Origin of the sequence: Streptomyces sp. NPDC020731 (assembly GCF_044334705.1) — a bacterium.
In the GTDB taxonomy this organism is placed as follows: Bacteria; Actinomycetota; Actinomycetes; order Streptomycetales; family Streptomycetaceae; genus Streptomyces.
Map to the genome: position 1 here is coordinate 1 of NZ_JBIRTN010000025.1, position 111083 is coordinate 111083.

104 protein-coding genes and 3 pseudogenes (1 of these 107 running past the window's edge) are annotated in these 111083 nt (G+C 73.0%); 56 read left to right on the forward strand and 51 right to left on the reverse strand.

Going from position 1 to position 111083, the window contains the following annotated elements; translation table 11 throughout:
- The 3 genes and pseudogenes from ACH4VX_RS31220 to ACH4VX_RS31230 form a co-directional block, all read left to right on the forward strand.
- Positions 1 to 178: pseudogene (locus tag ACH4VX_RS31220) on the forward strand (cytochrome ubiquinol oxidase subunit I); the annotation flags it as partial.
- Positions 175 to 525: a hypothetical protein gene (locus ACH4VX_RS31225; RefSeq protein WP_398372107.1), complete on the forward strand. Its 351-nt coding sequence runs from the start codon at positions 175 to 177 to the stop codon at positions 523 to 525. The pseudogene ACH4VX_RS31220 and the gene ACH4VX_RS31225, both read left to right, overlap by 4 nt.
- Before the next feature lie 351 nt (positions 526 to 876).
- Positions 877 to 2118: a YncE family protein gene (locus tag ACH4VX_RS31230; RefSeq protein WP_398372108.1), complete on the forward strand. Its 1242-nt coding sequence runs from the start codon at positions 877 to 879 to the stop codon at positions 2116 to 2118.
- Between the two features lie 21 nt (positions 2119 to 2139).
- Here ACH4VX_RS31230 and ACH4VX_RS31235 read toward each other — a convergent pair whose 3' ends face one another.
- Together ACH4VX_RS31235 and ACH4VX_RS31240 are read right to left on the reverse strand one after the other, a co-directional pair.
- Positions 2140 to 3819 (reverse strand): multicopper oxidase family protein, encoded by a 1680-nt coding sequence (locus ACH4VX_RS31235; RefSeq protein WP_398372110.1) that lies wholly within the window; start codon positions 3817 to 3819, stop codon positions 2140 to 2142.
- Positions 3820 to 4237: 418 nt separating this feature from the next.
- On the reverse strand, positions 4238 to 4738 hold the full coding sequence (locus ACH4VX_RS31240; protein ID WP_398372111.1) for a metallophosphoesterase family protein: 501 nt from the start codon (positions 4736 to 4738) through the stop codon (positions 4238 to 4240).
- 212 nt (positions 4739 to 4950) lie between these two features.
- Here ACH4VX_RS31240 and ACH4VX_RS31245 point away from each other — a divergent pair, with 212 nt between their 5' ends.
- Positions 4951 to 6888, forward strand: a complete 1938-nt coding sequence (locus ACH4VX_RS31245; protein WP_398372113.1) for a glycosyltransferase family 2 protein — start codon at positions 4951 to 4953, stop codon at positions 6886 to 6888.
- 121 nt (positions 6889 to 7009) lie between these two features.
- Here the strand turns inward: ACH4VX_RS31245 and ACH4VX_RS31250 are convergent, their stop codons facing one another.
- The 5 genes and pseudogenes from ACH4VX_RS31250 to ACH4VX_RS31270 all read right to left on the reverse strand — a co-directional run bounded on the left by ACH4VX_RS31250 (position 7010) and on the right by ACH4VX_RS31270 (position 11561).
- Positions 7010 to 7813, reverse strand: coding sequence for a class I SAM-dependent methyltransferase (locus ACH4VX_RS31250; RefSeq protein ID WP_398372115.1), 804 nt, complete (start codon positions 7811 to 7813; stop codon positions 7010 to 7012).
- Positions 7810 to 8223: pseudogene (locus tag ACH4VX_RS31255) on the reverse strand (sugar nucleotide-binding protein); the annotation flags it as partial. The pseudogene ACH4VX_RS31255 and the gene ACH4VX_RS31250, both read right to left, overlap by 4 nt.
- 200 nt (positions 8224 to 8423) lie before the next feature.
- Positions 8424 to 8618 (reverse strand): annotated as a pseudogene (locus ACH4VX_RS31260) (sugar phosphate nucleotidyltransferase); the annotation flags it as partial.
- Positions 8619 to 8783: 165 nt separating this feature from the next.
- Positions 8784 to 9029 (reverse strand): CBS domain-containing protein, encoded by a 246-nt coding sequence (locus ACH4VX_RS31265; protein ID WP_398372117.1) that lies wholly within the window; start codon positions 9027 to 9029, stop codon positions 8784 to 8786.
- Positions 9030 to 9110: 81 nt separating this feature from the next.
- Positions 9111 to 11561 (reverse strand): SpoIIE family protein phosphatase, encoded by a 2451-nt coding sequence (locus tag ACH4VX_RS31270; RefSeq protein WP_398372119.1) that lies wholly within the window; start codon positions 11559 to 11561, stop codon positions 9111 to 9113.
- 232 nt (positions 11562 to 11793) lie between these two features.
- On the opposite strand from ACH4VX_RS31270, the gene ACH4VX_RS31275 reads away from it, so the two are divergent.
- A complete protein-coding gene (locus ACH4VX_RS31275; protein WP_398372120.1) occupies positions 11794 to 13938 on the forward strand; it encodes a SpoIIE family protein phosphatase in 2145 nt (714 codons plus the stop codon).
- Between the two features lie 202 nt (positions 13939 to 14140).
- Here the strand turns inward: ACH4VX_RS31275 and ACH4VX_RS31280 are convergent, their stop codons facing one another.
- On the reverse strand, positions 14141 to 15451 hold the full coding sequence (locus tag ACH4VX_RS31280; protein ID WP_398372121.1) for a S1 family peptidase: 1311 nt from the start codon (positions 15449 to 15451) through the stop codon (positions 14141 to 14143).
- Positions 15452 to 16020: 569 nt separating this feature from the next.
- Between ACH4VX_RS31280 and ACH4VX_RS31285 the strand changes: the two genes are divergently transcribed.
- The 6 genes from ACH4VX_RS31285 (at position 16021) to ACH4VX_RS31310 (ending at position 23540) form a co-directional block, all read left to right on the forward strand.
- Positions 16021 to 16236, forward strand: coding sequence for a type A2 lantipeptide (locus tag ACH4VX_RS31285; RefSeq protein ID WP_391149930.1), 216 nt, complete (start codon positions 16021 to 16023; stop codon positions 16234 to 16236).
- A 111-nt stretch (positions 16237 to 16347) separates the two neighbouring features.
- A complete protein-coding gene (locus ACH4VX_RS31290; RefSeq protein ID WP_398372122.1) occupies positions 16348 to 17154 on the forward strand; it encodes an HlyD family efflux transporter periplasmic adaptor subunit in 807 nt (268 codons plus the stop codon).
- Positions 17151 to 19373 carry an NHLP family bacteriocin export ABC transporter peptidase/permease/ATPase subunit gene (locus ACH4VX_RS31295; protein ID WP_398372124.1) on the forward strand — a complete coding sequence of 741 codons (2223 nt, stop codon included), beginning with the start codon at positions 17151 to 17153 and terminating at the stop codon, positions 19371 to 19373. Before ACH4VX_RS31290 ends, ACH4VX_RS31295 begins: the two co-directional genes overlap by 4 nt.
- A gap of 1 nt (position 19374) precedes the next feature.
- Entirely contained in the window at positions 19375 to 22200 is a 2826-nt protein-coding gene (locus ACH4VX_RS31300) for an NHLP bacteriocin export ABC transporter permease/ATPase subunit (protein ID WP_398372126.1), read from the forward strand.
- 124 nt (positions 22201 to 22324) lie between these two features.
- A complete protein-coding gene (locus ACH4VX_RS31305) occupies positions 22325 to 23335 on the forward strand; it encodes a Ppx/GppA family phosphatase (protein ID WP_398372128.1) in 1011 nt (336 codons plus the stop codon).
- Positions 23336 to 23363: 28 nt separating this feature from the next.
- Positions 23364 to 23540, forward strand: a complete 177-nt coding sequence (locus ACH4VX_RS31310) for a hypothetical protein (RefSeq protein WP_398372130.1) — start codon at positions 23364 to 23366, stop codon at positions 23538 to 23540.
- 8 nt (positions 23541 to 23548) lie between these two features.
- Here ACH4VX_RS31310 and ACH4VX_RS31315 read toward each other — a convergent pair whose 3' ends face one another.
- On the reverse strand, positions 23549 to 24157 hold the full coding sequence (locus ACH4VX_RS31315) for a flavodoxin family protein (RefSeq protein ID WP_398372131.1): 609 nt from the start codon (positions 24155 to 24157) through the stop codon (positions 23549 to 23551).
- A gap of 79 nt (positions 24158 to 24236) precedes the next feature.
- On the opposite strand from ACH4VX_RS31315, the gene ACH4VX_RS31320 reads away from it, so the two are divergent.
- Genes ACH4VX_RS31320 through ACH4VX_RS31330 form a run of 3 tightly spaced genes read left to right on the forward strand, consistent with a single transcriptional unit; the run spans position 24237 to position 26104 of the window.
- Entirely contained in the window at positions 24237 to 25250 is a 1014-nt protein-coding gene (locus tag ACH4VX_RS31320) for an iron-containing redox enzyme family protein (RefSeq protein WP_398372133.1), read from the forward strand.
- Positions 25240 to 25926: a HemK2/MTQ2 family protein methyltransferase gene (locus ACH4VX_RS31325; protein ID WP_398372135.1), complete on the forward strand. Its 687-nt coding sequence runs from the start codon at positions 25240 to 25242 to the stop codon at positions 25924 to 25926. Before ACH4VX_RS31320 ends, ACH4VX_RS31325 begins: the two co-directional genes overlap by 11 nt.
- Positions 25907 to 26104, forward strand: coding sequence for a CDGSH iron-sulfur domain-containing protein (locus ACH4VX_RS31330; RefSeq protein WP_398372137.1), 198 nt, complete (start codon positions 25907 to 25909; stop codon positions 26102 to 26104). The genes ACH4VX_RS31325 and ACH4VX_RS31330 overlap by 20 nt, the downstream gene beginning before the upstream one ends.
- Before the next feature lie 151 nt (positions 26105 to 26255).
- Here the strand turns inward: ACH4VX_RS31330 and ACH4VX_RS31335 are convergent, their stop codons facing one another.
- Positions 26256 to 26690 (reverse strand): subtilase-type protease inhibitor, encoded by a 435-nt coding sequence (locus tag ACH4VX_RS31335; protein WP_398372138.1) that lies wholly within the window; start codon positions 26688 to 26690, stop codon positions 26256 to 26258.
- A 324-nt stretch (positions 26691 to 27014) separates the two neighbouring features.
- Between ACH4VX_RS31335 and ACH4VX_RS31340 the strand changes: the two genes are divergently transcribed.
- From ACH4VX_RS31340 to ACH4VX_RS31350, 3 genes are all read left to right on the forward strand, one after another.
- Complete coding sequence (locus ACH4VX_RS31340; protein WP_398372140.1) at positions 27015 to 27572, forward strand: hypothetical protein; 558 nt, start codon at positions 27015 to 27017, stop codon at positions 27570 to 27572.
- Positions 27573 to 27607: 35 nt separating this feature from the next.
- Positions 27608 to 28303 carry an alpha/beta fold hydrolase gene (locus ACH4VX_RS31345; RefSeq protein ID WP_398372142.1) on the forward strand — a complete coding sequence of 232 codons (696 nt, stop codon included), beginning with the start codon at positions 27608 to 27610 and terminating at the stop codon, positions 28301 to 28303.
- Between the two features lie 90 nt (positions 28304 to 28393).
- Positions 28394 to 29563 carry a lactate 2-monooxygenase gene (locus ACH4VX_RS31350; protein WP_398372144.1) on the forward strand — a complete coding sequence of 390 codons (1170 nt, stop codon included), beginning with the start codon at positions 28394 to 28396 and terminating at the stop codon, positions 29561 to 29563.
- 267 nt (positions 29564 to 29830) lie between these two features.
- Here the strand turns inward: ACH4VX_RS31350 and ACH4VX_RS31355 are convergent, their stop codons facing one another.
- From ACH4VX_RS31355 to ACH4VX_RS31370, 4 genes are all read right to left on the reverse strand, one after another.
- Positions 29831 to 31471, reverse strand: a complete 1641-nt coding sequence (locus ACH4VX_RS31355) for an RICIN domain-containing protein (protein ID WP_398372146.1) — start codon at positions 31469 to 31471, stop codon at positions 29831 to 29833.
- A 545-nt stretch (positions 31472 to 32016) separates the two neighbouring features.
- Positions 32017 to 32394, reverse strand: coding sequence for a toxin Doc (locus ACH4VX_RS31360; RefSeq protein ID WP_398372147.1), 378 nt, complete (start codon positions 32392 to 32394; stop codon positions 32017 to 32019).
- 3 nt (positions 32395 to 32397) lie between these two features.
- Positions 32398 to 32643 (reverse strand): hypothetical protein, encoded by a 246-nt coding sequence (locus tag ACH4VX_RS31365; RefSeq protein ID WP_398372149.1) that lies wholly within the window; start codon positions 32641 to 32643, stop codon positions 32398 to 32400.
- 117 nt (positions 32644 to 32760) lie between these two features.
- On the reverse strand, positions 32761 to 35004 hold the full coding sequence (locus ACH4VX_RS31370) for a glycoside hydrolase family 9 protein (RefSeq protein WP_398372151.1): 2244 nt from the start codon (positions 35002 to 35004) through the stop codon (positions 32761 to 32763).
- Positions 35005 to 35703: 699 nt separating this feature from the next.
- On the opposite strand from ACH4VX_RS31370, the gene ACH4VX_RS31375 reads away from it, so the two are divergent.
- The 4 genes from ACH4VX_RS31375 to ACH4VX_RS31390 all read left to right on the forward strand — a co-directional run bounded on the left by ACH4VX_RS31375 (position 35704) and on the right by ACH4VX_RS31390 (position 40121).
- Complete coding sequence (locus ACH4VX_RS31375) at positions 35704 to 38079, forward strand: SpoIIE family protein phosphatase (protein WP_398372153.1); 2376 nt, start codon at positions 35704 to 35706, stop codon at positions 38077 to 38079.
- Positions 38080 to 38092: 13 nt separating this feature from the next.
- Positions 38093 to 38761 (forward strand): DUF4232 domain-containing protein, encoded by a 669-nt coding sequence (locus ACH4VX_RS31380; RefSeq protein WP_398372155.1) that lies wholly within the window; start codon positions 38093 to 38095, stop codon positions 38759 to 38761.
- A gap of 175 nt (positions 38762 to 38936) precedes the next feature.
- Positions 38937 to 39569 (forward strand): LysE family transporter, encoded by a 633-nt coding sequence (locus ACH4VX_RS31385; RefSeq protein WP_398372157.1) that lies wholly within the window; start codon positions 38937 to 38939, stop codon positions 39567 to 39569.
- Between the two features lie 99 nt (positions 39570 to 39668).
- A complete protein-coding gene (locus tag ACH4VX_RS31390; RefSeq protein ID WP_398372159.1) occupies positions 39669 to 40121 on the forward strand; it encodes a nitroreductase family deazaflavin-dependent oxidoreductase in 453 nt (150 codons plus the stop codon).
- Positions 40122 to 40182: 61 nt separating this feature from the next.
- Here ACH4VX_RS31390 and ACH4VX_RS31395 read toward each other — a convergent pair whose 3' ends face one another.
- A complete protein-coding gene (locus ACH4VX_RS31395; protein WP_398372295.1) occupies positions 40183 to 41112 on the reverse strand; it encodes a cation diffusion facilitator family transporter in 930 nt (309 codons plus the stop codon).
- A gap of 136 nt (positions 41113 to 41248) precedes the next feature.
- Here ACH4VX_RS31395 and ACH4VX_RS31400 point away from each other — a divergent pair, with 136 nt between their 5' ends.
- Together ACH4VX_RS31400 and ACH4VX_RS31405 are read left to right on the forward strand one after the other, a co-directional pair.
- A complete protein-coding gene (locus ACH4VX_RS31400; RefSeq protein WP_398372297.1) occupies positions 41249 to 42274 on the forward strand; it encodes a glutathione S-transferase family protein in 1026 nt (341 codons plus the stop codon).
- Between the two features lie 77 nt (positions 42275 to 42351).
- A complete protein-coding gene (locus tag ACH4VX_RS31405) occupies positions 42352 to 42663 on the forward strand; it encodes a DUF4235 domain-containing protein (protein WP_398372160.1) in 312 nt (103 codons plus the stop codon).
- A gap of 41 nt (positions 42664 to 42704) precedes the next feature.
- On the opposite strand, the gene ACH4VX_RS31410 is transcribed toward ACH4VX_RS31405, so the two are convergent.
- Positions 42705 to 43097, reverse strand: a complete 393-nt coding sequence (locus ACH4VX_RS31410; RefSeq protein WP_398372162.1) for a VOC family protein — start codon at positions 43095 to 43097, stop codon at positions 42705 to 42707.
- A 659-nt stretch (positions 43098 to 43756) separates the two neighbouring features.
- On the opposite strand from ACH4VX_RS31410, the gene ACH4VX_RS31415 reads away from it, so the two are divergent.
- From ACH4VX_RS31415 to ACH4VX_RS31425, 3 genes are all read left to right on the forward strand, one after another.
- Positions 43757 to 44137: an anti-sigma factor antagonist gene (locus ACH4VX_RS31415; RefSeq protein ID WP_398372164.1), complete on the forward strand. Its 381-nt coding sequence runs from the start codon at positions 43757 to 43759 to the stop codon at positions 44135 to 44137.
- A 129-nt stretch (positions 44138 to 44266) separates the two neighbouring features.
- Positions 44267 to 44929: a DUF4230 domain-containing protein gene (locus ACH4VX_RS31420; RefSeq protein ID WP_398372166.1), complete on the forward strand. Its 663-nt coding sequence runs from the start codon at positions 44267 to 44269 to the stop codon at positions 44927 to 44929.
- A gap of 59 nt (positions 44930 to 44988) precedes the next feature.
- Entirely contained in the window at positions 44989 to 45534 is a 546-nt protein-coding gene (locus tag ACH4VX_RS31425; protein WP_398372168.1) for a VanZ family protein, read from the forward strand.
- A gap of 25 nt (positions 45535 to 45559) precedes the next feature.
- Here ACH4VX_RS31425 and ACH4VX_RS31430 read toward each other — a convergent pair whose 3' ends face one another.
- Entirely contained in the window at positions 45560 to 45823 is a 264-nt protein-coding gene (locus tag ACH4VX_RS31430) for a hypothetical protein (RefSeq protein ID WP_398372170.1), read from the reverse strand.
- A 393-nt stretch (positions 45824 to 46216) separates the two neighbouring features.
- Between ACH4VX_RS31430 and ACH4VX_RS31435 the strand changes: the two genes are divergently transcribed.
- From ACH4VX_RS31435 to ACH4VX_RS31450, 4 genes are all read left to right on the forward strand, one after another.
- The gene (locus ACH4VX_RS31435; protein WP_398372172.1) at positions 46217 to 46873 is read left to right on the forward strand and encodes an HAD family hydrolase; all 657 of its coding nucleotides are present in this window, start codon (positions 46217 to 46219) and stop codon (positions 46871 to 46873) included.
- Positions 46870 to 48096, forward strand: coding sequence for an aromatic acid exporter family protein (locus ACH4VX_RS31440; protein ID WP_398372174.1), 1227 nt, complete (start codon positions 46870 to 46872; stop codon positions 48094 to 48096). The genes ACH4VX_RS31435 and ACH4VX_RS31440 overlap by 4 nt, the downstream gene beginning before the upstream one ends.
- A 384-nt stretch (positions 48097 to 48480) precedes the next feature.
- On the forward strand, positions 48481 to 49512 hold the full coding sequence (locus ACH4VX_RS31445) for an SDR family oxidoreductase (protein ID WP_398372175.1): 1032 nt from the start codon (positions 48481 to 48483) through the stop codon (positions 49510 to 49512).
- Positions 49513 to 49580: 68 nt separating this feature from the next.
- Positions 49581 to 49841: a hypothetical protein gene (locus tag ACH4VX_RS31450; protein ID WP_398372177.1), complete on the forward strand. Its 261-nt coding sequence runs from the start codon at positions 49581 to 49583 to the stop codon at positions 49839 to 49841.
- Between the two features lie 270 nt (positions 49842 to 50111).
- Here ACH4VX_RS31450 and ACH4VX_RS31455 read toward each other — a convergent pair whose 3' ends face one another.
- A complete protein-coding gene (locus ACH4VX_RS31455) occupies positions 50112 to 51401 on the reverse strand; it encodes an ROK family protein (protein WP_398372179.1) in 1290 nt (429 codons plus the stop codon).
- Between the two features lie 91 nt (positions 51402 to 51492).
- Positions 51493 to 52473 carry a phosphotransferase family protein gene (locus ACH4VX_RS31460; RefSeq protein ID WP_398372180.1) on the reverse strand — a complete coding sequence of 327 codons (981 nt, stop codon included), beginning with the start codon at positions 52471 to 52473 and terminating at the stop codon, positions 51493 to 51495.
- A gap of 162 nt (positions 52474 to 52635) precedes the next feature.
- Between ACH4VX_RS31460 and ACH4VX_RS31465 the strand changes: the two genes are divergently transcribed.
- Positions 52636 to 53124: an FBP domain-containing protein gene (locus tag ACH4VX_RS31465; RefSeq protein ID WP_398372181.1), complete on the forward strand. Its 489-nt coding sequence runs from the start codon at positions 52636 to 52638 to the stop codon at positions 53122 to 53124.
- A gap of 80 nt (positions 53125 to 53204) precedes the next feature.
- Positions 53205 to 54440 carry an aromatic acid exporter family protein gene (locus ACH4VX_RS31470; protein ID WP_398372183.1) on the forward strand — a complete coding sequence of 412 codons (1236 nt, stop codon included), beginning with the start codon at positions 53205 to 53207 and terminating at the stop codon, positions 54438 to 54440.
- Positions 54441 to 54481: 41 nt separating this feature from the next.
- Here the strand turns inward: ACH4VX_RS31470 and ACH4VX_RS31475 are convergent, their stop codons facing one another.
- A complete protein-coding gene (locus tag ACH4VX_RS31475; RefSeq protein ID WP_398372184.1) occupies positions 54482 to 55210 on the reverse strand; it encodes a DUF2470 domain-containing protein in 729 nt (242 codons plus the stop codon).
- An 88-nt stretch (positions 55211 to 55298) separates the two neighbouring features.
- Positions 55299 to 55907, reverse strand: coding sequence for a TetR/AcrR family transcriptional regulator (locus tag ACH4VX_RS31480; RefSeq protein ID WP_398372186.1), 609 nt, complete (start codon positions 55905 to 55907; stop codon positions 55299 to 55301).
- Positions 55908 to 55987: 80 nt separating this feature from the next.
- Between ACH4VX_RS31480 and ACH4VX_RS31485 the strand changes: the two genes are divergently transcribed.
- Positions 55988 to 57460, forward strand: coding sequence for a cytochrome P450 (locus ACH4VX_RS31485; protein ID WP_398372188.1), 1473 nt, complete (start codon positions 55988 to 55990; stop codon positions 57458 to 57460).
- Between the two features lie 196 nt (positions 57461 to 57656).
- Here the strand turns inward: ACH4VX_RS31485 and sigJ are convergent, their stop codons facing one another.
- The 10 genes from sigJ to ACH4VX_RS31535 all read right to left on the reverse strand — a co-directional run bounded on the left by sigJ (position 57657) and on the right by ACH4VX_RS31535 (position 68312).
- Positions 57657 to 58547, reverse strand: coding sequence for an RNA polymerase sigma factor SigJ (sigJ, locus tag ACH4VX_RS31490; RefSeq protein ID WP_398372190.1), 891 nt, complete (start codon positions 58545 to 58547; stop codon positions 57657 to 57659).
- Positions 58548 to 58552: 5 nt separating this feature from the next.
- The gene (locus tag ACH4VX_RS31495; RefSeq protein WP_398372192.1) at positions 58553 to 59296 is read right to left on the reverse strand and encodes a PIG-L deacetylase family protein; all 744 of its coding nucleotides are present in this window, start codon (positions 59294 to 59296) and stop codon (positions 58553 to 58555) included.
- Positions 59297 to 59341: 45 nt separating this feature from the next.
- Positions 59342 to 60643 carry an alpha/beta fold hydrolase gene (locus ACH4VX_RS31500; protein ID WP_398372194.1) on the reverse strand — a complete coding sequence of 434 codons (1302 nt, stop codon included), beginning with the start codon at positions 60641 to 60643 and terminating at the stop codon, positions 59342 to 59344.
- 101 nt (positions 60644 to 60744) lie between these two features.
- A complete protein-coding gene (locus ACH4VX_RS31505) occupies positions 60745 to 61770 on the reverse strand; it encodes a LacI family DNA-binding transcriptional regulator (RefSeq protein ID WP_398372196.1) in 1026 nt (341 codons plus the stop codon).
- 80 nt (positions 61771 to 61850) lie between these two features.
- A complete protein-coding gene (locus tag ACH4VX_RS31510; RefSeq protein ID WP_398372197.1) occupies positions 61851 to 63275 on the reverse strand; it encodes a BNR repeat-containing protein in 1425 nt (474 codons plus the stop codon).
- A 14-nt stretch (positions 63276 to 63289) separates the two neighbouring features.
- Positions 63290 to 63610 (reverse strand): L-rhamnose mutarotase, encoded by a 321-nt coding sequence (locus ACH4VX_RS31515; RefSeq protein WP_398372199.1) that lies wholly within the window; start codon positions 63608 to 63610, stop codon positions 63290 to 63292.
- Positions 63611 to 63637: 27 nt separating this feature from the next.
- Positions 63638 to 64723, reverse strand: coding sequence for a rhamnose ABC transporter substrate-binding protein (gene rhaS, locus ACH4VX_RS31520; protein WP_398372200.1), 1086 nt, complete (start codon positions 64721 to 64723; stop codon positions 63638 to 63640).
- A 28-nt stretch (positions 64724 to 64751) separates the two neighbouring features.
- Positions 64752 to 65765, reverse strand: a complete 1014-nt coding sequence (locus ACH4VX_RS31525; protein ID WP_398372202.1) for an ABC transporter permease — start codon at positions 65763 to 65765, stop codon at positions 64752 to 64754.
- Positions 65758 to 66798 (reverse strand): ABC transporter permease, encoded by a 1041-nt coding sequence (locus ACH4VX_RS31530; RefSeq protein WP_398372204.1) that lies wholly within the window; start codon positions 66796 to 66798, stop codon positions 65758 to 65760. Before ACH4VX_RS31530 ends, ACH4VX_RS31525 begins: the two co-directional genes overlap by 8 nt.
- The gene (locus ACH4VX_RS31535) at positions 66795 to 68312 is read right to left on the reverse strand and encodes a sugar ABC transporter ATP-binding protein (RefSeq protein ID WP_398372205.1); all 1518 of its coding nucleotides are present in this window, start codon (positions 68310 to 68312) and stop codon (positions 66795 to 66797) included. Before ACH4VX_RS31535 ends, ACH4VX_RS31530 begins: the two co-directional genes overlap by 4 nt.
- Positions 68313 to 68573: 261 nt before the next feature.
- Between ACH4VX_RS31535 and rhaI the strand changes: the two genes are divergently transcribed.
- The 9 genes from rhaI (at position 68574) to ACH4VX_RS31580 (ending at position 80128) form a co-directional block, all read left to right on the forward strand.
- The gene (rhaI, locus tag ACH4VX_RS31540) at positions 68574 to 69734 is read left to right on the forward strand and encodes an L-rhamnose isomerase (RefSeq protein ID WP_398372207.1); all 1161 of its coding nucleotides are present in this window, start codon (positions 68574 to 68576) and stop codon (positions 69732 to 69734) included.
- 140 nt (positions 69735 to 69874) lie between these two features.
- Positions 69875 to 71914: a bifunctional aldolase/short-chain dehydrogenase gene (locus ACH4VX_RS31545; RefSeq protein ID WP_398372209.1), complete on the forward strand. Its 2040-nt coding sequence runs from the start codon at positions 69875 to 69877 to the stop codon at positions 71912 to 71914.
- Positions 71911 to 73356 (forward strand): rhamnulokinase family protein, encoded by a 1446-nt coding sequence (locus ACH4VX_RS31550; protein WP_398372210.1) that lies wholly within the window; start codon positions 71911 to 71913, stop codon positions 73354 to 73356. Before ACH4VX_RS31545 ends, ACH4VX_RS31550 begins: the two co-directional genes overlap by 4 nt.
- A 73-nt stretch (positions 73357 to 73429) precedes the next feature.
- Positions 73430 to 74185, forward strand: a complete 756-nt coding sequence (locus ACH4VX_RS31555; protein ID WP_398372211.1) for a (Fe-S)-binding protein — start codon at positions 73430 to 73432, stop codon at positions 74183 to 74185.
- Entirely contained in the window at positions 74182 to 75660 is a 1479-nt protein-coding gene (locus tag ACH4VX_RS31560) for a LutB/LldF family L-lactate oxidation iron-sulfur protein (protein ID WP_398372212.1), read from the forward strand. Before ACH4VX_RS31555 ends, ACH4VX_RS31560 begins: the two co-directional genes overlap by 4 nt.
- On the forward strand, positions 75657 to 76298 hold the full coding sequence (locus ACH4VX_RS31565; RefSeq protein WP_398372214.1) for a lactate utilization protein C: 642 nt from the start codon (positions 75657 to 75659) through the stop codon (positions 76296 to 76298). The genes ACH4VX_RS31560 and ACH4VX_RS31565 overlap by 4 nt, the downstream gene beginning before the upstream one ends.
- Positions 76299 to 76420: 122 nt before the next feature.
- Complete coding sequence (locus ACH4VX_RS31570) at positions 76421 to 77206, forward strand: ABC transporter ATP-binding protein (protein ID WP_398372216.1); 786 nt, start codon at positions 76421 to 76423, stop codon at positions 77204 to 77206.
- Positions 77207 to 77209: 3 nt separating this feature from the next.
- A complete protein-coding gene (locus ACH4VX_RS31575; protein ID WP_398372217.1) occupies positions 77210 to 78520 on the forward strand; it encodes an FtsX-like permease family protein in 1311 nt (436 codons plus the stop codon).
- Positions 78521 to 78790: 270 nt separating this feature from the next.
- Positions 78791 to 80128 (forward strand): PASTA domain-containing protein, encoded by a 1338-nt coding sequence (locus ACH4VX_RS31580; RefSeq protein WP_398372219.1) that lies wholly within the window; start codon positions 78791 to 78793, stop codon positions 80126 to 80128.
- Here ACH4VX_RS31580 and ACH4VX_RS31585 read toward each other — a convergent pair.
- The 5 genes from ACH4VX_RS31585 to ACH4VX_RS31605 form a co-directional block, all read right to left on the reverse strand.
- A complete protein-coding gene (locus ACH4VX_RS31585) occupies positions 80125 to 80484 on the reverse strand; it encodes a cupin domain-containing protein (protein ID WP_398372220.1) in 360 nt (119 codons plus the stop codon). The genes ACH4VX_RS31580 and ACH4VX_RS31585 overlap by 4 nt on opposite strands.
- 141 nt (positions 80485 to 80625) lie before the next feature.
- Positions 80626 to 81603 (reverse strand): pyridoxal-phosphate dependent enzyme, encoded by a 978-nt coding sequence (locus ACH4VX_RS31590; RefSeq protein WP_398372221.1) that lies wholly within the window; start codon positions 81601 to 81603, stop codon positions 80626 to 80628.
- The gene (locus ACH4VX_RS31595; protein ID WP_398372223.1) at positions 81600 to 82289 is read right to left on the reverse strand and encodes a transcriptional regulator; all 690 of its coding nucleotides are present in this window, start codon (positions 82287 to 82289) and stop codon (positions 81600 to 81602) included. The genes ACH4VX_RS31590 and ACH4VX_RS31595 overlap by 4 nt, the downstream gene beginning before the upstream one ends.
- A gap of 60 nt (positions 82290 to 82349) precedes the next feature.
- Complete coding sequence (locus ACH4VX_RS31600) at positions 82350 to 82964, reverse strand: sigma-70 family RNA polymerase sigma factor (RefSeq protein ID WP_398372225.1); 615 nt, start codon at positions 82962 to 82964, stop codon at positions 82350 to 82352.
- Between the two features lie 152 nt (positions 82965 to 83116).
- Positions 83117 to 83752: a hypothetical protein gene (locus ACH4VX_RS31605; protein ID WP_398372227.1), complete on the reverse strand. Its 636-nt coding sequence runs from the start codon at positions 83750 to 83752 to the stop codon at positions 83117 to 83119.
- A 252-nt stretch (positions 83753 to 84004) separates the two neighbouring features.
- On the opposite strand from ACH4VX_RS31605, the gene ACH4VX_RS31610 reads away from it, so the two are divergent.
- The 4 genes from ACH4VX_RS31610 (at position 84005) to ACH4VX_RS31625 (ending at position 87063) form a co-directional block, all read left to right on the forward strand.
- The gene (locus ACH4VX_RS31610) at positions 84005 to 84841 is read left to right on the forward strand and encodes a lysostaphin resistance A-like protein (RefSeq protein WP_398372229.1); all 837 of its coding nucleotides are present in this window, start codon (positions 84005 to 84007) and stop codon (positions 84839 to 84841) included.
- Positions 84838 to 85995 (forward strand): sensor histidine kinase, encoded by a 1158-nt coding sequence (locus ACH4VX_RS31615; RefSeq protein ID WP_398372231.1) that lies wholly within the window; start codon positions 84838 to 84840, stop codon positions 85993 to 85995. Before ACH4VX_RS31610 ends, ACH4VX_RS31615 begins: the two co-directional genes overlap by 4 nt.
- Positions 85992 to 86654, forward strand: coding sequence for a response regulator (locus ACH4VX_RS31620; RefSeq protein ID WP_398372233.1), 663 nt, complete (start codon positions 85992 to 85994; stop codon positions 86652 to 86654). Before ACH4VX_RS31615 ends, ACH4VX_RS31620 begins: the two co-directional genes overlap by 4 nt.
- A 61-nt stretch (positions 86655 to 86715) precedes the next feature.
- Positions 86716 to 87063: a tetratricopeptide repeat protein gene (locus ACH4VX_RS31625; RefSeq protein ID WP_398372235.1), complete on the forward strand. Its 348-nt coding sequence runs from the start codon at positions 86716 to 86718 to the stop codon at positions 87061 to 87063.
- Between the two features lie 49 nt (positions 87064 to 87112).
- Here ACH4VX_RS31625 and ACH4VX_RS31630 read toward each other — a convergent pair whose 3' ends face one another.
- Positions 87113 to 88522 (reverse strand): PepSY-associated TM helix domain-containing protein, encoded by a 1410-nt coding sequence (locus ACH4VX_RS31630; RefSeq protein WP_398372237.1) that lies wholly within the window; start codon positions 88520 to 88522, stop codon positions 87113 to 87115.
- A 129-nt stretch (positions 88523 to 88651) separates the two neighbouring features.
- On the opposite strand from ACH4VX_RS31630, the gene ACH4VX_RS31635 reads away from it, so the two are divergent.
- Positions 88652 to 89296, forward strand: a complete 645-nt coding sequence (locus ACH4VX_RS31635) for a peptide deformylase (RefSeq protein WP_398372239.1) — start codon at positions 88652 to 88654, stop codon at positions 89294 to 89296.
- Positions 89297 to 89672: 376 nt separating this feature from the next.
- On the opposite strand, the gene ACH4VX_RS31640 is transcribed toward ACH4VX_RS31635, so the two are convergent.
- Complete coding sequence (locus ACH4VX_RS31640) at positions 89673 to 91118, reverse strand: dihydrolipoyl dehydrogenase family protein (protein WP_398372240.1); 1446 nt, start codon at positions 91116 to 91118, stop codon at positions 89673 to 89675.
- A 118-nt stretch (positions 91119 to 91236) separates the two neighbouring features.
- Here ACH4VX_RS31640 and trxA point away from each other — a divergent pair, with 118 nt between their 5' ends.
- Positions 91237 to 91623, forward strand: a complete 387-nt coding sequence (gene trxA, locus ACH4VX_RS31645) for a thioredoxin (RefSeq protein WP_398372242.1) — start codon at positions 91237 to 91239, stop codon at positions 91621 to 91623.
- A 17-nt stretch (positions 91624 to 91640) separates the two neighbouring features.
- On the opposite strand, the gene ACH4VX_RS31650 is transcribed toward trxA, so the two are convergent.
- The 3 genes from ACH4VX_RS31650 to ACH4VX_RS31660 form a co-directional block, all read right to left on the reverse strand.
- Positions 91641 to 93071 (reverse strand): aldehyde dehydrogenase family protein, encoded by a 1431-nt coding sequence (locus tag ACH4VX_RS31650; RefSeq protein WP_398372244.1) that lies wholly within the window; start codon positions 93069 to 93071, stop codon positions 91641 to 91643.
- A gap of 160 nt (positions 93072 to 93231) precedes the next feature.
- A complete protein-coding gene (locus tag ACH4VX_RS31655) occupies positions 93232 to 94269 on the reverse strand; it encodes a LacI family DNA-binding transcriptional regulator (protein ID WP_398372245.1) in 1038 nt (345 codons plus the stop codon).
- Between the two features lie 61 nt (positions 94270 to 94330).
- The gene (locus ACH4VX_RS31660) at positions 94331 to 94993 is read right to left on the reverse strand and encodes a TetR/AcrR family transcriptional regulator (RefSeq protein WP_398372247.1); all 663 of its coding nucleotides are present in this window, start codon (positions 94991 to 94993) and stop codon (positions 94331 to 94333) included.
- Between the two features lie 122 nt (positions 94994 to 95115).
- Between ACH4VX_RS31660 and ACH4VX_RS31665 the strand changes: the two genes are divergently transcribed.
- Complete coding sequence (locus tag ACH4VX_RS31665) at positions 95116 to 95679, forward strand: NADPH-dependent FMN reductase (protein WP_398372249.1); 564 nt, start codon at positions 95116 to 95118, stop codon at positions 95677 to 95679.
- Between the two features lie 179 nt (positions 95680 to 95858).
- On the opposite strand, the gene ACH4VX_RS31670 is transcribed toward ACH4VX_RS31665, so the two are convergent.
- From ACH4VX_RS31670 to ACH4VX_RS31685, 4 genes are read right to left on the reverse strand one after another with little or no spacing between them, the layout of a single operon-like run.
- Positions 95859 to 97034: an XdhC family protein gene (locus ACH4VX_RS31670; RefSeq protein WP_398372251.1), complete on the reverse strand. Its 1176-nt coding sequence runs from the start codon at positions 97032 to 97034 to the stop codon at positions 95859 to 95861.
- Positions 97027 to 99159: a xanthine dehydrogenase family protein molybdopterin-binding subunit gene (locus tag ACH4VX_RS31675; RefSeq protein WP_398372252.1), complete on the reverse strand. Its 2133-nt coding sequence runs from the start codon at positions 99157 to 99159 to the stop codon at positions 97027 to 97029. The genes ACH4VX_RS31670 and ACH4VX_RS31675 overlap by 8 nt, the downstream gene beginning before the upstream one ends.
- Entirely contained in the window at positions 99156 to 100148 is a 993-nt protein-coding gene (locus ACH4VX_RS31680) for an FAD binding domain-containing protein (protein ID WP_398372254.1), read from the reverse strand. Before ACH4VX_RS31680 ends, ACH4VX_RS31675 begins: the two co-directional genes overlap by 4 nt.
- Positions 100145 to 100702, reverse strand: a complete 558-nt coding sequence (locus ACH4VX_RS31685) for a 2Fe-2S iron-sulfur cluster-binding protein (RefSeq protein WP_398372256.1) — start codon at positions 100700 to 100702, stop codon at positions 100145 to 100147. The genes ACH4VX_RS31680 and ACH4VX_RS31685 overlap by 4 nt, the downstream gene beginning before the upstream one ends.
- A 269-nt stretch (positions 100703 to 100971) precedes the next feature.
- Between ACH4VX_RS31685 and ACH4VX_RS31690 the strand changes: the two genes are divergently transcribed.
- Positions 100972 to 101586, forward strand: coding sequence for a TetR/AcrR family transcriptional regulator (locus tag ACH4VX_RS31690; protein ID WP_398372257.1), 615 nt, complete (start codon positions 100972 to 100974; stop codon positions 101584 to 101586).
- 294 nt (positions 101587 to 101880) lie between these two features.
- Positions 101881 to 103071 (forward strand): CaiB/BaiF CoA transferase family protein, encoded by a 1191-nt coding sequence (locus ACH4VX_RS31695; RefSeq protein ID WP_398372259.1) that lies wholly within the window; start codon positions 101881 to 101883, stop codon positions 103069 to 103071.
- Positions 103072 to 103230: 159 nt separating this feature from the next.
- Here ACH4VX_RS31695 and ACH4VX_RS31700 read toward each other — a convergent pair whose 3' ends face one another.
- Positions 103231 to 103878, reverse strand: a complete 648-nt coding sequence (locus ACH4VX_RS31700; RefSeq protein WP_398372261.1) for a phosphoribosyltransferase — start codon at positions 103876 to 103878, stop codon at positions 103231 to 103233.
- 130 nt (positions 103879 to 104008) lie between these two features.
- On the opposite strand from ACH4VX_RS31700, the gene ACH4VX_RS31705 reads away from it, so the two are divergent.
- Positions 104009 to 104473 carry an archease gene (locus ACH4VX_RS31705; RefSeq protein ID WP_398372263.1) on the forward strand — a complete coding sequence of 155 codons (465 nt, stop codon included), beginning with the start codon at positions 104009 to 104011 and terminating at the stop codon, positions 104471 to 104473.
- Here ACH4VX_RS31705 and ACH4VX_RS31710 read toward each other — a convergent pair.
- The 4 genes from ACH4VX_RS31710 to ACH4VX_RS31725 form a co-directional block, all read right to left on the reverse strand.
- Entirely contained in the window at positions 104448 to 104873 is a 426-nt protein-coding gene (locus ACH4VX_RS31710; RefSeq protein ID WP_398372265.1) for a CBS domain-containing protein, read from the reverse strand. The genes ACH4VX_RS31705 and ACH4VX_RS31710 overlap by 26 nt on opposite strands.
- Before the next feature lie 117 nt (positions 104874 to 104990).
- Entirely contained in the window at positions 104991 to 105419 is a 429-nt protein-coding gene (locus ACH4VX_RS31715) for a VOC family protein (protein WP_398372267.1), read from the reverse strand.
- A gap of 124 nt (positions 105420 to 105543) precedes the next feature.
- On the reverse strand, positions 105544 to 106371 hold the full coding sequence (locus ACH4VX_RS31720) for an aminoglycoside adenylyltransferase domain-containing protein (protein ID WP_398372268.1): 828 nt from the start codon (positions 106369 to 106371) through the stop codon (positions 105544 to 105546).
- Between the two features lie 38 nt (positions 106372 to 106409).
- Positions 106410 to 106946 carry a cysteine hydrolase family protein gene (locus tag ACH4VX_RS31725; protein ID WP_398372270.1) on the reverse strand — a complete coding sequence of 179 codons (537 nt, stop codon included), beginning with the start codon at positions 106944 to 106946 and terminating at the stop codon, positions 106410 to 106412.
- 160 nt (positions 106947 to 107106) lie between these two features.
- Here ACH4VX_RS31725 and ACH4VX_RS31730 point away from each other — a divergent pair, with 160 nt between their 5' ends.
- Both ACH4VX_RS31730 and ACH4VX_RS31735 read left to right on the forward strand, forming a co-directional pair.
- Positions 107107 to 107529, forward strand: a complete 423-nt coding sequence (locus ACH4VX_RS31730; RefSeq protein ID WP_398372272.1) for a pyridoxamine 5'-phosphate oxidase family protein — start codon at positions 107107 to 107109, stop codon at positions 107527 to 107529.
- A gap of 171 nt (positions 107530 to 107700) precedes the next feature.
- On the forward strand, positions 107701 to 108147 hold the full coding sequence (locus ACH4VX_RS31735; RefSeq protein ID WP_398372274.1) for a type II toxin-antitoxin system PemK/MazF family toxin: 447 nt from the start codon (positions 107701 to 107703) through the stop codon (positions 108145 to 108147).
- Here ACH4VX_RS31735 and ACH4VX_RS31740 read toward each other — a convergent pair.
- A complete protein-coding gene (locus ACH4VX_RS31740) occupies positions 108101 to 108976 on the reverse strand; it encodes a TIGR02452 family protein (RefSeq protein ID WP_398372275.1) in 876 nt (291 codons plus the stop codon). The genes ACH4VX_RS31735 and ACH4VX_RS31740 overlap by 47 nt on opposite strands.
- Before the next feature lie 301 nt (positions 108977 to 109277).
- On the opposite strand from ACH4VX_RS31740, the gene egtA reads away from it, so the two are divergent.
- Both egtA and egtB read left to right on the forward strand, forming a co-directional pair.
- A complete protein-coding gene (egtA, locus tag ACH4VX_RS31745) occupies positions 109278 to 110600 on the forward strand; it encodes an ergothioneine biosynthesis glutamate--cysteine ligase EgtA (RefSeq protein WP_398372277.1) in 1323 nt (440 codons plus the stop codon).
- On the forward strand, positions 110597 to 111083 hold the start of the coding sequence (gene egtB / locus ACH4VX_RS31750) for an ergothioneine biosynthesis protein EgtB (protein ID WP_398372279.1). 830 nt of this gene lie beyond the right edge of the window; the window shows 487 of its 1317 coding nt (coding positions 1-487); its start codon is at positions 110597 to 110599; the stop codon falls past the right edge of the window. The genes egtA and egtB overlap by 4 nt, the downstream gene beginning before the upstream one ends.

Genomic DNA, 111083 nt, shown 5'->3' on the forward strand with positions numbered 1-111083 from the left:
GTACGGCGAGCCGGTCGGCGTCGACGACCCGTGGGGCTACGGCCGCTCGCTGGAGTGGGCGACCTCCTGCCCGCCCCCGCGGCACAACTTCCTCATCCTGCCCAAGATCCGCAGCGAGTCCCCGGCGTTCGACCTGCGCCATCCTCCGGACTCCGTACGGGAGTTGAGTGTCCGGTGAGCGGCCGGGACGGCTCCTTCGTGGACATGGAAGCCCTGCTGAACGAGATCGAGGGTCATCTCCTCGTCGACGCGGCCCGCGCCGAGGCCCGTACGGCGGCGGCGGAACTCACCGCCGGTCTCGGCTGGCTGACGGAGCACCAGCGGGAGGAGATCACCCGGCGGTTCACCGAGCGGTACCTGGCCCTCAGCCGGACGTCGTGGCGGCGGACGGCCCGGCGGGGCGAGGAACTGCGGGCGCAGTACGAGACCCGGTACCGGCAGCTGCGGCAACGGCTGCTGGGCTGTGCGCTACTGGGCTGTGCCCTGGCCGTCGGGACCGTTCTCGTCGTCCTGTCCGTCGGCTAGGGAGCCGACGCCGGGCGCACCGTGCGCCGGGCGGGACGTCGGTGTCGGTGACGCGGGCGATGCCGGGGCGGGGGAGATCACCGCGACCGGCCCCCGGCAGCAGCACCATGCCGCGTCCGGCACGGACGTACACCGGGCTCTCCTCCATCCCGTGGAGGTCCGGACCGCACGCTCTGCGCGACACCCCCGCATCCTCCGCCCGCACCGGCTTCCCGAATCTCCTCGCGCCCCGGACGGCCGACGGTGCTCAATTTTGTCGTGTACGCGGTCTTGTCGCGGACGGCCCTCTTCCTTACTTTTCAGTAAGTCGATTTTCGGAGCACGTGTTCCCAGATCCTGGAGAGAGCCGTCATGCCGGTCCGCAGAACCAGGCACCTGTGCGCCATCGCCGCCGTCCTCGTCCTCACCGTCACGGCGCCCACCGCCGCCGCCGACTCCTCCGCCGCCCTGCGCGAAGTGCTGTTCGTGGGCAACAACTGGGACGGCACCGCCGATGTCATCGAGTCCACCGGTGACTTCGCACGGATCGGCCGGATCGACGTCATCCCCGACAAGGACGAGCGGATGGCCGAGATCAACGCCGACCCGATCCACTGGATCTACTTCATGGCCATCCGCAACGGCGTCGGCGAGGGCCACGACCAGTTCGTCGACGACATGTACTCCACCCCGGACGGCACCTCGGTGGTGGTCTCCCGGCCCAGCTTCGCCGACGTGGTCTCCCTGGACCTCTCCACCGGACGGATCAACTGGCGCTTCCCCGTGTCGGGTTACCGCTCCGACCACATGGCGGTCTCCCCCGACGGCAAGCGGGTCGCCGTCTCGGCCTCGACCTCCAACACGGTGCACGTCCTGGACATCGGGACCGGTGAGGAGCTCGGCTCGTTCAAGACCGGCGACAAGCCGCACGAGAACGTCTTCAGCCGCGACGGCAAGTACATCTGGAACATGGCCATCGGCGAGGTGAACACCGCGCTCGACGCGACCTGGCTGGACTGGACGAAGGGCGACCGCCGGGTCACGGTCGTCGACGCGACCACGTTCAAGCAGGTCAAGGTGATCGACATGCGGGACCGGCTCGACGCCGTCGGCCTGAAGGACCACTCCGACGCGGTCCGCCCGGCCGCGTTCTCCCCGGACGAGTCGAAGCTGTACTTCCAGGTGTCGTTCTTCAACGGCTTCTTCGAGTACGACGTCGCCACCGACCGCATCACCCGTACCAAGACCCTGCCGAAGAACCCGGCCACCAGCGACGACCGCACCACCTGGGTCAACGACTCGCGCCACCACGGCATCACGATGAAACCCGACGGCACCAAGCTGTGCGTCGCGGGCACCATGGACGACTACGCGACCGTCGTCGACCGCGCGACCCTTCGGCAGGGGCCGCTCGTCACCGCGTCCAAGCCGTACTGGGCGACCGTCAGCGGTGACGGCGCGTCCTGCGTGGTCTCCGAGAGCGGCGCCGACCGGGTCACCGCCATCGACTTCGCGACCGGCGAGAAGACCGCGTCCGTACCCGTCGGCGACCACCCGCAGCGGGTGCGCCTCGGCCATGTGGAGGCCGGCTGGCCGGGTACGTCCGGGAATTGACCGCGGCGGGCCCGGGGCGTGTCAGACGATCTCGAGGTTGGCCATCATGCCCATGTCCTCGTGTTCGGCGTTGTGGCAGTGGAAGAGGTAGCGGCCCCGGTGGCCGTCGAAGCGGGTGATGACCTCCGCCGTCTCACCGGGCCGCAGCGACACCGTGTCCTTCAGGCCGGCGTCGTGCGGCAGCGGCGCGCGCCCACCGCGGGAGAGCACCCGGAACCCCGCCTGGTGGAGGTGGACCGGATGGTGGACGTCGGCGGTGAGGCGCCACACCTCGACGGCACCGAGCCGGGTGCGGACGTCGGTGCGCGACGGGTCGAACGGCTTGCCGTTGATGAACCAGCCGCGCCCCTGTTCCGCGTGTCCGGCGCGGAAGGTGAACCGGCGGACCGTGGTCGCCTGCGAACGCCGCCAGGTGGGCAGGTCGTCGCAGAGCACCTCGGGGACCGTGCTGTGGTCGGACGCCGCGCGTGCGACGCGGAACGCCATGACGTCGCGGGTGCGTCCGCTGCCGAGCCGGTTGCGCAGGCGCACCCGGCTGCCGACCGGCAGGCCCGCGAAGTCGATGACCACGTCGTACCTCTCCGCCGGTGCGACGGGCAGGGCGGTGTGGGTGACGGGGGTGGCGAGCAGCCCCTGGTCGGCGCCGATCTGCACCAGGTCGAGCCGGCGCCCGTCGTCCGTGACGGCCTCCAGTCGGTAGTGGCGGGCGTTGGACGCGTTGACCAGCCGCAGCCGGTGGCGTACGGCGTCGACCTCGTGGACGGGCCACGGCGCCCCGTTGACCACGATCACGTCGCCCAGGACGCCGGCCGCGTAGGGCTCGGTCACCCCGGGCCGGTCCCGCAGCTCCGGGTCGAGGGCCGGATAGGCCAGGGACCCGTCGGCGGCGAACGCCCGGTCGGCGATCATCAGCGCCAGCTCCCGCTCGCCGCATGGCAGGTCCAGGGCGTCCTCGACCGCGTCCCGGACGATGTGCATGCCGGTCAGGCCCCGCCAGATCGCCGGAGCGGTGAAGTCCATCCGGTGGTCGTGGTACCAGAGCAGCGCGGCACGCTGGTCGAGCGGGTACGTGTACTCCCGTGTCACCCGGCTCGTCACCGCGCGCGGGTCGTGCGCCATGTGCGCCTCGCCGTGGTGCCGGTGACGGCGGGACCCGGGGGCGGGCCAGCCGTCCGGGAGGACCAGGTCGGTGGGGTAGCCGTCGGACCCGGCCGGGGTACGTCCGCCGTGCAGGTGCACCACGGTCGGCACGGGAAGCTCGTTGCGGTGCAGCACGGTGACCGGCCGGCCGCGACGGGACTCGATCGTGGGGCCGGGATAGGTGCCGTTGTAGGTCCACAGCGTCGTCGTCACCCCCGGCAGGATCCGGGCGGTCACCTGGCGCTGGGTGATCTCGTACCGGTCGGTGCCCCCGGAGGTGCCGGCCGGCGCCAGGACGGGCGGGATCGGCAGGGGCACGGTGTACGGCTCGGGCAGCGGTACGGCGCTGCGCAGCTGCTTGCCGGTGACGCCCGGGCGGCGCGCCGGCGCGGCGGCGGCGTCCGTACCGGCCGCCGCGGCCAACCCCAGCGCGGCGCCGAGCCCGAGGACCCTGCGCCGCGTCAACTCCGTGCCGGGCACGGTGTCCCGGGGAAGGGCCCGAGAGGGCTCGGCGCGGTACGGGTCGGTGTTCGGCCCGCGTGAGGTCGACTGGTCAGACATGGGTGCACTCCCGGCGCGACGTGCTCGCGCATGCGTGGTGGACGGTGGCGGCGCGCAGCACGCCGAGGGGGATGTGCGGCAACAGATGCCGGACAACTCACCACATACTGCCCCTACTCGGACACGGCAACCAGTACCGACACCACTGCCGGCCGGGATCGGCCTCGGCGCCCGCACACCGGAGGGGGCGGCCCCTCCGGCCCCTCCAGCCCCCTGACTCACCTGACTCCCCTGCTTCCCACCGGCCACGACAGGACGGCGACCGGGCGGCCCGAAGGAAAATCCGGGAACAGGTGTGTGAGTCCCGCGGGAGGGGTAGTCGCCCGATATCACCTCCGATCGTGGGAAGGAGGTCCGTGAGAGCGCAACTACTCGTAGCGTCCGGGCCGCTTCCACCGACACGAAGCGGCCCGGCCCATCAGCGCGGGGGCAGCCGGTGGAGTTCCACCTCCGTGAGCCGGCCCTCCCTGACCGTGGCGGTCATATAGGTGCAGTGGGGCTGTCGGCGGCGGTCCGTCGGCGATCCCGGGTTGAGCAGACGAAGTCCCGTGGGAGCGGTGGTGTCCCACGGGATGTGGCTGTGTCCGAACACCAGCACGTCAATCCCGGGAAAGCGCGCCGCGCACCGGTTTTCCCGTCCCGGCGCCGGGCCCGTCTCGTGGACCACACCGAAGCGCAGCCCGGCGAGATCCGCGTACGCGATCTCCGGCAGCCGGGCCCGCAGCTCGGGTCCGTCGTTGTTGCCGTACACGCCGACGAGTCTGCGGCTGCGGCCCTCCAGGAGATCGAGGGTGGCGGTGTCGACCCAGTCCCCCGCGTGGAACACGACGTCCGCGCGCGGGAGTTCGTCGAGCAGCGGCGGCGGCAGACGCTTGGCGCGCTTCGGCAGGTGGGTGTCGGAGGTCAGGAGCAGTCGCACGAGCGGCAGACTAGGCGGTGCCGTGCCTCCGGTGGGACACCACGCCTCGAGCGACCGGGCGAGCGCGCCGGTCGGAGGATGCCGGTGGTCGTCACGGCGGGCTCTCGGCGGCGGTGCGCAGCGGGGAACACGGCGGCCGTGCCGTTACGATCGGGCGACGCGTGCCGAGCCCGCACGTTCGGCGGCGAGAGACCCGAAGGGCCCAGATCCAGATGCCGGTCAAGGTCAGCGTCATCATTCCCGTGTACAACCCGGGGATCTACATCGAGGACTGCGTCTCCTCGCTGCGCCGGCAGTCACTGCCCCCCGACGAGTACGAGGCCGTCTTCGTCGACGACGGCTCGACCGACGGGACACCGGCCCGGCTCGACCGGCTCGCCACCGAGGACCCCCGGATGCGAGTGATCCACCAGGAGAACTCCGGCTGGTCGGGCAAGCCCCGCAACGTGGGGATCGCCGCCGCGCGGGGCGAGTTCGTGATGTTCGTCGACAACGACGACTATCTCGGCGACGAGGCCCTGGAGCGGATGTACGCGTACGGCGTGGCCCACGGCGCCGATGTCGTCGTGGGGAAGATGGCCGGCAAGAACCGCGGGGTGCCGGTGGAGTTGTTCCGCCGCAACCATCCGCGGGCGACGGTCGAGAGCGCCCCGCTGATCGACAGTCTCACCCCGCACAAGATGTTCCGCCGGGAGTTCCTCGACCGTATCGGGCTGCGCTTCCCGGAGGGGCGTCGCCGCCTGGAGGACCACGTCTTCGTCACCGAGGCGTATCTGCGCGCGGACAACGTGTCCGTGCTCAGTGACTACGTCTGCTACTACCACATCAGACGTGACGACGCCTCCAACGCCGGCTTCCAGCGCTTCGACCCCGTGGGGTACTTCGGCAATCTGCGGGAGGCGCTCGACGTCGTCGAGCGGTACACCGAGCCGGGTGCGGTACGGGACCGGCTGTTCCGCCGCTGGCTGCGGGTGGAGATGGTGGAGCGGCTGCGGGCCCGGCGGCTTCTGGGGCTGCCGGACGACTACCGCAGGGAGTTGTTCACGGAGATCCACAAGGTCGTCGTCGAGCGGTTCGGCCCGGGTGTCCCGGCCGGGTTGCAGCCGACGCAGCAGGTCGTCGCCGCGCTGGCCGAGGCCGACCGGTACGACGACGTGGTGGCCTTCGCCGCATGGGAGGCCGGTGTCGCGCCGACGGCGGTGCCCACGGGCGTGGAGTGGCGGAACGGCTCGCTGCACATCGGTTTCACCGCCGAGTACACCTCCGCCCGCGAGCCGATGACCTTCCCCGCGGACGCCGCCCGCACCGCGCCGGCCGACGCTCCGAAGAACGTGGAGGAGACGGTGGCGTGGGTCGGCGCTCAGACCGCGGCCCGGTTCGGGCAGGCCACCGCGGATCTGCTGCTGCGTGAACGGTCCAGCTCCGCCCAGTACTTCCAGCCCGTGGAGTTCACCCGGGAGACGGTTCCCGTCGACGGCGGCGAGCGGGTGCGGCTGGTGCTGCGGGCGACCGCCACCGTCGATCCCGCCGGCCTGCCGGGCGACGGGGTCTGGGACGCGGTCGTACGGGTCAAGCTCGGCGGCTGGACCAAGGAGTGCCGGCTCGGCCCCGCCCCGCTCGCCACGCGTCCCGAGCCGTACGCGGGTGTGACCGGCCGTCGCGCGGTCCTGCCATACTGGACCGAGCCGCACGGGAATCTCTCGCTGGACACGGGGGCCAAGGGCAAGCGGCTCGGTCTGGGCGGTGTGCGGCGGCCGGACGTCACCGTCTCCGGGAACCGGCTGAGCGCCCGGATCCCGCTGCACGCGGCCGAGGGTACCCGGGTGGGGCTCGGGTTCACCGCTTCCGGAAGGACGCTGCACGCGTCCGGCACGCTCACCGGTGAGGCGGACGGGCCGGGCTCCCTGCTGGAGGCCGCGCTGCCCGCCCGGCTCCCCCGGGGGATCTGGCGGGTCGCCCTGAGCCCGGACCCCGATGCCGCGCAACCCGTTTGGAACGGGCTGCCGTTCGCGCTCCGCGCCGGCGGCGGCGGTGTGCTGGTGGTGACCGTCCCACGTCCCGGCACGGTACGGAAACTGGTGCGTGCCGCGCGGCGGGCGCTCCGTGCCGCCCGTGCGAAGGTGTCTCCCCTGGTCGGCGGAGGACGGTGACGGGGTCGGGCCTGTCACCGGCGCGGGAAAGCCGGCGCCGGGCCGAGGCGGAGCGCCTCGGCCCGGCGCCGTCGTACGAGGCCTGCCGCGCGCGTGTCACGAGGGGCTGCGCGGCAGGGGGTCAGCGGCTGACGCCGACCTGCTCCAGGGCTCGGCGCAGGGGCTCCCAGCCCACCCGCCGCGGCAGGCCGCGGTTGCGGGCCTGGGCGAGGGCGCGCCAGAAACCGGCCCCCAGCAGCGCCTCCGGGGACACCGCCCCGGCCCGCTCCAGGATCGCCTCGGGCACCTTCTGCGGGTCGGGCACCTTGTACTCGGCCATGATCTCGTCGTACTTGTCGTGCAGCACCGTGTTGTCGGGGTCGGCGCCGAAGATCACGAGCTGGCCGGTGGGCTCGGTGTCCACCAGGACGGTCACCAGGTCGGGACGGTAGCGCGCCAGCACCTCGGTGATCTTGTAGACGTCGCCGGTCCAGGCGTTGGTGTGCCGGTCGCGGGCGGCCTCGTCCACGCTGCGCGGCAGCATGTCGTCGAGGACCATCACACTGGCCCAGTCGGAGTGCTTCTCGACGTTCATGAGGTCGCGCAGGGCGTACTCGAACAGGTGCATGCCGTCGATGAACGACAGGTCGAGCGTGGTGCGGCGCCAGTGGCCGATCGGGCTGCGGCCCCGGCGCAGGTTGCGCAGCGGATGCCGGCCCCCCTTGAGGTGGGCCAGCGGGTTGTCACGGGCGAAGAAGTCGTCACTGGTGGCCTTCACCAGGTGGACGTCGCACTTCAGCTCCGAGACCACCTTGAAGGCGGGGTCGACCGCGATGCTGGGGACGCGTGACAGGCGCAGGCTGCGGCCGTCGTTGACGCCGATCTCCAGGTAGTTGCGGTTGGCGCTGACCTTGTGCAGCTCCCGAAGGAACTCATGGCGTTTCACGAAGGGGACTCTCCTTGCGGATGCGGGGCAGTGCTTCGTGCAGGGCTGCGCCGGTCGCGCGGCGCGAGCAGGCCGATGTCCTGCCCGCGGTCGTGCGTGAGGGCGCTGTACGGGGGCGCGGGAAGGCCGGTGGTGGGCCGTGTCCGCTCCGGGCCGGCTCCCGTCGGACGGAACATCTCCGGGGCCGGTTCGTACCAGGTGGTCTCGTCGGCGCCGACGGCGTACGGGACGCCGTGCGCGCCGTCGCCGAGGCGGGGGCCCGCTGTGCGCTCGGCGGCGTCCGCGCTCCAAGTGGGCTGCCTCCGCTCGCCGTCGACGGCGTCGACGGTGGGGCGGCGGGCTTCGAGACCGATCATCGTCCGCCCGAAGTTAGCGCCGTGGACCCCGTGGAGCCAAGCCGTACGCGCGACCGCGCTCGTGCCGGGCGGTTCCTGTCGTCCGGCCCGCCCGCCGGCGGGCCCGGAGCGGCCGCGGGCGTCACCTCGACGCGCCGGCCGATCAACGAGGCCTCGACGCGGCCGACGCCGTCGATCGAGGAGTCCCGCGGCACCATGGAGAACTCGGGCTCACCGTCGGTGATCCGGCGGTTCTCCGCGACGGAGGTGAGGGGGCCGACCGCGTCCTCGGTCTCCGCGGCCGTGTCACCCACGACCGTTGCGGCCACGGTACCGCCCGTTTCCGCCGGGGACTTCGGCCCGTGGAAGAGCACGGACCGGTCGGCCATGGGCGCCGGTCGTTCCGCCGAGGTGTGGGTGATCGGCCTCAGCCGGGTTCCGGCACCGCCGGACAGCACGAGAGCCTTCATCCGGCTCACCATAGTCGTGCTTGCGGCGGATGGAACATCACTTGCCCTACTCGTGCATCACGAAATCCCGCGAAGGGGCCGATGAGTCGCCCGGACGGGGGCTGATCATCACCTCTGGGCGTCCGCCCCCGACGACCGGGACGCGGCGCACGGTGTGTTCGCACTTCAGCCGCACCACGTCGTCCAGGCCGTCGGTGCCGCGGTCACCGGGTCGTCGCTGCACGCGCCGGCCACGGTGGTGCCCTCGGGACCACCTCCCCGGGAGACCGGTCCGCGCAACCGGTCGCCGTCGGTCACCAGGACGGACCCGAGGCCGCGGTCGCGCATGATGCGGGCGGCCTCCGCGACGGAGGTCCGCGGCCCGACCGTCACCGGTGCGCCGGTCATGGTGCCGCGCACGTGCCGTGCCATGACGTTTCCTCCCCCCTGTCTCCCGGCGGAGCCGAACGGTCACCGGGCGCGGGCGTTCCCGGCCGGCGGGCCCGGTGGCCGTCACGGGCGCAGCACGAACTCCGCCCACACCTGTTTGCCCCCGCTGACCGGAAGGGTCCCCCAGGTGGCCGACACGGCCTCGACGAGGAGGATGCCCCGGCCTCCGGTGGCCTCCCAGCCGATGCTGGTGGGCTTCACGGGGGTGCGGGGCGAGGCGTCGGCGACCCCGAGCCGCAGCCGGTCGTTGACCAGGGCGATGTCGAGGCGGACCTGTCCTTCGGTGTGCACCAGGGCGTTGGTGACCAGTTCGGAGACGACGAGCAGGGCGCTGTCGATGTCCGCGGTCACACCCCAGGAGCGCAGGGTGCGCCGGGTGAAGCGGCGGGCGTGCCCGACCGCCTGGGGCACCCGCCACACCGTCCAGCTCTCCCGCAGCGGGCGGGAGGCCATGCCGTCGTAGCGCAACAGCAGCAGGGCGACGTCGTCGCTGCGCGGGGCCTTGCCGAGCAGGGCGTCCGCGACGGGCCCGAGGTGGGCGGGGTCGGCGGCGGACAGCTGCCGGGCGAAGCCGCTCATGCCCTCGTCGATGTCGGACTCGGGGGACTCGACCAGGCCGTCCGTGGTGAGCGCGACCATCGTGCCGGGCTGCAGCCTGAGCGGGCTCATGGGGAAGTCGCTCTGCCGCACCACGCCGAGCGGCGGGCCGCCCTCGGCCTCCGCGATCTCGGTACGGCCGTCCGGGTGACGCAGCACCGGCGGCAGATGGCCGGCGCGGACGCACCAGGCGAAGCCCTCCTCCATGTCGACGTCGACATAGCAGCAGGTGGCGAAGAGGTCGGTCTCCATGTCCATGAGGAGCCGGTTGGCGTGGGAGACCACCACGTCCGGAGGGTGTCCCTCGACGGCGTAGGCGCGCAGCGCGGTGCGCATCTGGCCCATGAGGGTGGCGGCACCGGCGCTGTGACCCTGGACGTCCCCGATGACGAGGGCGACGTGGTTGTCCGGCAGCGGGATCACGTCGTACCAGTCGCCGCCGAGCTCCAGGCCGGCGGTGCTGGGCAGGTAGCGGGCGACGGCGACCGCGCCGGGCAGCCGGGGCAGGCGGCGCGGCAGCAGCTGGCGCTGGAGCATACCGACCAGTTCGTGCTCGGCGTCGAAGGCGCGGGCGCGCATCAGGGCCTGTCCGGCGAGGCCGGCGGCGGCGGTGAGGAGGGCGCGTTCGTCGGGGCCGAAGTCGTGCGGGGCGTCCCAGCCGATCAGACAGGCGCCGGCCATGCGGTTCCCGGCGGGCAGCGGCAGCATGGCCAGGCCGCCGGGGCCGACCTCGGCGAGGGCGGTCTCCAGCGGGGAGCCCGCCGGCCAGATCCGGGCGCGGCCCTCGCGCAGGGCGGTGGCGAGGGTGGGCATGGTGCGCACGGGCGCGTCGGGCCACTCGGTGCGCCACTCCGCGCGCCACAGATCCGGCCAGGCCTCCGGTTCCGGCGGGTCGAGGACGGTGACGACGAGCCGTTCGCTCTCCAGCTCGGCGAACGCGATGCGGTCGGCCCGCAGCGGCCGGCGCAGCGCGGCGACCACGGCCTTGCCGACGTCGCGGACGGTGACCGCGGTGGCGAGTGCGGCGGCGAGGCGCTGGATCCGGGCCACGTCCGTGATGTCGGAGCGCAGCGTGGAGGCGTCGGCGACGGAGCCCACGAGCTGGGCGGGGCGCCCCCCGCCGCCGTGCACCAGCCGGCCGCGCAGCCGCAGCCACTTGGGCGGGCCGGTGGGCTGGAGCACCCGGAACTCCAGTTCGCGGTCGCCGATCGTCATGTGGTCGGCCTCGACGACGGACATCAGTGAGGGCAGGTCCTCCGGCACCGTCAGGCTCAGCAGGGTCTCCACCCGCCCGTCGAAGTCGTCCGGGTCGAGGCCGAACAGCTCCAGGATGTCCTCGCCGACCCGGACCCGCCCGGTGTCCATGGCGAGACTGAAGCCGTCGGGCCGCAGGCCGGCGCCCTCGACGGTGGCGGCCGGCGAGGGAAGGGCGAGGACGAGGGCGTCGGCGACGAGGCCGAGGCAGAAGCGGTCGTCGGCGTCGAAGCCGTCGGCGCGCTCGCCGACCGCGAGCAGGCAGCCGCCGTCGCCGCGCAGGGGCAGCGCCGCCAGGAAGAAGTCGCGGCTGGGCACGCGCCGTGACTGTGCCTGCGCGGCGAGGTCGTCCGGGCCCAGCCACACCGGCCGCCCGCGGTGGGCCTCGGCCACCGGGGCACGCCCGGCGACGGGGTAGCCGTCCCGCACTCCGCACAGGGTGCGCGGCAGCCCGACGGACTCCACCAGGTACAGCAGCTCCCCGTCCGCGCTGGGCATGTACACGGCAGCGAACGCGGCACCGGCGAAGACGAGGGCCTGTTCCAGGATCCTGCGCACCCGTTCGGGTGACTCGGGATCGACCGCGATCGCCGCCAGGGCACCTTCCGCACGCAGCGTTCTCGTGCTGCGTCCCGCAGCGCCCTCACTGACCACGTTGGCCATTACAGCGCTTATACGACACCCGCGCAGCCCCTGTGCGCGTTCGGCGGCCCCGAGGTGCGCGGCGCGCGAAGGATCCCGGAGCCCTACGGGCTCGGGTCCGGGGTATACGGAGGGTGCGTCACCCGGCGGGGCGTACGGTCCCTTCCCCCGGCGCTCGTCGTGCGCGACGGCCCGGCAGGGGGGAGATTGGGTCCCGGGGTCGGTGGCGCGGCCGTGCGAGGAGGTGGTCGGCGTGTCCGAGGGACAGTCGTCCGCGCCGACACCGGCGGGTGGGCGGGCGCCGGTCGGCCGTCCGCTGCTGTCGCTGACGCTGGCCTCGATGATGGACGAGGTGCACGCCCACTCCGGGGCCGTGTATCTGCTCTCGCCGGACCAGCCGGTGCTGGAGATGGCGGTGATGGCGGGGCTGCCCCGCGCCTTCGCGGCCCCGTGGGAACGGGTGGGGCTGAGCGCGCCGATCCCGGTCTCCGACGCGGTGCGCGAACGACGGCTGGTGTGGGTGGGCGGCGAGGAGGAGATGGCCCGCCACTATCCCCGGATCGCCATGGTGCTGCCGTACCCCTTCTCGCTGGCCGCGCTGCCGGTGGCGACGGGGACCACGGCGTACGGCGCGGTCTTCGTGACCTGGCCCGGCACGCATCCGCCGGAGCTGTCCGACCGGGAGCGCGATCATCTGACCGCCGCCTGCGACCGGCTCGCGGTGCGGCTGGAACGGGCCGCCGAGCAGAGCCTGCCGCTGGCACCGGAGCCGGATCTGCTGGCGGCGCCGCTGGTGGGCGGCATGGCCGGCACGCTCGGCACGGTGGAGGCGGCACGGATGGTGTCCCGGCTGCCGTACGGCCTGTGCTCGCTCGATCTGCACGGGCGGGTCGGCTTCGCCAACGCCGCCGCCGCGGAGCTTCTGGGCGTTCCCGGGAACCGGCTGCTCGGAGCACAGATGTGGGCGTCGGTGCCGTGGCTGAACGATCCCGTGTACGAGGACCGGTACCGGGCCGCGCTGTTCAGCCAGCACGTCACCTCGTTCGTCGCGCTGCGCCCGCCGGACGCGTGGCTGTCGTTCCGGCTGTATCCGAGTACCACCGGACTCAGTGTGCGGATCAGCCGGGCGCGGGCGGTGGCGGAGATGAACCGCGCGGCGCCGCGGCCGGGGCAGGAACGGCCGCGGCTGGTCACCATCACCCAGGTGCTGAGCCTGGCCGGGGCGCTGACCGAGGCGGTCGGAGTGCAGGACGTGGTGCAGCTGGTCGCGGACGAGATCGCGCCGGCGGTCGGCAGCCAGGGGCTGGTGGTCCTCGGGTCCCGGGCGGGCCGGCTGCGTGTGCTGGGGCACCAGGGGTACGCGGACGCGGGGGTCGTGGAGCGGTTCGACGGGATGCCGCTGTCGGAGCCGACCCCCGGCAGCCAGGTGCTGCGTTCCGGTGTGCCCGCCTTCTTCGAGAGCCGCAAGGAGGTCGAGCGCCTGTATCCGGCGTTGCTGGTGAACCCGTCGGAGTTCGCGGCGTGGGCGTATCTGCCGCTGATCGCCTCGGGGCGCCCGGTGGGGACGTGCGTGCTGTCGTACGCGGCGCCGCACCACTTCGCGACGGAGGAGCGGGCGGTGCTGACCAATCTGGCGGGCCTGATCGCCCAGGCGCTGGAGCGGGCCCTGCTCTACGACGCCAAGCACCGGCTCGCGCACGGGCTGCAGGAGGCGCTGCTGCCGCACACGCTGCCGTCGCTGGCGGGGATCGAGGCGGCGGCCCGCTATCTGCCGGCCACTCAGGGCATGGAGATCGGGGGCGACTTCTACGACCTGGTGCCGACGCAGGGGATGGCGGCGGCGGTGATCGGGGACGTGCAGGGGCACAACGTGACGGCGGCCGGGCTGATGGGTCAGGTCCGTACCGCGGTGCGCGCGTACACGGCCGTCGGGCAGACGCCCGAGGAGGTGATGCGCAGCACCAACCGGCTGCTGCTCGACCTGGGTTCCGATCTGTTCGCCAGCTGTCTGTACATGCGGCTCGACCCCGCGCACGGGCGGGCCGTGATGTCCCGCGCGGGTCATCCGCCGCCGCTGCTGCGCAGGCCGGACGGGCGGGTGCGGGTGCTGGACCTGGCCGGTGGCCCGCTGCTGGGCATCGACGGCTCGGCGGTGTATCCGTCGACCGAGGTCGACCTCTCCCCCGGTTCGCTGCTCGTCCTCTACACGGACGGCCTGGTGGAAAGCCCCGGCACCGACTTCGAGGACGCCGTCGCCGATCTGTGCCGCCGTCTCACCGACCTCGGCGACCTTCCCCTGGACGATCTCGCCGACGCCCTGGTCCGGCACGGCGCGGACGCGGAGAACCGGCTGGACGACATCGCCCTGCTCCTGCTCAGGGCGCTGCCGAACGGCTGACACGGCCCGCCCGGTGCGACGGCTGGGGCACGCCCCCTCACCCCGGACGGCCCAGGGCGAGCCCCGCCCGTCGAGACCGCCGGGGCGCGCGACCCAGTCCCGGACGCGACGGCCCGCGTACCGCGGCGGCGGTACGCGGGCCGATGAGGGTTCCGCCCGGCACGGCCGCCGGACCGGACGGTGCACTCGGGCCGAGGACGTGTCAGTGGGTCCCGGTCTGACCGGAATCGTCCCCGGCGCCCTGGTCCGCCGCGTCACCGGCTCCCGCGCCGGCCTCTCCGCCGGACCGGTCGCCCGCGCCGGCTTCCTCTCCGCCGGCTTCCTGGCCTCCGGCCTCCTCGCCGCCGATCTCCTGGCCTCCGGCCTGGTCTCCGGCGCCCGCGTCGCCGGCGCCTCCCGCGCCGAGGATCGCGCCGACCGCCTCCAAGGCCGTGGTGACCGGCTGGAAGAACGTCTCACCGCCCGAGGTGCAGTCGCCGCTGCCGCCCGAGGTCAGGCCGACGGCGAAGCCGTCCTGGGTGAACATGGAGCCGCCGCTGTCGCCGGGCTCGGCACAGACGTTCGTCTGGATGAGGCCGGTGACCGTGCCCTCCGGATAGTTCACCGTGGCGTTCAGGCCGAGCACCTGGCCGTCGGCGAGCCCGGTGGTGCTGCCCATCCGGAACACCTCCTGACCGACGGTGGCCTCCGCGGCCCGGGAGATCGGAAGGATCTGGTCACCGAGGTTGACCTCGCTCGGCGCGACGGTGGCGGGATCGTCGTACGTGACGAGCGCGAAGTCGCCCTCGCCGGGGAAGACCGCCTGGTCGACCGTGGCGATCGGCTGCCCGCCCTGCGCGTCGGACCACTGCTCGGCCGCGACACCGCAGTGACCGGCCGTCAGGAACGCCGGAGAGCCGTCACCCGCGGTGACGTTGAAGCCGAGCGAGCAGCGCGCACCGCCGGAGAAGATGGCGTCGCCGCCGGACGCGAACGTCTTGAAGGTGCCCGCGGACTTCTTGATGGTCGCCATTCCGGAGCCGAGGCTCTCGACGGTGGACTCCAGCTGGTCCCACTTGTCCCCGGTCACCGTGCTGTCCGCGGTGACGAGGATCTTGTTGGTGCGCGGGTCCACGGCCCATGAGGTGCCCGCGACGGTCGCCTCCGACTTCAGCGTCCGCGCCCCGGCCTCCAGCTCGGTCATGCTGTTGTCGACCTCGCGGACGGCCGCGCCCGCCTTCTTGGCCTGCACGATCACGTTGTTGTTGTCGCCCGGTACGACGTTGACGACGAGCTGCTTGTTCCCACCGTCGTAGTAGGAGCCGGCGAACGCGTCGCCGAGGAGCCCTGCGAGCTGCGAGGCGAGGTCCGAGGCATCCGTCGCCTTGAGGGTCTTCGGCGCCGCCGCGGCGTCGCCCGACGCGCCGTCCTGGGACGCGTTCGCGTGGGGGAGCAGGATCGCGGCGGCGCCGAGCGCCACCACACCGCCCGCCGCTATCGCGGCCTTGCGCTTCGGAATTCGCTTGTGACTCAAACTTCTCGACCTCCTGGGGGGACCGGAGTCGTGCCGGTGTTCGGCAGCTGTGGGGCGCCTGGACGGCTGTTGGTACGCACGGGCCGCGGAAGGCGTTCAATCCCCTCCCGTCGCTCACGTTCGGTGACCGGACGTGAGCGGTCGGTCGCGATCGCGTAGCGGAATCCCGGCTTCAGCGAATCTGCACATCGCATGCCCAACCCGGTCACCGAAGCCGGGATTCGTCCACGGGCCGGCGGACCGGGGTACGCCTTTGGGGCCGGTGTGCCGGATTCCGGCCACCGGGGCGCAAGTGGCCGGACGGGGCGATGCGGTGGGGCATGTGAAGAAGTCGCCGCCGAGCCGTGCCCGCGTCTGCACGCTTGGACCCCCGTGGGGCACAAGTTGCCTGGTGAGACGTTTGATTGATTGGAAGCCCGGACCCGCCCCGTGCTTTGATCCATCGCACCGCAAGGCCGTTCCGGGCTCCCGGCGACGGGCGTTCGGCGCCCGCGGTCGCGGCCTTCATCTGTCCCCAGAGGGGGGCCGCTCCCCCCTTGTGAAATACCCATACGAAGGGAAGTTCCATCATGAACTCCACCCCCCAGGTCGAGACCGTCGAGATCTCCGACGCCGACCTCGACAACGTCTCCGGCGGCCTGTCCGTGAACGCCGTGAACACCCTCACGGGTGCGGTGGACGGCATCGCCCCGGTCTCCGGCCTGGTCGACACGGCCGTCGGCACCGTCGAGGGTGTCACCGGCCTGAACACCGCCCCGGTCACGAACCTGGTCGCCGGTCTCTGACCGAGCCCCTGTGCCGCCGGAGTCCCGGAGCCGCCCCCCGGTTCCGGGACTCCGCGGTGCGTCCACGGTCCCTGAGCACGTCGCACAGTTCACGCAGGTGAGGGAAGACCCGTGCAGTTCCGCCAACAGGCCCTCGCCAGGCTCCAGTCACCGGAGGAACTCGACCTCCCGGTGCGCTTCGCGCGCCCGCAGGGCTGGCTGGTGCTGTCCGTGACGGTGGTCGCGATGGCGGCCGCCTCGGTGTGGGCGCTGACCGGCTCGGTGTCCTCCACGGTCGGCGCGCCCGCCGTCCTCACGTACGGGCAGGGCAGTTACGTCCTGCAGAGCCCCGTCGCCGGCCAGGTCACCGCCGTCCTCGCGAAGGAGGGCGAGCGGCTGCCCGCCGGCTCCCCCGTCCTGAAGGTCCGCACCGAGCAGGGCGACGAGGTCGTCCGCACCCTCGACGCGGGCCGGATCACCGCGCTCGCCGCCGGCACCGGGCAGATCGTCTCCACCGGTGCGAACGTCGCCGCCGTGGAGAGGCTCGCCCGCGCGAAGGCCCCGCTGTACGCGACGGTGTACGTCCCCGCCGAGAGCGCCGCCGGCATCCCCGCGCACGCGTCCGTCGACCTGACGGTGCAGTCGGTGCCGAGCCAGGAGTACGGCGTACTGCACGGCGAGGTGAAGTCGGTGGACCGCTCGGCGCAGTCCCCCCAGCAGATCGCCGCGTTCCTCGGGGACAGCAGGCTCGGCGAGCAGTTCACCAAGAAGGGCAGGCCGGTGGCCGTCACGGTCGAGCTGAAGAAGTCGTCCGGCACGAAAAGCGGTTACGAGTGGTCCTCCGCGGAGGGGCCGCCGTTCGAACTGACCTCGATGACCCTGGCCACGGGCTCGATCCGGCTGGCCGACCGGCGCCCCGTCGACTGGCTGCTGCCGTGACGACCGCCCAGGAGACCCGCGGCCGGCGCCGGGCCGCCCCGCCCAAGCGCACGGTGCCCACGCCCCGGGCGAAGACCGTCCGTACGCCCACCGTGCTGCAGATGGAGGCCGTGGAGTGCGGCGCCGCCTCGCTGGCGATGGTGCTCGGCCACTACGGCCGCCATGTCCCGCTGGAGGAGCTGCGCATCGCCTGCGGTGTCTCGCGGGACGGCTCACGCGCCAGCAACCTGCTGAAGGCGGCCCGCAGTTACGGGCTGACCGCCAAGGGCATGCAGATGGATCTGGCCGCCCTCGCCGAGGTGACGTCGCCGGCCGTCCTGTTCTGGGAGTTCAACCACTACGTCGTCTACGACGGCATGGGCCGTCGGTTCGGCCGGCGCGGGGTGTACGTCAACGACCCCGGCAAGGGGCGGCGGTTCGTCCCCCTGGAGGAGTTCGACGGCAGCTTCACCGGCGTCGTCCTGGTGATGGAGCCCGGCGAGGACTTCACCCGGGGCGGGCGCAAGCCGGGCGTGCTCGGCGCGATGCCGGCCCGGCTGCGCGGCACCGCGGGCACCATGCCCGCCGTGGTGCTGTCGAGCCTGCTGCTGGTCGCGGTCGGCGCGGCGGTGCCGGGGCTCAGCCGTACCTTCATCGACGAGTTCCTGATCGGCGGCCGGACCTCGATGCTCGGCGTGCTGTTCACGTCGATGGGCGCGTGCGTGCTGCTCACACTGGTACTGACCTGGCTCCAGCAGGGCAACCTGCTGCGCGGCCGGCTGATCTCCTCCACCCTGTCCAGCGCCCGTTTCCTGCGCCATCTGCTGCGGCTGCCGGTGACCTTCTTCGCCCAGCGCAGCCCGGCCGACCTGGTGCAGCGGCTGCAGTCCAACGACGCGGTGGCCGAGACACTGGCCCGCGATCTGTCGGCGGCGGGCGTGGACGCGGTGGTGGTCGTGCTGTACGCGGTGCTGCTGTACACGTACGACCCGCAGCTCACGTTCGTGGGTGTCGGTGTGGCGCTGCTGAACATCGTGGCGATGCGGATCGTCATCCGGCTGCGCGCGACCCGTACGGCGAAGCTGCGGGCGGACAGCGCACGGCTCACCAACACGGCGTACACCGGTCTGCAGCTGATCGAGACGCTGAAGGCGACCGGCGGGGAGGACGGCTACTTCCGCAAGTGGGCCGGGCAGCACGCCACCACGCTGGAGGAGCAGCAGCGGCTCGGGGTGCCGAGCGCCTGGCTCGGCATCGTCGCGCCCACGCTGGCCACGCTCAACAGCGCGCTGATCCTGTGGATCGGCGGCATGCGGGCGGTCGAGGGGCACATCTCGGTCGGTCTGCTGGTCGCCTTCCAGGCGCTGGTCGCCCGGTTCACCGCCCCGCTGACCCGGCTCAACGGGGTCGCGGGCCGGATCCAGGACTTCGCCGCGGACGTGGCCCGGCTGAAGGACGTGGAGAACTTCCGGGCGGACCCGCTGTACGGCCGTCCCGGCGCCGGCGAGTCGACGCGCCGTCTGCGCGGCCATGTCGAGCTGCAGAACCTCGCCTTCGGCTACAACCCGCTGGACGAGCCGCTGCTGACCGGCTTCGACCTGACCGTGGGTCCCGGACAGCAGGTGGCGCTGGTGGGTGGCTCCGGCAGCGGCAAGTCCACGGTGTCCCGGCTGATCTCGGGGCTGTACGCGCCGTGGGAGGGCGTCATCCGGATCGACGGGCAGCGCATCGAGGACATCCCGCGCGGGGCGCTGGCCGCCTCCGTCTCCTTCGTCGACCAGGAGGTGTTCCTGTTCGAGGGCACCGTCCGCGACAACGTGGCGCTGTGGGATCCGTCGATCCCGGACGAGGCGGTGGTGGAGGCGCTGAAGGACGCGGCGCTGTACGACGTGGTCCTGCACCGGCCGGGCGGCATCCACAGCCCGGTCGAGCAGGACGGCCGGAACTTCTCCGGCGGGCAGCGCCAGCGCCTGGAGATCGCGCGGGCGCTGGTGCGCCGGCCGAGCATCCTGGTGCTCGACGAGGTGACCAGCGCGCTGGACGCGGAGACCGAGCTGGTGGTGATGGACAACCTGCGCCGGCGCGGCTGTGCGTGTGTGGTGATCGCGCACCGGCTGAGCACGGTGCGCGACAGCGACGAGATCGTCGTCCTGGACCACGGCACGGTCGTGGAGCGCGGACGGCACGAGGAGCTGGTGGCGCGCGGCGGCGCGTACGCGGCGCTGGTCAGGGAGCGATGAGATGACAGCCGTGCACGAGGGCCGGGGCGGCGACCTCGTCCTGGACGCGCTCGGGTCGCTGGGCACACCGATCGACTGCTCCGGGTTCGGCCGGCTGGACCTGGAGGGACCGCAGACGCTGTGGCTGATCGCGTCCGGTGCCGTGGACCTGTTCGCGGTGGACGCCGAGCGGCAGGGTCACTGGCACCATCTGGGCCGGCTGGAGGCGGGCTCGCTGGTGCTGGGCCCGGTGGCCGGTCCGGCGCACACGCTGGTGGCGCGTCCGCTGCGGGACTGCGTGGTGCACCGCATCGCGCTGCGCGAGCTGTACCAGCCGGCGAGCACCCAGACCTGGTCGTACGACGCGTACGGCAACCCGCAGTACGTGCCGCCGACGACGAGCCCCCTGGAGTACGCGCTCGCGCTCGGGACGGGCCGCGGTCTGGCGGTGCTGTTCCAGGCGCCGATGGCCACGGAGCGGGCCGGCGCGCCCGGCGACGACGACGTGTTCTGGATGCAGGTCCCGCCGGGCAGCGTGCAGTACGGCTCGCTGTACGGGGCGGAGGCGGCGGCCGATCTGCTGATGGATCCGGCGCTGTGGCAGAGCATGGTCGACCAGCAGTACCGGCTGATGACCACGCTGGACCGGTGGATCGAGCAGCTGGAACACACGCACGAGACACGGACCGCCGAGGGCATCGCGGCCGGTGAGGCGGTCCGCGCCCAGGCCGACCGGACGCTGCTCGCCGCGATCGGCAAGCGGTCGGGGCGGCGCGCGACGGCGGCCGACGCGGACGCCACGTACGCGGCCTGCGAGCTGGTGGCACGGGCGGCCGGGATCACGCTCACCGCGCCCGCGCGGTCCGGCACCGGCGGTGACCGGCTCGATCCGGTCGAGCAGGTCGCCCTGGCCTCCCGCGTCCGCACCCGCGTCGTACGGCTGGACGGCCGCTGGTGGCGGGAGGACGTCGGTCCGCTGGTGGCTCGCCGGGCCCTGTCGGGGGCTCCCGTGGCACTGCTGTGGCGGCGCGGCGGTTATGTGGCGGTGCATCCGGCGACCGGCCGGGAGACGCCGGTCGAGAAGGCGAACGCCGAGGAGTTCGAGCCCCGCGCGGTGATGTTCTACCGCCCGCTGCCCGAGCGGCGGCTGAGCCCGGTCGGGCTGATGCGGTTCTGCATGTCGGGGACGCGTGGTGACCTGACCGGTCTGCTGCTGAGCGGTCTGGTGACGGTGGCGATCGGCGCCCTGGTCCCCCTCGCGACCGGCAAGGTGCTCGGCGAGTTCGTGCCGAAGGCACAGACCGGACTGATCGTGCAGGTGTGTCTCGCCGTCATGCTGAGCAGTGTGGTGGCCGCCGCCTTCATGCTGCTGCAGAACCTCACCCTGCTGCGTCTCGAGGGCCGGGTGGAGGCCACGCTCCAGCCGGCGGTGTGGGACCGGCTGCTGCGGCTGCCGACCAAGTTCTTCACCGAGCGGTCCACCGGTGAGCTGGCGAGCGCGGCCATGGGCATCAGCGCGATCCGCCGCATGCTGGCCGGGGTCGGTCCGACGGTGGCCCAGTCGGTCACCGTGGGCGCGATGAACCTGGGGCTGCTGCTGTGGTTCAGCGTGCCGATGGCGCTGGCCGCGATCGGGATGCTCGTCGTCGTCGCAGGCGTGTTCCTCGGGCTCGGGCTGTGGCAGGTGCGCTGGCAGCGGCGGCTGGTGGTGCTCACCAACAAGCTGAACAACCAGGCCTTCCAGACGCTGCGCGGGCTGCCGAAGCTGCGGGTGGCCGCGGCGGAGAACTACGCGTACGCCGCGTGGGCGTCGGAGTTCGCCCGCAGCCGTGAGCTGCAGCAGAAGGCCGGCCGGATCAGGAACCTGACGGCGGTCCTGGGCGCGGTCTATCTGCCGCTGTGCACGCTGGCGATGTTCATGCTGCTGGCCGGTCCCGCACGCGGCTCGATGACGGCGGCGGAGTTCCTCACCTTCAACACGTCGGTGACGATGGTGCTGACCTCGGTCACCCAGCTGACCGGGGCGTTCGTCTCGGCGGTCGCCGCGCTGCCGCTGTTCGAGCAGATCAAGCCGGTGCTGGACGCCACGCCCGAGGTGCGCGCGACGAGCACCCGGCCGGGCCCGCTGTCCGGGGCCGTCGAGGCGCGGCGGCTGTCCTTCCGCTACTCCGACGACGGTCCGCTGGTCCTGGACGACGTGTCCTTCGAGGCGCGGCCGGGCGAGTTCGTGGCGGTCGTCGGCCCCAGCGGCTGCGGCAAGTCCACCCTGCTGCGGCTGCTCATCGGCTTCGACCGGCCGGTGTCCGGCAGTGTGCTGTACGACGGTCAGGACCTGGCCGCACTCGACCGGTCGGCGGTGCGCCGGCAGTGCGGTGTGGTGCTCCAGCACGCACAGCCGTTCACCGGGTCCGTCCTGGACGTCATCTGCGGGACCGAGCCGTACACGCCTCAGGAGGCGATGGCGGCGGCGGAGATGGCGGGGCTGGGCGAGGACATCAGGCGGATGCCGATGGGACTGCACACCCTCGTCTCGGGCAGCGGCGCGGTCTCCGGCGGCCAGCGGCAGCGGCTGATGATCGCCCAGGCACTGATCCGCCGGCCGCGGATCCTCTTCTTCGACGAGGCGACCAGCGCCCTGGACAACGAGACGCAGCGCACGGTGATCGAGAGCACCAAGGCCCTCGAGGCGACCCGGATCGTCATCGCACACCGGCTGTCGACGGTCCTCGACGCGGACCGGGTGGTGGTGATGGAGGGCGGCAAGGTGGTCCAGCAGGGTCCGCCCGGCCTGCTGCTCGCCGACACCGGCGGGCGGCTGCACGAACTGGTGCGGCGGCAGATGGCGTGAGGTGCCGGGCGTCCGTGGCGCACAGATCAACGGATGGTCACCGTCCGGTCACGCCTGTGGCGCGTCTTCGCCGTACGCGGGGGCCCGCTCGTTGCTCCGCGCGGTAAGTGGGTACCCACGGGCCATGCGAACCAGCGTGATGGATGTCGGATCGAAGACCGTCAGACTCGTCGTGGCGGACACGGCGGACGGGGTGCCTCTGCCGGTGCACACGGCGAAGTGGCCGCTCAGGCTGTCCGAGCAGATCACGCCCGGGGGGCCGGTGCCGGAGCAGGCCGTGGAGCGCCTGGTGGACGCCGTCGCCGCGGCGAACAGGACCGCCGCGCGATGGGGCGCGTCAGGTCCCCTGGCGTTCGCGACCGCCGTGGTGCGCGGCGCCCCGAACCGGCATGAGGTGCTGAGCACGGTCCGGGCCCGGACCGGCGTCGACCTGTGCACGCTGCCCGGCGAGGTGGAGGCCGAGCTCACGTTCCTCGGGGCCCGGCGCTGGATGGGCTGGCGCTGCGGACCGCTGGCACTGCTCGACATCGGCGGGGGTTCGCTGGAGGTCGCCTTCGGACGCGGCCGGCTGCCCGACTTCGTCGCCTCGCTGCCGCTGGGGGCGGGCCGGCTCACCCACGAGTACTTCGCGGACGCGGACCCGCCCTCCCCGGAGCAGGTGCGGGCGCTGCGCCGGCGGGTGCGCCACCAGCTGCGGGACGTGGCGGCCCGGATCCGCTGGGAGGGACCCCGTACGGCGGTGGCCACCTCCCGCACCTTCCAGCAGCTGGGGCGGCTGTGCGGGGCCGCGCCCGGACGGCACGGTCCGTTCGTGGAACGGGAGTTGTCCTGCGCCGACCTGCGGGTGGCGATCGACCGGCTGGCCGCCCTGCCCGCAGCCGAACGCGCCCGGCTGCCCGGGATCTCCGCCCCGCGCTCCACGCAGAGCCTGGCGGGCGCGGTCGTGGGGCACACGGTGATGAAGCTGACCGGTCTGGGGACGGTGACGATCTGCCCCTGGGCGCTGCGCGAGGGGGTGCTGTTGCGCCATATCGAGGACGGCCCGTCCTGGTGGGCGGAGATCACCCGCCTCAACGAGAAGGAGTCGGCGGCCGCCGACTCCGTACCGCTGCGCATCGCCACCGCGCGCGGCTGATCCGGACGTACGACGGGAAGGAGGACCCGTGTCCGAGCGGGACGACCACGAGAAGCCCGGGACGGCCGTCGAGGAGGTGCTGCGCGAGGTCGAGGAGGCCGAGCGGCGCCCGGAGGACTCCGCCGGACGGCCCCATCACCGGGGCGAGGCCGGAGAGGCCGTCACCCCGAACGCCGAGGCGCAGGAGGAGTCCCAGGGCGACTAGTGCCGTTCCTACTGCGGCGGCGGGCCCAGGGGCCGGGCCGCCAGCGCCCGGGCGACGCCCAGCAGGTTGGCGGCCATGGCGCGGGCCGTCTTGCGGGACCAGTCGTGGCCGCTTCCGCCTTCCAGGAAGCTCGGTCCGGGGCCGGGGCCCTGGTTCCAGTAGGTCCACGCCTGGCCGGGGATGGTGTAGCCGATGTCCTGCAGGCCGCCGGTGATCTCGCTGATCACATGGTGCGCGCCGTCCTCGTTCCCGGTGACGACGACGCCCGCGACCCGGTTGTAGGCGACCGGCCTGCCGTCGTCGTCCGTCTCGGACAGCATGGCGTCCATCCGCTCCAGGACCCGTTTGGCGACCGACGACGGCTGCCCCAGCCAGGTCGGCGAGGCGATGACGAGGATCTCGGACGCGAGGATCTTCTCGTGGACGCCCGGCCAGGCGTCGCCCTCGTGCACGGCCTCACTGACCACGCCCGGAGCGATGTCCAGGTCCACCGCGCGGACGACGTCGACCTCCACGCCCTCCTTCTCCAGCTGCTCGGTGACGGTCCCGGACAGCGCCTCGGTGTTGGAGGTCTCCGGTGACTTCTTGAGGGTGCAGTTGATCACTAGTGCCTTCATGTGGTCACGGAGTACCCCGCGGGCGGCCGGTCGCCACGCGAAGGTGGATGTCCATGGGCCGTCCGGGTACCCGGGGCGCATGGAACACCCCTGTGAAGAACCCCGGCTGCCCGCGCCGCGCGGCCCCCTGAGCAGCGCCGTCGAGGACCACCTGCGGGGCACCGGCCCGCTGCCTCCGGACGACGGGATCGCCACCGCCCCCGTGTACGGCGACGACCTCCAGCTCGCCCTGTACCTGTGTTACGAGCTGCACTACCGCGGATTCGCGGGCGTGGCGGCGGACCGCGAATGGGATCCGGAGCTGCTGCGCGTCCGCGCCGCCCTGGAGGACCGCTTCCTCACCGCGCTCCGCGCGGACGCCCGGCGGCACGACGGCGTCGACGAGGCGCTCGCCGGGATCCTGGTGGAACCGGTGAACGGTACGGGCGTCAGCCATTTCCTGCGTGACAAGGGCGAGCTGTGGCACGTCCGCGAGTACGCCGCCCAGCGGTCCCTGTACCACCTGAAGGAGGCCGACCCGCACGCGTGGGTGCTGCCCCGGCTGTGGGGGCGGGCCAAGGCGGCGATGGCGGCGGTCGAGTTCGACGAGTACGGCGGCGGCCGCGCCGACCGGGTGCACGCCCGTCTCTTCGCCGACCTGATGACGGACCTGGGGCTGGACACGACGTACGGCCGTTATCTGGACGCGGCCTGCGCCGAACTGCTCGTGACGGTGAACCTGATGTCCCTCTTCGGACTGCACCGCGCTTTCAGGGGCGCGCTGGTGGGCCACTTCGCGACGGTCGAGATCACCTCGTCACCCGGCTCGCGGCGGCTCGCCGAGGCGATGCGCCGCACGGGCGCGGGACCCGCCGCCGAGTACTTCTACGACGAGCACGTGGAGGCGGACGCGGTGCACGAGCAGGTGGTGCGCCACGACGTCATCGGCGGGCTGCTGGAGGTGGAGCCGCATCTCGCGGCGGACATCGCCTTCGGCGTCGACGCCACCGTTTTCGTCGAGGACCGCCTCGGCGACCGGCTGCTCGCGGACTGGAGCGCGGGCCGGTCTTCACTGCGTGCTCCCCTGCCCCAGGAGTTCGCTCATGTTTCTTGACGGCGGGGGTACTCGGCGGTCCGTGAGTCCAGTGGCACCACCGGGCGTGTACGCCCCGCAGGAGGACACCGAGCTGTTGGCCGGTGCCCTGTCCGACGAGCCGGTCCCACCGGGCGCCGCCGTTCTCGACGTGGGAACCGGGTCCGGTGCCCTGGCGGTGGCGGCCGCCCGGCGCGGATTGCGGGTGACGGCGGTCGACGTCTCGTGGCGGGCCGTGTGCGCGGCGCGGCTGAACGCGCTGCGGGCCGGCGTGCCGCTCCGGGTGCGGCACGGCAATCTGTTCGCGCCCGTGCGGGGTGAGTCGTTCGATCTGATCCTCGCCAATCCGCCGTACGTTCCGGCGCCCGGCGGCGCGTCACCGCCGCGGGGCGCGGCCCGGGCCTGGGACGCGGGCGGCGACGGGCGGCTCGTCCTGGACCGGATTTGCCGGGAGGCGCCCGCGCTGCTGCGGCCGGGCGGCGTCCTGCTGCTGGTGCAGTCGGCGCTCAGCGGTCCCGAGCTGACGATCGGCCGGCTGCGGGCGGCCGGGACGAAGGCCGCGGTGATCCGGCGCCGGCGCATCGTCTTCGGCCCGGTGGTACGGGGCAGGGAGCACTGGCTGCGGGAGCGGGGGCTGCTGTCCGGGAGCGAGGACAAGGAAGAGCTGGTGGTGATCCGTGCCGAACTCCCCCTCTGACACCCCGCGTCGCGTCACCGTCCGGCGCAAGGGGCCGCTCCTGGTGGAGGGCCCGGTGGAGGTCGAGCTGGAGGACGGCACGATCGTCGCCTCCGACCGCTTCCGGGTGGCCCTGTGCACCTGCCGCCGAAGCCGGCGCTTCCCCTGGTGCGACACCAGTCACCGGGACCGGGCCTGAGCCGGCGGGGTCCGGGAAAGCCCGGAGGCCGGCGGGCGGCCCCACTCCGCCCGCCGGCCTCCTTGCGCGGGATCGCACGTTCCGCGGGAGGGCCGGCACTCCCCAATCCACCGGCCGCCGCGCGGTCACGGGAAACCGTGCGATCCCGGTCTCAGAACGCGAAGACGCTCGAACCGTGAGCGTTCATCACGCACGCGTTGGAGAAGATCCGCTCGTAGGAGACGCGCTGCCCGCGCCACACCCCGTCGACGGTGACGAACACCGGGTCGTACTGCTTGGTGCAGAAGACGCCCTCCCGCATCGTCAGGGCGCCGAGGTCGCCGCCGATGCGGTTCATCTCCGCACAGGCCGCGTCTGCGGCCGGGTGGGTGCCCGAGGTCCCGGGGGCACAGGTCAGGGTGACCGCGCGTTCCGGCGTGACGGTCATCGCGCTGTCGCCGTGACCCATGGTGAGCACCAGGGCCGAGGGGGCGTAGAGCGCGGACGGGGCAGTTCCCGGAGCGGCCAGTGCCGCCCCGGACAGGGGTGCGCAGACGGCTGCGGCCGTGAGGCCGAGGGTGGCGGCCCAGCGCGCGGTGTTCCGCATTGTGTGCATCCTTCCGCTCGTGTCGACGAGTCGCCGGCTCGTGCTCGGTCGGTGCCGAACCGGCGTGCGGGAGTCTGCCGAGTCCGCGCCGGAACTTCACGTCGGGCATGCGGGTTTCGGTAACCTTGCGTATTGAATCAGTGGCGTGAAGTCACGGAAGGTGCGGAGTGCGGCCCTGTAACCGCACGGACACGGGGCGTGCGAAATGGCCAGGTGGCCGGAAGGGGGCCGCTCGGCAATCGGCCTGAAACATTCCAATTCTGCTCTCGGCAGACCGTTCCGCGACACCTTGTGTTCATGGACGAGGCGAGTAATCGTCATTACATGATTACGGAAGAGCAGCGAGAGCAAGTGCGGGGCTGGTTCTCCGGCCGGCTCCCCGACGGTCTCTTCGAGGAGCTGACCGAGGTCACGGTCGACCGCGAGGAGATCACGGTCATCGGCCGCGTTCCCGGTCCCCGGCCGGCAAAGGGCGCCTCGCCGGCCGAGCGGGAGGCGGCGGTCGAGGGCCGCGTCCAGGAGTTCCGGGAACGCACCCGGGACGACCGGATCGCGGTCGCCCGGGACGCCGAGCACCGATTCGGCCGGAAGGTGTCCTGGGGCGTGGAGTGCGACGGGCACCGCGCCCTGTTCACGCACGTGGCCGCGCCCGTCATGACCCGGCTGCGCCAGCCGGAGCGGCAGGTCCTCGACACCCTCATCGCGAGCGGGGTGGCCCGCAGCCGCAGCGAGGCGCTGGCCTGGTGCGTGCGCCTGGTCCAGCGGCACACCGACGACTGGCTCACCGAGCTGCGCGAGTCGCTGGAACACGTCCAGCGAGTGCGGGCCCAGGGGCCGGACACCGGACCCGAGGAGGCGGAGCCCGGCACCGACGGCGGGTGAACGCCGTTGTCAGTGGCGTTCGTTACGGTACGGGCATGACCCGATTCGTATTGGTGGCCGGTGCCTGGCTCGGAGCGTGGGCGTGGGACGAGGTGGCGGCCGAACTGCGCGCGGGCGGGCACGAGGCGTATCCCCTGACGCTGTCCGGGCTCGCGGAGAGGCAGGGCGTGCCGGCGGGGCAGCAGACCCATGTCCAGGACATCGTGGACGAGGTGGAGCGGCTCGACCTGCGGGACGTCGTCCTCGTGGGACACAGCTACTCCGGCGTGCCGGTCGGCCAGGCCGCCGAGCGGATCGGCGAGCGGCTGCGACACGTGGTCTTCGTCGACGCGAACGTGCCGGTCGACGGGGAGTCGTTCCTGTACGGCTGGCCGAGCGACGACGTCCGACGGACGATCGGCGCCAACGACGGGTTCTGGCCGCCCCTGGAGGCCGACGACTGCGTGGGCCAGGGCCTGACGGTCGATCAGACGGCCCGCATCACCGCCGGATCGACCCCGCACCCGGGCGCCACGCTCACCGAACCGGCCGTGCTGGAGCGGCCGCTCGGCGAGCTGCCGGCGACGTACGTCAAGTGCCTGCTGGACGGCGAGGAGCCCCTGCCGGCCGTGGCGGAGCAGCTGAAGAGCGAGACGTGGGAGCTGGTGACCATGGACACCGGGCACTGGCCGATGTTCTCCCGGCCGCGCGAACTGGCCCGGATCCTGCGGGAAGCGGCCGCCGTCCGCTGATCCTTCCTCCCGCCCGGCGCTGGACGCGCCCAGCACATACCGACCAGTATGCACCGGGACGGTGTGGCTCCGGAGGACAAGGCGGGACGGATGGCGAAGCGCTGGGGCGATTTCCAGTACGAGATCTACCTGAACGGAATGACGGGGGCCGTGCCCCGGCTGCCGACCGATCCGACCCGGCTGGAGGAGCTGACCGAGCAGCGGCTGGGCCCGGGGCCGGTCGGGTACGTCGCGGGCTCCGCGGGCGACGGCAGCACCGCCCGCGCCAACCGGGCCGCGCTCGAACGCCGTCGGATCGTGCCGCGCATGCTGCGGGATGTCCACGAGCGTGATCTGTCGGTCGAGGTGCTGGGCCGCGCGCTGCCGGCGCCGTTGGCGCTGGCGCCCGTCGGGGTGCTGTCGATCATGCATCCGGACGCCGAGTCCGCCGCCGCCCGGGCGGCGGCGGCGCAGGGCGTGCCGTTCGTGCTGTCGTCCGCGTCCAGCACGCCGATGGAGCAGGTCGCGGAGGCGATGGGCGAGGCGGAGCGCTGGTTCCAGTTGTACTGGCCGAAGGACGTGGAGGTGGCCCGGAGCTTCCTGGACCGGGCGAAGGCCGCCGGGTTCACGGCGCTCGTCGTCACGCTCGACACTCCCCTGCTGTCGTGGCGCCCGCGCGATCTGGACCAGGCGTACCTGCCCTTCCTGCGCGGTGTGGGCACCGCCAACTACTTCTCGGACCCGGCGTTCCGGGCGGGGCTGGCCAAGCCGGTGCACGAGGATCCGGACGCTGCGGTGATGCACTTCGTCGGCCTGTTCGCCGATCCCGCCAAGTCCTGGCCGGATCTGGCGTTCCTGCGGGAGAACTGGGACGGGCCGATCGTCCTCAAGGGCGTGCTCCATCCCGACGACGCGCGGCTCGCCGCCGACGCCGGGATGGACGGCGTGGTGGTGTCCAACCACGGCGGCCGGCAGGTGGCCGGGGCGATCGCCGCGGCGGACGCGCTGCCCGGCGTGGTGAGGGCCGTCGGCGACCGGCTCACCGTGCTGTTCGACAGCGGGGTGCGCACCGGCGACGACGTCTTCAAGGCCCTCGCCCTCGGCGCACGGGCGGTCCTGCTGGGGCGTCCGTACGTCTACGGGCTCGGCCTCGACGGACAGGCGGGGGTGGAACACGTGATCCGCTGTCTGCTCGCCGAACTCGACCTCACCATGGCCCTGTCGGGCCACGCCACCCCGTCCACGATCGGCCCCGACGCCCTCACGGAGGCGACGGGCTGACCCGCTCCGGCCACACCACCGCCCGTCCACGGCCCGGGCCGGCGGCCGGGGCGGGGGGTCTTCCGGCCGCAGCCCCTCCCCGTCGCGGCATCACCCCTTCGGTCCGGTCGACTCCGCGCGCCGGACCGGAGGGGCTTGCGTCCCACCGCCCGCCGGCCCGAGGCAGGGGTCCTCCGGGTCGAGCCCTGCCCGGGCCGCACTTCCACGACGCCTGCCGAGCCGGGGCGAGGCGGCCACCGGGCCGGATCCCCGCCCCGGCCGGAGTGCTCACGTCACCGGCTCGGCCAGTTTCGCGTGCCGGGCCGGTGGGGTGTCCGTGCCGCTGATGGACAGGGAGCCCGTGGCCGCCCGTACCGGTTCGGGGGTCCAGCGCTGGTTCACGGTCCGGTCGCGTACCTTGACGACGATGTCGGCGTTCGCGTCAGGGGTCGCCGGGGTGAGGGCCAGTTGGACGTCCCAGCGGGGCACCAGCTCGCCCTGCACGGTGAGGTCGTACCGCACGTCGTCGCCCCGTCGGCCGCCGGGATCGGCGCAGGTGCCGAGGACGACGACACCGGCGTCCTTGTGCGAGTCCAGGCACAGACCGGGGTCGGCCACGCTGCGCAGCAGCCCGTCGTCCTCGTACGTCCACTGCTGGGTCCACACCGAGGAGCAGTCCGCCAGCCGGGTCCCCGAGCCGTCCTGGGGCTCGCCCCGGGTGTCGAGGCACAGGCCGGAGGCGACGTTGCGCAGCCGCGTCCGTCCCGGTGCGGTGGGGAGCCCGGCGGCGCCGGGCGGGGACGCGGACGGCACGGCGGCGCGACCGCCCGCCGCTCCCGTGGAGCCCGTCGGGTCGGCGGCACCGCCGTCCGGGGTGGAGGGCCCGGCGATGAGCACGCTCACCAGCACTCCGGCGGAGACCGCGCCGATACCGGTGAGCAGGGTCCTGGTGGAGCGCACCGGGTCCGGGAACGCGATGCCCGTCAGCCGTTCGGGAACGGGGATGCGGGACAGCACGCGGTGCCGGCCGCTGCCGGACCGCCCGCCCCCGTCCCGGCGCCGGCGGACGGCGCGTCCGCCGCGCGGGCCGGCCGTCGCGCGCCCGGGGCGCGAGTCGAGGTAGCGCCGGGCCCCCCACCCGAGCACCGCCTCGGCGATCAACGGGCCCAGGCCGCCCTCGAAGTGGCTCAGTTGCTCGGCCGCGTTCCGGCAGTAGCGGCACTCCGCCAGATGCTGCCGGACGTCCGGCAGCAGGGCCCCGCCCCGCCGGATGGGGACGTCGAGGAGGCGGTTGTAGAAGCGGCAGTCCTTCGTGGGTGCCAGTTCCTGATGGGCGTGGACACAACCTTGACGGAATTTTTCACGTGCCTGTTCGAGTGCGCCCGACGCGATGTCGGGGTCCATGCCGAGCAGACCGGCCGGCACGGAAATCGGCTCGGCCTCGACCTCGACGTGCCAGAGCAAACAGCGCGCGAGTGCGGGCAGCGACCGGAATGCCCGTTGAGCGAGTGAGCGGTTTTCCGGAGTCATGGTGGTCGCCGCGCGCATGCCGCGCCCGCCCGCCGGTTTCTGCAGCTCCGGCATAACTCCGGTTATTCGATCGTCCGCGGCCCACTCGCGGACCGTGTCCCGCACGCCCACCAGCAGCACCGGCCGGAGCGCGACGGCCGATTCGCCGACGGCGACCCGGTCCAGGACCCGGTGCAGGGCGGCCGCGGTGACCATGGCGGCGAGCTGCCCCGACGAGGCGAGGCAGACGGCCGCGTAGTCCTGCATCGGCTGCCAGTGCCGTGCCGACAGCAGCGCGACGGAGTAGGAGGCCTCGCCTTCCGGACGGCCCCGCAACCGGACGGCGAGGAACTCGTCGGATTCCCCCGGGTCCCCGCCGGGCGGCGGATACGGAGGTCGAGGGGGGTGGGGGGTGTGCACTGAGATGGTTCCTTCCCACAGCGCATGTGACATTCGAGGGTTTCCGACGCCGAAAAGGAGACCGCTTGGCGCATACCCCTTTGGCGCGGCACGGGGGGCTGAAATTCACCGGCGGTGAATCGGACCCGGTTCATCGACTCGCGTGCGACCCCGTCCTTTACCCCCCGCACGGGTGGCTCACTCTCGCACAACCCTCGCTCGGCCAACAAGGCGCTCGAGCAACATCCGCGCGTTGACAGAAAGTCAGAAAGGAAACCCGGCCCGGGGCCCTCACCGTGGCTTTCGACCTGGGTTTTCACGCCGTTCACAGCCGAGGCGCACCAGGGGGCGCCCGGGCCCCTTCAGCACCCCGTGCGAACTCCGCGCTCGCACCGGCGCCCCGCGCACGCTCCCGGCGCACGCCGGAGCGTAGTCAACTGGTCACGGACCCTCTCGGAGGTCACGCGCAGAGACGGCGGCTCTCCTGCGCGCACGGCCGGCCGGCCCCGATCCTCCCGCCCTCGGCCGGCGGCCCCGGGGGCCCGCGCGGCCCGTCCGGCGCGGTCTCAGATCTGCCAGGAGCGCAGCCGGTCGGCCGCGCCGTAGACGTCCGCCTCGCCGGAGATCAGGTCGCGCGCCAGATCGACCAGGGCGCCGTAGGGCGGGTCGATGCCGACTCCGCTGACGAACATGTAGGCCACGGCGGCGGCACAGGCGAAGCGGGCGTTGGCCGAGGGCAGCGGCCGGAGCACGGCGAGGGTGTGCAGCAGGGCCGCCGCCCGCCAGGCCGGATCGGAGTCGACGCCCAGCCGGGGCGGGTCCACGCGATGGCGCGCGACGGCCGCGACGAGGGCGGAGAAGTCGTTGACGGTGGGCTGGTCCGGGAGGACCTCCTCGTGCCGCTGGAGCAGCCAGGGCACGTCGATGTGGAGCACGGGTGCCATCGGTCAGGCGGCCCGCCTCTCACCCCTGGCGGGAGGTTCGTCGTCCGGGAAGGCGGCGGCGAATTCCTCGGCGTGGGAGGCGAAGAACCGGCGGAAGGCCTCCGCGCCCTCCTGCAGGGCGCGGTGACGGGCTATGTCCGCCGCGGCCGCCTCCCGCACGAGCGCCTTCATGGACGTACCGCGCTCCTTGGCGATCTGCCGCAGGTCCTCGAGCTCGCGGTCGCTGAACTCCACGTTGAGAGCTGGCATGCCCTCACGGTACCGCTCGGGTACTGGATCGTAAATACGCGCAGGTCAGACCGTATGAGAAGGGGTACCGGCAGGGACCGACGGCCGAGTGGCCGGCGGTCCCTGCCGGGAGGTGGGTCAGCCCTGGTCGGCCACGAAGGAGGCCATGCGGGTCAGGGCCGCGTTCCAGTTGATGGTGTGTTCGTTGGTGGACCAGGACTGGATGTCGTCGATGAAGCAGAACTGACCGACGCAGCCCTGGAGTCTCGACTGGGCGAAGGGGTCCTGGATGCTGGAGTTGGGTCCGCCGGAGAGCGTGCCGGCGGGCGGGTTCGGCAGGTTCGCGTCGAGCTGCCGGGCGTACCAGCGGCTGTGCTGGTTGTGCGCGTTGACCTCGCCGTAGCCGGTGACGTACGACATGTTCAGGGCGTTGCGGCCCAGGATGTAGTCCATGCTCTGCAGCGCGCCGTCCCGGTACTTCGCGGCGCCGGTGAGGTCGTAGGCGGTGGCGAGGACGACCGCGTTGTTGAGGACCTGGTGGCTGGAGCCCCAGTCGTAGACGTTGCCGGCCGGCGCGTACGGCATCCCGTACGGGTGGGCCTTCAGCGTGGCCAGGTAGCCGTCGGCGCCCTGCACGACGGAGCGGCGGACCTTGTCCCGGCCGGGCAGCCTGTTGGGCACGGTGGCGAGGTCGAGCCGGCCGGCCGCGGCGGTGCGCGACCAGTCGAAGCCGAGCGGGCCGAAGATGTCGGCGGTGTGCACCGGGGAGTTCAGGACGTACTCCTCGAACTGCCGCTCCCCCGTGGTGAGGTAGAGCTCGGCGGCCGCCCAGTAGAACTCGTCGGTCACGGTGTCGTCGGGATAGGCGCCGCCGCCGATGCCGTCGTCCGGGTCGGCGAGCAGGTCCGGGTGGGCGAGGGCCGCCGTCCATGCCTTGCGGGCCGCCGCCAGGGTGGTGGCCGCGAACTCCTTGTCGTAGGAGCGGTACAGCCGTGCCGCCTGGGCGGCCGTGGCCGCGAGGTTGAGGGTGGCGGCGGTGGTCGGCGGATGCAGCTCCCGCTTCTGCGGGTCGTCGCTCGGCAGCAGCGGCAGTCCGGTCCACTGCTCGTCGTGGATCTTGTGGTGGGCCGTGCCGGCCAGCGGCTCGCCGTCGGGTACCTGCATCTTCAGCAGGAACTCCAGCTCCCAGCGGGCCTCGTCGAGGATGTCCGGGACCTTGTTGCCGCTCTCCGGGATGTCCAGTGTCCCGTCGCCGAGCTTGTCCGCCTCGCCGGTGCGGGCGTGCCGGGCGCGTTCGTAGGTGCTGAGCACCTCCCAGGTGCTGATGCCGCCGTTGACGACGTACTTGCCGTGGTCGCCGGCGTCGTACCAGCCGCCGGTGACGTCGAGGGTGTAGTCGCAGACACCGGGCTGACAGGGCACCTGGCCGTCGCCCCGGTTGGGGGCCGTGCCCACGTGTCCGGCCGGGCGGCCGTAACCGGGGCGCAGGTCGTCGCGGATCCCGGTGCCGCTGCGCTGGGTGTAGTAGTACTTCGCCGAGTCCAGCCGCAGCCGTTCGTACGCGCTCGCGTCGATGTCGAAGGGCCGGCTGGTCTCGCCGTCCACGACCAGGGTGTAGCCGGTCCCGCGCTTGCGGTGGCCGCCGAAGTCGACGGAGTGGACGTTCTGCCCGGAGGAGCCGTCCGTGCCGCGCGGCACGGACCAGCCGCGCCGGACGACACGGCCGTCGTCGTCCTTCAGCTGCCAGGGCAGCCGCTCGCCGGCGTCGGTGACCAGGGTGGCGTTCTTCGGCCCGGAGGGCAGATAGGCGACCTGGTTGACCCGGACGCGGGGTCCGGTGTCGGGCTCGTACGGCTCGGGGGCGACCCCGCCCAGCAGGGACACGTCGTCCACGCAGAACCGCCAGGGGTCCGCGCTGCCGCCGAGCTGGAAGCCGACCTGGCCCTGTGCGGTGTCCACGGGTGAGGTGAAGGTGTACGAGTAGGTGTCCCCGGAGACGCTGACCTGCGGGGACACCTCGTAGTAGGTGTCGTACGGCTCCACCTGCAGGCCGACGACCGCCCGCACGACATGGCCCGCGGGCGAGCCGGTCGCGCTGAAGGAGAAGCGGTACGACTCGCCCTTCACCAGGGTGATGTCGTTCTGGCCGACGGCCGCGTCCCAGCGGTTGGTGGTGCCGCCGGGGACGTCGGCGCACAGGCGGCCGTCGGACGGGCCCGCGGTGACGCCGGCGGAGGCCCACCAGGGGTCGGTGCCGGTGTCGAAGGCGCCGTTGCGGACCTGCTCGACCTCGTCCGCCCCGGCCGGGGCGGCGGGCAGCGCGGTGAGCGCGGTCGCCAGCAGTCCGGTCAGGGACAGCAGAGCGGTTCTGCGTCTGTTCACGTCTGGGCTCCTCTTGGGGAGGTGCGGGGGCGCGGAAGCACACATGGGAGCGCTCCCATCTCCGTACGCGGAACATGGTTGTGGCAGGTGTGACACTCCGTCAACGGTTGGGACAGGACTGGTGACGGTGGCCCGCCGGCAGTCCTGTCCCGACCGCTCCTCCCAGCCGGCCGGTGCCACCGGCCGGCTGACGCGCACCGCGCCCCGGGGCTCGTCCGGGTGACGGCCGGTCGGTACGGGCCGGATCCGGGAGCCGCGTACCGCGTCGAAGTTCCTCGCTCCCACGCGTCGCAGCGCCGCGACGGGGCCGGCCACGAGCGGGCCGAGCCGCCCCCTGACCACGGAGGGCCGCGAGGGACGATCGACCGGGACGAGGCCCGCGGGGCGCCCGGCGGGGCACCGGCGGCGGGTGCCGCGGCGGAGGCGAGCAGGACGGATCCGCGAGTGACCGGCATGGCGACTCTCACTCACGAGAACTCAGAAATGCTCACAACCGATCGCGAACAAACGGATTCCGTCGACGAGCCGCGGGGGAACGTCAAGGGCGCGTGCTTCACTCCCGTCCCGCATGCCCCCGGGCCGCTCCCGCGCCGCGGGGCCGGAGCGGAGGTTCGCAGTCCGCGTCGGGCCCCGACCCACTAGGCTGGAACTCAGGCGATACACCGGTTCACGGTGCGTGTGCGCGATGGAGTGGCGACGATGAGGCCGGACGACCCGTTCGACGATGCCGTGACGGCCCGGGCCGTCATCGCCGCCGACGGCACGCTCGCGCGGTGGAGCGAGGGTGCGCGTCTGCTGCTGGGACACACGGCCGGGCAGGTCGTCGGCCGCCCGGCCGCCGACCTGCTGGCCGAGGGGTGGGGCCCGCCCCGGCTCCCGGCCGCCCGCTGGAGCGGCACGCTCGCGCTGCGGCACCGCGACGGCGGCACCGTCACGGTGTGGGTGCTGGCCCACCACAGACAGTCGGACGACGGCCCCGGTGACTGGCTCGCCGTCACCCCGCTGGAGGCCACGCATCACGAACTCCCCGACGATCCGCTGGTCAGGACGTCCGTGTTCCAGTCGCCCTGCGCCACGATGGTCTTCGACGAAGGCCTGCGCCTGCGCGGGGTCAACGACGCCATGGCCCACCTCCTCGGCCTGCCCGCCCCTCACCTGCGAGGCCTCAGGCCCACCGACATCGGCGGCCGGCCGCAGCACGCCGCACTCGAGCGGCAGCTGCGCCAGGTGCTGAGCACCGGCCGGCCGCACGACATGCAGACGTACATGAAGGCCACCGGTGAGAGCCACGCGCATGCCTGGCTGGCCCGGCTCGCGCCGCTCACCGACCGGTCCGGCCGGGTGCGGGGCGTGTGCGTGACGGCCCACGACTTCACCGAGCAGTACCGGGCGCGGGAGCGGCTGCAACTGGTCAACGAGGCCAGCATGCGCATCGGCACCACCCTGGACGTCACCCGGACGGCGCAGGAACTGGCCGAGGTGTGCGTGCCCGCGCTCGCCGACTTCGTCAGTGTGGACCTGCTGGAGCCCGAGGAGCCCGGGGGCGAGCCCACCGGCCCGCTGAGCACGCCCGTCTCGCTGCGCCGGGTCGCCCATCAGTCCCTGGCACCGGGCAGCCCCGAGTCGGTCGCCCACCTGGGCGAGGTGATCGTCTACCCGGCCACCGCGCCCCAGGCCGACTCGCTGATCGCCGGCCACAGCGTCGTGGCCTCGGTGCCCTCCGGCGATCTCGACCCGTGGCTCGCGGTGGACGAGGCACGCGCCCGGCAGGTCCGGGAGTTCGGCGTCCACTCCATGCTGTCCGTCCCGCTCCAGGCGCGCGGTACGACCCTCGGGGTGGCCGCCTTCACCCGCTTCACGCGTCCCGAGTCGTTCACCCACGACGACGTGCTGCTGGCCGAGGAGGTCACCGCGCGCGCCGCCGTCTGCATCGACAACGCCCGCCGCTACTCCCGTGAACGCGAGACGACCCTCGCGCTCCAGCGCAGCCTGCTCCCCCGCACCCTGCCGCGCACGGCCGCCGTGGAGGCGGCCACCCGCTATCTGCCGGCCGCGCGCTCCGGTGTGGGCGGCGACTGGTTCGACGTGATCCCGCTGTCCGGGATGCGGGTGGCCATGGTGGTCGGGGACGTCGTCGGACACGGCATCCAGGCGTCCGCGACCATGGGCCGGCTGCGCACGGCGGTGCGCACCCTCGCCGACATCGATCTGGCACCCGACGAACTGCTCACGCATCTCGACGACCTGGTCCTCCATCTCTCGCACGAGTCGGGCGGCGACCCCGCGTCGGGCGAGGTCGGCGCGACCTGTCTGTACGCGGTGTACGACCCGGTGTCGCGACGCTGCACCCTGTCCCGGGCGGGGCACCCCGCGCCGGTGCTGATCCCGCCGGGCGGCCCGGCCCGGCACCTCGACCTGCCCTCCGGGCCACCGCTGGGCCTGGGCGGGCTGCCGTTCGAGTCGGTCGAGCTGGAGCTGCCCGACGACGCGGTGCTGGCGTTCTACACCGACGGGCTGGTCGAGTCCCGCGGGCGGGACACCGAGGCCGGTCAGGCCCTGCTCCGCGAGGCGCTGTCCAACGCCGCCGGCCCGCTCGACGAGACCTGCGACCGGGTCCTGCACACCGTGCTCGCGCCGGGCGGCGCGACGGACGACGTGGCCCTGCTGCTGGCCCGTACCCACGGTCTGCCGTCCGCCCAGGTCGCCACCTGGGACATCCCCGCCGATCCGGCGCTGGTCGCCCCCGTCCGCAAGCAGGTCCTCGACCAACTGGCCACCTGGGCGCTGACCGAGGCGTCGTTCACCGCGGAGCTGGTGGTGAGCGAGCTGGTCACCAACGCCATCCGGTACGGTGCCCCGCCCATCCGGCTGCGGCTGATCCACGACGCCTCGACACTGATCTGCGAAGTGTCCGACACCAGCCACACGGCGCCGCATCTGCGCCGGGTCAAGACCTGGGACGAGGGCGGCCGGGGCCTGCTGCTGGTCGCCCAGCTCACCCAGCGCTGGGGCAGCAGACACACGGCCGACGGCAAGACCATCTGGTCGGAACTGGCCCTGGTGGACGAGATGTGACATGGGGTGGACCATGGCGAACGGGTCACGGCACGTGGGCATGTCGGTGGTGGGCGCGCTGGTCCTGTCGGGCGCGCTGCTCTCCTGCGGCACCGAGAGCAGAACGGCGGGCACCGCTCCGCAACCCTCCGCGTCGGCCGGACGGACCGCCGGAAACTCCCCGCGCAGCGCCGTCCCGAGCGACGCCGCCGGTTCCACGAACGACCGGTCCCCGGCGGCCGCCGGACACCCGGACCGCTCGGCGTCCCGGTGCCGCACCGCCGAGCTGAGCGCCGCCGTCGGCCGGATGGACCCGGGCGCGGGACAGCGCAACTTCCCCGTCGTGCTGACGAACGTCTCCTCCCACACCTGCACCCTGTACGGCTATCCGGGCGCCGCCTTCGTGGACGCGGCCGGCGAGCGGCTGGGCCGGGACCCGAAGCGCACCCCCGGTGACCCGGCGGCCGTCACCCTGGCGCCCGGCGCCAGTGCCTGGGCGGGGCTGCGCTACGCGAGCCCCGGCGTCAGCGGCGCCCGCGCGGCCACCCCGGCGGCGCTCCTCGTCACCCCACCGGACGAACGGGACCCCCTGAAGGTGCCGTGGCGGGCCGGTGCGGTCCCGGTGTCCGGCAACGCGTCCTCGGTGTTCCTCACGGTGCTGGAGCCGGGCACCGGACCCCAGGGGCCGCTCGACGGCCGGTGAGCGGATGCGGCTCGCCGCCGTCCGGGGGCGGAAAACCGATTGCCCGCCCCGGCCGGAAGGCCCAGGATCCCGTCATGCCTGCAAGCCCCCTCCCGATGCCGCTGTCCGCCCACGCCCCCGCGGCGGGCCGACAGCAGCAGCCCGGTCCGGGGGGAGGACCGACGCCGCCGCGCTCATGACGGCCGCCCTGCTCGCAGGGCTGCTCGCCGGTTACGGCATCGCCGTCCCCGTGGGCGCCGTCGGGACCTACCTGGTCTCCCTCACCGCCCGCACCACCCTGCGCACCGGAGTCTGCGCGGCCCTCGGCATCGCCACGGCCGACGGGCTGTACGCCCTCGCGGCCGCACTCGGCGGTTCGGCCCTCGCGTCGGCGCTGCGGCCGGCCCTGGGGCCGATGCGGTGGGTCTGTGTGCCGGTACTGCTCGCACTGGCGGCGTGGGGCGCGGCCGGCGCCGTACGCCGCTACCGCGGGCGGCGGCCCGTCGCCCGCACCGGAGCCGCTCCCCCGGGCGCCGCCCGCGCGTATCTGTCGCTGCTCGGGATCACCCTGCTGAACCCCACCACCGTGATCTACTTCGCGGCGCTCGTGCTCGGCTCCCGGAGCGGGGAGGCGGCCGGGCCCGGGGAACAGACCGTGTTCGTGACGGCGGCCTTCGCCGCGTCCGCGAGCTGGCAGGTGCTGCTCGCCGGCGGCGGCGCCCTGCTGGGCCGGACCCTGACCGGCCACCGGGGCCGACTGGTGACCGCGCTGGTGGCGTCCGGGGTGATGACGGCCCTCGCGGTCCACATGGCGGTGGCACCCCTGTGACGGCTCATGAGCCGCCCGGTACGGATGATTTCCGCGTGCGGTGGTGTTGTCCGTGTGATCGAGTCGGCCGCAGGAGACGACCACGAGGGGACGGATGCCATGCCTCTTCAAGGTGAGTACGAACCCAGCCCGGCGCGGATGTCGCGCGAACAGGTGGAGCTGTACGAGAGTTCCGGCGGCACGCAGGGAACGACCCTGATGGACACGGGCCTGCCCGTCATCCTGCTGACCAGCCGGGGCGCGAAGTCCGGCAAGCTGCGCAAGACCCCGCTGATGCGGGTCGAGCACGAGGGGCGGTACGCGGTGGTGGCCTCGCTGGGCGGAGCGCCCAAGCACCCGGTCTGGTACCACAACGTCAAGGCCGACCCGCGTGTCGAGCTTCAGGACGGTCCCGACAAGTGGGACATGACGGCCCGTGAGGTCACGGGGGCGGAGAAGGCCGAGTGGTGGAAGCGTGCCGTCGACGCCTATCCGCCGTACGCCGACTACCGGAAGAAGACGGACCGTGAGATTCCGGTCTTCGTGCTGGAGCCGGACGGGCAGCACGGCTGAGCCCCGGAGGATTTCCCGCGTTCCGGTGTGCATGAAGCGCCGGGGTCCGGGCACGCGTGGTTCAGGCCCCGCCGCGCTCCCCCGTCGCGGCGGGGCTTTCCCATGCCTCCCGCGCCTCCGGATCCCCCCGTTCGGTGACGTCGAGGAAGATCTGTTCCGCCTCGGGCACCTCACGGGCGATGGACCGCTTGATGCGTACGGCGACCTCCTCCACCCGCTCGCTGTCCATACCGGGCACCAGGTCGACGCGGGCGGCCACCAGGGCGGTGTCCAGGCCCGTCTTCATCGTGAAGAGCGCCTCCACGCTGTCGATCTCGGGCTGCTCCCACAGCAGCTCCCGGATCCGGCTGCTCGCCTCCGGGTCGGCGGCCTCGCCGACCAGCTGGTCGCGGGCGTCACGCCCGAGCCGGAAGGCGACGTAGACCAGCAGCATCCCGATGGCGAGCGAGGCGGACGCCTCCCACACCACCTGCCCGGTGATCATGTGCAGCGCCATGCCCACGATGGCCAGGGTGACGCCCACCACAGCGGTACCGTCCTCGGCGACCACCGTGCGCAGCGCCGGATCACGCAGTCCGCTGCCCAGACCGCCCTGTTCGCGCACCTGGTACAGGGCGCGCAGCAGGGAGCCGCCCTCGGCGAGCAGGGCGATGCCGAGCACGACCAGTCCGGCGACATAGCCGTCCAGGTCCTCCTCGCTCCCGTTCCTGAGCGCCTCGACGCCCTGGTAGAACGAGAAGCAGCCGCCCATCACGAAGATCCCGACGGCCGCGAGCAGCGACCAGAAGAACCGCTCCTTGCCGTAGCCGAACGGGTGACGGCGGTCGGCCGGGCGCCGGCTGCGCCGCAGCGCGGCCAGCAGGAACACTTCGTTCATGCTGTCGGCGACCGAGTGCGCCGCTTCCGACAGCAGGGCGGGGGAGGCCGCGGCCAGTCCGCCGACGGCCTTGGCGACGGCGATCACCAGATTGGCGGCGAGCGCCACCAGCACGGTGATCCGGGTTCTGCGATCCGATCGAGTACTCACCCTCGGCCGATTGCCCCGGTCGGCCCAGAGCACACCGTGCCGTCGGTGGAAAACGGGGAACGCGGTGAAGGGACATCCGAACGGCGACAAGGAGAGCACCATGGGCCGCGACGACGGGGGCGGCGGCAACAGTTCGTACGGCAGGAAGAAGTTCAAGAGGTCGAAGGCCCACTTCGCGGACCGGATCACCGCGGACGGCCGGGAGGGCCGGCCGGTGGAGGCGGGGCGCTACCGGCTCGTGGTGAGCCGGGCCTGTCCGTGGGCGAGCCGGGCCCTGGTGTCCCGGCGACTGCTGGGTCTCGAGGACGCGCTGTCCCTGGCCGTCACGGACCCCGTGCAGGACGACCGGAGCTGGCGCTTCACCCTGGACCCGGACGGCCGTGACCCGGTTCTGGGCATCCGGTACCTGAGCGAGGCGTACGACCGGCGCGAGACGGACCACCCGGGCGGGGTGAGTGTGCCCGCGGTCGTGGACGTGCCCAGCGGGGAGCTGGTCACCAACGACTACCAGCAGATCACCCTGGACCTCGCCACCGAGTGGACGGCCCTGCACCGCGAGGGGGCGCCCGACCTCTATCCGGAGGCGCTGCGCGAGGAGATCGACGCGGTCATGGACGACGTCTTCCGGGACGTCAACAACGGCGTGTACCGGGCGGGCTTCGCCACGGACCAGGAGGAGTACGAGGCCGCGTGCACGGCCCTGTTCCAGCGGCTGGAACTGCTGACCGAGCGGCTGGAGGGGCAGCGGTACCTGGTCGGTGACACCATCACCGAGGCGGACATCCGGCTGTTCACCACGCTGGTGCGGTTCGACGCGGTGTACCACGGCCACTTCAAGTGCAACCGGTGGAAACTGGCGGAGAACCGGGTGCTGTGGGCGTACGTCCGCGACCTGTACCAGACGCCCGGCTTCGGCGACACCGTGGACTTCGACCACATCAAGCGGCATTACTACCAGGTGCACACCGGTATCAACCCCTCCGGCATCGTGCCCCTCGGTCCCGACCTGTCCGGCTGGACGGCGCCCCACCACCGTGCGGAGCTGGGCGGCCGGCCGTTCGGGGACGGCACTCCGCCCGGTCCGGTGCGGGCCGGCGAGGAGGTGCCGGCGCCGGGCCGCCCCTGACCGCCCCCGGCCCGACGGTCCGTCCGCCGACGGTCCGTCCCACCGACGAGACGACGCAGCCGACCCAGGAGGTCCACGTGGCGAAGAAGAGCAAGAAGGCGAAGAAGAAGATGCCCCTGGCGTACAAGCCCATCGGTTTCGCGCTGGGCTGGACCAGCGGCACCGTGGCAGGGATGGCGTTCCAGAAGACCTGGAAGGTGATCCGGCACGAGGACAACGCGCCCGACGCGCTGGACCGGGACCGCCGTTGGGGGGAGATCCTGCTGGCCGCGGCGATCCAGGGCGCCATCTTCGCGGTGGTGCGCAGTGCCGTGGACCGGGCGGGTGCCAAGGCCATCGAACGTTCCACGGGCACCTGGCCGGTCCCCGACAAGGGCGGCCGCGACTGACGCGTCCGTACGGCCGGCCCGCCGTCCCCCGGGACGGCGGGTCAGCCCTGTTTGGGCGCCGTCGACGTACCCCGGCGGACGGTGAAGGAGTGGCCCGCCGGGTCGGCGTAGCCGCGTTCCTCGGTGGGTCCCGAGGCGTCGCCCGTATCCACCGGGCGCCCGCCGAGGCCCACGATCAGGCGTTCCACCGCGTCCGGGTCGTCCACCACGAACTCCAGGTGCGCCTGGAGGGAGTTCTCCGGGCGGGGCCAGCTCGGGGCGGTCGCGTTCACGTCGCGGCGCAGCGCCAGGCGGAAACCGTCGGCGGCCCGGATCTCCACCCGGTTGACGTGGGCGTCGACGTCCTCTGCCCCCAGCAACTCCTTGTAGAACTCGGCGAGTTTCTCGGGTTCGGCACAGTCGAGCACCACCACGCCGGCCGTCACCAGGGTCATGTCTCCTCCGCGGGAGTCCGGGGTGCGGGACGCTCCTGCCCCGCCCTGTACGTGACTCCTGTCCCCGCTCGCCGGATTCAACCGGGGCCCGCGGCGGGTGACTTCCGGGGGCATGCGGGCGTACCCGTCCCGGCCGGTCCGGGCGGGCCTCCTCCGCGCGCGGCAGCCGGACCCGGTACCGGAGCACGAGCCGTACGCGCACGGAGCAGGCGGCCGTCGCGGCGGCGCCGAGGACGGCCGTGGCGATCCGGCCCGAACTCATCGACGTGGCGGCGACCGTCCCGCCACCGAGACCGAGCGGCGTCAGCCGCCGGCCGTACCGGGCGACAGGAGCGCGCAACGGGACCGCACTCATGCGTACGCACCGCGAGGCAACCCGTCGCGATGTGGGTCAACTCGCGTTACCAGTAAGGAAATTGTCGGGCCGGCGGCTCCGCGGATCAAGTTCGACCGCTGCCAGAAGTGAGGATTCCGCCACGCTCCGACGAGGACCGTCGGGACCGACCGACCGGTTCGAAAGAACTCGGTCGCAAATCGAAGACATATGTCAATCGAACATGCTCAAATGCACTCGACCGAAGGTAACTTGCAGGGTGGGAACCGGTGCGGGGACCGGTTCCCACCCCCGTTGCACGGAGCAGGCTGGAGGCGATGGCGTCGTGCGGTACGAACCTGCACCGCTGACCCGGCATCTGCGCGTCCGCCACGAGCGGGGACACACGGTGCTGGAGCTCCGCGGTGAGATCGACATCGCCGCGGCCACGGAGATCGTCCCGCATCTGGACATGGCGACCGCCGAACCGGACGCCCGGATCGTGATCGATCTGACCCACGTCGAGTTCTTCGACCTCTCCGGGCTGCGCCTGCTGTACCGGGCCCGGCAGCGGACCGCGGGCGGCGCCGGCCGGCTGCACCTCGTGTGCGCCCACCCGCTGACCCTGCGCATGCTGCGGATCACCGGCACCTCCCGTCTGCTGCCGCCGTGGCCGACCCTGGACGCGGCCCTGGAACAGCCCGGGGCCGCTTCCGGCCCGGTCTGACCGCCGGGTCCGCGGCCTGGCGCCCACCGTGCGCCCCTCCGTGCTCCCGGTGCGGTCGCCCGTTCCCGACTTCCCTGTCTGCCGGGGGAACTGAGGGGCATTCGGTCAGGAGGAAGGAGGGCCGTCGCCATGACGACTCCCGTGAAGGGACCGATCGCGCGCGTACCCGGATGGGCGAAGGTGCTCGGCGCGGTGGTGCTGGTGCTCGTCGTGCTGTTCGCCGGGATCCGGCTGAGCGTGCTGCCGGGCCTGAAGGACCTGTTCGGCACGGAGACCGAGGACCGCTCCGGACCCGCGCTCCTGGAGTCCATCCAGGACATCAGCCGCTACGACGCCGCCTCGGGCAACTTCCAGGTGGTGGTGGACCTGGAGAAGGACACGAAGTTCCTGCCGGACGCCATCCGCGGCAGCCGCACGCTGTACGTGGGCGCGGGCGCCGTCGACGCCTATGTCGACCTCGGGAAGCTGGGCAAGGACGACGTACGGGTCGACGACGACCGTACGTCCGCCACGCTGCGGCTGCCCCACGCCCGCCTGGGCAAGCCGGCCCTGGACCCCGAGCGTTCCTACGCCGTGTCCAAGCAGCGCGGGCTGTTCGACCGGCTCGGCGACCTCTTCTCGGACAACCCGGGCAGCGAACAGGCCGTCCAGAAGCTCGCCGTGCGGCACATCGGCGACGCGGCGAAGGAGAGCGGGCTCACCACCCGGGCCGAGACCAACACCACGGAGATGCTCGAAGGGCTGCTGCGCTCCCTGGGGTTCAAGGAGGTACGGGTCAGTTACGGCGACTGACCGGCATGGCCGGGGGTAACCGGCGTATCACCAACGGAAGTTGACGACTGGAGGACCGAATGGCCCGCGCCGCCCCACGTCCGCGCTCCCTTCCCCACCGGCGTCCGAAACCGCCCGGACGCGGCACCGCGGAGGGCAGCCCGGAGCGTCCGCTCCCCCTGCTTCCCCGGCTGCTGGCGATGCTGTGCGCCTTCGTCTTCATGGTCGCCTTCGCCGCGGTCCTGGCCCGGCTCACCCTGTACCCCTCCCCCGCCTCGGAGGCGCTGACCCACACCAATCTGCATCCGGGCCGCTCGCTGAGGGCCTATCTGGACCAGCCCGCGCTGCGTGACGCCGTGCGTCAGATCGGCGGCAACATCCTGCTCGGCGTGCCCTTCGGTGTGCTCGCGCCGGTCGTCGCACCGCGCACCCGCGGGTTCCTGCGGGTGCTGGTGCTGACGGCCGTCGTGATGCTGCTGGTGGAGTTCGCGCAGGGTGCCCTGGTGACCGGACGCGCCTTCGACATCGACGACGTCATCCTGAACACCGGCGGTGCGCTGCTCGGTTACCTGCTCGTGGGCCGCCGCCTGAGCCGGGCCGTGCACGCACGCCGCCCGAAGGCCTGACCCCCGGGGAGCGTCACTCCGAGGGTCAGGGCCGCTCGTTCGCGCCTGGACCCCCGCGCGGGGTCCAGGTGAACTTGTCGCCGCCCACCCAGCGGACCACGTCCGGGTCGTCCAGGTCGTGGACCGTGATCCCGAACGCGGCGGCGGCGTGCAGCACGTCGGTGACGGCCTTCGCCTCGCCGACCACCTGTCCGTCGATCTCCACGATCCGGAACGGCGGGGTCCCGGGCTGTACCCCGAGCACCATGATCCGCGGATGCGACATGTACGGGCTCGCGCTTTCGGTCATGCATCGAGGGTAGAGCGCGAACGGCGCGAACGAGTCGACACGGCGTCCGGGTCCGCCTCCGTTCAGGGGTGCCGCCGGTCGTCGCCCGTCAGGTGCGACCCGGCCCGCGGGCCCGTCCGGAGCATTCCGCCGTCCGCTCCCGGTGACGCGTGCTCGGCGGGCTCCGACGCCGTCACCCGGGCGAGCGGCCCGGCCGAGGGGAGGGGCCGGCCGGACCGGCGGATTCCGGGGCGCGCCCGCGCACAGGAGTGCGGGGTCCGCCGGAGCGGGTGGTCACCACCTGGTCCGAGGACGGGCCCCGGCGTGGGCGCGGGAGCGGAAGGTGCCCTCCGGAGTGGCGGGCGGCTGAGGTGGTACCCGTACCGCTCGCGAGAGGACGAGAAGGGACCACATATGGAACGGGCCGCCGTGTTCGACGTCGACGGCACTCTGGCCGACACCAACCATCTGCACGTGACGACCTGGTGGGAGGCCTTCCGGCAGGCGGGCCACCGGGTGCCGATGCACGCCGTCCACCGGGCCGTGGGGCTGCCCTCCTCCGACCTGGTCGCCCACCTGCTGGGCGAGGACCGGGACACCGGCCGCGACGACGAGCTGAGCGCGGCGCACAAGGCGCTGTACGGGCAGTACTTCGACCGGCTGCCCGCGCTGCCGGACGCCGGCCGGCTGCTGAAGCGGCTGCACCGGGAGGGCTGGGCGGTGGTGCTCGCCACCTCGGCGGGCGGTGCCGAGCTGAGCGCGCTGCGCCGGGCGATCGACGCGGACGAGGCGATCGGCGCGACGGCGAGCGCCGACGACGTGGAGGAGGGCAAGCCCGCGCCGGAGCCCGTCGAGCACGCCCTGGAGCTGGCCGGGGTGCCCGCGGAGCGGGCGGTGTTCGTCGGTGACACGGTGTGGGACATGCGGGCGGGCAGCCGTGCCGGGGTGCGCTGCGTGGGCGTGCTGTGCGGTGGCATTCCGCGTGCCGACCTGGAGGAGGCCGGCGCGGACGCGGTCTACGACGACCCGGCGCATCTCCTGGCATCCCTGCCGGACAGCCCCCTGGCATGAGGCAGGACATGGCGCGGGTGCGGGAAGGGACCGGGCAGGGTGACGCCGTGGGGCGGACGGCTCCGGTGGCGCGGGTGCGGGAGGCCGTGCGGTGGGACGCGCGGTCCGTCGGCCGGGCGGCGCGGGCCGCGTGGCGGGGACCCGGCCGGGAGCGGGATCTGCTCGTCCAGTCGCTGAAGGCCGCCGCGGCGGCGCTGCTGGCCTGGCTGCTGGCGCAGGTGTGGCTCGGCGACCCGATGGCCCTGATGGCGCCCTGGGTGGCGCTGGTCCTGGTGCAGGCCACCGTCTACAGCTCGCTGGTGCAGGGGGCGCGGCAGTTCACGGCGATCTGCGTGGGGGCCCTGGTGGCATCGGGGGCGCAGGCGGTCACCGGCGACACCACGGGCGCCCTGGCGCTGTCCGTGCCGGTGCTGGTGCTGCTGTCGAACTGGCCGCGCTTCGGCGACCAGGGCATCTACGCCGCCACCACGGCCGTCTTCACGATCGCCACGGGAACGGTGAGCGCGGTCGCCGTCGGGCACCGGCTGGGGCAGGCGGCGCTCGGCGCGGTCATCGGTGTCGCCGTCAACGCGCTGATCCTGCCGCCGATCCATCTGCGGGACGTACGGGAGAACCTGGCGGCGCTCGCCCGCGAGGCGGGTGACGTGCTGCACGCCGTCGCCGGGGATCTGCGCGGGGGCGAGTGGGACGCGCAGACCGCCGCGGGCCGGCTCGACTCCGCGGCCCGGCTGCAGGGCCGTCTGGAGGCGCTGCGCTCGGCGCGCGAGTGGAGCAGGGAGAGCCTGCGGCTGACCTCGGGCGTCCTGCGCTTCCTGCACCGGGCGCCGACGGCGGCGCTGCCGCCGGAGGACGAGGACGAGCGGTTCAGCCGCGTCACCGGACATGTCACGGCGCTGACCCGCACGCTCGCGGTGGCCGCCGACGAGGACCGTACGCCCGCCGCACCGGACGCCGCGGTGCTGAGCTGCTACGCGGAGCTGCTGGAGCTGATCGGCGACGCCTGCCACGCGGAGGCCGAGCGGCTGCCGGCCGGCGGCACGCGCGTGGACACCCTCCTGGACGAGCGGACCGAGGCGGTGATGCGGGACCTGCACGAGAAACTCCAGGACGGGCTGCGCGAGCACGCCGGGCAGGGTGCCGCGCGGACCGCCGTCCTGGGCACGCTGGTGCTCCAGGCCGAGAATCTCTGGGCCGAGCTCGACACCGGCGCCCCGGGCCGGTGACACACGTCACGCCCACCGGCAGCCGGACGCGGAACACCCGGAGGCGGTCGGCCGTTGAACAGATCGTGGGTGCGGACGGGACAGTGTCCCCGGGCCTCACCATTCGCCCACAGGGACGATCGTCCGGCTGAAGCCCTGTGGAGCCTTTCGCCGAGAGGCGACCGCCGTCCGTGCCCACCACCGAGCCGCCCCGGCCGTGATTCCCCCGTCACGGTCGGGGCTTTCCATGCTCCCGGGCCTGCGCACCGGTGTCGGACCGGGCGGTCGACCCGGAGCAGGCGGCCCGCCTGTGGGAACTCTCGGCCCGCCTGACGGGCGTGAACGCCTCCGTCTGAGGGGTACTCGGCCGGTCCCGCGGGGCAGCCGGCCGAGAGGAGCGGGAAGGTGAGCAGCGCAACGGGCCTGAGGGTCGTCGTCACGGGCGCCACCGGCAATGTCGGGACCAGTGTGGTGCGGGTCCTCTCGCAGGAACCGGAGGTCGGCTCCGTACGGGGCCTGGCACGGCGGATCCCCGACCTGTCGCCGCCGAAGACCGAGTGGTCGGCGGTGGACCTGGCCTCGGACCGGTCCGATCTCGTCGGGGAGTTCACCGGCGCGGACGCGGTGATCCATCTGGCGTGGGCGTTCCAGCCGACACACGACCCGGCGACGACGTGGCGCACCAACGTGCTGGGCAGCATGCGGGTGTTCGACGCGGTGGCCGGGGCGGGGGTGCCGGCGCTGGTGCACGCCTCGTCGGTCGGGGCGTACTCGCCGGGCCCGAAGGACCACGCGGTGGACGAGTCGTGGCCGACGCACGGCTGGCCGGACGCCGCGTACTGCCGGGAGAAGGCGTACCTGGAGCGGGCCCTGGACACGTTCGAGCGTGATCATCCCGGGACACGGGTGGTACGGATGCGGCCCGCGTTCCTCTTCAAGCGGGAGTCGGGAAGCGAACAGCGCCGTATCTTCGGCGGCCGTTTCCTGCCGGGTCCGCTGGCGCGGCCCGATCTGCTGCCCGTCCTCCCGGACGTTCCGGGGCTGCGGGTGCAGGCGCTGCACACCGACGACGCGGCCCATGCCTACCGGCTGGCCGTGCTGTCCGCCGAGGCGCGGGGGGCCTTCAATCTCGCCGCGGAGCCGACGGTCGACGCGGAACTGCTCGGGGAGATGCTCGGGACGCGCCGGGTGCGGCTGCCGCGTACCGCCGCCCGCTCGGCGGTCGCCGCCGCCTGGGGGCTGCGTCTGCTGCCCGCCTCGCCGCATCTGTTCGACGCCGTGCTGAGGCTGCCGCTGATGGACTGCGCGCGTGCGCGCGTGGAGCTCGGCTGGCGGCCGGAGCACACGGCGACGCAGGTGGTGGAGGAGTTCCTGCTGGGCATGCAGGAGGGAGCCGGGGAGGACACGGAACCGATGCGGGGCCGCAAGGTCGGCTGAGCACCGGGTTTCACCGGTCCTCGCGGAGGTACCCGCGAAGGCTCGCGCACGAACGAAGGGAGAGCGCCGTGACCGACCACCGCCTCGAAGGACCCGGTGAGAACGGCGCCGGTGTTCCCCGCGACCTGCCGGACCAGCAGGCCGGCGCCGGCGAGGACCCCTGGGAGGTCGCACCGGGCGCCGCGGAGCGGGAGAGCGAGGACAAGACCGACGAGCCGACGGAGCCCGACGTCCCCGACACGGACGAGGCCGGCACGGGCCGGCAGGGCGCCCCGCACTCGGCGTCCGGCAACCCGCAGCAGCCGGTACCGGACGAACCCTCCGCGTGACCGGCCCGCACGAACGGACCGGGCCCGCGGTCCCCGCCCCCACCGGCTGTGCCCTCCGGCCGGCCCGGGCGGGCTCCCCCGCGCGAGTGCTCCCGGGTCCTGTCGTCGCATTCCCGCCGTCCGCCCGGAGGGCGGGCCCCGCGGTGTCGGGTGCGTGCTCCCGGCGTACCGGGTCCTGAGTCCTCGTACCGGACGTACCCGGGTCGGGGCCCGGTGCGGCGGGAGGGCGTGCACGGCGTCGCGGGGCAGGCGGGAACGTGACGACGGGGCCTAACGCGGGGTGCGTTCCTGGAGGGCCGTGTGCCAGGCGGGGGGCGGGGACTGCGGGTCCGGGTCGGGGCGGCGGCCGCCGCGGGCGAAGAAGCCGGCGAGCGGCAGGATCGCGGCGCCGACGGTGACCGCGTCGGGGCCCAGGCGGCCCAGTTCGATCGTGACCTTCCCGGCCGGGTGGCGCAGCGCGTACGACAGGGCGTGCTTGCGCACGGCAGGCAGGAAACGGGCGCCGAGCTGGAGGCCGGCCCAGCCGCCCATGAGGATGCGCTCGGGCTGGAAGAGGTTGATCAGGTCGGACAGGCCCGCGCCCAGGTACTCGGCGGTCTCCTCCAGCACGGCGAGCGCGACGGGGTCGGGGGCGCTGCCGTCGGCCGGGTAGGCGGCGGCGAGCATCGACGTCAGCGCCGTCTCCTCGTCCGTGCCCCCGGGCACCCGGCCGCCCTCCTCGCGCCACCGGGCGAGCAGCGACTCGGCGCCCGCGTACGCCTCCAGGCAGCCCAGCGCGCCGCAGCGGCACCGGCGGCCCCTGACCCGTACGGTCAGGTGCCCCCATTCGACCGCCCGGCCGTGTTCCACCTCGGGCGTGACCAGGCAGGCGCCGACGCCGGAGCCGAAGAGGACGACGAGGGCGTTGCGGGCGCCGCGTCCGGCGCCGAACCACATCTCGGCCTGGCCGAGGGTCCTGGCGCCGTTGTCGATGAAGTACGGCACCGTCCCGGGCAGCAGGGACCCGGCGCGGAGCAGGGACTCCAGCGGGATCGCGTCCCAGCCGATGGTCTGGCCGTGCACGACGGCGCCCCGGTCGGGGGTGTGCTCGACGATGCCGGGGACGCCGATGCCGACGCCGAGCAGCCGCTCGGGGGCGAGGCCGGCGCCGGCGAGCACCTCGGCGATGCCGGAACGGATGTGGTCGACGATGACCTCGACCTCGTAGCGCTGCTGCTCCAGCGGGAGTTCCACGCGGGCGAGCTCGGTGAGGGTCAGGTCGAACAGTTCGACGCGGACCCGGGTCTCGCCCACGTCGACGCCGATCATGTGGCCGCTGACCGGTGCCACCCGCAGCAGGGTGCGTGGACGGCCGCCGTCGGAGTCGACGCTGCCGGCCTCCTCCACGAGGCCGTCGGCGACCAGGTCCGCGACGACGTTGCTCACGGACCCGGAGCTGAGCCCGGTCGCGGGGCCGAGCTCGAAGCGGCTCAGCGGGCCGTCGAAGTACAGCCGTTGCAGCACAGCCGTGCGGTTGGCACGCCTGAGATCGCGCACCGTGCGCCCGTTCCGCCCTGCCATGTGGCTCCTTCCGAGACCCTGCCCGACCTGCAACATACCGCCGGGACATGACTTGGCGCGACTTTCCCCCACCCTTATTTCATGGCATGAACTAACAGAGGTCGCCGATCTCGTCCAGCGCGGCCTCCAGCTCCGGGGCGACGGTGTCCTGAACCCAGCGCTCACGCTCGTCCCCGACCGCCCGCGGAATCGTCTCGGTGAGCATGATCAGGTAGAGGTAGGCACGGTAGAGGGCGAGGCGGGCACGGGCGGCCGGGCCGCCTGCGACCCGGCCGCCGGCCTCCGCGTATCCGGCGAGAAACGCCTGGTCCGCCCTGATGTCGCCGAACAGGGCGAGGGAGACGAAATCGGCGAGCGGGTCACCCCAGAACATGCGTTCCCCGTCGATGAGCCCACCGATCCGGGCCTCCCCCGCCGCCGGGCGCTCCACCAGGATGTTGCCCGGCCACAGGTCGAAATGGACGAGAACCGGCACGGTGACCTCGTCGAGCGCCCCGGCGGCCGAACGGATCACGGCGGCCACCTCGCCCACGGGGCGCGGCAGCCGGGCGCCGTGGTCGCGGGCGTCGGCGAGCACGGCGTCGGTCATCACGGTGAACGCGGTCCGCCAGTCGGGGGCGAGCGGGCCGAGGGCGCCGGACGGGTAGCCGAACCCCGGCCCGGTCACCCGGTGCAGCCGGGCCACCTGACGGCCGAGCTCCGTACGCAGCTCCGCCCGCTCCCCGTCGGCCGGGTCCGCTTCCGTCCAGGACTCGCCCGGGCAGGCGATCATCAGCAGATACGGTACGGAGGTGTCGCCGCCGACGGACACGGCGCGCGGGGCGGGTACGCCGGCCTCGGCGGCTCCGGCGCAGAAGTCCGCCTCGGAGACGAGCAGGCGCCGCTCGTGCCGGAGGCCGGGGACGGCGGGCGCGGGCGGGATCTTGAGCACATAGCGGCTGCCGTCGGTGAGGAGGAGTTCCTCGACGGTGTTGTAGGTGCCCCCGCTCAGCGGACGCACCCCGGCGAGCGCGTCGGGCGGCAGCCCCGCGCCCGCGAGCACCCGGCGGGCCCGTTCCCAGGAGTCCCCCATCGTCCACACCCCTCCCCCTCGGCGACTGCGGTACAGCGTACGGAACGGACGCGGGCGCGGTCCCCGGGAAAATCGCTGGCTCCCCCCGACGCCGGATATCTAACCTGACCCAGAAACCTAGACCCCCTAGGTTTCGAAAGAGCACACCAGGAGAGGCCCACCATGAGAGCACTCACCGAGCAGGACATCCGCGGTTCGTTCATCAACTGCTCGAAGGGTGAGGCCAGGCGACTGGCCGTCCCGCGCGACCTGGGCGAACACCCCTGGGACGATCTCGACTTCCTGGGCTGGCGCGATCCCGGCGCGCCCGACCGCAGTTATCTCGTCATCGAGCGGGAGAACCGTCTCGTCGGGGTGGCCATGCGCTTCCAGCCGGCTCAGCGCGGCTTTCTGCACCGCAGCATGTGCTCCCTGTGCCTGACGACCCATCCGCGCGGCGGCGTCGCCCTGATGACCGCGCGCAAGGCGGGCCCGGCCGGCCGGGAGGGCAACTCGGTCGGCGCCTACATGTGCACCGACCTCGCCTGCTCCCTCTATCTGCGCGGCAGGAAGGTCCCGGAGAGCGGGACCCGCTTCGAGGAGAGCCTCACCCTGGAGGAGCAGATCTCCCGCACCCGGGGCAATCTGTTCGCCTTCCTCGACAAGCTGTAGGACGGCCGGCCTTTCCCCCGGGGGACTGCCGTCACCGGTGAACACGTTCGTTGCGTCCGGGGAAGGGGAACCGTCCCAGGATGCAAGTGGTACGTGAGATGACCGCGCCGGCCGTCGAGTTCGTCAGGCGGCACCGGGACCCGGTGACCGTGCAGATGGTGCGGTCGGCCGCCGCGGCGACGGTCGCCTACGTCGTCGCGCTGCGGCTGAGTCCGGAGGCCGCGCCGCTCACCGCGCCGCTGACCGCTCTGCTCGTCGTCCAGGTCACCCTGTACTCCACGCTCACCACCGGGATGCGCCGGGTGAACTCCGTGGTGACCGGCGTCGTCGTGGCCATCCTCTTCAGTCTGCTGGTGGGTCTGACCTGGTGGAGCCTGGGCCTGCTCATCCTGGCGTCGCTGATCATCGGCCATCTGGTGCGGGTGGACGAGTTCGTGCCCGAGGTGGCGATCAGCGCGATGCTGGTGCTCGGGGTGACCACGCACGGGGACACCGCCTGGGCCCGGATCGTGGAGACGCTGATCGGGGCGTTCGTCGGGATGGGGTTCAACCTCCTGCTCGCCCCACCGGTATGGGTGGAGGAGGCCGGCAAGTCGATCGAGGAGCTGGCGCGCCGGGTACGGCAGCTGATGCTGCGGATCGGCGAGGAGGCGGCGGGCCGTACGCCCCCGCACCGCGCGGCGGCCCGGCTGCACGAGGCCCGCCGCCTGGATCACGACATCAGCGAGGTCGACGCGGACCTCCGGCAGGCGGAGGACAGCCTGCGGCTCAATCCGCGGGTGCGCGAGGGCCTGCTGCACCGGGTGGTGCTGCGTACCGGCCTGGACACACTGGAGATCTGCACGGTGGTGCTGCGGGTGCTGGCCCGCACGCTGACCGACCTGGCCAAGGAGCGCGAGCCGGAGCGGCTGTTCGAGCCGGAGACGGGCGCCGCCTTCGAGGAACTGCTGTCCGAGATCGCGGACGCCGTGGTCAGCTTCTCGGTGCTGGTGACCACGAGCGTGAGTGCGAACGCCGAGTCGGCGGAGGAGCGGCTCACCTCCGAGCTGCGGCAGGCGGCCGCCACCCGCGACAAGCTGGCCCGGCTGCTCTTCGAGGAGGCCCGGCGCGACGCGCGCCAGTGGCAGTTGCTGGGCGCCGTGCTGACCGAGGTCAACCGCATCCTCGACGAGATGGACACCGAGCACCGAACGCGCCGGCTGTTCGAGGAGCTGGACCGGCACTCACAGGAGCAGCGCGAGCGGCTGCCGCGGCTCACCCGGATGCGGGAGCGGCTGCGCCGGAAGTCTCGTGGCGCATCCCACCGCTCCACGTGACGCACTCGGCCGGATACGCCCAGGTGGCCGAGTTCTCCGTGTCATCCGTCGCCGTCCGTGCGCTGCCGCTGCAGCGCGCGGAGGCAGGAGGCGGCGCTCGCCCGGGTGAGCAGCACGTGCATGCGCTCGGTGAGCTGGGAGACGTCGTCGGCGGGCGCGTGGAACGGCAGGCGTACGTCGCCGCCCGCGCGCAGGCGTTCGATGCGCAGGGTCAGTCCGTGCCGGTCGACGGCGAGCGGCTGGACGCGGACCGCGCCGTGCAGGCTGCCGCGGTCGACCAGCCGGGTCAGCCGTTCGACCGCGTCGGCGTGGCAGTCGGCGAGGTGGGTCAGCAGCCTGGCCTCGGCGGTGGCGAGCGGGTCGGGCTCGGCGGCGGCGAACTCGTCGACGTCGACGACCAGGGCTCCGGACGGCTGCCGCAGCACCACGCGCGTGGGCTGGAAGGCGAGGTGCCCGTCCCGCACGGCGAACCAGCCTGCCAGCCACAGCCGGGCGCGGATCCGGTCGCGTACGGGGACGGGTGCCACGTCGGCGAACTCCAGCACGGCGGACGGCTCGCCGCGGGGCGCGCAGATCGCGGCGGTGAGCAGGGCGCTGTCCTCGGGCACGTGCAGCAGCACCCGTCCGTCGTCGGTCACGCTGTGCGCGCCGACGAGCTCCTCCCGGGTGCCCTCAGCGGTCACCGCGCAGGACCATGCGGCGGCGAGCACCGAGCGGGCCCGTTCCGCCGCGCCGGGCGCGGCCGTCCAGCCGTGCGTGTCGTCACCCATCCTCGAACCTCCTCTTAGGTAAGCCTTGCCTAACCTACCGAAGATCGGGGTGCGCGCCAACCGGGTGGCGTGATCTTTACGAGACTCCTCAGGGCGTGAGAACGCCCAGCAGGGCGCGTGCGCACAGGTCGCGCACCTGTTCACGGTGCAGCTCCGAGCCGCGCAGCCACTCCAGACAGACCGCCGTGGTGAAGGCCAGCCAGCCGCGCACGGCGAGCCGGGTGTCCGGCCGCGCCTCGAAGACGGGGCCGAACTCGGGGTCCTCGGCGAGCGCCGCCAGGATCTGCCGTTCCTGTGCGGCCAGCGCCCGCCGGTAGACCCGGCGCACCGCCCGGTCCCCCGCCGCGTCGGCACGGTGGAAGGCGCGGTAGCCGTGCGCGTGGGCCGCGACGTACTCCAGATACGCGTCGAGGCCCGCCGTGAGCTGCTCGCGCACCGGGACGCCGGGGACCGCCGCCGTCATCCGCAGCATCCGCTCGCTCTCCCGCTCCACCACCGCCGCGAAGAAGTCCCGCTTGGCCGGGAAGTAGTGGTAGAGCAGCCCCCGCGAGACCCCGGCGATCTCGGCGACCTGCTCGATCCACACGTCGTCGTAGGGGCTCTCCGAGAACAGCCGCGCGCCGACCGACAGAAGCTGTTCCCGGCGCTCCGCGGTGCTGAGCCGACGGCGTGCGCGCCCGCCCTGGTTCACGGCCATCCCCGCACTTTACTTGACGCCCGTTCAGCGACCGGACCAGACTGAACCCGCCTTATTGAACTCGCGTACAACACGTCCACATGCGCCGGGCCGAAGGAGATCGCGTCGTGGCGGAGACGACGACACGGGCCGTACTGCCGAAGGGGTTCCGCAGCGCGGAGCACGGCTGGCCGGAACTGCACCGCATCCCCCACCCGCCGTACCGCCTGCCGCTGCTCGGCGACATCGTCGGCGCGAGCAGACGCACTCCCCTGCAGGATTCGCTGAAGTACGCCCGCCTGCTGGGGCCGGTCTTCCGGCGGAACGCGTTCGGCAAGGAGTTCGTGTTCACCTGGGGCGCCGGGCTGGTGGCCGAACTGGCCGACGAGTCGCGGTTCGCCAAGCATGTCGGGCTGGGTGTCGCCAATCTGCGGCCGGTCGCGGGCGACGGGCTGTTCACCGCGTACAACCACGAGCCCAACTGGCAGCTGGCGCACGACGTGCTGGCCCCCGGGTTCAGCCGGGAGGCCATGGCCGGTTACCACCCGATGATGCTGGCCGTGGCGGAGCGGCTGACGGAGCACTGGGACCGTGCGGCGGCCGGGGGCCGGCCGGTGGACGTGCCCGGGGACATGACCAAGCTGACGTTGGAGACGATCGCGCGGACCGGCTTCGGGCACGACTTCGGGTCCTTCGAGCGGTCCCGTCCGCACCCGTTCGTCACGGCGATGGTCGGGACGCTCACCCACGCCCAGCGGCTGAACAGCGTTCCCGCGCCGCTGACCCCGCTGCTGCTGCGCCGGGCGAGCCGCCGCAACGCGGCCGACATCGCGCGTCTCCACCGCATCGTCGACGAGGTGGTACGGGTCCGGCGGGCGGAGGGCGGCGGGGGCGGCGGGGATCTGCTGGACCGGATGCTGGAGACCGCGCATCCCCGGACCGGGGAGCGGTTGTCGGCGGAGAACGTCCGCCGACAGGTGATCACGTTCCTGGTCGCCGGTCATGAGACCACGTCGGGCGCGCTCTCCTTCGCCCTGCACCATCTCTCCCGGCATCCCGATGTCGCGGCCCGCGCCCGTGCCGAGGTGGACCGCGTCTGGGGCGACGCGGCGGCGCCCGGCTATGAGCAGGTGGCCAAGCTGCGTTACGTGCGCCGCGTACTGGACGAGTCGCTGCGGCTGTGGCCGACCGCGCCGGCCTTCGCCCGGGAGGCGACGCGGGACACGGTGCTGGGCGGGGAGCATCCGATGCGGCGTGGTGCGTGGACGCTGGTGCTGACGCCGATGCTGCACCGGGACCCCGAGGTGTGGGGCGCGGACGCGGAGCGGTTCGATCCGGAGCGGTTCGACCCGGGGGCGGTGCGGGGGCGGCCGGCGCACGTGTTCAAGCCGTTCGGGACGGGGGCGCGGGCTTGTATCGGGCGGCAGTTCGCGCTGCATGAGGCGGTGCTGGTGCTGGGGTTGCTGCTGCGCCGTTACGAACTGCGCCCCGACCCTGCCTACCGCCTGCGCGTGACCGAGCGGCTGACGCTGATGCCGGAGGGTCTGCGGCTGCATCCGGAACGCCGGGGCTGAGCACGGGGTTTCAGGTCTCAGGTGCGTTGGGGCGGGACGGGGGTGGGTCGCGCGGCCCGGCGCTTGCGGGGCGCCTCCCCCGGAGGGGGTACCCCCGGCCCACCCGTGCCGCCCTGGGGGTACCCCCAGGCCTTTAAGGCACTGGGGGAGGCAGACTGCCCGCGGGAAGCGGCTACGCGGGTGTCCGCGGGAGCGGTCAGTTCTTCGTTGCCTCCAGGCGGGCGAGGCGGTCCGGGTCGGCCAGGATGTACATGCCGGTGATCCGGTTGTCGGTGATGGTGACCGACATGACCGACCTGATGCGGCCGTTCTCCGTGCTGAGCAGGCCCAGGGAGTCGTTGACCAGAGCCATCCGGCCGGCCGCGGTGTAGCGGGCGAACGTCATCGCCGACTCGGCCACCGTCTTCGCGCCCCGGAGGATCTTGGACCCGGCCACGCCGCGGACCAGTGCGCCCGCGTCCGCCCGCAGCACCACGTCCGGGTGGAGGACGGCGACCAGCGCCTCGAAGTCACCGCCGCGCGCGGCGGCCATGAACGCTTCGAGCACCTGCTTCTGCCGGCCGAGGTCGGGCTCGGAGGAGGGGGTCGCGTCCCGTACCCGGCGGCGGGCCCGGCTGGCGAGCTGCCGGGTCGCGGCCGAGCTGCGCTCCACCACCGGGGCGATGTCGTCGAAGGGCACGGTGAACATGTCGTGCAGGACGAACGCCAGCCGCTCGTCGGGCTCCAGCGTCTCCAGCACCACCAGCATCGCCACGCCCACCGAGTCGGCGTGCAGCGCCTCCTGTTCCGGGTCCACCTGGGAGAGGGGTCCGATCACCGGGTCCGGGACGAACGTCTCGTCCATCGGCTGCTCGCGGCGCGCGGTGCGCGAACGCAGCAGGTCCAGGCAGATCCGGCCGGTCACGGTGGTCAGCCAGCCGCCGAGATTGCCGATGTCGCCGGTGTCGGTGCGGCCCAGCCGCAGCCAGGCCTCCTGGACGGCGTCCTCCGCCTCGGTCAGCGAGCCGAGCATGCGGTAGGCGACCGCCTTGAGATGCCCGCGGTGCTCCTCGAAGCGCTCCGCCAGCAGTTCCCTGCCGTCGTCCACGGGGCTCACCGGGGGAACAGCTCGAAGGCGACCGCGGGCCGGTTCCCGAACCGCTTCCCCGTCTCCGCGGCGAAACCGGTCAGCAGACCGCGCGCGTACGCCTCCGGGTCCTCGTCGGTCAACGCCTCGATGTAGGTCCGGTGTTCGAGCAGCGACGCGACCGCACGCTCCAGCCCGTCGGTCGCGTCCACGGCGTGCGTGGGGGCGTTCGAACCGGCGACCGCCACCCAGCGGACCCCGTTCCAGGGTTCGAGGCCCCGCTCGATCAGCTCCGGGAAGATCCACCGGTTGCCTGCGTCACCGGCCGCGTCGAGCGTGGCCCGCCCGACGGCCACGTGGTCCGGGGTGTTCCAGTAGGTGCCGCCCCAGGTGTCCCGGTGGTTCAGGGTGATCACCAGCTCGGGCCGGTACCGGCGGACGGCGGCGGCGATGTCCCGGCGCAGCGCGGGACCGTACTCGACGACCCCGTCCGCGTGGTCGAGGAAGCCGACCTCCGACACACCGACCACGGCCGCGCTCGCCCGCTGCTCCCGCTCCCTGAGCGGGCCGCACTTCGCCGGCTCCAGGGTGTCGATGCCCGCCTCGCCGCGGGTCGCCAGGACGTAGGAGACCTCACGGCCCGCGTCGGTCCAGGACGCGATCGCCGCCGCACAGCCGTACTCGAGGTCGTCCGGGTGGGCCACCACGGCCAGGGCGCGCTGCCAATCGTCGGGCATGGGCGGGAGTTGACTGGTCGTCGGCTCGGTCATGCCCGCAGACTAACCCGCCGCACCGACAACGCACCGGGCTCCCGCTCACACCTCGTCGCGCGCCAGGGCGAGCAGCCGGTCCAGGACGCGGGGGCCGCCGGCCCGGACCCCGTCGTGCTCGAACTCGTCGGTGACCCAGGTGCGCAGACCGCGGACGGCACGGGCGGTCCGAAGGGAGTGGGCGGTGTCGACGTACATGTCGTCGTGGTAGACGGCCGCCGCGACCGGGACCTCGTTGACGGCGAGACGCGCCGGGTCGTACAGCGGCGTCCAGTCGGTGCGCGCGGCGAGCAGTTCGGCGGTCTCGCGCAGCGGGCGCAGCGCGGGGTCGCAGTCGAACATCCAGGGGTGGACGGTCTCACCGGTGAACAGCAGCGGCCCGTCGCCGGCGAGCGTCTTGGCCGCGTCGAACTGCGGGAACTCCGCCCGCACGCGCTCGGCGGACCAGGCGGTGGGCCGGGCGTCCTGACCGTAGATCGCCTCGTGGACGAGCGCGTACAGCGGGTGTCCGGCGTACGACAGCAGGCCCTGCGCCTGCTCCTGGAAGGCGTCGGAGAGTTCGGGGCCGCCCGGGGTGCGGACGAAGGCGTCCTCGAGGAGGTGGTGCAGCCGGTGGCTGCCGTCGCCGCCGCCGAGCATGATGCCGAGGGACTGGAACGCCTCGACGGTGAACCGGTAGCCGTTGGGGAGGACGACCTCGTGGGTCAGGAGGTGGTCGGCGATGCGGCGGGCGCGTTCGACGTCCTGCGGGTAGCGGGCGTAGTGCGCGGCGACCTTGCGTTCGACACGCGGGTAGGCGGCCCGGTAGACGTCGTCGGCGTGGGCGTCGAGGGAGGGCAGTCCGCCGGTGACGAGGGCGGTCTCCAGGCCCTCGGGGGCGGTGGAGAGGTAGGCGACGGTGCAGAAACCGCCGAAGCTCTGGCCGAGGACGGTCCAGGGCGCGCCGCCGGTCACCTCGGGGCGGATGGCCTCGCAGTCCCGCACGATCGAGTCGGCGCGGAAGCGGGTGAGGTGGTCGGCCTGTTCGGCGGGGCCGCCGCGCAGCGGGAGCGTCTGCCGGTTGGCGGGGGTGGAGTGCCCGGTGCCGCGCTGGTCGAGGAGGAGTACGCGGTAGTCCTCGAGGGCGCGGCCGAGCCAGGCGGGCTTCCCGACGAAACGGTTCGCCCCGAAGCCGGGGCCGCCCTGGAGGTAGAGCAGCCAGGGCAGGTCCTGGCCGGCCTTGTCACTGGCGACGACCTCACGCGCGTACAGCTCGATCGTCTCACCCGAGGGGGTGTCGTGATCGAGGGGCACGGTGAACCGGCGGTCGGTGAGGACCACTCCGGGCTGGCGGTAGCTGACGGACAACAGGGCTCCAGGGACGAACGGATTGTCGGACCGTGACCCAGTTCAACACATGTTCGTCCGGCCAACGAGCCCGGGATCATGTAATTCTTACTGAACGTCCGTCAGCGGGCCGTCAGGCTGGAGCGCCGGACCACCAGTTCCGGGCGGAGGACGACCCGGCGGTGCTCGTGCGGCTTGGCGGCGCTCTCGCTCTCGGTCTCCTCCAGCAGCAGCTCGGCCGCCAGGGCGCCCATGGTGGCCGCGGGCTGCCGCACCGAGGTCAGCGGTACGGCCGCCGCCGCGGCGAACTCGATGTCGTCGTAGCCGACGATCGCGAGGTCGTCGGGGACGCCGACGCCTGCCGCGTACATCGCCTGGAGCACACCGAGGGCGAGCAGGTCGTTGGCGCAGAACACGGCGGTGGGCCGGTCGGCGAGTCCGAGGAGGCGGGCGCCCGCGTCGCGTCCGGCGGCGACGTCGAGCCGCTCGGTGGGCAGTTCGCGCAGGCGGTCGGGGCCCAGTCCGGCCTCGGCGAGGGCGTTCAGGGCGCCGGTGCGGCGGTCCCGGACCTGGTTCAGTCCGGGCGGGCCGCTGACGTACGCGAGGGAGCGGTGCCCGGCGTCGACGAGGTGCCGCACGGCCAGTGCGCCGCCCGCCACGTCGTCCACGGAGACCGAGCACTCGGTGGTGCCCTCGGCGACCCGGTCGACCAGCACGAAGGGGATGCCGTGCCGGCGGAACGCCTCGATGTTGCGGCCGGTGGCGTCCGCCGGGGTGAGCAGCACGCCCCGCACCCGCTGTTCGGCGAAGAGGGAGAGGTACTCGGCCTCCTCACCCGGGTCCTGGGCACTGTTGCAGACCATCACACCGAGCCCGGCCTCGCGCGCGGCGCGTTCGGCGCCGCGGGTGAGGTCGACGAAGAACGGGTTGCCCATGTCGAGGACGAGCAGACCCATGATGCGGCTGCGGCCGGCGCGCAGCTGACGGGCGGACTCGCTGCGCACGTAGCCGAGCCGGTCTATGGCGGACAGCACCCGGGCCCGGGTCTCGGCGGCGACCGTGTCCGGGCGGTTGATCACGTTGGAGACCGTGCCGACGGATACTCCGGCGACGCGGGCGACGTCCTTGATACCCACCGACTGGGCCATCGGGCAGGGACCTCCAGAAAGACGGGGGCGGCGCGGCGGGCCATCACACTACCGGCAGCGCCGCCCCTGAGCGGTCACGGTCAGGCAGGCAGCCCGAAGTCGACTACGTGCAGGGGCGAGGGTGTCGTCCCGGTGGACTTCTCCTGGTACATGACCGACAGCACCCCGTCCTGGGCGACGCGGGTCTCGTCGATCACCACCTCGCCGAAGGCGTTCAGGCCGGCGCCGTCGTACAGCAGCTTCCAGTCGGTGTGCCCCAAGGCCGCGGAGGCGGCGGCGATACGGCCGTGGGGGAACACGGCGTAGGCGTTGTCGTACCGGTCCAGGACCAGTTTGGTGCGCTGGCTGGAGTTCAGCGGGACGGGGATCTCGGTCTTCCGCCAGCCGCCGGCGGCGGTCCGGCGGACGTGGAAGGCGCGGCCGTTCGCCGTGCGGTCGGCGACGTAGTCCGTGGTGCACCGGCCGAAGCGGCCGGGGACGTAGGAGATGATCGCGTGCGGCCGGCCGGCGGAGTCGGTGAACTGGCTCTCCTGGTTCATCAGGGAGTGGTCCGGGTTCAGCGGGTCGACCACCAGTCCGGCGTCGGTGACGGAGACCGGGTCCGAGGCCCCGGTTCTGCCGACGACGGCGCCCGCGTCGTTGCGCCAGGTACGGCCGCGGTCGTCGGAGTAGGCGTAGCCGGTGTCGTGGTTGGTGATGCCGCCGCCGTCGCACATCACGGCGTTGTTCTGCTCGCGCCAGGTGAAGAAGGTGTGCAGGCGGCCCTGCCGGTCGTAGTCGATGCCGTGCAGGTACATGTTGCGGGCGGTGGAGGAGCCGTGCTCGCTGGTGTACGTGCCGGTGGAGCCGGTCCACTCCCCCAGCGCGGTCCACCTGCTGCCGTCGTACTCGGCGAGGGCGTTGCGGCCGTTGCCGGAGACGCCGGCCCGGTAGCTGAGCTGGAGCCGGCCCTCGGGGGTGGCGACGAACTGCGGGTAGGTGAACTGCGAGGTGAGGGCGAGGCCGTCGAGCGTGGACTGCGGGGCGCCGAAGCGGTTCGCGGTCCAGCTCGGTCCCGTCGGATCGTCCAGCAGCCCGGCGACCGACTTGACGTAGGTGAAGCCGTCGCTGTGGGAGTCCATGTTGAGGTGCAGGCGGCCGTCGGTCCTCGACACGCCCATGGAGATGACGTTGTGGGAGTCGTCGTACCGGAGCGTGTGGCCGACCCGCACGGTCTCCCAGGTGCTCGCGCCGAGGGCGCGGCGGGCGACGACGGCGCCCCGGTCGGCGGTGTACCAGGCCGCGTACTGCCGGCCCTTGTAGGTGAGCAGGCCGTTCTTCTGGAACGCGTTGTTGTTGACCAGGCCGTCGTAGGACACGAAGAAGACGGCCCGGCTGTCGAGCGTGGTGCTGCCGGTGCGGGTGACCGACGGCCCGGGGGCGGCGGCCCGGGCCGTGCCGGAGGCGAGGGCGGGGGCCGCCGCGGTGCCGAGGAGTGCGCCGGCCAGGAGAGTGCGTCGTCTCATCTCGGGCTCCGTCGTCAGGCGAGGTGGAAGACCTCGGTCAGCGGTTTCATCGCCTCGTCCGGCCGGGAGCCGTCGAGGGACTCGAAGAAGGGGGACATCTCGGCCTGCCAGCGGGTGTTGACCTCCGTGGCCTCCATGCCGGCCCTGGCCGCCTCGAAGTCCTCGGTCTCCAGGTAGCCGACGAGGAGGCCGTCGTCGCGCAGGAAGAGGGAGTAGTTGTGCCAGCCGGTGGCCGAGAGCGCCTCGCACATCTCGGGCCACACGGCGGCATGGCGTTCGCGGTACTCGGCGATCCGGTCCTGTCGGACCTTGAGCAGGAAACAGACGCGTTGCATGAAGTACCGCTCCTTTGGGGGTCGGGATCAGAAGTCGAACTGGTCGATGTTCCCGGCGTTGAAGACGGTGGGCTTGCCGAGGTTGATCACGCCGTCCTTGCCGATGGTGTACTCGCCCATCGCACCGGCCTTGAAGGTCTCGCCCTCCTTGCCGGTGATCTGGCCGGAGGACAGGGCGACGGCGGTGCGGGCGGCGAGCTCACCGAGCTTGGCCGGGTCCCAGAGCTCGAACGCCTCGACGGTGCCGTTCTTGACGTACTTGCGCATGTCGTTGGGGGTGCCGAGGCCGGTCAGCTTGACCTTGCCCTTGTACTTGGAGCCGGACAGGTACTGGGCGGCGGCCTTGATGCCGACGGTGGTCGGGGAGATGATCCCCTTCAGGTCCGGGTGCTCCTGGAGGAGGCCCTGGGTCTGCTGGAAGGACTGCTGGGCGTCGTCGTTGCCGTAGGCGACCTTGACCAGCTTCATGTCCTTGTACTTGGGGTCCTTGAGCTCTTCCTTCATGAACTCGATCCAGGCGTTCTGGTTCGTCGCGGTCTGTGCGGCGGACAGGATCGCGATCTCGCCCTTGTAGCCGATCTGCTCGGCGAGCAGCTGTACCTCGGTGCGGCCCAGGTCCTCGCCGCTGGCCTGCGAGATGAAGGCGTTGCGGCAGTCGGCGGTGGTGTCCGAGTCGTAGGTGACGACCTTGATGCCGTTCTTCATCGCCTGCTTGAGCGCGGTGCACAGGGCGCCGGGGTCCTGCGCGGAGACGGCCATGGCGTCGACCTGCTGCTGGGTCAGGGTGTTGACGTAGGAGACCTGCCCGGCGGTGTCGGTGGCGCTGGAGGGGCCGACCTCCTTGTAGGCGGAGCCCAGTTCCTTGACGGCCTTCTCGCCGCCCTTGTCGGCGGTGGTGAAGTAGGGGTTGTTGACCTGCTTGGGCAGGAAGCCGACGGTCAGGCCCTTCTTGGTGGCCGCGTTCGGGTCGGCCTTGCCGGCCGAGGCGGCCGCGCCGCCGCCCTCGTTCTTGACGTCCTCCTTGGTGGTGCCGCCGCAGGCGGTGGCGGCCAGGGCGAGCGAGGTGACGGCGGCGAGGGCCGCACAGGTACGACGGAGGGTTGCCTTGCGCATGGTGGGTTCCTTAGGAGCGAGAAGTTTTTCAGGGAGTCGGAGCGGGCGCCTTGGACACCGGTGGTGAGTCGGCGGCTCGGCGTCCGGCCCTCGCCACGGCGATCTGCCGTGCCACGCGCGGTCCGAGTACGGACAGCACCAGCAGCACACCGGTGACGACGATCTGGGACTGCGCGGACACGTCCTGCAGGCTCATCACGTTCTGCAGTGCGCCGAGCAGGAACACACCGGCGATCGCGCCGCCGAGCGTCCCCTTGCCGCCGTCGAAGTCGATGCCGCCGAGCAGCACGGCCGCCACGACGGAGAGTTCGAGGCCGGTGGCGTTGTCGTAGCGGGCGCTGGCGTAGTGCAGCGCCCAGAAGATGCCGGTGAGGGAGGCCATCAGACCGGTCAGGGTGAACAGGATCAGCTTCTGCCGCTTGACGCGGACGCCGGCGAAGCGGGCCGCCTCCTCGCTCGCGCCGGTCGCGAAGAGCGACCGGCCGAACGGGGTGGCGTGCAGGGCGACGACGGCGATGGCGAGCAGCACCAGGAAGGGCAGGAGGGCGTACGGGACGAACGTGTCGCCGATGCGTCCGGCGGCGAAGTCCAGGTACTGGGTGGGGAAGTCGGTCACCGCGTCGGAGCCGAGCACGATCTGTGCGATGCCCCGGTAGGCGGCCAGCGTACCGATGGTGACGGCGAGGGACGGCAGCCCGAGGCGGGTCACCAGCAGGCCGTTGACCAGGCCGCAGACGACACCGATCACCAGGCAGATCGGGATGATCGTCTCGATGGTCATGCCCTGGTTCCACAGGGCGCCCATCACCGCGCCGGACAGGCCGGCCGTGGAGGCCACGGACAGGTCGATCTCGCCGGAGACCACGAGCAGGGTCATGGGCAGGGCGATCAGCGCGATCGGCAGGGTGTTGCCGATGAGGAACGACAGGTTGAGCGCGTTGCCGAAGCCGTCGACGGTGGTGAAGGACAGCAGCAGGACCACGACGAGCAGGGCACCGACGACCGTGTCCCAGCGGACGGCTCGCGTCAGGGACTCAGGCATGGCGGGCGTTCCTCTTCTTCAGGGCGGAGGCCACGCGCAGCGCGACGATCCGGTCGACCGCGATGGCGAGGATGAGCAGGATGCCGTTGATGGCGAGCACCCACACGGAGCTGACGCCGAGGGCGGGCAGCACGCTGTTGATGGAGGTCAGCAGCAGCGCGCCGAGAGCCGCGCCGTAGACGCTGCCGGAGCCGCCGGTGAAGACCACGCCGCCGACCACGACCGCGCTGACGACGGTGAGTTCGTAGCCGTTCCCGGTGCCGGAGTCGACGTTGCCGAACCGGGCCAGGTACAGGGCGCCCGCGAGGCCGGCGAGGGCGCCGCAGAAGGTGTACGCGGCGAGGATCCGCTTGCGTACGGGGATGCCGGCGAGCCGGGCGGCCTCGGGGTTGGAGCCGAGCGCGTACAGCTCGCGTCCGCTGCCGAAGTGCTTGAGGTAGTACGCCGTCGCCACGAGCACCGCGAGCGCGATGAGCGCCAGGTAGGGCACCGCCGAGATGCCGCCGGAGCCGAAGTCGACGAATCCGCCGGGGAGATCGGCCGCGGTGATCTGGCGGGAGCCGACCCAGATGGAGTCGATGCCGCGGATGATGTAGAGCGTGCCGAGGGTGACCACGAGGGCGGGCACCTGGCCGAGGCTGACGAGCAGGCCGTTGAGCAGTCCGAAGCCGATGCCGAGCAGGACGGCGAGGGCGATGGCGACGACCGGGTTCCCGCCGTCCTGGAGGTAGACGCCGGCGGCGAAGGCGCTGATGCCGAGGGTGGAGCCGACGGACAGGTCGACGTTGCGGGTGATGACGACCAGGGACTGGCCGGTGGCGACCAGGACCAGGATGGTCGCGTTCAGCAGCAGGTCCTTGATGCCCTGTTCGGACAGGAACTCGCTGTTGCCGGCCTGGGTGACGGCGATCATCACCAGGAAGACGGCCAGGATGGCCAGTTCGCGCATCTTGAACACGCGGTCCACCAGCCGGGTGGCGCCTGCCTTGGGCACCTCGGCGACGGGGGCTTCTTCGGGAGCGGTGACCGTCATGCGGCGGCCCTCCCGGTGGCTGCGGCCATCACGGTTTCCTCGGTGGCGTCGGTGCGGGGGATCTCGGCGGTGAGCCGGCCCTCGTGCATCACCAGCACGCGGTCGGCCATGCCGAGGATCTCGGGCAGGTCGGAGGAGATCATCAGGACGGCGACGCCGTCGGCGGCGAGCTGGGACAGCAGCCGGTGCACCTCGGCCTTGGTGCCGACGTCGATGCCGCGCGTGGGCTCGTCGACGATCAGCACCTTGGGCCCGGTGGCGAGCCACTTGGCGAGGACGACCTTCTGCTGGTTGCCGCCGGACAGGGTGTTCACCGTGTCGGCGATCCGGGCGTACTTGACCTGGAGCTTGACGGCCCAGTCGAGGGAGCGGCTGCGTTCGGCGCCGCGGTCCATCAGGCCGGCCCTCACGGTCGTACGGAGTCCGGTGAGGCCGATGTTGCGCTCGATGGACATGTCCATCACCAGGCCCTGCGCGCGCCGGTCCTCGGGGACCAGGGCGAGGCCCGCGGCCATGGCCGTGGACGGGGCGCCGTTGGTGAGCTTCCGCCCGTCGATCTCGACCTCGCCGGCGTCCCAGCGGTCGACGCCGAACACGGCGCGGGCCACCTCGGTCCGCCCGGCGCCGACGAGTCCGGCCAGGCCGACGATCTCACCGCGCCGTACGTCGAAGGAGACGTCGGTGAAGACGCCCTCGCGGGTCAGCCGGCGCACGCTCAGGGCGATCTCGCCCGGCGTCACGTCCTGCTTGGGGTAGAGCTCTTCGAGGTCGCGGCCGACCATGCGGCGGACCAGGTCGTCCTCGGTCATGCCGTCCAGCGGCTCGCTGGAGATCCAGGCGCCGTCGCGGAGCGTGGTGACCCGTCGGCAGATCTCGAAGATCTCCTCCAGGCGGTGGGAGATGAACAGCACCGCGGCGCCCTGCTCGCGCAGGGTGCGCACGACGCCGAAGAGCCGGGCGACCTCGCTGCCGGTGAGGGCGGCGGTGGGCTCGTCCATGATCAGGACGCGGGCGTCGAAGGAGAGCGCCTTGGCGATCTCGACGATCTGCTGGTCGGCGATGGACAGACCGCGGGCCGGGCGGTCCGGGTCGAGTTCGACACCGAGCCGCTTCATCAGGGCGGCGGTCGCGTCGTGGGTGGCCCGGTGGTCGATCCGGCCGAGCGCCCGCCGGGGCTGCCGGCCCATGAAGATGTTCTCGGCGATCGACAGGTCGGGGAAGAGCGTGGGCTCCTGGTAGATCACGGCGATGCCGGCGTCGCGGGCGTCACCGGGGCCGTGGAAGACGACCGGCGCGCCGTCGAGCAGTACCTGGCCGGTGTCCGGCCGGTGCACTCCGGCGAGCGTCTTGATGAGGGTCGACTTGCCGGCTCCGTTCTCGCCGGCGAGGGCGTGCACCTCCCCGGGGAACAGCTCCAGGGAGACGTCCCGCAGTGCACGGACCGCGCCGAAGGACTTGGAAATGTCCTTCAGTGCGAGAACCGGGGCCGGACCCGTGTCGGACGGGTGGGTCATGAGGGCTCCTCGACAACGTCGGTGGGAGGCCCTCGCGACGTCGTGAAAGGTTTCAACTGGGTTGCCGGGACGTTAGGCGCGCGACGCATGTCACGTCAATGGGTCCCGGTCGAAAAACTTTCGACAGCTTCAGGTCTCGGCCTGGTTACGGAGGACGGTCTTCGCCGCAGGGGTTGACACCCCTGCGGGAGACCCATAGCTTCCCGTTCTGAATCGTTTCATTCAGTGGTCGTTACGACCCGATGTCACAGGAGCCCTGACGTGACCGAGCTCGCCGCGGTGAAAGCCGCTCTCAAGACACAGGCCGTGGAGACGCCGTCCTGGGCGTACGGGAACTCGGGGACCCGGTTCAAGGTGTTCGCACAACAGGGCGTGCCCCGCACCCCGCAGGAGAAGCTGGACGACGCGGCCCAGGTGCACGCGTTCACGGGTGTCGCGCCGACCGTGGCGCTGCACATCCCGTGGGACAAGGTCGAGGACTACGCGGCGCTGGCCAAGCACGCCGAGGACCGCGGGGTGAGGCTCGGCGCGATCAACTCCAACACCTTCCAGGACGACGCCTACAAGCTCGGGAGCATCTGCGCCCCGGACGCGGTGGTGCGCAGGAAGGCCGTCGACCATCTGCTGGAGTGCGTCGACATCATGGACGCGACCGGCTCCAAGGACCTGAAGCTGTGGTTCGCCGACGGCACGAACTACCCCGGGCAGGACGACATCCGGACGCGGCAGGACCGGCTCGCCGAGGGGCTCGCCGAGGTGTACGAGCGGCTCGGGGACGACCAGCGGATGCTGCTGGAGTACAAGTTCTTCGAGCCGGCCTTCTACACGACGGACGTGCCGGACTGGGGCACCGCCTACGCGCACTGCCTGAAGCTGGGCGAGAAGGCGCAGGTGGTCGTCGACACCGGCCACCACGCTCCGGGGACCAACATCGAGTTCATCGTGGCGACGCTGCTGCGGGAGGGGAAGCTCGGCGCGTTCGACTTCAACTCCCGGTTCTACGCCGACGACGACCTGATGGTCGGCGCCGCCGACCCGTTCCAGCTGTTCCGGATCATGTACGAGGTGATCCGTGGGGGTGGGTTCACTCCCGAGGTGGCGTTCATGCTCGACCAGTGCCACAACATCGAGGCGAAGATCCCGGCGATCATCCGTTCCGTCATGAACGTTCAGGAAGCGACGGCGAAGGCGCTGCTGGTGGACCGGGCGGCACTGGGTGAGGCCCAGGCCTCGGGGGACGTGCTCGAGGCGAACGCCGTGCTGATGGACGCGTACAACACGGACGTGCGTCCGCTGCTGCGTGAGGTGCGGGAGGAGATGGGGCTGGACCCCGAGCCCATGGCCGCGTACCGGCGGTCCGGGTGGGCCGAGAAGATCGTCGCCGAGCGGGTCGGCGGGGAGCAGGCCGGGTGGGGGGCGTAAGCGCCCGCCGGGTTCCGTTCGTCGCGTACTGCCGGCCGTCCGTGGCTGGTCGCGCCCGTGCGGCGGTAGCCGCAAAGGCAACACAGCCCGTGCCCCTGTGGGGCGTTGCACTCCCCCTCTCCGACAAGGACTGAATGCTCATGGCAACCCATCCCGAAGCCGCCGCTCTGCTCGCTCGCTCGCACCGGCTCGGCGCCGATCCCCGCAACACCAACTACGCCGGCGGCAACACCTCCGCCAAGGGGACCGAGACCGATCCCGTCACCGGGGGTGACGTCGAGCTGATGTGGGTCAAGGGGTCCGGTGGGGATCTCGGGACGCTGACCGAGGCGGGGCTGGCCGCGCTGCGGCTGGACCGGCTGCGGGCGCTCACCGACGTCTACCCGGGCGTCGAGCGCGAGGACGAGATGGTCGCCGCGTTCGACTACTGCCTGCACGGCAGGGGCGGTGCGGCCCCCTCGATCGACACCGCGATGCACGGCCTCGTCGACGCCCCGCACGTCGACCACCTCCACCCCGACTCCGGGATCGCGCTCGCCTGCGCGGCCGACGGGGAGAAGCTGACCGCCGAGTGCTTCGGCGACACCGTGGTGTGGGTGCCCTGGCGGCGGCCCGGTTTCCAGCTCGGGCTCGACATCGCCGCCGTGAAAGAGGCCAACCCTCAGGCCATCGGCTGTGTGCTCGGCGGACACGGCATCACCGCGTGGGGCGACACCTCCGAGGAGTGCGAGCGGAACTCGCTGCACATCATCCGCACCGCCGAGGAGTTCCTCGCCGAGCGCGGCCGGCCGGAGCCGTTCGGCCCGGTGATCGAGGGGTACGCGGCGCTGTCCGAGGAGGAGCGGCGGGAGCGGGCCGCCGCCCTGGCGCCGTACGTCCGTGCCGTCGCCTCGCAGGACCGGCCGCAGGTCGGGCACTTCGACGACTCCGACGCCGTACTGGACTTCCTGGCCCGTGCCGAGCACCCGCGGCTGGCCGCGCTGGGCACCTCCTGCCCGGACCACTTCCTGCGCACCAAGGTCCGCCCGCTCGTCCTCGACCTGCCGGCGTCCGCCCCGCCGGCCGAGGCGGTCGCCCGGCTGAAGGAGCTGCACGCGGCCTACCGCGAGGAGTACGCCGCCTACTACGCGCGGCACGCGGAGGCCGGCTCCCCCGCGATGCGCGGGGCCGACCCGGCGATCGTGCTGGTGCCGGGGGTGGGCATGTTCAGCTTCGGCAAGGACAAGCAGACCGCGCGCGTGGCCGGCGAGTTCTACATCAACGCGATCAACGTGATGCGCGGGGCCGAGGCGGTCTCCACGTACGCGCCGATCGAGGAGTCGGAGAAGTTCCGCATCGAGTACTGGGCGCTGGAGGAGGCCAAGCTCCAGCGGATGCCGAAGCCCAAGCCGCTCGCCACCCGGGTGGCGCTGGTGACGGGTGCGGGCAGCGGGATCGGCAGGGCGATCGCCCAGCGGCTGGTCGCCGAGGGCGCGTGTGTCGTCGTGGCCGACCTCAACGGCGAGAACGCCGCGGCCGTCGCCGAGGAGCTGGGCGGGTCCGACAAGGCCGTCGCCGTGACCGTCGACGTCACCTCCGAGGAGCAGATCGCCGGTGCCTTCAAGGCCGCCGTGCTCGCCTTCGGCGGGGTCGACCTGGTGGTGAACAACGCCGGTATCTCGATCTCCAAGCCGCTCCTTGAGACCTCCGCGAAGGACTGGGACCTCCAGCACGACATCATGGCCCGCGGTTCCTTCCTCGTCTCGCGCGAGGCGGCCCGGGTGATGACCGCGCAGGAGCTGGGAGGCGACATCGTCTACATCGCCTCCAAGAACGCCGTCTTCGCGGGCCCGAACAACATCGCCTACTCGGCCACCAAGGCCGACCAGGCCCACCAGGTGCGCCTCCTCGCGGCCGAGCTGGGCGAGCACGGCATCCGGGTCAACGGCGTCAACCCGGACGGTGTGGTGCGCGGCTCCGGGATCTTCGCCGGCGGCTGGGGCGCCCAGCGCGCGGCGACCTACGGCATCGAGGAGGAGAAGCTCGGCGAGTTCTACGCCCAGCGGACCATCCTCAAGCGCGAGGTGCTGCCCGAGCACGTGGCGAACGCCGTGTTCGCGCTGACCGGCGGCGACCTCACCCACACCACCGGACTGCACGTCCCGGTCGACGCCGGCGTCGCCGCCGCGTTCCTGCGATGAGCGTCGTGAAGTCCTACGCCGCGGTCGACCTCGGCGCGTCCAGCGGACGCGTCATGGTCGGCCGCGTCGGCCCCGACAGCCTGGAGCTGACCGAGGTCAACCGTTTCCCCAACCGGCCGGTGCGCGTACCCGAGGGGCTGCGCTGGGACATCCTCTCCCTGTACGCCGGTGTGCTGGACGGGCTGAAGGCGGCCGGCGCGGTGGATTCCGTCGGCATCGACAGCTGGGCCGTGGACTACGGCCTGCTGGACGCGGACGGGGCGCTGCTCGGCAACCCGGTGCACTACCGTGACAGCCGCACCGACCGGATCGCGGAGAAGGTGTGGGCGACCGTGCCCGCCGAGGAGCTGTACGCGGCGACCGGTCTGCAGTACGCGCCGTTCAACACGCTGTACCAGTTGACGGCGGCCCGCGACTCGGCCCAACTGGCGCAGGCCCGACGGCTGTTGCTCATTCCGGATCTGCTGACGTACTGGCTGACCGGTGAGCAGGGCACGGAGCTGACCAACGCCTCGACCACCCAGCTGATCGACCCGCGCACCCGTGACTGGGCGTACGGGGTCGCGGAGCGTCTCGGCATCGACCTCTCGCTGTTCGCGCCGCTGCGGCGGCCCGGGGACGCGGCCGGGGTGCTGCGGCCCGAGGTGCTGGAGGAGACCGGGCTGGCCGGGCCGGTCCCGGTGACGGCGGTCGGCTCGCACGACACCGCGTCCGCGGTGGCCGCCGTACCGGCGGACGGCGAGCGGTTCGCGTACATCTGCACCGGCACCTGGTCGCTGGCCGGCCTGGAGCTGGACGCGCCGGTGCTCACCGAGGAGAGCCGGGCCGCCAACTTCACCAATGAGCTGGGACTGGACGGCACGGTCCGCTATCTGCGCAACATCATGGGCCTGTGGCTGCTCCAGGAGTGTCTGCGGGCCTGGGGGCAGCCGGATCTGGGCGCGCTGCTCCTCGACGCGGACAAGGTGCCGGCGCTGCGGTCGGTGGTGGACGCCGGGGACGCGGCGTTCCTCGCGCCCGGACGGATGCCGGAGCGGATCGCCGAGGCCTGCCGGGACTCGGGACAGCCCGTACCGACCACGCCCGCCGAGATCACACGGTGCATCCTCGACTCGCTCGCCCTGGCCCACCGCAAGGCCGTCACCGACGCGCAGCGGCTCTCCGGGCGGTCGGTCGACGTGGTGCACATCGTGGGCGGCGGCACCCGCAACGCCCTGCTGTGCCAGCTGACCGCCGACGCCTGCGGGCTGCCGGTGGTGTCCGGGCCGACGGAAGCGGCGGCGCTGGGCAATGTGCTGGTGCAGGCCCGTGCCCACGGCCTGGTCGGCGACCTGGCCGGGATGCGGCGGCTGCTCACCCGCACCCAGCTGCTGACACGGTACGAACCGCGCGGCGGTACGCAGCGGTGGCAGGCGGCGCAGGCCCGGCTCGCCCGGGGCTGACGAGGTCTCCCCCGGGCCCCCGCTCCCCCACTACCCTGCATTCACCCGATGATCGATTTCACTAGGAGCCGCGATGCGTGTCGCACTGTTCCTGACCTGTGTCAACGACACGCTGTATCCGGACACCGGGCGCGCCGTGGTGAAACTCCTGACCAGGCTGGGCGTCGACGTCGACTTCCCGATGGCGCAGACCTGCTGCGGTCAGGCGCACTACAACACGGGCTACCGGCACGAGGCCGAACCGCTCGCCCGGCATTTCTCCGATGTCTTCGGGGACTACGAGGCGATCGTGACGCCGTCCGGGTCGTGCGGGGCGATGGTGCGGGAGCTGTATCCGCGGATGGGTGAGCGGGCCCGGGCGGAGGGCCGCGGGGATACCCTCGCGGCGACGCTGGCGCCGGTGGTGCCGAAGACGTACGAGCTCACGGAGTTCCTGGTGGACGTGCTGGGGGTGACGGACGTCGGGGCGTACTACCCGCACAAGGTGACCTACCACCCGACCTGTCACGGGCTGCGCGGCCTTGGCCTGGGCGAGCGGCCGCTGCGGTTGCTGCGGGCGGTGAAGGGGCTGGAGCTGGCCGAGCTGCCGGGGGCCGAGGAGTGCTGCGGTTTCGGCGGCACCTTCGCGCTGAAGAACTCCGACGTCTCGGCGGCGATGGGCACCGACAAGGTGCGCAACGCCGAGTCGACGGGCGCCGAGGTGCTGTGCGCGGCGGACAACTCCTGCCTGATGCACATCGGCGGAACGATGACCAGGCTGCGGACCGGCATGCGGCCGGTGCACATCGCGGAGATCCTGGCGAGCACGGAGGAGGAGCCGGCCGTATGAGCGGGACTTTCGTCGGGATGCCGGCGTTTCCGGTGGCCGCGCGGGACGCCGTACGCGACACCACCCTGCGCGGCAATCTGCGGCACGCCACGCACACCATCCGGGCCAAGCGCGCCGCCGCGGTCGCCGAGGTGTCCGACTGGGCCCAGCTGCGGGAGGCCGGCAAACGGATCAAGGACCACACGCTCCGTCACCTCGACCGCTACCTCGAGCAGTTGGAGGAGTCGGTGACGGCGGCCGGCGGCACCGTGCACTGGGCCGCCGACGCCGACGAGGCCAACCGGATCGTGGCACAACTGGTCAAGGAGACCGGTGAGTCGGAGGTCGTCAAGGTCAAGTCGATGGCCACGCAGGAGATCGGCCTCAACGAGGCCCTGGAGGCGGAGGGCATCGCCGCCTACGAGACCGATCTGGCCGAGCTGATCGTGCAGTTGGGCAAGGACCGGCCCTCGCACATCCTGGTGCCGGCGATCCACCGCAACCGCGGGGAGATCCGGGAGATCTTCGCCCGCGAGATGAGCGAGTGGGGCCGCCCCGCCCCCGAGGGGCTGACGGATACGCCCGCCGAACTCGCCGAGGCGGCCCGGCAGCACCTGCGGGAGAAGTTCCTGCGCGCCAGGGTAGGCGTCTCCGGCGCCAACTTCATGGTCGCCGAGACCGGCACGCTGGTGGTGGTGGAGTCCGAGGGCAACGGGCGGATGTGCCTGACCCTGCCCGAGACGCTGATCTCGGTCGTCGGCATCGAGAAGATCGTGCCGACCTGGCGGGACCTGGAGGTGTTCCTGCAGACCCTGCCGCGCTCCTCGACCGCCGAGCGGATGAACCCGTACACCTCGACGTGGACCGGCACCACGGACGAGGACGGCCCTCGGAACTTCCACCTGGTCCTGCTGGACAACGGCCGCACCGACACCCTCGCCGACGAGGTGGGCCGGCAGGCGCTGCGCTGCATCCGCTGCTCGGCCTGCCTGAACGTGTGCCCGGTGTACGAGCGGGCCGGCGGCCACGCGTACGGCTCGGTCTATCCGGGCCCGATCGGCGCCATCCTCAGCCCCCAGCTGCGGGGCACCGGGAGCGAGATCGACGCCTCCCTGCCGTACGCCTCGTCGCTGTGCGGGGCCTGCTACGAGGTGTGCCCGGTCGCCATCGACATCCCCGAGGTGCTGGTGCACCTGCGGGAACGGGTGGCCCAGGGCGGGGAGGTGACCCGGGACGGCAACAAGGTGGTGCTCAAGCCGGCCAAGGGGCACGCCGCCGAGCGCGCCGCGATGCGCGCCGCCCGCTGGGCGTTCACCTACCCCGGTGCCCTGCGCACCGGCCAGCGCCTCGCCTCGCGCACCCGTCGCCTCCATCCGCGCACCCTGCCGGGCCCCGGCCGGGCGTGGAGCGGGACCCGGGACCTGCCGCCGGTGCCGGCGGAACCGTTCCGGGACTGGTGGCAGCGTACGCAGAGCGGGAAGGGAGCGACGAAGTGAGCAGCAGGGAACGGATCCTGGGCCGGGTGCGGCGGGCCCTCGCCGACGTGCCGAAGGACGACACCCCGTACGAGCGGGCCCTCGCCCGTGACTATCTGCGCGAGCACGGTGAACGCACCGTCGGGCAGACGGTGGACCTCCTCGCGGAGAACCTGGCCGACTACCGGGCCGTCGTGCACCGTACGGACGCGGCCGGACTGGCCGGAATGATCGCCGAACTGCTCGCGGCACGCGGCGCGTCGTCGGTGCTGATCCCGCCCGGCCTCGACGAGGACTGGCTCGCCGGGGCGGAGGTGACGCGGGTCGCGGACCGGGCGGAGAACACCCCGCACGAGCTGGACCGGGTCGACAGCGTGGTCACCGCCTGCGCGGTCGCCATCGCCGAGACGGGCACGATCGTGCTGGACGGCTCCCCCGACCAGGGCCGGCGCCGCATCACCCTCGTCCCCGACCACCACATCTGTGTGGTCCGCGTCCCGGACCAGGTCGTCTCCTCCGTCCCCCAGGCCCTCGAACGCCTCGACCCGGCCCGCCCGCTCACCTGGATCTCCGGTCCCTCGGCGACCAGCGACATCGAACTCGACCGGGTGGAGGGCGTGCACGGACCGCGCACGCTGGAGGTCGTGCTGGTCGGGTGACCCCCTCCGGGGGTGGTCCTGGATACACCCCCCGATACGGGTTCTGCGCCCAATGTGGCGCGGCCGTCTCCTCCGTAGCGTCTTCGGCATGGCACAGGACGTGCCGGACGGAGGAGATGACGATGTTTCGCAACGGGGCACGACGCGACCACGACACGGGACCCGCCCCCGAGGCACTGCGCCTGGTGAAGGTCACCAAGTCCTACGGGACGGCGGACAGCGCCGTGACCGCCCTCGACGGGGTGACGCTCGACCTGGCGCGAGGGACGTTCACCGCGGTGATGGGGCCGTCGGGGTCGGGCAAGTCGACACTGTTGCAGTGCGCGGCGGGTCTGGACCGGCCGGACAGCGGGATCGTGCGGGTCGACGGGACGGAACTGACGGGCGGCGGCGAGGCGGAGCTGACGAAGTTCCGGCGCGGGCGGATCGGGTTCGTCTTCCAGCAGTACAACCTGCTGGAGACGCTGACCGTCGCGCAGAACACGGTACTGCCGCTGAAGCTGGCCGGCAGGCGTGTGGACCGCAGGCGGGCCCGGGAGATCCTCACCGCCGTCGGTCTGGGCGACCGGCTCGGGCACCGGCCCGACCAGTTGTCCGGTGGTCAGCGGCAGCGGGTGGCGATCGCCCGTGCGCTGGTCACCGAACCTCGGGTGATCTTCGCGGACGAGCCGACCGGCGCCCTGGACATGCGCAGCGCCCGGGAGGTGCTGGGGCTGCTGCAGCAGGCGGTGCGGGTGCACGGGCGGACCGTGGTGATGGTGACGCACGACCCGGTCGCCGCCTCCTACGCCGACAGCGTGCTGTTCCTCGCGGACGGCCGTCTCGCCGGCCGGATGGAGGCGCCGACGGCGGACGCGGTGGCCGAGCGGCTGGCGCACCTGGGCGACGGCATGACGGCGGGGGTGTGAGCCGTGCTCGTACTGGCCCTGCGGTCGATCCGGCAACGCCCCGGACGGTTCCTCGCGACGCTGCTGTCCGCCTTCCTCGGCGCGGCGATCATCATGACGTTCAACTCGATGCACGACACGGCCGGGCAGTCGGGCGTGGATCCGGTGAGTTCCGGGACGCTGGGCACGGCGGCCGGTGTGGTCGGCGGATACGGCACGCTGCTGGTGTTCTTCGCGGTGGCCTCGACCCTGACGGTCAACGTGCGGCAGCGCACGAGTGAGCTGGAGCTGCTGCGCTGCTCGGGGGCGACCCCGGCGCAGATCAAGCGGATGGTCGTGGGGGAGGCGGTGGCCGTGGCCCTGGTGGGCGCGGCGCTGGCGATCGGTCCCGCGATGCTCGGCGGGCAGGCGCTGCTGGACATGTTCCAGGACGGCGGCCAGGTCGCACGGTCGGTCGAGTACTCCTTCGGCCCGATCGCGCTGATGTCCGGCGTGTACATCACGCTGCTCGCGGCGGCGGGCGCCGCGTTCCTCGCCGTGCGGCGGGCGACGCGGCGCGGCGGGGAGCGTGCCGGGGCACGGCGGTTCCTGGCATACGGCACCCTGGCCGCCGGGGCCGCCGGGGCCGGTTCCACCTTCGTCTTCTCCGCGACGGACGAGGCGCTGATGGCGCCGGCCGCGTACGGCGCCATCCTGCTGTCGATCGGTCTCGCGCTGCTGTCGCCGGGGCTGCTGAACGGAATGCTCCACCGGCTGTCGCCGAGCGGTGCGAGTGGCTGGCTGGCCGTGCGCAACCTGCGCGAGCGGTCCGCTCACCTCGCCGGGACCCTGGTGTCGCTCATCCTGTTCACCGCGGTGTCCACGGCGACGCTCACCATGCAGGCGGTGGAGAGCGACGCCGTCGCGGCCTCGGGTCTGGTGAAGTCGGTCGACGCGAAGAACCTGGAGACGCTCAACCTCACGGTCGTCGGCATCATCGCGGTCTTCGTCTGCGTCATGCTGGTCAACTCGCTGTACGCCGCGACGACCTACCGCTCCCGTGAGTTCGGGCAGCAGCGCCTGGCGGGGGCGACTCCGGGGCAGGTGCTCGGCGTGGTGGGTGCCGAGGGTGTGATTCTCACGTTCACGGGTGTGCTCCTCGGCACGCTGGCCGCGCTGGCCGGGGTCGTACCGTTCACGGTCGTGCGCACCGACGGGGTGCTGCCGGACCAGTTCCTCGGCACATGGCTCGCCATGGTGTCGGTGACGGCCGCGACGACGCTCGGGACGAGCCTGGCCACAGCCCGGCGCGTGCTGCGTACGCCGGCGGTCCGGGCGGTCGCCGTGACCGCGTGACAGAGCGGTGAGCGAGCGCTTGGGCGGGATCCGGGCACCCCTTGGGTGTCCGGACCGCGTCGTTCCCGCGTTCAGCCGAAGGCCGGCACAGCGGCGCGGAGACGCGTACGCGGTCAGCCCGCCCCCGCCCGGCACCAGCGCCGTTTCGGACCGGATCGGGCGTGTACCGACGCAGATCGCCAATCCGCCAACATCCCGCCATGTCCGACACCGCCGCGCAGCACTAGGGAACCGATGCCCGATCCACTGAGCCGAGACCCTCTTGCCGCCGTGACCGCCGCGGGCGAGACCCTCTCCGTCCCCGACGATCACAAGAAGGCGCTGCTGGAAGAGCTCGGGCCCGGGGAAGCCGTGCGGGCCGTCTACCACGACGGCTGGGGCTACGCCGTGTTGACGGGCAGGGGCCTCATCCTGCTCGGCAGCCTGATGTCGGCCAAGGCCACCCGCGTCCCCGGGCCGCTGCGCATCCTGCGCCGCGCGTCAGGGATTCTGGACTCCGTCGAGATCCTCGTCGACGGCAAGCCGCACAAGCTGCGCGGCTCGAAGATCGATCCGAAGGGCGCTCTCCTCGAAGCGGCGGGGGAACTCCTTCCTCCCGGCTCCCCCTTGCGGCCGGGGCGGGGGAAGCGGGTGTCCACGTGGGTGCGGCGGCATCCGGTGCTGGTGCCGGTGCTCGCGGTCCCGGTGGTCGTGGGCGGGCTGCTTTCCGGCTCCGGTGGACAGGAGACCGTCGTAACGGACGGCAAGAACCTCGCCGAGGTCGTCGTCACCGACTTCCAGGGGTTCACGCTCACCACAGCGGCGGCGCGGGCTCGTGACGACGGCTGGCGGACGGTGTCGGCGATGGACGCCACCTCCGACTCCCGGCCGGTCAGGACCGACGACGCCGACTGGCGGGTCTGCTTCCAGACTCCCGCCCGCGACGAGACGGTGCGCCCGTCCGCCGGGGCGCTGACGCTGTACGCGGTGCCCGAGCGGGAGGGGTGCCCGACGCAGCTGCGCGGTCCCCGGCGGGTCGTGATGCCGGACCTCGTCGGTGTGCTGTTCGACGACGCCGCCTGGACTCTCGGCGAACTCGGCCTCGACCCCGTGTTCCCCTTCCATACGCACTCCGGCAAGCGCTTGGACGAGGGGGAGCAGGATCTGGGCGACTGGGCGGTGTGCCGACAGGACCCGGAAGCCGGTACGGAGGTCGCGGCCTCGGAGCCGGTCCACCTGTGGCTGATCGGTTCCGGTGAGCCGTGCGCCGAGCCCAGCCCGACACCCAAGCCGAAGCCGAAGCCCAAGCCGGCTCCGAAGCCGGACCCCCAGCCGTCGTACGACAGCACCTCGGGAAGCGGCTCCACAGGCGGCAGACACGGGAAGCACCGGCGGGAGCTCGTCGAGCGGCGGCTCCGGCAGCGTGGGCTCCAGCAGCAGCGGCGGTTCCTCCGGCGGTTCGGACTCGGGCGGGGACGGTCAGGCCGGCATCGGGTTCGGGCAGTTCTGCTCACCCGTGGGCGCCACCGCGACGACCGCCGACGGCCGTCCCGCGAAGTGCTCCACGGGCAAGGACGGCCGGGCGCGTTGGGGGTACAACTCCGGGTGACCGGCAACCGGGCAGGCTAGTCGGCCTTGGCGTACTCCTGGGCCATGCCGCCCGCGAAGTCGTGCACCACGACCTGGTCGTCGCCGACGACCCACGCGTCGTGGCCCGGTGCGCAGACGAAGACGTCTCCGGGGCCGACCTCCTGCTCCGCGCCGTCGTCCATGCGGATGTGCATACGGCCCTGGACGACATAGCCGTTGTGGTGGATCCGGCAGCTCTCCGTCCCCGCGATGGGACCGACGGACTCCGACCAGCGCCACCCGGGCTCGAATGTGGCCACGGCGAAGTCCAGCCCTGTCATATGGACGGCTTCCAGGTGCCCCTTGGGGAAGTCGCGCCTCTCGTCCGGCTTGTCCAGCGTCTTGATCTCGAGCATGACCCTGTTCCCTTCCGACCGTCGCCCTGCACGGCCGGGTCCGGTCTCCGTCTGCCTCGAACGGCACCGGCGGGGGCCGGGCCCCACCACTCCATCGTCCGCCTGTCCACTCGGGAACGCCATTCGGGTGATGCCGGTGCGTCAGTCGCCCGGACCGCAGAGCCGGGCGAAGCGGCCGGCGTCGATGTTGCCGCCGGACAGGATCAGGCCGACGCGGGGCGGGAGCGGGCCCGCGCGGCCGGTCAGCAGGGCGGCGAGCGGGGTGGCGCCGCTCGGCTCGAGGACGATCCTCAGGCGTTCGAAGGCGAACCGCATCGCGTCCCTGATCTCGTCGTCGCCGACCAGCACGATCCCGTCCAGGAGCCGCCGGTTGAGGGAGAACGTCAGCTCGCCCGGGGTGTGCAGCGCCTGGCCGTCGGCGATGGTACGCGGGACCGGGATGCTGACGCGCCGACCCGCCTCCAGGGATCTCCTGGTGTCGTCGCCGGTCTCCGGCTCGACGCCGATCACCCGGGTCGCGGGGTGCAGGCCCTTGACGGCGGTGGCGCTTCCGGCGATCAGTCCCCCACCGCCGACCGGTGCGAGCAGCACGTCCAACTCCCCCACTTCTTGTACGAGTTCGAGGGCTGCCGTGCCCTGTCCCGCGATGACGTGCGGGTGCTCGTAGGGCGGGACGAGGGTCAGGCCGCGCTCGGCGGCGAGGGCCTCGGCGAGGGCGACCCGGTCGCCGGTGTACCGGTCGTAGGTGACGATCTCGGCGCCGTATCCCTCGGTGGCCGCCCGCTTCGACGGCGGGGCGTCCTCGGGCATGACGATGACGGCGGTGGTGCCCAGTTCCCGGGCGGCCAGGGCGACGGCCTGGGCGTGGTTCCCGGAGGAGTAGGCGGCGATGCCCCGGGCCAGCCGGTCGGGGGTGAGCCGGGAGGCCGCGTTGTAGGCGCCGCGGAACTTGAAGGCGCCCACGCGCTGGAAGTTCTCGCACTTGAGGTGGACCTCGGCACCGGCGAGCGCGTCCAGGGTGCGGGAGCGCAGGACGGGCGTGCGGTGGGCGACCCCCTCGAGGCGCTCGGCGGCGGCGCGGACGTCGTCGAGAGTGACCGGCGGGGTGGTGGTCGTCATGTGGTGCCTCCGGCGGGGGTCGGTTCGGTCGTCGTCCTGGACCGGGAGAGGTAGCTGTAGGCGGAGGCGCGGGAGATGCCGAGCCGGCCGGCGACCTGCTCGACCGCGCGCCGCACGGCGAAGACGCCGCGGGCGTCCAGGTCCCGGAACAGCCGCAGTCGTTCCTCGCGGTCGAGCCGGTCCCAGTCCCGGTGCTGCCGCGACCGGTGGGCGTCGACGATCGCCTCGACCACGGAGTCGATGTCGTCGCCGAAGGTGGTCGTCGGCGGTTCGGCGGAACCGGTGCCGAGACCGGCGAGGGCGCCGAGCAGGGTGTGCGCCCGGCCGACGGCGGTGACGTCGACGTTGACGCACAGGGCGCCGAACACCGCTCCCGCGGAGTCCCGGAGCACCATCGTGGAGGACTTCACGGTGGTGCCGTTCCCGGTCCGGGTGACGTAGTTGAGCTCGTCGGCGGCCTCGTCGCCCCGGGCCAGGACCCGCATGCCGATCTCGCTCATCGCCCCGCCCACCGTCCGCCCGGTCACGGAGCCCGCCACGGCGACCACCGATCCCTCCGGGCGGCGGTAGTCGTGCAGCACCACCTCGCAGACCGGTCCGAACGTCGCGGCGATCCCGTCGACAAGCGGCGCCAGCGCGGCGAGAATCGCGTCCCGCTCGGCGTTCCGGCCCTGTGCGGCCGTCATGAGCACACCTTCCTGCCGTTCCACCACCTTTCCTGGATCATACGTCCAGCCTCTGGACTGTCAGTCCAGAGGCGGTCTCCGTGCGGCTGTGCTCGTCCCCTCCGCCTCGGCGACGAGGGCGGCGAGGGTCGTCCGCGCGCGGGCGACGCGGGAGCGGACCGTGCCGACCGGGCAGTCGCCGAGGGCCGCCGCCTCCGTGTACGGCAGCCCGAGCAGCTGGGTGAGGACGAACGCCTCGCGCCGCTCGTCCGGCAGCCGGTCCAGCAGATCGAGCAGCACGATCCCGTCGTCGAATCCGGGCAGCCCGCGCGGCTGCGCCCGTTCCACGGTCAGCTGCCAGTCGCAGACATCGGCCGTCCGGGGCCGTACGGCCGTGTACCGGTGGCTGTCGGCCACCGCGCGGCGGGCGATGGCCAGCAGCCAGGTGCGGGCCGAGGAACGTCCCTCGAACCGGTGCAGGCTGCCGAGTGCCCGCAGGAACGTGTCCTGGGCCAGATCGTCCACCGCCTGCGGGTCGGCGCACAGATGGGCGATGTACCGGATGACGTCACGGTGCACGGCGCGGACGAAGCGGTCGACGGCGTCGGAGTCACCGCCGCGCGCGGCCAGCGCCCAGGCGGTCGCCGCGTCGTCGGTGGGTCTCCCGGCAGAGGCGGGCAGGGTGGAAGTGATCACCTGATGTCCTTCGCGGAGGAACCGGGAACCGCGGGCGTGCGCGGCCCGGTCGGCGGGGATACGGCCGCGGGCGGTACGCGGAGCAGGGCTGTACCGGCACACGGCCGGAGCCCGGGGCGCGCAGGGGCGGCCCGGGGTGTCACCGGCTGCCGTCAGACGGCAGCGGCCCCGGCGGGCGGACCGCGTGAGGTGATCGCGTGGACGAGAAGGAGGAGACGCGGCGCGCGGTCCGAGCGGCGGCACCGGCGGACGCGGAGGGACGGACGGTGCGGCGGCACCGGCGCGAGGAACAGCAGCCGCGTCGGGGCGGCCAGCCATCCGCCGACGGCCCGCAGCACCCGGAACACCGCCCGCTCGCCGTACCCGAGCCACAGACCGCACAGCAGCGCGGCCAGCAGGTGGGCGGCGAGCATGCCGGCCGAGGAGTGGCCGGAGGGTGCCATGTGCCCCTCCATGCCCGCACCCGTCCCTGTCCCCGTGGGCATGGAGTGCGTGCCGTGCGGCATCGCGCCCATGTCCATGGAGTCGGTGCCGGAGGGGCCCACCACGGAGAAGGCCGAGTGCAGAACCGTCTGGGCGGCGACGGCGACGGCGGTGATCAGCGGCAGTCCGCGCTCACGCCCCGCGAGTCCCCAGCCCAGGGCGCCGGTCACGGCCCAGCCGGCCGCCAGTGTCCGGAGGGGTACATGGTCGCCGGACATCATGACGTGCCCCAGGGCGGCGAGCACCACACAGACGGCCGCGAACACCGCGGCCCGCCCCGTGCGAGCACCCCACCCAGCAGTCATGGCCCCTCATCGTCGCATCCGGGCCCCTACAGGTCACCCGTGGATACGGCTCCTCCCACGCCCGCAACTCATTCCCCGCGATGTGATCCCGAACACCTTTTTCCGGCACAGGAGTTGGCGCGAGGCACGTCTTGTCCCCCGAGCGAGCTACAGCCAAGTGTCCCCTGTGCGGTGACGATTACCGGCCACCGGATCCGTAGCGTCCGTTGTGACACGCGGCGCCGGGCCGCGGATCCGACGAAGGAGTTCCCGATGAGAGTGGTATGGCAGATCCTGGCTGTGGTGGCGATCTCCGCCATAGGCGGACAGAGCGTGAACGCGGTGCGGGACAACCCGTGGCTCACGCTCGTCCTCGGGATGCTGACCACCGTGCTCGCGGTGCTGGTCTACCGGTGGGTGGTGGGGCGGACCGAGCGCCGGCCGGTCACGGAGCTGGACCCGAAGGGTGCCGCGCCGGCGCTCGGCCGGGGGACGCTGATCGGCGTCGTGATGTTCGGAATGGTCGTCACGAACCTCGCCACCTCCGGGAACTACGAGGTGCACGGCCTGGGTTCACCGAGCGGCACGGTCGGACTGTTCGGCTTCATGGCCGCCGCCGCCGTCACGGAGGAACTGCTGTTCCGCGGGGTGCTGTTCCGGATCGTCGAGGAGTACCTGGGCACCTGGATCGCGCTGGTGCTGACCGCGCTGCTGTTCGGTCTGGCACACCTGCCCAACCCGGACGCCACGGCGTGGGGCGCCTTCGCCATCGCGATCGAGGCCGGCGGCATGCTCGCCGCCGCGTACGTCGCCACCCGCAACCTGTGGGTGCCGATCGGCGTGCACTTCGGCTGGAACTTCGCCGCGGGCGGCATCTTCAGCACCGTGGTCTCGGGCAACGACACCGAGCAGGGGCTGCTGGACTCCACCACGTCGGGCAACAAGTGGATCACCGGTGGTGACTTCGGCCCGGAGGGAAGCGTGTACTCGGTGCTGTTCGGTGTGCTGCTGACGATCGGGTTCCTCTGGCTGGCCCACCGGCGCGGCAATCTGGTGCCCCGCCGCCGTCGCGCGGAGCGGGTCGACGCCACCGCTAGACTGCCCCGGTGATCGCTCCTCACCGGCTCCGGGAATCGTGGCACCGGCTGGACGTCACCGTCAGAGACCTTCTGCTCGGGCTGCTCGTCCTCTCCCTGTCGCTGTGGCCGGACTTCCAGAACCACGGAACGCTCCTCGGTGGCGTGCCGGAGCGTCCCTTCGACCCGCTCGCCTTCGGGGCGGTGGCCCTCCAGGCCCTTCCGCTCGCCGCGCGCCGGCGGTGGCCGGCCGTCTGTCTCGCCCTGGTGGCGGCCGGGTTCGCCCTCGACCAGCTCCGCGGCTACCACTCCCCCGCGGGCATCGCGCTGCCCATCGCGCTGCTGAGCGCCGGGGCGTATCTGGAACGGTACCGGCGCACCACCGCGGCCCTGTGCACCGTCGCCTACGTGGCGCTGACGGTCGCGTTCCACCAGGTCGGTCCCGGCGAGCCGGCGAGCGAGTTCGTGACGTTCTACCTGGCGGTGGCCCTCGCGTGGGGCATCGGGGCGTGGCTGCGCTCCACCCGGGTCGCGGAGGCCGAGCGCCGGCACCGCGTCGCCGAGGACTCCCGCACCGCCGAACGCGCCCGGATCGCCCGCGAGTTGCACGACGTGGTGACCCATCATGTGACGGCCATGGTCGTGCAGGCCGAGGCGGCCCGCTATCTGACCGCCGCACCCGACCGACTGGACCAGACACTGACCGCCGTCACCGACACCGGCCGCCGGGCCATCACCGACCTGCGGCACCTGCTCGACCTGCTCAACCCCGACCACGGCCCCGGGGCCAGGACACCGCCGGTCGGCCGGCTCCTCACGCTGGTGGAGCAGACCCGCCGGGCCGGACAGCCGGTGAAGTTCACCGAGGAGGGCACGCCGGCGCCGTCGACCGGCAGCGCCGACCTCGTCGCCTACCGGGTCGTGCAGGAGGCCCTGACGAACGCCCTCAAGTACGCCCACGGCGGCGCCACCCGGGTCGCGGTGCGGCACAGCGAACGGCAGATCACCGTGGAGGTCGGCACGGACGGTTCCGGTAGCCCGGTGTCCTCCTCCCCCGGCGGGAGCGGCCGGGGCCTGGCAGGCCTGCGGGAGCGGGTCGACGTCCTGGGCGGCGACTTCAGCGCGGGACCGGAGACGGGCGGCGGCTTCGTCGTACGGGCCCGCATACCGACGGGGAACACGGCATGACCGCACCGCTCCGGGTCCTGGTCTGCGACGACCAGATGCTGATCCGCACCGGCCTGGTGACCATCATCGACGCCCAGCCCGACATGGAGGTGGCGGGCGAGTGCGGTGACGGGCGGTCCGCCGTCGACCTCGCCGGCCGGCTCCGTCCGGACGTCGTGGTGATGGACGTACGCATGCCGGTGCTCGACGGTATCGAGGCCACCCGCCTGCTGGCCGGTGCGGGGGTGCCGCATCCGGTGAAGGTGCTCGTGGTGACGACGTTCAACCTGGACGAGTACGTCTACGAGGCGCTGCGCGCGGGGGCGAGCGGGTTCCTGCTGAAGGACGCGCCGCCGTTCCAGCTGCTCCACGGGATCCGGACCGTGGCCATGGGCGCGGCGCTGCTGGACCCGGAGGTGACCCGCCAGCTCGTGGGCCGGTACGCCGCCCGGATCCGCCCCGCCGAGGGCGGGGCGTCGCGGGACCTTCCTCTGACCCCCCGCGAACTGGAGGTCCTCCGCCTCATCGCGAACGGCCTGTCCAACAGCGAGATCGCCGCGGCCCTCGTCATCAGCCAGGAGACCGTGAAGACCTTCGTCTCCCGCATCCTCGCCAAACTCGGTCTGCGCGACCGCGTCCAGGCGGTGGTCTACGCCTACCGGCAGGGCCTGGCGACCTGACCGCCGGTACGTGGAATACGGAACCGTCCGGGTCCGTTGTCGGCCTCGAAGGAGGCCAGAAGTGGACACCATGTACTACGGCCACGGGACGCCGGCCGAGCGCTGGGAGCGTGCCGGGATGTTCTTCGACGCCAAGGACTACGCCGCCGCCGCGCGCGTTCTCGGCGGGCTGGTCGAGGAGGTGCCGGAGCAGACCGGGCCGCGGCTGCTGCTGGCGCGCGCCTACTACCACTCGGCGCAACTGCGGCGTGCTGAGGCGGAGTTGAGGGTCGTCGTGGAGCGTGACCCGGTGGAGCACTACGCCCGGCTGATGCTGGGGCGCACCCTCCAGAGGCAGGGGCGGGACGACGAGGCCCGGCCGCATCTGCGGATCGCCGCCGCGCTGGGCGGCTCCTTCGACGAGGAGTGAGGGCGGTCCGGTGCCCGGTTCCCCGCGACGGGGAGCCGGGCACCGTGCGTCATCGCGCCGCCGTGTCGCTTCCGTACGTCCGCCGGCCCCTGCGGTGGGCCGTCTCCCCGAGCACGATGTCGACGGCGAGGAACGCCGCCAGGGGGATGCCGAGCAGCGGGACGAAGTAGCCCAGGACGGTGATCGCCGCCAGCAGGGGGACGAGTACGTACGGCGGTACCTGCTGCCAGGCCCCGCGCGGGATCGGCCGGCCGAAGGCGGAGCCGCGGCCCCGCTGCCACCACATGCGGTAGCCCCACAGGATCAGCAGGATCAGGGTGAGGGCCAGGGCCATCAGCGCGATCTGGTTCACCAGGCCGAACAGGTTGCCGGTGTGCAGGTCGATGCCCCAGCCGGTGAGTTTCGCGAGGACGGGATAGTCGTCGAACCGCAGGACGTCGGTGACCTCGCCGGAGGCGGGGTCGACGGCGGCCGAGTCCTGTTTCCCGGGCCAGCCGTGCTGGATCTGCCGCACGACGTACGCGGACTTCTCGTCGGCGGGCGGCACGATCTCCACCGGGTCGCCCAGGCCCTCGGCCCGTGCCGCCGCGAGGACCTTGTCCAGGCCGACGCCGTGCGCCGCGTCGCCCGCCGTACCGCCGGCCGTGTCGTGGCCCGTGTGTTCGCCGGCCGCCGCGGCCGACACCGAGGGGGTTTCCTGGCCGAGGGAGGTGCGCAGCTCGCCGATGTTCGCGCCGGCGTAGGTGGACCAGGTCAGGCCGGTCGCCGAGAGGAAGAGGAAGCCGGCCGCGACCCACACGCCCACGCCGCCGTGCAGGGCCAGCGTGCGGCGCCGCCCGCCGGTGCCGCGCAGCTTGCGCAGGGCGCGGCGTCGGGAGAACCAGAGCACCAGTCCCCCGCCCGCGATCACCCACAGCCAGCTGGCGGCGAACTCGCTGTAGAGGCGGCCGGTTTCACCGAGGTGCAGATCGCGGTGGAACTCGTCGATCCAGGTGCGCAGGGGCAGCGCGCCCGAGGAGCCGTACTGTTCCAGTTCGCCGCGCACCTTCGCGGTGTACGGGTCGACGAAGACGGCCAGGGTGTGTCGGGGGTCCACACCCGGTATGCCGGACAGCATCACCCTCGTGGTGGCGTCCGCCTCGGGTGAGGGGCGTACGGCGGAGATCGTGCCCTCGGGGTGGGCCTCGCGGGCGGCGGCCACCTGCTCGGAGACGGGCAGCTTGCGGTCGCCGACGGGGACGGTCAGCTCATGGTCGTAGACGATCTTCTCGGCCTGGAACGAGGCGGCGTACAGCAGGCCGGTGAGGGCGGCGACGAGGAGGAACGGCGCGACCAGGACTCCCGCGTAGAAGTGCAGGCGCAGGACGAGGGGGCGCAGGCCGGCCCAGGTGCTCTTCGCGGGCGCGGGGGCGGGCGGTTTCGATGCCTCGTCCGTGGCGGTCGAGGGAGCGGTGGTCATCGGTGGGGTTCTCCCGGGGACGTCTTGGCGGGCGGGATGGTGGTGCAGTAGTCGGGGCGGCGGGGCGTCCGGTTCCCGGAAGACGTGTGTGACCTGCGCCACACACGAAAGGCGTGCGATCCTGGCGGAATGGGAACTCCGGACGATCGCGCGCCCTTGACCGAGCGGGTCGAGCAACTGCTCGCCATGGAAGGGCCGTTGACCATCGTCGCGGCCGGTGACCCGGTGCTGCGCGGTGGTACCGAGCCGTACGACGGGCAGTTGGGGCCTGCTCTGCTGGCCCGGTTCGTGGCGGCGCTGCGGGTCACCATGCGCGCGGCACCGGGTGTCGGGCTGGCCGCGCCGCAGGTCGGGGTGGGGCTGCGGATCGCGGTGATCGAGGACCCGGCGCCGGTGCCGGAGGAGGTGCGCCTCGCGCGCGGGCGGGTGCCGCAGCCGTTCCGGGTGCTGGTCAATCCGGCGTACGAGCCGGTCGGCACCCGGCGGGTCGGGTTCTTCGAGGGGTGCCTGAGCGTGCCGGGGTACCAGGCGGTGGTGGCGCGGCCCGCCGAGGTGCGGCTGAGGGGGCAGGACGAGCACGGGCGGGCGCTGGACGAGGTGTTCACCGGATGGCCCGCGCGGATCGTGCAGCACGAGACGGACCACCTCGACGGCACGCTGTACCTCGACCGGGCCGAGCCGCGCTCGCTGTCGTCCAACGAGGCCGTGGCGGAGCGCTGGTCGCAGCCGACGCCTGACGGGGCGGCGCGGCACCTGGGCTTCGAGCTGCCGTGACCGCGTCCCGGTCCTTCGTCCGGCGGCTGCCGCACCGAGGCGCTCGGCGCCGGCCGGCCGATCCGGGCGGCGGGGCGCCCCGGCCCCCGGCCGGCACCCCCGGCGTGCCCGGCCGCGCCGACGGCAACCCCGGCCCGGCCGGCGGCCCGACGCGGGGGCGCCGAGTCCGACGCGACGGGATCGGATGCCTCGGCCGCCGTCTCCCGCCGGACCGGGCGTCGCGGGACCATGGCCTGCCCGGGCCGCCGGCCGTCGTCCCCGCGGCCGGCTCGCCCTCGCCGCAGCTTCCCTCCCTCTCGTCCCCGGGGCCGCGCCCCGGACCCCCTTCGGCCCCGAACGGGCCTTGTCCTCGAACGCCGGCCGGGACCGCTGCGGCTCAGGCGTCCCGGTAGGCCTCCAGGAGGCGGAGCCAGACCTCGCTGATCGTCGGGTAGGACGGGACCGCGTGCCACAGGCGGGCGATCGGGACCCGGGCGGCGACGGCGATGGTCGCGGAGTGGATGAGTTCGCCGACGCCGGGGCCGACCAGGGTGAGGCCGCGCAGGGTCTCGTCCTCGAGGTCGACGATCATGCGGGCGCGGCCCTTGTAGCCGTCGGCGTACAGGCCGGCGCCCGCGACCGAGGACAGGTCGACGTCGACGGCGCGGACACGGTGGCCCGCCCGTTCCGCCTCGGCCAGGGAGAGGCCGACGGAAGCCGCCTCCGGGTCGGTGAAGACGACCTGGGGGACGGCGGCGTGGTCGGCGGTGGCGGCGTGCGCGCCCCAGTCCTCCGCGCGTACGGGCTCCCCGGCGGCCCGGGTGACGATGGCGGCGCCCGCGATCCGGGCCTGGTACTTGCCCTGGTGGGTGAGGAGGGCCCGGTGGTTGACGTCGCCGACGGCGTACAGCCAGTCGTGGCCGGTGACGCGGAGGCTGTCGTCCACGGTGAACCAGGAGCCGGGCTCCAGACCGATCGTCTCCAGGCCGATGTCGTCGGTGCGCGGGGCGCGTCCGGTGGCGAAGAGGATCTCGTCGGCCTCGATCCGGTCACCGTCGTCGGTGACGACCAGGACGGTGCCGTTCTCCCTGGTCACCGATTTCACGGAGGTGCCGGTGCGGATCTGTGCGCCGGCTTCGGTGAGCGCCTCGGCGACCAGCTCGCCGGCGAACGGCTCCATGCGGTTCAGCAGGCTCTCGCCGCGGACCAGGACGGTGACCCGTGAGCCGAGGGCCTGCCAGGCGCAGGCCATCTCGGTGGCGACGACCCCGCCGCCGACCACGATCAGCCGGCCGGGCACGGACTGCGCGCCGGTGGCCTCGCGGCTGGTCCAGGGCCGGACCCCGGCGAGTCCGGGCAGGTCGGGCAGCCGGGCGCGGCTGCCGGTGCAGACGGCGACGGCGTGCCGGGCGGTGAGGACCCGCCTGCCGCCGTCGGCGCCGGTGACGGTGACGGTGCGCGGGCCGGTGAGCCGTCCCTGGCCGCGGTACAGGTCGGCTCCGGTGCCCTCCAGCCACCGGACCTGGCCGTCGTCCTTCCAGTCGGAGGTGAAGGAGTTCCGGCGGGCGAGTACGGCGTCGGCGTCCAGGGGCCCCTGGACCGACCCGCTCAGGCCCGGGAGGCGGAGGGCGTCGGCCCGGGCGATGACCGGACGCAGCAGGGCCTTGCTGGGCATGCACGCCCAGTAGGAGCACTCGCCGCCGACCAGTTCGCTCTCCACGACCGCGGTGGTGAGCCCGGCGGCGCGGGTGCGGTCGGCGACGTTCTCGCCCACGGGCCCGGCGCCGAGCACCACGACGTCGTAGGCGGGTGATTCCGGTTGCGTCGATTGCGTTTCCGTCATGGCGTCAGTCTGGTGGGTGGTGTGCGCTGTGGCCACATGGGTAAGGGCGCGGAATACGTGACCGGCCGGCCGTGTTGTGCCGACGACCCGGCCCGACGCCAGGAAGAGGGAACGCGCGATGAGCAGCACCGTGGAGCTCACCAAGGAGAACTTCGACCGGACGGTCACGGACAACGAGTTCGTACTGATCGACTTCTGGGCGGCCTGGTGCGGTCCGTGCCGTCAGTTCGCGCCGGTGTACGAGAGGGCGGCGGAGGAGAACCCGGACCTGGTGTTCGGCAAGGTGGACACCGAGGCGCAGCCGGAGCTGGCCGCGGCCTTCGGCATCCAGTCGATTCCGACGCTGATGATCGTGCGTGACCAGGTCGCCGTGTTCGCCCAGCCGGGTGCGCTGCCCGAGGCCGCGCTGACGGATGTCATCGGGCAGGCCCGCAAGCTGGACATGGACGACGTCCGCAAGCAGATCGCCGAGCAGGCGCAGCAGGGCGAGGCGCCCACCGCCTGAAACGGGCAGGGCGACAGTCAGAACGGGTACTGGGCGACGTCCGGGCGCACCGTCGTCCAGCGCAGGTCGGTGAAGGCCTCGAGGTTGGCGTCGCCGCCGAAGCGGGCCCCGGTGCCGGATGCGGCGACCCCGCCGAAGGGGGCGACGGCCTCGTCGTTCACGGTCTGGTCGTTGATGTGCACGATGCCCGTGGGGACGCGTTCCGCGAGGTCCAGGCCACGGGCCGGGTCCCGGGTGACGACGCCGAGGGCGAGTCCGTAGGGGCCGGCGCCGGCCAGGGCGACGGCCTCGTCGCGGGTCGCGAAGGACCGTACGGGGGCGACCGGGCCGAAGACCTCCTCCGTGTAGGCGGGGGTGAGGTCGCCGGCGTCGGCGAGGACCGTGGGCCGGTAGAAGAGCCGGTCGTGGGTGCCGCCGGCGGCGAGTTTCGCACCGCCCGCCGTGCTGGCCTCGACCAGGCCGTGCACCTTGGCGAGCTGGGTACGGTCGATGAGCGGGCCCAGCTGGACCTGCTCGCGGTGCGGGTCGCCGACGGCGAGGGAGTTCGCCCTGGCGGCCAGCCGGTCGACGTACTCGTCGTACAGCGAGGCGTGGACCAGGTGCCGTCCGGCCGTCATGCAGATCTGGCCCTGATGGAAGAAGGATCCCCAGGCAGCCGTGGAGATCACCGCGTCGAGGTCGGCGTCCTCCAGCACGATCAGGGCGGAGTTGCCGCCCAGTTCCAGGTGGGCACGCTTCAGGTGGCGGCCCGCGGCCTCCCCCACGGCACGGCCGGCGGCGGTGGAGCCGGTGAAGGAGATGACGGGGACGTGCGGGTCGGCGACGAGGGCCTGGCCGGCCTCCGGCCCCCCGGGCAGGACGTGCAGCAGCCCGTCGGGCAGTCCCGCCTCGGCGAAGACCGCGGCGAGGGCGAGTCCGCCGCAGACCGCGGTGCGCGGGTCCGGCTTGAGGACGACCGCGTTGCCGAGCGCCAGGGCCGGGGCGACGGAGCGGATGGCCAGGATCAGCGGCGCGTTGAACGGGGAGATCACTCCCACCACGCCCGCCGGCACCCGCCGCGTGTACGACAGACGGGGCTCCTCGGTGGGCAGCACCTGTCCGGCCGGGCGGGAGGCGAGGGCGGCGGCCTCGTAGCACTCCTGGGCGGCGACATGGAGCTCGAAGTCCGCCTTGCCGGGGATGCTGCCGGCCTCGCGGATCAGCCATTCCCGCAGCCGGGCGTGTGCGGCGAACAGGTCGCCGGCCTTGCGGAGCGCTCCGGCACGGACGAGGTGCGGGGCCCTCGCCCATGCGTCCCGGGCGCCGCGGGCGTCCTCGGCGGCGGCCGCGACGTCCTCGGCGGTGGCGAGGGTGACCGTGCCGAGGGAGTCACCGGTGGCGGGCTCGGTGACGGTGTACTCGGGTCCCGCGAGCCGACGGGACTGCCTGGTGAGGTCGGACAACGTCATGACGGCCCTCCGATCGGTCGCCGCTGCGCCGCGGGCCGGCGCGGTCGTGGCTGTCCTGTCGCGCACCCGGGTGGTTGAGCACGCAACGTCCTGGCCCGCGGTCCGGCCCGGCGGTCCGAACGGCCGGGCCGCCGGGGACCGTCCGCCGTCCTCCACCTTGTCAGCTGGACTCGCGTCGCACCACCGAGGCCCCGAGCACCTTGTGGGCCTCGGGCGCCGCGGCCGGGTCGCGCACCGCGCGGTCGACCAGTTCGGCCAGCTCGCGGCCGGCCGGCAGTTCGAGGTGGACGGTGCTCAGCCGGGGCCGCAGCAGCCGGCCCAGCATCAGGTTGTCGGCGCCGACCACGGCGGTCTCCTCGGGGATGCGGACGCCCTCGTCCTGCAGCGCGCGCATCAGCAGCATCGCGTACTCGTCGTTGTACGTGAACACCCCGTCGAGGCCGAGCTCGCGCCAGCGGGCGGCCAGCCGGGCGGCGGCGCCCTCGTCGTGCGCCAGCGGCAGCTCGGTGACCATGGCGTCGGTGCCGCGCAGGGCGGCGCGCACCCCGGCCAGGCGGGGCGCGGAGAACGCCTCCAGGCCGGGCTCTCTCGGGACGACCACGCCGATCCGGCGGCTGCCCCGGTCGAAGAGGTGGGCGCCGGCGCTGTGCCCGACGACATCGTGGTCCATGAGCAGGGCGTGCGCGCCCTCGACGGGCTCGGGGCCGAGGGTGACGACGGCCCGCGCCCCGGAGCGCTTGAGCACCTCCACACCGCGCGGGCCGAGTCCGGAGCCGGGGACCAGGACCGCCACGGGCCTCAGCTCGGCCCAGGCGCGGGCGGCCTCGTCGTCGTGCAGGCCGACGGTGCCGTACTGCACGACCGTGTAGTCGAGGCGGGCGAGGGAGCCCTGGAGATCGTTGATGAACTGGCTGTAGAGCGGCCCGACGGGGAAGGCGGGCGCGGGCATCAGGACCGTACGGCTGTGTCCGGCGCGCAGGCTGCGGGCCGCAGCGTGCGGCACGTATCCGAGTTCCTTCGCGGCCTCGCGGACCCGGCGGCGGGTGGGTTCGCTGATCCGGACGGCACCGGCGTTGTTCAGGACGTAGGAGACGGTCGCGCGCGAGACGCCGGCCAGGCGGGCCACATCGGCGCTCGTGGGTACGGAGCGCGTCGGTGCGGGGGACGCGGGCGCGGGCGTGTTCGTTATCTGCACCATGACGTACGGCATCCTTGCAGAAGCCGTAACCGGGCGATCGGCCGGGTGAGTTGATACACCGTCAGCCGGCGGGTGCCGGGCCCGTCACCCGGTCGACCAGGTCCAGCCAGGCGGACTCCAGCCGCTCCGGCGGCATGCCGCACTGCCGTATCAGATGGTGGATCAGGGCGGGGTCGAGCTGGGCCATCAGCGTGTGGGCGAGGACTTCGCAGTCCGCGTCCGGGGCCGCCTCGCGCAGCAGCAGGGTCACGTGGTGGCGCAGGACGCGGCGGGGCGGACTGGTGAAGCGGCGGCCCGCTCCCGGTTCGGCCGCCAGCTGCAGTTCCAGCTCCTCGGCGGAGCGTCGGAGCATCGCGAGACCGAAGGCGCGCAGCCGCTCGGCCGGGGGTGCGCCCGGCCCCAGCGGCGGGGGCCCGGTGAGGAAGGCGGCCTGGAACTTCTTCTCGGAGTGGTCGAGCAGGGCGGTGAGCAGACCGGTGCGGTCGCCGAAACGGCGGAAGACCGTCCCCTTGCCCACGCGGGCCGCCGCCGCGACCCCCTCCATGGTGATGCCGTCGGCCCCGCGCTCGGCCACGAGCAGCGCGGCCGCCTCCAGCAGGCGGGCCCGGTTGCGTGCGGCGTCGGCGCGCAGGCAGGGCTCGTCGGGGCCGGTGCCGAGTTGCAGCAACTCCTGCGGCTGTGCGGGGTCCTGGGGTTTCGGGACGGGCGGCGGCGCGGCGGACATGAAGCCAGCGTAAAGCATCGGGAAGAAACTGGACCGCGGTCCGGTTAAAGTGCTACAACGAAGAAACGGACCCCGGTCCGGATTGTTTCGGCGATATTTCAGCATCCCCCTGGAGTTCCCTCATGTCTGTTCGCATCCTCGCCCTCGTCGGCAGCCTTCGCGCCGGTTCGCACAACCGTCAGCTCGCCGAGGCCGCGGTCAAGCTCGCTCCCGCGGGCGCCGAGGTGGCGCTCTACGAAGGGCTCGCGGAGATCCCCTTCTACAACGAGGACATCGACGTCGAGGGCGACGTGCCGGCCGCCGCCGCCAAGCTGCGCGAGGCCGCCGCGGGCGCCGACGCGCTGCTGCTCTTCACGCCCGAGTACAACGGCACGATGCCGGCCGTCCTGAAGAACGCCATCGACTGGCTGTCCCGCCCCTACGGCGCCGGTGCCATCGGCGGCAAGCCGGTCGTCGTGATCGGTACCGCCTTCGGCCAGTACGGCGGTGTGTGGGCGCACGACGAGGCCCGCAAGTCCGTGGGCATCGCGGGCGGCAAGGTGATCGAGGACATCAAGCTCTCCATCCCCGGCTCGGTGACCCGCTTCGCCGAGACCCACCCGGCGGACGACAACGAGGTCGCCGACCAGCTGACCGAGGTCATCACCCGCCTCCACGGCCTCGCCGGCGAGCCGGCCGCCGCCTGACCCGTCCCGCGAGGGGCCGGAGCCGCATCGGCTCCGGCCCCTCGCCGCGCGATCGACGCGACCGCGCGCCTTGGAACGCGTCCGTCGCCGACGTGGCTGTCACTCCCGGCCGACGGACCCGGGAGGGCCGTGGGCCGGGAGGGCCGGTCCGCCAGGGGACCGGCCCCCTCGGCGTGGCCTCAGGCGGCTGCCGGCGTGTTCCGGTCCCCGTGGTGGATCGGGGTGCCCGAGCCCGTCAGGGGGGTGCCCGTGCCGCCCCGGCGGGTGGCGACGATCTCCGCCGCGATGGACAGGGCCGTTTCCTCCGGGGTGCGTGCGCCGAGGTCGAGGCCGATCGGGGAGCGGAGGCGGGCCAGCTCCCGCTCCCCCACGCCCGCCTCGCGCAGGCGGCGCTCGCGGTCGGTGTGGGTGCGCCGGGAACCCATCGCCCCGACGAACGCCACCGGCAGGCCCAGCGCCACCTGCAGCAGCGGTACGTCGAACTTCGCGTCGTGGGTGAGGACGCACAGCACCGTGCGCGCGTCCGTCCCGGTGCTCCGCAGATAGCGGTGCGGCCAGTCGACCACGATCTCGTCGGCCTCCGGGAAGCGGGCCTCGGTCGCGAACACGGGCCGCGCGTCGCACACCGTGACGTGGTAGCCGAGGAACTTGCCCGCCCGCACCAGCGCCGCCGCGAAGTCGATCGCCCCGAAGACGATCATGCGGGGCGGCGGCACCGAGGTCTCCACGAACAGGGCCGGACCGCCGGGGCAGTGCGCCCCTTCCCCGGACTCCGTCCGGGGGGACCCCCGTCCCGCTCCGCTCGCCGCGACGGCGACCGTGCCGGTGCGGCCGGCGTCCAGCAGGGTCCCGGCCGCTCCGGCCGCCGCCCGGTCCAGCTCCACGGCCCCGCCCAGGCCCCCCTCGTACGACCCGTCCGGGTGGACGAACAGGGCCCCGCCGAGAAGTTCCGCCGGGCCCTCGACGACCCGGGCCAGTGCCCCCGGCTCGCCCCGCAGGAGGGCCGCCAGCGCTGCCCGCAGCACCTCCCGCGCCGGGGCCCGCACGCCGACCGGGGTCACCATGATGTCGATGATCCCGCCGCAGGTCAGGCCCACCGCGAAGGCGTCCTCGTCGCTGTACCCGAACCGCTCGACGCGGGTCTCGCCGTCCGTGAGCGCCTGGGCGCACAGTTCGTAGACCGCACCCTCCACGCACCCGCCGGACACCGAGCCGATCGCCGTGCCCTCGCTGTCGACGGCAAGGGCGGCGCCGGGGTCGCGCGGCGCGCTGCCGCCCACGGCCACCACCGTGGCCACGGCGAACTCCCGGCCCTCGGCCAGCCAGCGGTGCAGCTCGCCGGCGATGTCAAACACCCGGTCCTCCCGCCTCCAGTACCCGGTCCGGACGGATGGGCAGGCTCCGGTGGCGTACGCCGGTCGCGTGCCAGACCGCGTTGGCGACGGCCGCCGCCGCGCCCACGATGCCGACCTCGCCGATGCCCTTGATGCCGACGGGGTCGTCGGGGTCCGGGTCGTCGACCCAGTCCGCCTCGACCGTCGGCACGTCGGCGTGGGTGGCGACGTGGTAGCCGGCCAGATCGGCGCCGTAGAGGCCGCCGGAGGCCCGGTCCCGGACCGCCTCCTCGTGCAGGGCCATCGAGATGCCCCAGGTCATGCCGCCCACGAGCTGACCGCGCGCGGTGAGCGGGTTGACGATCCGGCCCGCGGCGAAGATGCCGAGCATCCGCCGCACCCTCACCTCGCCGGTGGTGACGTCCACGGCCACCTCGGCGAACTGCGCCCCGAAGGAATGCCGCTCCTTCTGGGCGAGGGCGCCGAGGGCGGCGGTGGTGTCGGACCGTACGGTGATGCCCTCCGGCGGCACGACGCCTCCCGGAACGAGCCGGTCCCGCAGTTCCTCGGCGGCGGCCGTGACCGCCCAGGCCCAGGAGCGGGTGCCCATGGAGCCTCCGGCGATCCCCGCCGGGCCGAAGTCGCTGTCGCCGATGCGCACCCGGACCCGGTCCGTCGCCACCCCGAGCGCGTCGGCGGCCACCAGGGTGAGCGCCGTACGCGCCCCGGTGCCGATGTCGGCCGCGGCGATCCGCACGGTGTAGGTGCCGTCCGCCTCCGCGGTCACCGCGGCCGTCGACGGAAGGGCGCCCGAGGGGAACGAGGCCGCGGCCGTGCCCGTGCCGAGCAGCCAGCGCCCTTCGCGTCGCGTGCCGGGGCGCGGGTCACGGCCGGCCCAGCCGAAACGGCGGGCGCCCTCGCGGAAGCAGGCGGCGAGGTTGCGGCCGGCGAACGGCAGTCCGGAGACCGGGCCGCGCTCGGGCTCGTTGCGCAGTCTCAGCTCGATCGGGTCGATCCCGCACCGCTCGGCCAGTTCGTCGAGCGCCGCCTCCAGCGCGAACGACCCGGGCGCCTCGCCCGGCCCGCGCATCCACGTCGGGGACGGTACGTCCAGCCGTACGACCTCGTTCGAGGTCCGGTGGGCGTCGGCGTCGTACATCACGCGCGCCACACCGGCGCTCGGCTCGACGAACTCCCAGACCGTCGACGTCTGGCTCAGTGAGCGGTGATCGAGGGCGCGCAGCCGGCCGTCGGAGTCGGCGCCGAGCCGGACCCGCTGGGCGGTGGGGCTGCGGTAGCCGGTGAGCGAGAACATCTGACGACGCGTCAGTACGACGCGGACCGGCCGTTGCAGGGCGGTGGCGGCCATCACGGCGGACACCTGGTGGGCCCGTACGCCCTTGCTGCCGAAGCCGCCGCCGATGTGCTCGGAGCGCACCCGCACCGCGGAGGCGTCCAGCGAGAACATCCGCGAGATCTCGTCCGCGACCCAGGTGGTGCCCTGATTGGAGTCGACGATCTCGAGCCGGCCGCCGTCCCACCGGGCGGTCGCCGCGTGCGGCTCCATCATGCCGTGGTGCTCTTCGGGTGTGGTGTACTCCACGTCCACCACGTGGGCGGAGGCGGCGAGTTCGGCCTCCAGGTCGCCCTTCTCCGTCACCGCGGGCATGTGCCCGTCCACCGGGTAGGCGTCCGGGCGGTCGGCGGAGAGCTCGATGTCGTGCGGCTCCTGCCCGTAGGTGACGACGAGTGACTCGGCGGCCTCCCGGGCCTGCTCCGACGTCTCGGCGACGACGAGCGCGACGGGCCAACCGGCGTGCGGGACCCGGTCGTTCTGGAAGACCGCGGCCGTCGGGTCCGGCGGAACGCCCAGCATTCCGATGTAGTCGATGTCGAGGCGCGGGGCGTTCCCGTGGTGCAGGACGGTGAGCACGCCCGGCATCCCGAGCACGGGCTCGGTGTCGACGGGCAGGATCCGGCCACGGGCGACCGTGGACAGCACCAGCCAGCCGTGGGCGAGGCCGGCGAAGGGGATCTCGCCGGCGTACCGGGCGGCGCCGGTGACCTTGTCGCGGCCCTCGACGCGGGTGTGCGCGGTGCCGACGGCGCCCGTCATCGTCGTGACACCGGTCGCGGAGGTGGTCATCGGGCGGTCTCCTCGGCGAGTTCGGACAGCACGGCCACCACGAGGTTGCGCATGAGTGTCACCTTGTATCCATTGGCGGGCAGCGGCCTGGCGGCCGCGAGTTCGGCGTCCGCCGCCGCCGCGAAGTACTCCGCGGTGGCCGGGGCGCCGTTCAGTACGCGTTCGGCGGCGCGGGCCCGCCAGGGCCGGGACGCCACGGCCCCGAGGGCGAGGCGGGCCTCGCGTACGACTCCCCCTCTGACGTCGAGGGCGGCGGCGACCGAGCCGATCGCGAAGGCGTACGAGGCGCGTTCGCGGACCTTGCGGTAGCGCGAGCGGGCGGCGACCGGCGCGGGCGGCAGGGTGACATGGGTGATGAGCGCGCCGGGCGGCAGGGCGGTTTCCCGGTGCGGGGTGTCGCCCACCGGGAGATAGAAGTCGGCCAGCGGCAACTCCCCCGGCCCGCTTGCGGTTTCGTAGGAGACGACCGCGTCGAAGGCGGTCAGCGCCACACCCATGTCGGAGGGGTGGACGGCCACGCAGTGGTCGGAGGCGCCCAGGATGGCGTGGTTGTGGTGCTCGCCCTCGACGGCGGGGCAACCACTGCCGGGCGCACGCTTGTTGCAGGGCTTGCTCACATCGGTGAAGTAGCCGCAGCGGGTGCGCTGGAGCAGATTGCCGCCGACGGTGGCCATGTTGCGCAACTGCCCGGAGGCACCGGCGAGTACGGCCTGGGTGAGGGCGGGGTAGTCACGGCGGATCCCGGGGTGCGCGGCGAGGTCGCTGTTGGTGACGGTGGCGCCGATGCGCAGTCCGCCGTCCCCGGCCGGCTCGATCCGGTCCAGCGGGAGGGTGCGGACGTCGACGAGCCGGGCCGGGCGCTCGACGCCGTTCTTCATCAGGTCGACGAGGTTGGTGCCGCCGCCGAGGTAGCGGGCGTCGGGGTCCGCGTCGAGCAGCGCCACCGCGCCCAGGACGTCGTCGGCGCGCCGGTAGTCGAACTCCCTCATGCCGCGGCCTCCTCGATCTGGTTCCGGTTCTCCGCGGCCGCGCGGGCGACCGCCTCGACGATCTGCACGTACGCGCTGCAGCGGCACAGGTTGCCGCTCATGCGTTCCCTGATCTCCTCGGGGGTCAGGGGCGGCGGTCCCGCTTCGGGACGCACGTCCCCGGTGACGGCGCTGGGCCAGCCCGCCGCGTGCTCCTCGATGACGGCGACGGCCGAACAGATCTGGCCGGGGGTGCAGTAACCGCACTGGAAGCCGTCCAGGTCCAGGAAGGCCTGCTGCACCGGGTGCAGCCGGTCCCCGTCGGCCAGGCCCTCCACGGTGGTGATCTCGCGTCCGTCGGACGCGACGGCCAGTTGCAGGCAGGACACGGTGCGGCGGCCGTCGACCAGGACCGTGCAGGCGCCGCACTGTCCCTGGTCGCAGCCCTTCTTGGTGCCGGTCAGATCGAGGCGCTCGCGCAGGGCGTCGAGCAGGGTGGTGCGGTGGTCGACGGACAGCGTGTGCTTCTCGCCGTTGATGTTCAGGGTGACGCTGCTGGACGTCGAGGGTGCCATGAGCGGCCTTCTTTCACGGATCTGGAAGGCGGACGAGTCGATGACGTGGGTGGGCTGTACGGAACGGGGGGCGTTCGGGACCATGGGGAGGAGGGGGAAGGGCCGGGAACGCACCGGTCGTCGAGGGCATGCCACCGGGCGTCCCGCACCGTCCGCGTCCGCCGATACGATGGACCCGAAGCGGACAGCTGTCCGTTACCTCGAGAACGTAGTGGACAGCTGTCCGGTTAGCAAGGACGGGTTTCGGTCACAGCCCGGGAGGAGGACGAGTGGGGCACAAGAAGGACTCATCCCCGTGCGCGCGGACACCGCGGAGCACGGCGGCGCCCCTGCGCTCGGACGCGCAGCGCAACCGCGAGCGCATCCTGGAGGTGGCCCTCGTCGAACTCACGCGCTCGGCGGACACCCCGCTGAGCGTGATCGCCAAGAAGGCGGGCGTCGGGCAGGGCACGTTCTACCGGAACTTTCCCAGCCGTGAGGCGCTCGTCATGGAGATCTACCGGTACGAGATGCGGCAGGTGGCGGACAGCGCGGCGCAGTTGCTGAGCACCCGGGAGCCCGACTGCGCGCTGCGCGAGTGGATGGACGGGCTCGCCCGCTTCGCCATGGCCAAGGCCGGGCTGGCCGACGCCATCCGGCAGGCCACCAGCGGACCGGGGAGCCCGGCGAAGCCGGGACACAGCCCGGTGACCGAGGCGGCGGAACTGCTGCTGCGCCGCTGCGAGGAGGCCGGATCCATCCGTCCGGGGGTGACCGCGGACGACCTCGTCCTCGCCATCGGCGGCCTCTGGCAGCTCGACCCCGCCGAGGAGTGGCAGCCACGCGCCACCCGGCTGCTGGACCTGGTCATGGACGGCCTGCGGGCGGGGGCACCGGGGCGGTAGCGCACCGGCACGACGCGCGAGCCGGACTGCCGGAACCACCAGCTCGAACGGGGCGTCCGGCAGCGGCTGCCGGTCGGACCGCGCGTCGCTCGGCGGCGGGCAGCACGGTGTGGCCCCGCTGCGGCTGCGGTTCGCTCCGGGTCCGTGCCGTCGACGACCGCGGCGCCCGCGTCGTCACCCGCGACAGGTCCGCGGACGCTCCGCGGAGCCGGGCCGGCCGGTGAACGGCCGGGGCCGCCGTTGACAGCCGCCCCACTCGGGCCTTACTAATCGAGGCCGGAGCAGGCAGGAGGCGTGGACGTGCGGAAACCCCCCTTGTCCGGGGTCACGGTGGTCAGTGTGGAGCAGGCGGTGGCCGCGCCCTACGCGACCCGGCAGCTGGCCGATCTCGGTGCCCGTGTGATCAAGGTGGAGCGGCCGGGCGAGGGCGACTTCGCCCGCCGGTACGACACGACCGTGCACGGCCACTCCAGCTACTTCGTGTGGATCAACCGCTCCAAGGAATCCCTCACGCTGGACCTGAAGGACCCACGGGGCCGCGCGATCCTGCACGGACTGCTCCGGGACGCCGACGTGTTCGTGCAGAACCTCGCGCCGGGCGCCGCCGACCGCCTCGGCCTCGGGACCGACGAGCTGACCCGCCGCCACCCCCGGCTGATCCCCTGCACGATCTCCGGGTACGGCACGAGTGGCCCCTGGGCCGACCGCAAGGCGTACGACCTGCTGATGCAGTGCCAGACCGGCCTGGTGTCGCTGACCGGAACACCACGGGAGACCGCCCGTACCGGGATCTCCGTCGCCGACATCGCCGCCGGGATGTACGCGTACAGCGGTGTGCTCACCGCCCTCTACACCCGCGCGACCACCGGCGCCGCGCACCCGGTGGAGGTGTCCCTGTTCGAGGCGCTCGCCGAGTGGATGGGCCAGCCCGCCTACTACACCCGCCACGGCGGTGCCCAGCCCCCGCGCCTGGGCACCCAGCACGCCACCATCGCCCCGTACGGCACCTACCGGGCCGCCGACGGACGCGAGGTGCTGTTCTCCGTCCAGAACGAGCGCGAGTGGGCGGCCCTGTGCGCGGAGTTCCTCGGCCGGCCGGAGCTGACCGACGATCCGCGCTTCGCGACCGGCTCCGACCGGGTGGCCCACCGCGAGGAACTGAACGCGATCATCGACGAGCGCTTCGCCCGCGCGGACGCCGGGGAGCTGCTCGAGGACCTGGAGGCGATCGGCATCGCCTGCGCCGGGGTCAACGACGTCGCCGCGTTCCTCGACCACCCGGTGCTCGCCGCCCGCGACCGCTGGCGCGAGGTGGCGGTGCCGGGCGGAACCGTGGAGGCGCTGCTGCCGCCCGCCGACCTCGCGGGTCTGCCGGCCCGCATGGACCCGGTACCCGCCGTGGGCGAGCACACGGAGGCGATCCTCACGGAACTGGGCCGTTCCCCCGAGGAGATCGCGGCACTGCGCGCGGACGGGGTCGTCTGAGCCTCGGCCGGGGCCTGCCCGGTGACCGAGTCGGAGAAGACCGGCGGCGCCCCGCGGCCGAACGGAGCGCGGTCGGGCGCGCACGGCCGGCGACCGACGACAACGCCGCAGATGTGCGTGCCGGACCCCGCGACCCCGGCAAGATCCAGACGACATCTCCTAAGGCTGCCGCTGGTGCAGCGCGTCCAGGACGTCCCCGTCGGTCAGCTGGTCGAACTCCTCGTACCACTGGCCCACGGCCATGAACGCGGCCGGCTCGTACAGGCACACCACCTCGTCGGCCTCGGAGCACATCAGCGCGACGCCCTCCGCCGAGCCGACCGGAACGGCCAGCACGAGGTGTCCGGGATCCTGCGCCCGCAGGGCGCGCAGCGCGGCGCGGGCGGTGGAGCCGGTCGCCAGCCCGTCGTCGACGACGATCACGGTCCGTCCGCGCAGTCCGGGAGCCGGGCGGCCCTGGCGGTAGCGCTGTTCGCGGCGGCGCAGCTCGGCGCGTTCGCGCTCGACGACGGGCGCGAGGTCGGCCTCGGTGAGGCCCAGCCGCAGCAGGACGTCCTCGTCGAAGAGCGGAACCCCGTCACCGGCCATCGCGCCGACGCCGAACTCCTCGTGGAAGGGGGCGCCGATCTTCCGTACGACGAGGACGTCGAGCGGGGCGTCCAGTGCCCGGGCGACCTCGACGGCCACGGCGGCACCCCCGCGGGGCAGGGCCAGCACGACAGGCTCGGTCAGGGCTCCCTCGTCCTGCCTCTCCCGCAGCCGTGCGGCCAGTTCACGGCCGGCCTGCCGGCGATCACGGAACCGCATGGCGGATGCCCTCCCTCCGCACCGGAGACGGCACCTGAAGCACCTGGTCCGCATCCGTGTACCCCGCTCACCGGCATGCGAAGCGCCCGGTAACCGGCATGGGTGCGCGGTCGTCGGGCAGGCGAGCCCCATGGTCGGTGACACGAGCGACTACGGGCAGGCGCGGCGGCCGGACGAGAGCGGGCACCGGGCGGTGGCGCAGGAGGACGAGTTCCGGATCGAGGCGTGGGCGGCGAGCCGGGAGAACTGTCTGGCGGAGGCGGTGGCGGCGGTGGTGGAGTGCTTCGCCGACGTCTCCGGGGTGCGGCCGACGGGCGTGGACCGCATCCGGCTGGCCGGGGCCAGCGACGACGATCTGCTGGCGACGCTGCTGGACGAGATCCTGTACCGGTTGGAGGAGTACGGCCGGGTACCGGTCGACATGGAGGCGGACGGAACCGACGACGGTCTCGACATACGCCTGGCGGTGGCCGCCCTGACGGACGTACGGGTCACCGGACGGATGCCGACGGCCGTGGACCGGGAGGAACTGCGGATCCACCCGGGCCCGTACGGCTGGACGTGCGCGCTCAGTGCGTGGGGGCCGCCGCGCTGATGTCCGCCAGGGCGGAGTGCGGATCCTCCGTCGCGGCGAGGTCCCCGAGGCTCACCATCCCCACCGGACAGCCGCCGCGTTCCACCACCGGGAGCCGTCGGACGGCATGCCGCCGCATCAGCTCCACGGCGTGGTCGGTGGTGTCCTCGGGGTCGAGTGTCACCAGGGGCGGGCGCGTGCACAGGGAACCGACCGTCGTGGCCTCCGGGTCGTGCCCCTCGGCGACGCCCCTCAGCACGATGTCGCGGTCGGTGAGCACACCGAACAGATCACAGTCGTACGCGACGAGGACATCGCCGATGTCCTGCTCGCGCATCAGGCGCGCCGCCCGCGCCACCGTCGTCATGGGCTCGACGGACGCGGTGTCCGCGGACATCACGTCCCGTATCCGCATGGTCATGGGCACCTCCCGGTACGTGGCCGGCCTGGACTCCCCGTGTCCGCCGCGTAGCCCGCTGCGCGGTGTGTAAACCGACCGGACGAGGGCGGGCGTGGAGCACGCCCGCCCTCGTCCCGGCTACACGGCTCCGGGAACCTCTTCGGTGACACCGTTCAGCGGTGAGGCCGGGTCGGTGCCGTACGGGCGGGTGATGGCCTCGAGGCCGTGGCCCGCCGGGTCCGGGAAGTACACGCCGCGGCCGCCGTCGTTGCGGTTGACACGGCGGGGGTGCTTGCCGTGCGGATCGGCCTGGACGGGGACCCCGGCGTCCACGAGCCGGGTGAGGATCGCGTCGAACTCGTCCTCGGAGACGAGGAACGCGTAGTGCTGCGCCGGGATGTCGATGTCGACGGTCGCGAAGTCCAGGGTGACTCCGTTGGCGGTCGTCACCGGCAGGAACATTCCGGCCGGTTCCCCGACCTCCAGGCCCAGGATGTGGGCGAGGAAATGGGCGGACTTCTCCCGGTCACGGGTGAGAACGATGGTGTGGTTGAACTCGACTGACACGGTGTCAATGCCTCCACGGGCATCCGCGGCGCCTCCATGCCTCACCCGGACGGTGACCGACACGCGATGCCGCGCGGAAAAGCCTAGGCGGCGGGACCCACGGCTGTCGAGCGGATGCCGGGGCTCACGGCCTGTCCAAAGGCGCCTCCCGGGACGGGGCTCCGTCCCCGCCCTCCGCCTCGACGGCCTCGTCCACGCGTCCGGCCACCCAGGTCAGAAACTCCCGCACCGCCGCCCCGGGCAGCGTGAGCGCGGACTCACGGGGGCGTTCGAAGCTGCGCAGCGCGTCCGTGACCAGTGGCCGGAAGTCCGTCTCCGAGGCGGCGACGATCTCGGCCGCCCCGCGCTTGGCGGACCACCGGCCGGTGCGGCAGTACACCACGGAACGACAGCCGTTGAGCACCCGGTTGTCGGCCACGTGCCCCTCGCCCTCGGCGTGTTCCCGTACGGAGGCGCGGAGTGCGGTGAGCACGTCGGGCCGCCCCGGTGCGGCGATCACGTCCCGTACCGGCCTGCCGAACAGCGGGAGGCCGGCCTGGTGGGCGAGGGAACGGTCGAGGACGTACCAGAACGCGGGCGCCTCCTCGGGGTCGAGGCTGACCCGCTCGGGCAGGGACGGTCCGGTGTTGAGGTCCATGAGGTACCCCGCCCCGCCGGACGGCCGGCCGGCGAAGTCGGCCGGGTACACCACCAGTTCCAGCCCGGCCGCGGGGCAGGTCAGGGCGGGGTGCGCCAGCGCCCCGGCCAGTTCGGGCAGGGCCCGCCGGGGAAGCGAGCGGTCCACCACGACGGTCACGTCGACGTCGCTGCGTCCGTGCCGGTAGTCGCCGAGTGCGAGGGACCCGACGGCGAGGACGCTCACCAGACGGGGGCCGCAGACGGCGCGTGTGCGGTGGACCAGCTCGTCGAGGTAGGTGCGGACCTCGCGGGGCGGGGCGGGGGTACGGCTCATGGGGCCAGTGTCGGCCCATGGATGCGGGTCGCGGTGCGTCAGTTCCACAATTCGTCGCTGTCGCACACCTGTGCGCCCATGTTGCGTTCCATCATCCGCAGGGCGGCGTCCGCGAGGTCGGCGTGGATGTGGGCGACGGCGTCCCGCGGGACGGTCACGTCGAAGTGGCGGATGTGCGCGTCGAGCGACGAGTAGAGGACGCACTGCTCCGCGACCTGGCCGCACAGCACGAGCCGGCCGATGCCCCGCTGGTTGAGCAGATAGCCCAGCGGGGTCTCGAAGAAGATCGAGTGCCGTGCCTTGACGACGAAGAGCGAGGAGTCGTCCGGCAGCAGCGGTTCCACGAGGTGCGCGTGCGGTCCCGACAGGGCCTTGTCGAGCAGCTCACCGTGGTGGGAGCGCCACTCGCCGAAGTTGTCGTTGACGTAGATCACCGGCACGTCCCGGCGCCGGGCCCGCTTCAGCAGGGCGGAGACGACCGGTACGACCGACTCGACGGACGGGATCAGACGGTCGGCGTCCGCATGGTCGTAGGTGTTGATCATGTCGATGAGGATCAGTGCGGCCTTGCCCATGCCCCCCGGGTTCCACCTGCAAAGGGGGGTCAGACATGTTTGCTCGCGCGTATGTCCGTGACGGCCTGGGGGCGGAGGCGCGCGACAGCTGCCGGGGCCGGACAGCCATCAGGGCCGTCCGGCCCTAGCCCCGCAGGGGTCCGCCGCCGACGATGGAGGGGTGATTCACAGCGATGGCTTCCGGTCGCTCGACCGCCAGGAGTGCCTGCGCCTGCTGGCCAAGGTGCCGGTCGGTCGCGTCGTCTACACCCGGCAGGCGCTGCCCGCCGTCCTCCCCGTCAACTTCGTCCTGGACACGGACGCCTCCGTGGTGCTGTGCACCTCCGCCGCGTCCGGTCTGGTGCGGGCGATCGACGGCGTCGTGGTCGCCTTCGAGGCCGACGACTTCGATGCCGGGAGCCGGTCCGGCTGGAGCGTGGTGGTCACGGGCCGCGCGGCCGTGGTGACCGACCCGGCCGAGCACGAACGCCTGCTGCGGACCGGGCCCCACTCGTGGATGCCGATGCACGACGGGGTGTTCGTCCGGATCGAGGCCGAGATGGTCACGGGCCGCGAGCTCACGGGGTCGGCCGGGCCCGGCTGAACCGGTGGCCACGTATGCGGCTCGGCCCCGGCGCACGGCGAGCCGCTGCCGGTGTCCCCGGCCGCGCGGCCGGAGGCGGAGCCGCGCCGGCGCGAGAGGTGGCCGACGGCCTCGGCCGTGGACTCCCCGGTCGTGTGAGAGGCGCCTTCCGGGGTGCCGTACGGTACGCCTGTGACCGCCTTCAGCACTGAGAACGCCCCGGGCCGCCACGGCCCTTCCGCCACCGTCGAGGCCGCGCCCCGTGCGGTGGGCCGGGTGCGCACCGAGTACTCGCCCGCGTACGACGGCGACCCCGACCCCGGGGAGATCGTCTGGACCTGGGTGCCCTACGAGGAGAACGACGGCCGGGGCAAGGACCGTCCGGTGCTGGTCGTCGCCCGTGAGGCGGGCGGGACGTTCCTCGCCGTGCAGTTGTCCAGCAAGGGGCACGACGGCCACCGGGAGTGGGTGCCGATCGGCAGCGGGCCGTGGGACCGGTCGGGCCGTGATTCGTGGGTCGGCGTCGACCGGGTGCTGCGGCTGCACGAGGAGGGCATGCGCCGGGAGGCGTGCGCGCTGGACCGGATGCGGTTCAACCTCGTGCGTCAGCGGCTGCGGGAGCGGTACGGCTGGAGTTGATCCCCGCCGGCTCGGGCAGCAGGTCCGCGAAGGTCCGCTCGAACGCGGCACGGACCGCGCTGTCGCGGGTGCGGTCCAGGATGCCGAACACCACGTGTGCGAAGGCGCCCTCGAAGCGCCCGCCCGGCTCCAGGTGCGTCCGGAACGCAGCCGCCACCTGGGCGGGGTCGTTGCGGAACACCCCGCAGCCCCAGGCGCCCAGCACGAGCCGCCGGTAGCCGTGGGCGGCCGCGGTCTCCAGCACCCGCCCGGCCCGTACCACCAGGGCGTGCGGCACCTCGTCCGCCCGCTCCGGCGCCGTTCGCAGGATCACTCCCGCGTTGGGCGCGGGCGAGGTGAGGAAACCGGCCGTGAACGGCTCGTCCAGGAGGCGTCCGCGGTCGTCGCGGAAGACCGGCACGGCGGGTGAGTGGATCACGCGGTCCGTGTAGAACGGGTCGCGGTGGGCGCGGTGGTGGTCGTAGAAGCCGGCGGCCCGCAGCAGGCAGGTGTACAGCGCGGAGGCGCGGCACAGGGCCTCCTCCTGGGCCTGGGCCCCGTTGAGATATCCGCCGCCCGGATTGCGGGCGGAGGCGAAGTTCAGTACGGCCGCTCCGTCCCCGAGCCGCCGTGCGGCCTCGATGCTGCTCTCGCCGGTGACCTCGAACCGGGTGCCGACCGGCCGGAACTCCGGGACCGGGACCGGTTCCGGCCCGTGCATCCGCGTTCCGCGGGCCGCGGCCTCGATCGCCGCCGCGACGGACACCCGGTGGCCGCCGGGTGCGCGGTAGGCGCCCACCGCCACGATCTGTTCGGTCTCGCGGGCGATCCCGCGCAGGCGCGCGCTCACGGCGCCACCCCCGTAGCCGCCGTGGCCACGCGCCGCGCGGTCTCGCTCGTCGTGCTCATGCAGGCATCCTGAGCGATGCTGATGATGCGGCGCAACGGAGTTTCCGCTTCCCCGGAAGGCCCGGGAAACGGGTGGAAAACCCCCCGGGAACAGGCCTGACGAAAGGATGACCGAACCGGAACGCCCCGCCAGGCGCCCTTGTGCCCGCCGACGCGAAGGTTTTGGGTGGTCGGGTCGACGCCGGCCGGGAGCGGCGAAGCTCCGGGCCGGTGACATGGTGGAATCACGAGAGGATCCCGACATGTCCGATTCTGCGGGCGGCTGCGCCGAGCCGCGTACCGCCGTCACCGAAGCCGAGGTGGAAGCCCTGGTACGGGGCATCTGCTTCAAGACCGGACCGCCGCGCCTCCTCGGTGTCGAGGTGGAATGGCTCGTCCACGAGCTGCGGGACCCGCGGCTCGCCGTGTCACCCGAACGACTCGAAGCGGCCTACGCCGCTCTGCGGACCGTGCCTCTGAGGTCGGCGCTCACCATCGAGCCCGGCGGCCAGCTGGAGCTGAGCTCGCCACCCGCCGCCTCCCTGATGGAGTGCGTCGGTACCGTCTCCGCCGACCTCGACGCCGTCCGCGCGGTGCTGCGCGAGGACGGTCTGGTCCTCGTCGGCCTCGGCCACGACCCCTGGCACGCCCCCCGCCGGTTCCTGCGCGAACCGCGTTACGACGCCATGGAGGCCTGTCTCGACCGCACCGGCCCCGCCGGCCGGGCCATGATGTGCACCTCCGCCTCCGTGCAGGTGTGCGTGGACGCAGGGTACGAGGAACCGGGCCCGCTCGGCCATGTACGGCGTTGGTGGCTGGCGCACCAGCTGGGCGCGGTCCTGGTCGCCGTGTTCGCCAACTCCCCCGTCGCCGGTGACCGGCCGACCGGCTGGCTGTCCACCCGGCAGCTGCGCTGGGCGCAGATCGGCACCGGCCGGGCGGGGGCCCCCGTGCTGGACGCCGACCCGCGCGGCACCTGGGCCCGGCACGTCCTGGACTCGCCCGTGATGTGCGTACGGCGCGACGGCGGGCCGTGGGACGTGCCCCGGGGGCTCACCTTCCGGGAGTGGGCCAGGTCCGGCACGCCCAGGCCGCCGACCCGGGAGGACCTCGACTACCACCTCACGACCCTGTTCCCGCCGGTGAGGCCGCGCGGTCATCTGGAACTGCGCATGATCGACGCACAACCCGGTGACGACGGCTGGATCGTGCCGCTGGCCGTGGTCGCGGCGCTGTTCGACGACCCGGAGGCCACCGAGACCGCCTACCGGGCGGTGAAGCCGCTGGCCGAGCGGGCCCACGGCATGCCCGCGCCGCACAATCCGCTCTGGCGGGACGCGGCCCGCGGCGGACTGGCCGACCCGGAGCTGCGCGAGGTGGCCGCCACCTGTTTCGCGGCGGCGCTGCGCGCCCTGCCCCGGCTCGGCGCCACCACCGAGGTGGTCGACGCGGTCGGGGCGTACCGGGACCGCTATGTCGCCCGGGGCCGCTGCCCGGCCGACGACTCGCTCGACGAACTGCGTGCGGCGGCCCGCGGCGCGCACCCCCGCCCCACGCACCCGCACGGGAAGGACACCCCCTCATGACCGACCCCGCCCTCGACGCCGAAGCCCTGCGCGAGCGCGCGGTCGCCTCGCTGATCACCGCACGGGACCGCACCACGCTGCTCACCAGCTGCGTCGACGGGCCCGACCTGACCGCCCAGCACTCGCCGCTGATGTCGCCGCTGGTGTGGGACCTCGCCCACATCGGCAACCAGGAGGAGCAGTGGCTGCTGCGGGCCGTCGCCGGCCATGAGGCGATACGGCCCGAGATCGACACCCTGTACGACGCCTTCGAGCACCCGCGCGCCGAACGCCCGAAGCTGCCGCTGCTGCCGCCGGAGGAGGCCCGCCGGTACGCGGCCGACGTGCGCGGCCGGGCGCTGGACGTGCTGGAGGCCGCCGCGTTCCACGGGACGCGGCTGACCGAGGCGGGCTTCGCCTTCGGGATGATCGCGCAGCACGAACAGCAGCACGACGAGACCATGCTGATCACCCATCAGCTGCGGAGAGGGCCGCAGGCGCTGA

What these genes read in the sequence shown, in the direction of transcription:
- ACH4VX_RS31630 (WP_398372237.1), bottom strand. Translation starts at nt 88,522, where the DNA reads ATGACCACCGCTCCCTCGACCGCCACGGACGAGGCATCGAAACCGCCC.
- ACH4VX_RS31530 (WP_398372204.1), bottom strand. Translation starts at nt 66,798, where the DNA reads ATGACGGTCACCGCTCCCGAAGAAGCCCCCGTCGCCGAGGTGCCCAAG.
- ACH4VX_RS31725 (WP_398372270.1), bottom strand. Translation starts at nt 106,946, where the DNA reads ATGGGCAAGGCCGCACTGATCCTCATCGACATGATCAACACCTACGAC.
- ACH4VX_RS31360 (WP_398372147.1), bottom strand. Translation starts at nt 32,394, where the DNA reads ATGGCACCCGTGCTCCACATCGACGTGCCCTGGCTGCTCCAGCGGCAC.
- ACH4VX_RS31495 (WP_398372192.1), bottom strand. Translation starts at nt 59,296, where the DNA reads ATGACCGAGCCGACGACCAGTCAACTCCCGCCCATGCCCGACGATTGG.
- ACH4VX_RS31460 (WP_398372180.1), bottom strand. Translation starts at nt 52,473, where the DNA reads ATGGGGGACTCCTGGGAACGGGCCCGCCGGGTGCTCGCGGGCGCGGGG.
- egtA (WP_398372277.1), top strand. Translation starts at nt 109,278, where the DNA reads ATGTCCGATTCTGCGGGCGGCTGCGCCGAGCCGCGTACCGCCGTCACC.
- ACH4VX_RS31325 (WP_398372135.1), top strand. Translation starts at nt 25,240, where the DNA reads ATGTTTCTTGACGGCGGGGGTACTCGGCGGTCCGTGAGTCCAGTGGCA.
- ACH4VX_RS31455 (WP_398372179.1), bottom strand. Translation starts at nt 51,401, where the DNA reads ATGGCAGGGCGGAACGGGCGCACGGTGCGCGATCTCAGGCGTGCCAAC.
- ACH4VX_RS31720 (WP_398372268.1), bottom strand. Translation starts at nt 106,371, where the DNA reads ATGAGCCGTACCCCCGCCCCGCCCCGCGAGGTCCGCACCTACCTCGAC.
- ACH4VX_RS31340 (WP_398372140.1), top strand. Translation starts at nt 27,015, where the DNA reads ATGATTACGGAAGAGCAGCGAGAGCAAGTGCGGGGCTGGTTCTCCGGC.
- ACH4VX_RS31350 (WP_398372144.1), top strand. Translation starts at nt 28,394, where the DNA reads ATGGCGAAGCGCTGGGGCGATTTCCAGTACGAGATCTACCTGAACGGA.
- ACH4VX_RS31420 (WP_398372166.1), top strand. Translation starts at nt 44,267, where the DNA reads ATGACGACTCCCGTGAAGGGACCGATCGCGCGCGTACCCGGATGGGCG.
- ACH4VX_RS31705 (WP_398372263.1), top strand. Translation starts at nt 104,009, where the DNA reads ATGGTCGGTGACACGAGCGACTACGGGCAGGCGCGGCGGCCGGACGAG.
- ACH4VX_RS31640 (WP_398372240.1), bottom strand. Translation starts at nt 91,118, where the DNA reads ATGACGGAAACGCAATCGACGCAACCGGAATCACCCGCCTACGACGTC.
- ACH4VX_RS31555 (WP_398372211.1), top strand. Translation starts at nt 73,430, where the DNA reads ATGCGTGTCGCACTGTTCCTGACCTGTGTCAACGACACGCTGTATCCG.
- ACH4VX_RS31510 (WP_398372197.1), bottom strand. Translation starts at nt 63,275, where the DNA reads ATGAGACGACGCACTCTCCTGGCCGGCGCACTCCTCGGCACCGCGGCG.
- ACH4VX_RS31285 (WP_391149930.1), top strand. Translation starts at nt 16,021, where the DNA reads ATGAACTCCACCCCCCAGGTCGAGACCGTCGAGATCTCCGACGCCGAC.
- ACH4VX_RS31620 (WP_398372233.1), top strand. Translation starts at nt 85,992, where the DNA reads ATGACCGCACCGCTCCGGGTCCTGGTCTGCGACGACCAGATGCTGATC.
- ACH4VX_RS31515 (WP_398372199.1), bottom strand. Translation starts at nt 63,610, where the DNA reads ATGCAACGCGTCTGTTTCCTGCTCAAGGTCCGACAGGACCGGATCGCC.
- ACH4VX_RS31410 (WP_398372162.1), bottom strand. Translation starts at nt 43,097, where the DNA reads ATGACCCTGGTGACGGCCGGCGTGGTGGTGCTCGACTGTGCCGAACCC.
- ACH4VX_RS31660 (WP_398372247.1), bottom strand. Translation starts at nt 94,993, where the DNA reads ATGTCCGCCGCGCCGCCGCCCGTCCCGAAACCCCAGGACCCCGCACAG.
- ACH4VX_RS31245 (WP_398372113.1), top strand. Translation starts at nt 4,951, where the DNA reads ATGCCGGTCAAGGTCAGCGTCATCATTCCCGTGTACAACCCGGGGATC.
- ACH4VX_RS31685 (WP_398372256.1), bottom strand. Translation starts at nt 100,702, where the DNA reads ATGGCACCCTCGACGTCCAGCAGCGTCACCCTGAACATCAACGGCGAG.
- ACH4VX_RS31610 (WP_398372229.1), top strand. Translation starts at nt 84,005, where the DNA reads ATGAGAGTGGTATGGCAGATCCTGGCTGTGGTGGCGATCTCCGCCATA.
- ACH4VX_RS31595 (WP_398372223.1), bottom strand. Translation starts at nt 82,289, where the DNA reads ATGACGGCCGCACAGGGCCGGAACGCCGAGCGGGACGCGATTCTCGCC.
- ACH4VX_RS31265 (WP_398372117.1), bottom strand. Translation starts at nt 9,029, where the DNA reads ATGGCACGGCACGTGCGCGGCACCATGACCGGCGCACCGGTGACGGTC.
- ACH4VX_RS31300 (WP_398372126.1), top strand. Translation starts at nt 19,375, where the DNA reads ATGACAGCCGTGCACGAGGGCCGGGGCGGCGACCTCGTCCTGGACGCG.
- ACH4VX_RS31570 (WP_398372216.1), top strand. Translation starts at nt 76,421, where the DNA reads ATGTTTCGCAACGGGGCACGACGCGACCACGACACGGGACCCGCCCCC.
- ACH4VX_RS31270 (WP_398372119.1), bottom strand. Translation starts at nt 11,561, where the DNA reads ATGGCCAACGTGGTCAGTGAGGGCGCTGCGGGACGCAGCACGAGAACG.
- ACH4VX_RS31680 (WP_398372254.1), bottom strand. Translation starts at nt 100,148, where the DNA reads ATGAGGGAGTTCGACTACCGGCGCGCCGACGACGTCCTGGGCGCGGTG.
- ACH4VX_RS31385 (WP_398372157.1), top strand. Translation starts at nt 38,937, where the DNA reads ATGACGGCCGCCCTGCTCGCAGGGCTGCTCGCCGGTTACGGCATCGCC.
- ACH4VX_RS31475 (WP_398372184.1), bottom strand. Translation starts at nt 55,210, where the DNA reads ATGGGTGACGACACGCACGGCTGGACGGCCGCGCCCGGCGCGGCGGAA.
- ACH4VX_RS31440 (WP_398372174.1), top strand. Translation starts at nt 46,870, where the DNA reads ATGAGGCAGGACATGGCGCGGGTGCGGGAAGGGACCGGGCAGGGTGAC.
- ACH4VX_RS31590 (WP_398372221.1), bottom strand. Translation starts at nt 81,603, where the DNA reads ATGACGACCACCACCCCGCCGGTCACTCTCGACGACGTCCGCGCCGCC.
- ACH4VX_RS31235 (WP_398372110.1), bottom strand. Translation starts at nt 3,819, where the DNA reads ATGTCTGACCAGTCGACCTCACGCGGGCCGAACACCGACCCGTACCGC.
- ACH4VX_RS31605 (WP_398372227.1), bottom strand. Translation starts at nt 83,752, where the DNA reads ATGACTGCTGGGTGGGGTGCTCGCACGGGGCGGGCCGCGGTGTTCGCG.
- ACH4VX_RS31560 (WP_398372212.1), top strand. Translation starts at nt 74,182, where the DNA reads ATGAGCGGGACTTTCGTCGGGATGCCGGCGTTTCCGGTGGCCGCGCGG.
- ACH4VX_RS31345 (WP_398372142.1), top strand. Translation starts at nt 27,608, where the DNA reads ATGACCCGATTCGTATTGGTGGCCGGTGCCTGGCTCGGAGCGTGGGCG.
- rhaS (WP_398372200.1), bottom strand. Translation starts at nt 64,723, where the DNA reads ATGCGCAAGGCAACCCTCCGTCGTACCTGTGCGGCCCTCGCCGCCGTC.
- ACH4VX_RS31390 (WP_398372159.1), top strand. Translation starts at nt 39,669, where the DNA reads ATGCCTCTTCAAGGTGAGTACGAACCCAGCCCGGCGCGGATGTCGCGC.
- ACH4VX_RS31650 (WP_398372244.1), bottom strand. Translation starts at nt 93,071, where the DNA reads ATGACGTTGTCCGACCTCACCAGGCAGTCCCGTCGGCTCGCGGGACCC.
- ACH4VX_RS31545 (WP_398372209.1), top strand. Translation starts at nt 69,875, where the DNA reads ATGGCAACCCATCCCGAAGCCGCCGCTCTGCTCGCTCGCTCGCACCGG.
- ACH4VX_RS31435 (WP_398372172.1), top strand. Translation starts at nt 46,217, where the DNA reads ATGGAACGGGCCGCCGTGTTCGACGTCGACGGCACTCTGGCCGACACC.
- ACH4VX_RS31315 (WP_398372131.1), bottom strand. Translation starts at nt 24,157, where the DNA reads ATGAAGGCACTAGTGATCAACTGCACCCTCAAGAAGTCACCGGAGACC.
- ACH4VX_RS31375 (WP_398372153.1), top strand. Translation starts at nt 35,704, where the DNA reads ATGAGGCCGGACGACCCGTTCGACGATGCCGTGACGGCCCGGGCCGTC.
- ACH4VX_RS31380 (WP_398372155.1), top strand. Translation starts at nt 38,093, where the DNA reads ATGGCGAACGGGTCACGGCACGTGGGCATGTCGGTGGTGGGCGCGCTG.
- ACH4VX_RS31550 (WP_398372210.1), top strand. Translation starts at nt 71,911, where the DNA reads ATGAGCGTCGTGAAGTCCTACGCCGCGGTCGACCTCGGCGCGTCCAGC.
- ACH4VX_RS31525 (WP_398372202.1), bottom strand. Translation starts at nt 65,765, where the DNA reads ATGCCTGAGTCCCTGACGCGAGCCGTCCGCTGGGACACGGTCGTCGGT.
- ACH4VX_RS31505 (WP_398372196.1), bottom strand. Translation starts at nt 61,770, where the DNA reads ATGGCCCAGTCGGTGGGTATCAAGGACGTCGCCCGCGTCGCCGGAGTA.
- ACH4VX_RS31425 (WP_398372168.1), top strand. Translation starts at nt 44,989, where the DNA reads ATGGCCCGCGCCGCCCCACGTCCGCGCTCCCTTCCCCACCGGCGTCCG.
- trxA (WP_398372242.1), top strand. Translation starts at nt 91,237, where the DNA reads ATGAGCAGCACCGTGGAGCTCACCAAGGAGAACTTCGACCGGACGGTC.
- ACH4VX_RS31480 (WP_398372186.1), bottom strand. Translation starts at nt 55,907, where the DNA reads ATGGCCGTGAACCAGGGCGGGCGCGCACGCCGTCGGCTCAGCACCGCG.
- ACH4VX_RS31535 (WP_398372205.1), bottom strand. Translation starts at nt 68,312, where the DNA reads ATGACCCACCCGTCCGACACGGGTCCGGCCCCGGTTCTCGCACTGAAG.
- ACH4VX_RS31230 (WP_398372108.1), top strand. Translation starts at nt 877, where the DNA reads ATGCCGGTCCGCAGAACCAGGCACCTGTGCGCCATCGCCGCCGTCCTC.
- ACH4VX_RS31335 (WP_398372138.1), bottom strand. Translation starts at nt 26,690, where the DNA reads ATGCGGAACACCGCGCGCTGGGCCGCCACCCTCGGCCTCACGGCCGCA.
- ACH4VX_RS31305 (WP_398372128.1), top strand. Translation starts at nt 22,325, where the DNA reads ATGCGAACCAGCGTGATGGATGTCGGATCGAAGACCGTCAGACTCGTC.
- ACH4VX_RS31655 (WP_398372245.1), bottom strand. Translation starts at nt 94,269, where the DNA reads ATGGTGCAGATAACGAACACGCCCGCGCCCGCGTCCCCCGCACCGACG.
- ACH4VX_RS31700 (WP_398372261.1), bottom strand. Translation starts at nt 103,878, where the DNA reads ATGCGGTTCCGTGATCGCCGGCAGGCCGGCCGTGAACTGGCCGCACGG.
- ACH4VX_RS31320 (WP_398372133.1), top strand. Translation starts at nt 24,237, where the DNA reads ATGGAACACCCCTGTGAAGAACCCCGGCTGCCCGCGCCGCGCGGCCCC.
- ACH4VX_RS31400 (WP_398372297.1), top strand. Translation starts at nt 41,249, where the DNA reads ATGGGCCGCGACGACGGGGGCGGCGGCAACAGTTCGTACGGCAGGAAG.
- ACH4VX_RS31485 (WP_398372188.1), top strand. Translation starts at nt 55,988, where the DNA reads ATGCGCCGGGCCGAAGGAGATCGCGTCGTGGCGGAGACGACGACACGG.
- ACH4VX_RS31365 (WP_398372149.1), bottom strand. Translation starts at nt 32,643, where the DNA reads ATGCCAGCTCTCAACGTGGAGTTCAGCGACCGCGAGCTCGAGGACCTG.
- ACH4VX_RS31665 (WP_398372249.1), top strand. Translation starts at nt 95,116, where the DNA reads ATGTCTGTTCGCATCCTCGCCCTCGTCGGCAGCCTTCGCGCCGGTTCG.
- ACH4VX_RS31635 (WP_398372239.1), top strand. Translation starts at nt 88,652, where the DNA reads ATGGGAACTCCGGACGATCGCGCGCCCTTGACCGAGCGGGTCGAGCAA.
- ACH4VX_RS31585 (WP_398372220.1), bottom strand. Translation starts at nt 80,484, where the DNA reads ATGCTCGAGATCAAGACGCTGGACAAGCCGGACGAGAGGCGCGACTTC.
- ACH4VX_RS31675 (WP_398372252.1), bottom strand. Translation starts at nt 99,159, where the DNA reads ATGACCACCTCCGCGACCGGTGTCACGACGATGACGGGCGCCGTCGGC.
- ACH4VX_RS31465 (WP_398372181.1), top strand. Translation starts at nt 52,636, where the DNA reads ATGAGAGCACTCACCGAGCAGGACATCCGCGGTTCGTTCATCAACTGC.
- ACH4VX_RS31470 (WP_398372183.1), top strand. Translation starts at nt 53,205, where the DNA reads ATGCAAGTGGTACGTGAGATGACCGCGCCGGCCGTCGAGTTCGTCAGG.
- ACH4VX_RS31710 (WP_398372265.1), bottom strand. Translation starts at nt 104,873, where the DNA reads ATGACCATGCGGATACGGGACGTGATGTCCGCGGACACCGCGTCCGTC.
- ACH4VX_RS31430 (WP_398372170.1), bottom strand. Translation starts at nt 45,823, where the DNA reads ATGACCGAAAGCGCGAGCCCGTACATGTCGCATCCGCGGATCATGGTG.